Here is a 96,407-nt window from a genome sequence, read left to right on the forward strand (position 1 = left end):
GGCTCAACCTGCGCCCGACGTACCTGGTCACCCACGCGGCGCTGCCGCACCTCGTGGCGTCCGGCGACGGCGCGGTGGTCTGCGTCTCGGCCCGGGCGGCCCTCTCGCCGTTCCCCGGCGCCTCCGGCTACGTCACCGCCAAGGCCGCGGTGCGGGCGTTCGCCGAGGCGGTGGCGGTCGAGTACCGGCAGCGCGGCGTGCGGTGCAACACGGTGCTGCCGAGCGTCATCGACACCCCGGCCAACCGCGCCGCCCAGCCCGGCGCCGACCACGGGCGCTGGGTGCCGCCGGCCGAGATCGCCGAGGTGATCCGCTTCCTGGCCTCCCCCGAGTCCGCGCCGACCAGCGGCGCGAGCATCCCGGTCTACGGGCGGGCCTGAACCGGCACCGGCCCGTCCCGCCCGGCACCACCGGCCGGGCGTCGCGGCCCGGCCGGAGCCGGCCCGGCCGGAGCCGGCCCGGCCGGAGCCGGCCCGGGACCGGCGGACGGGTCGTCGGGCAGCCACTCGCTCAGGTGCGCCCGGATCCGGCGGGCCACCTCCTCCGGCGGGCCGTTGCCGTCCACCACCACGAAGCTGCCGTACTCCGGCAGTTCCCGGTAGGCGGCTGTCGCGGCGGTCAGCCACTCCATCGTCTCGTGGTCGGTGCCGCGCCGCTCGATCCGGCGGTACGCCTCGGCGGGGTCGACGGTGAGCAGGAACGTCACCCGGGGCGCCGGGAAGATCCGGTACCCGGCCCGGGCCAGCCGCTCCCACCGCTGCCCGCCGTGCGCCCGGATGCTGGCGTACTGGCAGGCGGACCACCTGTCCATCACGGCCGTCCGGCCGGTCACCAGGCAGCTGAGCAACGCGAGCGCGATGGCCAGCCACCGCAGCACCGACTCGACCACGAGCAGGCCGTCGCGCCCGACGAGCCGCTGCGCGTCCGGGCGGCCGACCCGCTGGGCGATGCGGCCGAGCCAGCGGCGGCCACCGGCGTTGCGGTGGTAGGTGGCGGGACGGCCGGCGGCGGTGAGCGCCTGGGCGAGCCGGTGGGCCTGGGTGGTCTTACCTGAGCCGTCGATGCCGATCAGGGCGACGGTGCGCAGTCGGGCTCTGCCCCGCCGCGTCCGCAGTGAGCTGGCCACCCTCCCGAGGTTATCCGACCGATGCTCACACGAACCCGTATGTCGCTTTCCTGCCCTGACGGGCCGATCGCGCCGCAACAGGTGTGACCGGAGCGTCCGCCGGGTACGCATCGTGGTCCCACCGCAGACATGACGACGAGGGAGCCGCAGATGGCCGAGCGCGGGGACGAGACCCTGGTGCACACGCTGAAGAAGGTCGCCGCCGTGCTCAAACAGTCCGAGATCCCGTTCGCTCTCGGTGGCAGCTTCGCGGTGTACGCGCACGGCGGCCACTCCAGCGACCACGACGTGGACTTCCTGCTCCGCGAGGCGGACGTCGACCGGGCGCTGGAGGCGCTGGTCGAGGCGGGCTTCACCGCCGAGCGCCCGCCGGAGGACTGGCTGGTCAAGGTCTACGACGAGGACCGGATGGTGGACCTGATCCACCGGCCGGTGGAGACGCCGGTCACCGAGGAGACGTTCGCCGACACGATCGTGCGCCCGGTCGACGCGATCCACATGCCGGTGCTCTCGGCCAGTCAGCTCATGGTGCACAAGCTGCTGAGCTTCTCCCAGCACTACTGCGACTTCGCCCGCGCCCTGCCGCTGGCCCGTTCGCTGCGGGAACAGATCGACTGGGAACGGGTACGGAAGGAGACGCAGCACTCGCCGTACGCGGAGGCGTTCCTGGTGCTGCTCGACCGGCTGGACGTGCTGCCCGGCGGCGCGCCCGGCGGAAGGGAGACCCTGTGACCGGACTGTCCGGCGACGTTCCCCCCGACGAGTACGTCGAGGCGGAGATCCAGAGCATGCTGGCCGAGGACCCCACCGTGGCCGAGCAGGGCATCACAGTGGTGCGGCGGGAGAACGGGCTTGTCCTCTACGGCGAGGTGGAGAGCCCGCACCGGCGGGAGGAGATCCTGCGGCGGGTGGCCGAGCGCTTCCCGGACACGCCCGTGACCAGCGACATCGGGGTGATCCGTACGCAGGCGCCCACCCAGGTCGAGGAGTTGCCGTGAGGGAGGTTCGATGGTGATCCGGATCGCCGCCGTGGGCGACGTGCATCTGGACGAGGACGTGGTGGGCCGGTTCCGTCCGGCGCTGGAGGAACTGCCCGGCTGCGCCGACGTGCTGCTGCTCGCCGGTGACCTGACCCGGCACGGCACCGAGGCCGAGGCGCGGTGCGTGGCCCAGGAGTTCGGCGACCTCGGCGTACCGGTGATCACCGTGCTCGGCAACCACGACCACCAGTGCGACGAGGTGCCGCAGGTGGTGAAGGTGCTGGAGGACGCCGGGATCACGGTGCTGGAGGGCACCGGCACTGTGGTGGACACCCCCGGCGGGCGGCTCGGGGTGGCCGGCGTGAAGGGGTTCGGCGGCGGGTTCGCCGGGCGGTGCGCCAGCGACTTCGGCGAGCCGGAGATGAAGGCGTTCGTGCGGACCACCCGGGAGAGCGCCGACGCGCTCACCGGCGCGCTGCTCTCACTGGAGTGCGACGCGCTCGTCGCGCTCACCCACTACTCCCCCGTACCGGACACGCTGGCCGGCGAGCCGCTGGAGATCTACCCGTTCCTCGGCTGCTACCAGCTCGGCCAGGCGATCGACTCCGCGCCCACCGCGCTGGCGCTGCACGGGCACGCCCACCACGGCACCGAGCGCGGCACCACACCGGGCGGGGTACGGGTCCGCAACGTGGCCCACCCGGTGATCAAACAGGCGTACAGCGTCTTCCACCTGGGCGGTGATCAGGTCGACTGACCGGGAGGTTTCCGGTAACGGGCGCACGGGTATTCAGCCGACATGGAGCTGATTCTCTGGATTCTCGCAGTCGTACTGGTGGTCGCCGGAATTCTCGCCCTGTTCCGCCGGCAGATCCTCTGGGGCATCGTCCTCATCGTCGTCGGCCTGCTGGTCGGCCCGGGTGGCGTCAGCATCTTCAACACGTAACCGCGGTTCTCGTACCCGCCGGGGTCGCCGGGCCCGGGCGTTCCGTCCTGCCGGACCGGAACGCCCGGGTCGGGTGACCCCGGCTTTTCCGCGTCCGGGTCCGGCGGCGCCCGGGCGTTTGCCGGGCCGGTCGAGCGGAAACATCTCGACCATGGAGCTGTCGCAGAGTGTCGCCCGGCGCACCACCGGAGCCCGTACGTGGTTGGCGCTGCTCGGCTTCGCCGCCGCCACCTTCGCCGCCGCCGCGATCGGCGGGCTGGGTGTCCAGGGCACCTCCGCCGAGTACCAGAGCCTGGAGCAGCCCGCCTGGGCGCCGCCGTCGTGGCTGTTCGGCCCGGTCTGGACCGTGCTCTACGCGCTCATCGCGATCGCCGGCTGGCTGGTCTGGCGCCGGGCCGGTTTCGGTCCCGCGGTCTGGGCCTGGGTGGTCCAGCTCGTGCTCAACGCGATCTGGACCCCGCTGTTCTTCGGCGCCGGGGCGTACGGGCTGGCGTTCGCCGAGATCGTGCTGATGTGGCTGGCGATCGGCGTGACGGTGGCCCTGTTCCGGCGCGTCTCCCGGCCGGCCACGCTGCTGATGCTGCCGTACTGGGCCTGGGTGACGTTCGCGTCCGCGCTGAACTTCGCGGTGTGGCGGCTGAACTCCTGACCGGTACGGGCGCGGGGGCCGCTCGCCCCCGCGCCCGCCGGGTTCAGCAGCGGGGTACGCCCGGGATGTAGCCGTCGTACCCGGTGTAGACGTAGGCGTCGGAGATGAACCGGCCGGAGCCGATCCGGTCCCAGATCGAGCTGGTGCCGTACGTGCCGGTGACGCTGGTGCCGCTGGTCTGGCACTGGATGGTCACCTTCGCCCCGTCGGCCACCGTGCCGACCGAGCTGTAGCCGGTGCCGGGGCCGGAGCGGACCGTCAGCGGGGAGCCGGCCGTGTTGACGGTGCCCTCGCCGGTGTTCGTCCCGCCGCAGCCGTTGTCGCTGGTGTAGGTCTTGGTGCCCCAGTAGAGCGCCTGGACCCCGTTGAACTTGATCTTCACGGAGCTGCCGTCGATGCGCTGCTCGTAGTGCAGGTGCGGGCCGGTGGAGCCGCCGGTCGTGCCGACGTAGCCGATCACCCGGCCGTAGCCGACGGTCTGCCCGACCGAGACGTTGAAGGCGTTCAGGTGGGCGTAGTAGGTGGTGTGACCGCCGCCGTGGTTGATCCGGACGTACTTGCCGTAGCTGGTGTCGCCGAGGTTGGTGACCACGTCGACGGTGCCGGGCGCGCTGGCCACCACCGGGTCGCCCAGGTCGTCGGTGCGGTTGAAGTCGATCGCGTTCGCCGGGCTGTGGTTGGTCCGGGTCTGGCCGGACCAGGACTGGTTGCACGGGAACGGGACCTTGAACGTCGGCGCGGCCATCGCCGGCGCGGCCGGCACGAGGGTCGCCGCCAGGACCGCCGCGCTCGCCCCGAGGGCGAGCCATCGCTTCCGCATCCACTACCTCCAATGTTGAAAGTCTTCAATGTGATGTGGACATCGTGACAGAAAGTTCCGTTCCCGGGAAGATTCGTGGGAGCGCACCCACCGCCCGTGGTCAGGGTTTCGGGATTGTTACCGGGCCGTGTCCGGCCAGGGGTGGACCCGACACGATGCAAGCGCTTACATGTGAGGACGACCATCGGACCGGCGCGGGTTCGATTCCCCCCACGCGCCGGCAAGGAAGGAGATCGGCATGGCGTTTGCCAGATCGCGCCAGGCGCTCGCGGTCGCCGGCGTCCTGGGGCTGGCGCTCGGCGTCGCCGCCTGCGGCACCGGCAACGACAAGAAGAGCAGCAACGCGGGCTCGGCCGAGTGCGGCGCATACGAGAAGTACGAGGGTCACGACGGCAAGAAGGTGACCATCTACTCCTCGATCCGTGACATCGAGGACGAGCGCCTCCAGCAGTCCTGGAAGGAGTTCGAGGACTGCACCGGCATCGAGATCGACCACGAGGGCTCCGGCGAGTTCGAGGCCCAGCTGCCGGTCCGGGTCGACGGCGGCAACGCCCCCGACCTCGCCTTCATCCCGCAGCCGGGTCTGCTGAAGCGGTTCGTCGACTCGGGCAAACTCAAGCCGGCCGGCGCCGACACCAAGGCCATGGCCGAGCAGAACTACTCCGCCGACTGGCTGAAGTACAGCACCGTCAACGGCCAGTTCTACGGCGCCCCGCTCGGCTCCAACGTGAAGTCCTTCGTGTGGTACTCGCCGAAGACCTTCAAGGAGAAGGGCTGGACCGTCCCCACCACGTGGGACGACCTGATCAAGCTCTCCGACCAGATCGCGGCCAGCGGCACCAAGCCGTGGTGCGCCGGCATCGAGTCCGGTGACGCCACCGGCTGGCCGGCCACCGACTGGATCGAGGACGTGCTGCTGCGCACCGGCGGCCCGGACGTCTACGACAAGTGGACCACCCACGAGATCCCGTTCAACGACCCGCAGGTGGCCGACGCGCTCAACCGGGCCGGCACCATCCTGAAGAACGAGAAGTACGTCAACGGCGGCTTCGGCGGCGTGAAGAGCATCGCCACCACCTCGTTCCAGGAGGCGGGCACGCCGATCACCACCGGCAAGTGCGCGCTGCACCGGCAGGCGTCCTTCTACGCCAACCAGTGGCCCGAGGGCACCAAGGTGGCCGAGGACGGCGACGTCTTCGCGTTCTACTTCCCGGCCATCGACCCGTCGAAGGGCAAGCCGGTTCTGGGCGGCGGCGAGTTCGTCGCGGCCTTCGCCGACCGTCCCGAGGTCCAGGCGGTGCAGACCTACCTGGCCTCCGGCGAGTACGCCAACAGCCGCGCCAAGATCGGTGACTGGGTCTCCGCGAACAAGAAGCTGGACCTGAACAACGTCCCGAACCCGGTGGACAAGCTCTCCGTGGGCATCCTCCAGGACGAGAAGACGGTCTTCCGCTTCGACGGCTCGGACCTGATGCCGGCCGCGGTCGGCGCCGGCACCTTCTGGAAGGGCATGGTGGCCTGGATCAACGGCAAGGACACCACCGCCGTCCTGAACGACATCGAGGGCAGCTGGAAGTGATCTAGCAGGTGGCCCGGTCCGGTTCCCCCGGACCGGGCCACCTCTGCTAGCCGAACCCTTGAGGGAGGGTCGATGGAGTTCGACTTCGCGGCGGAGCAGCCGAAGTTCCTCATGCTGATGTACGGGCTGATCGCCTTCGTCGCGGTGGTGGGCGGGCTGCTCCTGCTCCTCGACGTGGTGCCGTCGTTCTTCGCCCGGCGCCGGGAGGCACAGCTCGTCGCGGCCTCGGCCAGCGGCGCGCCGCTGCCCCGCCGGCGCAAGCAGGGCGAGGGCGCGTTCGCGTTCTTCTTCCTGTTGCCGACGCTGCTGCTGCTCGCCGTCGGGCTGGTGGTCCCCGCCGTCCGCACCACGCTGCTCTCCTTCATGGACTCCGGCAGCAACAACTGGGTGGGCCTGGACAACTACCGCTGGATGTTCGCCGAGGACTCGATCGTCCGGGTCCTGATCAACACGCTGATCTGGGTGCTGCTGGTGCCGCTGGTGGCCACCGCGTTCGGCCTGATCTACGCGGTCCTGGTGGACAAGGCCCGGTTCGAGGCCGTGGCCAAGTCCCTGATCTTCCTGCCGATGGCGATCTCGTTCGTCGGCGCCTCCATCATCTGGAAGTTCGTCTACGCCTACCGGGGCGAGGGCGACCAGATCGGCCTGCTCAACCAGATCGTGGTGAGCCTGGGCGGCGAGCCGAAGCAGTGGCTGCTGGACTCGCCGCTGAACACGTTCCTGCTCATCGTGATCATGGTGTGGATCCAGGCCGGTTTCGCGATGGTGGTGCTCTCCGCCGCGATCAAGGCCATCCCGGCCGACATCGTCGAGGCGGCCCGCCTGGACGGCACCACCCCGTGGCAGATGTTCTGGCGGATCACCATTCCGAGCATCCGGCCGGCGCTGATCGTCGTGGTGGTGACGATCTCCATCGCCACGCTCAAGGTCTTCGACATCGTCCGGACCTCCACGAACGGCAACTACGACACGAACGTGATCGCGACCGAGATGTACAACCAGGCGTTCCGCTACCAGGAGAACGGTCAGGGCTCGGCGCTGGCGGTGTTCCTGTTCGTCCTGGTGATCCCGATCGTGATCTACCAGATCCGCAACCTGCGCAAGCAGCGGGAGGGCTGAGATGACCACCGCCACGCCCACCGTCGGAGTCGGCGCCCAGGCCACCGAGCCGACCACCCGGAGCGCCCGGGTGCGCAAGCGCCTGAACAGCCGTACCGCCACGCTCGTGTCGATCGTCATCGCGATGCTCTGGACGATCCCGACCTTCGGCCTGTTCATCTCCTCGCTCCGGCCGGAGAACGAGATCAAGACCACCGGGTGGTGGACGTTCTTCACCAACCCGCAGATCACCCTGGAGAACTACCAGGAGGTGCTGTTCAGCCGCGGCTCGTCCGGGCAGCTGGCCAGCTACTTCATCAACTCGCTGGCGATCACCATCCCCTCGGTGCTCTTCCCCCTGGCCTTCGCGTCGCTCGCCGCGTACGCGCTGGCGTGGATGAACTTCAAGGGGCGGGACTGGGTCTACATCGGGATCTTCGCGCTCCAGATCGTGCCGTTGCAGATGGCCCTGGTGCCGCTGCTGCGGTTCTTCTCCACCGGCGTCACAGTCGCCGGGGTGCAGATCATGCCCGCGTGGGACCTGGTCGACGAGCAGAAGTTCGCCCAGGTGTGGTTCGCGCACACCTGCTTCGCGCTTCCGTTCGCCGTGTTCCTGCTGCACAACTTCATCTCGCAGCTCCCCGGCGACCTGATGGAGGCGGCCCGGGTCGACGGGGCCACCCACCCGAAGATCTTCCGCACCATCGTGCTGCCGCTGATCATGCCCGCGCTGGCGGCGTTCGGCATCTTCCAGTTCCTCTGGGTCTGGAACGACCTGCTGGTCGCGCTGATCTTCGCCGGTGGCGGCGACGAGACCGCCCCGATGACCGTCCGGCTCGCGGAGCTGGCCGGCACCCGGGGCAACGAGTGGCAGCGGCTGACGGCCGGCGCGTTCGTGTCGATCGTCGTACCGCTGATCGTGTTCCTGTCCCTCCAGCGCTTCTTCGTGCGAGGTCTGCTCGCCGGCAGCGTCAAGGGTTGATCCGGCGCCCCGCCGCCGGCACGGCCGGCGGCGGGGCCCGGGTCACAGCGGGGAGCTCACGATGACCAAGATTGACGACGTCGCCCGTCTGGCCGGGGTCTCCACGGCCACCGTCTCCCGGGCGCTGCGGGGCCTGCCGACGGTCTCGGCCGCGACCCGCCGCCGGGTGCTCGCCGCCGCCGAACAACTCCAGTACGCGGTGTCGCCCAGCGCGAGCCGGCTGGCCGGCGGCCGGACCGGCACGGTGGCGGTCGTGGTGCCCCGGATCACCAGGTGGTTCTTCGGCACGGTGGTCGAGGCGGTCGAGGAGTTCCTCCAGGACAGCGGCTACGACCTGCTGCTCTACAACCTCGGCGGCCGGGAGCGGACCCGGCAGCGGGTGCTGCGCACGGCCAGCCTGCACAAGCGCGTGGACGCGATCATCCTGGTCGCGACCCCGCTGCGCGCGGCCGACGTGCACGCGCTGACGAAGCTGGACCTGCCGGGCGTGACGATCAGCTCCGGCAGCGAGGTGCCCGGGTGGCCCTGCGTCCGGATCGACGACGTGGCCGCCGCCCGGACCGCCACCCGCCACCTGCTCGACCTCGGCCACACCCGGATCGCGCACATCTCCGGCGACCCGGACGACGAACTGGCCTTCACCACCCACCTGGACCGGCGGCGCGGCTACCAGGAGGCGTTGCGGGCCGCCGGCATCGGCCTCGATCCGAGCCTCGACGTCGAGTCGCGGTTCACCATCGACGGCGGCACCCGCGCCACTGCCGAGCTGCTGGCCCGGGGCGAGCCGCCGACCGCCATCTTCGCCGCCTGCGACGAGATGGCGATGGGCGCGATCACCGCGCTGCGTGACGCCGGGCTGCGGGTGCCGCAGGACGTGAGCGTGATGGGCATCGACGACCACGACCTGGCCGGCGTGCTCGGGCTCTCGACGATCGCCCAGCCCGCCGCCGACCAGGGGTCGCTCGCCGCCCGCATCCTGCTCGACCCGCTCGGCGTACGGGCCACCGAGCCGTATCCCGGCCTGGTGCCCGCGCCGCGCGGCGCCGACACCGGCGACGGGACACCACCCCCGGTGATCCTGCCCACTCGCCTGGTGGTGCGTGAATCGACCGCGCCGCCCCGGGCACACTGAACGAACTCGCTCGTCACCGCACCACCCAGACAGGAGTAAGGCGCTGAACACCGACGCGACGCAGCAGGCCCCGGGCACCGGCTGGTGGACCGAGGCGGTCATCTACCAGGTCTACCCGCGCTCGTTCGCCGACTCCGACGGCGACGGGATCGGTGACCTGCCGGGCATCACGTCCCGGCTCGACCACCTCGCCGAGCTGGGAGTCGACGCGGTCTGGCTGTCCCCGTTCTACCCGTCCCCGCAGGCCGACGCCGGGTACGACGTGTCCGACTACCGCGACGTCGATCCGCTGTTCGGCACGCTCGCCGACGCCGACAAGCTGATCGCCGAGGCGAAGGCCCGCGGGCTGCGGGTGATCGTCGACCTGGTGCCCAACCACACGTCGTCCGCGCACCGCTGGTTCACCGCGGCCGTGGCGGCCGCGCCGGGCAGCCCGGAGCGGCAGCGGTACGTCATCCGCGACGGCAAGGGCCCGGACGGCGCCGAGCCGCCGAACGACTGGGTGAGCGTCTTCGGCGGCCCCGCCTGGACGCGGCTGCCCGACGGGCAGTGGTACCTGCACCTGTTCGACGCCGGCCAGCCCGACCTCAACTGGGACAACCCGGAGGTCCGCGCCGAGTTCCTCGACGTGCTGCGCTTCTGGCTGGACCGGGGCGTGGACGGCTTCCGGGTGGACGTGGCGCACGGCCTGATCAAGCAGGCCGACCTCGCCGACTGGCAGGAGCCGCAGGAGATCCTCTCCGGCAGCGAGGTGGACAAGCCGCGCCCGCCGATGTGGGACCAGGACGGCGTGCACGAGATCTACCGGGAGTGGCGCCGGGTGCTCGACTCGTACCCCGGTGAGCGGATCCTGGTCGCCGAGGCGTGGGTGGAGCCGGCCGAGCGGCTGGCCCGGTACGTGCGCCCGGACGAGATGCACCAGGCGTTCAACTTCGAGTACCTGCTGGCCGCGTGGAGCGCGCCGGCCCAGTACGCGGTGATCACCCGCTCGCTGGAGGCCACCGACGCGGTCGGCGCGCCGACCACCTGGGTGCTGTCCAACCACGACGTGGTCCGCCACGCCTCCCGGCTCGGGCTCGGCACCGCCGGCGGCCGGGCCAACGGCGTCGGCGTCGACGACCCGCAGCCGGACGCCGCGCTGGGCCTGCGCCGGGCCCGCGCGGCCAGCCTGCTGATGCTCGCGCTGCCCGGCTCCGCCTACCTCTACCAGGGCGAGGAACTGGGCCTGCCGGAGCACACCACGCTGCCCGACGAGGCCCGGCAGGACCCGACCTGGAAGCGCAGCGGCCACACCGAGCGCGGCCGGGACGGCTGCCGGGTGCCGATCCCGTGGGAGGCCGACGCCCCGTCGTACGGCTTCGGGCCGACCGACGCGAGCTGGCTGCCCCAGCCGCCGGTGTGGGCCGAGTACGCGCTGGACCGGCAGCGCGGCGTGCCCGGTTCGACGTACGAGCTGTACCGGACCGCGCTGCGGCTGCGCCGCGAGCACGCGCTGGCCCGGGGCCCGCTGCGGTTCCTGACCTCCGGCGACGAGGTGCTCACGTTCACCAACGGCGACCTGACCGTGCTGACCAACTTCGGCGCCGACCCGGCGCCGCTGCCGGCCGGCGCCCAGGTGCTGGTGTCGAGCGCGCCGCTGGACGGCGACGCCGTGCCGACCGACGTGACGGTCTGGTTCCGGAGCTGACGCGGTGGCCCCGCCGGACGGTCACCGTCCGGCGGGGCCCTCGCTCTCCAACCGGCCGGCGCGGGCGTGCAGCAGGTCGTGCACCTGCGCGATGTCCCGGGGCGAGGTGCGGGCGGCCAGCCAGTACATGATCCCGGTCGGGATGAAGAAGAGCTGGAACGCGGCCAGCCCGACCGCGTAGTTCAGCGGCGGCGGGAAGGCCGCCCGCAGCGCGGCGAACGCCACCCCGACCAGCCCGTTGCCCGCCGCCCGGCCCACGCCGTTGACCAGGTTGCCCAGGCTGTAGACGGTGCCCCGGTGCTCGGGCGGGTTGACGTCGGCGATCAGGGCGAACCAGTTCGGCGAGTTCGCCGACGTCAGCGCCAGCGCCACCACGGCGGTGAGCAGGCTCAGCCCCACCGACGGCTCGGTGAACACGCTGGACAGCACGGCAGTCACCACCGCGCCGGAACCGGCGCCGTCGGGCACGTCGATGCGGATCGGCACGAAGAACAGGACCAGGTAGAACGGCAGCGCCGCGAGGATGCCGACGGCCGCGACCATGGCCCGGCCGCTGGGCGTACGCCGTTGCAGCGCGTCGCCCACCAGACCGCCCACGATGGACAGCACGCCGCCGAGCTGGAACAGCGTGGCGAAGACGCTGCCCACCACCACCGCCGTGGCGGGCGAGTAGCCCTGCGCCTCGGCCCGCTGGCTGAACAGCACCGGCAGCCAGACCAGCGAGCCGAACGCGGCCTGGGCGGTGAGCCCCTGGAGGATCAGCCAGCGGTTGGTCCGGCGGGCCAGGATCCGGGGCAGGTCGGCACGGCTGATCCGGTAGTCGTACTCGTTCCCGGCGTCGATCGCCCCGGCCAGCTCCGGTTCGCTCTGCCCGCGCCGGATGTCGTAGGTGAACAGGTACGCCACCGTGGCGGCCAGACCCACGCCGGTCAGCAGCAGGAACGGCCGTCGCCAGTCGGTCGCGCCGAGCACGCCGCCGAGCAGCGTCCCGGCCAGCGTGCCGACGCCCTGGGACAGGCCCCAGAAGCTCATCACCAGGCCCCGGCGGCGCGGTGAGATCAGGTCGGTGACCACCGAGAAACCGACCGACCCCACCGCGCCGAGTCCGACCGCGCCGACGAACTGCGCGATCAGGAACGTCGCGTACCCACCGGCGAGCGCGCTGCCGCCGGTGCCGGCCGCCCAGAGCAGCGTGCCGACCATGAGCAGCGGCTTGCGGTTGGTGCGGTCGCCGACGTACGCCCAGCCCACCGCCGCCACCGCGCTGACCAGGAAGCTGACGGCGGTGACCAGGCCGAGCATCCGCTGGGGTACGTCCAGCGCGGTGGAGATCGGCCCGTACAGCGGGGGCACCAGGCCGATCGCCACGTTGTCCAGCGAGGCGAGCACCACGAAGACCACGACGCTGTAGAACCGGTGTGCCGCGTTCCCGCGCCGGGAGATCCTGGTGCCCGTCATGCCGGGCAGCAAATCAGGTGCAGGTCACCTGCGCAGCACGACCCCCCGTACCGGCGTCATCCCCGCGCCTCGGCGTAGCGCTCGCGGATGGCGGGCACCGCGTCGCCGGTGTACTCCTCGGTGTCGCCGATCGACCAGGCGGGCGGGGTGTCGCCACCCAGCGCCACCCAGGCGGCCTGCCGGGCCGCGCCGTCGGCCACGTACTCCCCCGGCGGCGGCACCACCACCGGGCGGCCGAATACCTGCGGCGCGATCCGGCGCACGGCCGCGGACCGCGCGCCGCCGCCGACCAGGATGATCCGGTCGGCGCGGGCGCCCTGCGCGATCAGCGCGTCCAGGCCGTCGGCCAGCCCGCAGAGCATGCCCTCGACGGCGGCCCGGGCCAGGTGCGCCGGGGTCGAGGTGCCGAGCGTGAGGCCGTGCAGGGTGCCGGTGGCGTGCGGCCGGTCCGGCGTCCGCTCCCCCTCCAGGTACGGCACCAGCACCAGCCCGTCCGCACCCGGCGGGGCGGACAGGGCCAGTTCGCCGAGCGTGTCGAGGTCGACGCCGAGGAGCGTCGCGGCGGCGTCCAGCACCCGGGCCGCGTTGAGCGTGCACACGAGCGGCAGGAACCGGCCGGTCGCGTCGGCGAATCCGGCCACCGCGCCGCCGGCGTCGGCGGCCGGCGTGTCCGCCACCGCGAACACGGTGCCGGAGGTGCCGATCGAGACGACCACGTCGCCCGGACCGGCCCCGGCCCCGAGCGCCGCGGCGGCGTTGTCCCCGGTGCCCGGCCCGAGGAGCACCGGGCCGGCGGCACCGGTTCCCGGGCTCCCGGCCGTACCGGACGCCGCGCCGCCGCCGAGCACCGCCGGGTCGAGGTGCCCGGCCGCCTCGGCCGGGCCGAGCACGACCGGCACCTTCGGGCGCCGGCCGAAGGCCCGCTCCAGCAGGTCCAGCCGGTACTCGCCGGTGCGCGGCGACCAGTAGCCGGTGCCGCTGACGTCGCCCCGGTCGGTGCGCAGCGCGTCCAGGCCCGGAGCGCCCGCCAGCCGCCAGGTGAGCCAGTCGTGCGGCAGGCAGACCGCTGCCACCCGGTCGGCGTTGTCCGGCTCGTGCCGGGCCAGCCAGCGCAGCTTCGTCGCGGTGAAGCTGGCCACCGGCACCGCGCCGGTCGCCTCGGCCCAGAACCGGCGGCCGGTCTCCCCGCCGCCGGCCTCCTCGACCAGTTCCCGGGCCGCGTCGGCGGAACGCGTGTCGTTCCACAGCAGCGCCGGGCGGACCACCTCACCTGAGGCGTCCAGGCAGACCATGCCGTGCTGCTGACCGCCGACCGAGACGGCTGCCACGTCGGCCAGGCCACCGGCCTCGGCGACCGCCGCCCGCAGGGCCTCCCACCAGGCGTACGGGTCGACCTCGGTGCCGGGCGGGTGCGGCGCGCGGCCCTGCCGGACCAGCGCGCCGGTCTCCGCGTCCCGGACGACCACCTTGCAGGACTGGGTCGACGAGTCGACCCCCGCGACGAGCGGCATGGCGGCCCGCCTCAGCGCGCGCCGAGCACGTGCTCGACGGCGAGCTGGTTGAGCCGGACGAAGCCGAAGCCCTTCGCCCCGGCGGCCTCCGGGTCGAACTCCTCGAACGCGGTCCGGTCGGCCAGCAGCTCGCGGTAGCCCTCACCGGGGTTGAGCGTCGGGGTGGCCAGCTCGGCCACCCGGGCGGCGGCGAGCGCCTCGACCACCTCCGGGTCGGCGCGGAACGCCGCGGCCCGCTCCTTGAGCAGCAGGTACGTCCGCATGTTCGCCTCGGCGGAGGCCCACACGCCGGTCATGTCCTCGGTGCGGGACGGCTTGTAGTCGAAGTGGCGCGGGCCGTCGTAGGCCGGGCCGCCGTTCGGGCCGCCGTGCTCCAGCAGGTCGACCAGGGCGAACGCGTTGAGCAGGTCGCCGTGGCCGAAGACCAGGTCCTGGTCGTACTTGATGCCGCGCTGGCCGTTGAGGTCGATGTGGAACAGCTTGCCCTGCCAGAGCGCCTGGGCGATGCCGTGGGCGAAGTTCAGCCCGGCCATCTGCTCGTGCCCGACCTCCGGGTTGAGCCCGACCATCTCGGGGCGGGCCAGCGTGGAGATGAAGCCGAGCGCGTGCCCGACGGTGGGCAGCAGGATGTCGCCCCGGGGCTCGTTCGGCTTCGGCTCCAGCGCGAAGCGCAGGTCGTAGCCGTTGTCGACGACGTACTCGCAGAGCAGGTCGACCGCCTCACGGTAGCGGTCCAGCGCGGCCTGGACGTCCTTGGCCACGTCGTACTCGGCGCCCTCCCGGCCGCCCCACATGACGAACGTCTTCGCGCCCATCTCGGCGGCCAGGTCGATGTTGCGCAGCACCTTGCGCAGCGCGTACCGGCGCACGTCGCGGTCGTTGCTGGTGAAGCCGCCGTCCTTGAACACCGGGTGGTTGAACAGGTTGGTGGTGACCATCGGCACGACCAGGCCGGTCTCGTCGAGGGCCTTGCGGAAGCGGCTCAGCCGGGCGTCGCGGGTGGCCGCGTCCGCGCCGAACGGGACCAGGTCGTCGTCGTGGAAGGTGATGCCGTACGCGCCCAGCTCGGCGAGCCGGTGCACCGCCTCGACGGCGTCCAGCTCGGGGCGGGTGGCGTCCCCGAACGGGTCACGGGCCGGCCAGCCCACCGTCCAGAGGCCGAAGGAGAACTTGTCCGCGGGGGTGGGGCGGGGTGCCATGGCAGACCTCCAGGTGGTGGTGTCGTCCGCGATTTGTTCAGCGGTTGAATTAAATGGCGGCGATGTGGCAGTGTCAAGAGGTGACAAGCACCAGCACCGCCGGGGCGGTCCGGCAGGGCAGCCTGCGCGAGTTGAACCTCGCGGTGGTGCTGCGGCGGATCGCCGCCGCCGAACGGCCGCCCTCGCGCGCCGGGATCGCCGCCGACACCGGCCTCACCCGGGCCACCGTCTCCGCCGTGGTGGACGACCTGATCGCCGGCCGGCTGGTCGCCGAGGCGGAGCCGGAACCGCGTACCGGGGCGGGCCGCCCGGCCCGGGGCCTCGTGCTCGCCTCCGACGGCCCGGCCGGGCTCGGCCTGGAGGTGAACGTCGACTACCTGGCGGCCTGCGTCGTCGACCTCACCGGCACGGTCCGGCACCACCTGGTCCGCCGCGCCGACCTGCGCCCGGTCTCCCCCGCCGACGCGCTCGCCCGGCTCGCCGCGCTGGCCGCCGAGGCGCGCGCCGCCGCCGTACGCGACGGGCTGACCCTGGCCGGCGCGGCGCTCGCCGTGCCCGGCCTGGTCGGCGACGGCGGCCTGGTCCGGCTCGCGCCGAACCTCGGCTGGCGGGACGTGGACGTGCCGGCGCTGCTCGCCGGTCATCCGCTGGCCGAGCCGGTCGACGGGGTGCCCCCGCTGGTGGTCGACAACGAGGCGAACCTGGCCGCACTCGGCGAGCTGTACGCCGGCCCGGCCGGCGCGCGCAGCTTCCTGCACGTCACCGGCGAGATCGGCATCGGCGCCGGGATCGTGCTCGACGGGGCGCTCTACCGGGGCGCACGCGGCTGGAGCGGAGAGATCGGTCACTTCCCGGTGCAGCCGCAGGGCCGGCCGTGCCGCTGCGGCGGCCAGGGCTGCCTGGAGCGGTACGCGGGCCAGGAGGCGATCCTCGCCGCCGCCGGGCTGCCCGGCGCGGAACTTCCGGCGGACACCGCCGCCACCCGGCTCGCCGACCTGGCCGAAGCCGGTGACCCGGCCACGCTGACCGCCCTGACCGACGCCGGCACCGCCCTCGGGATCGCCGTCGCGGGCGTGGTGAACCTGCTGGATCTGGACACCGTGGTGCTCGGGGGCGGATACGCCCGGCTCGCGCCCTGGCTGCGGCCGACGGTGGAGGCGGAGGTCTCCCGGCGGGTGCTCACCGCCGGCTGGGCGCCGGTCACGGTGCGTCCGGCAGTGCTCGGGGCGCAGTCCGCGGCGGTCGGCGGCGCCGGCTCGGTGGTCCGCCGGATCGTCGACCGGCCGGTGGGCTGGCTGGCCCGGACCGCCTGATCCGGGATGATCCTGGACGGGCATTCGGCGTCTGCGCTCGGTACGCTTGCCGCCAGGCAACATGTCGCCGAGTGAGGGGTGCACCGACAGCATGCGCAGGGGTCGACCGACCGAAGCGCCCGGCCACCGGAGGTGACCGCCGCGCGCCGGGGCGGTGTCGCCGGGCCGGTCAGCGGCGGTGGACACGCCTCGCGGAGACGGCCCCGGCGGGTTGCCGAGGCCGCGCTGCCGGCTGACGACCACCTGGCCCGGGAGCTGCTGGACGGGCTCGCCGAGGCGGTCGTGACCGTCGACCACGGCGGGGTGGTGACGCTCGTCAACGCGATGGCCGCCGACCTGCTCCCCGAGGTGACGCCCGGCGTCGACCTGAGCGCGTGCCGGGTGCCGGCGCTGGCCGACGCGGCCGCCGCCGGTTCGGACGCGTTCGAGACCGACCACCGCGGCCGGCGGCTGCGCGGCGTGCGGCGCCCCCTGGCCGACGACCGCAGCGCCTGGTACGTCCGGGACGTCACCGAGGAACACGCGCGCACCGACGCGCTGCTCGCCGAACGGTCGCGCACCGCGTTCCTCGCCGAGGCGGGCAGCCGGCTCGGGCTGTCCCTGCACCGCGAGCAGACGCTGCGTACCGCCGTGACGCTGCCGGTGCCCTACCTGGCCGACGCGGCAGTCGTGGTGCACCGCCCGCCGCCACCCGCCGAGGACCAGCCGCACTGGATCCGGTACGCCACCGGCGACCCCGGCCCGGTCACCGGCCTGGCCGGCTGGCCCACCGTGGAGTCGGTGCCCGGCCTGGTCGAGGCGCTCGACGGCGACCTCACCGAACCGAGCCCCTGGCTGGACGCCGAGCTGGCCGACCTGGCCGAGGTGCTTCCCGCCGGATTCGGCCGCCCGGGCACCGTGTTGATCAGCCCGATGCCCAGCGCCGGTGGTCCGGCCGGCGCGCTGGTGCTGGCCCGCCGCCGGGAGCGGCCCGGTTTCGACAGCCGGGAGATCGGCCTGGCCCGGGAGTTCGCCGGCCGGGCCGGCGCCGCGCTGGCCGCGGCCGAGCTGTACGGCGAGCAGGCGCACCTGGCCCGGGTGCTCCAGAACAGCCTGCTCCCGCCGGCGCTGCCCCGCCTGCCCGGGATGACGCTCGCCGGCGGTTACCGCGCCGCCGGGGACAGCCTGCGCATCGGCGGCGACTTCTACGACCTGTTCCCCACCGGCGACGGCGGTCTGTTCGCGCTCGGCGACGTCTGCGGCAAGGGCGTCGGCGCGGCCGTGCTGACCGGCCGGGTCCGCCAGTCGCTGCAGACCCTGCGCCTGGTCGAGCAACGCCCCCGGGAGCTGCTGGAACTGCTCAACCGGGCGCTGCTGGACGCTCCCGACGCGGCCCGCCGGGCCCAGTTCACCACGCTCCTGCTCGGCGCGCTGCGCCGCGAGCCGGACGGCGGGCTGCTGATCCGGGTGGCAGGTGGCGGGCACCCGTCGCCGCTCGTCGTCCGCGCCGGCGGCGGCGTCGAGACGGTCCGGGTGGGCGGCATGCCGGTGGGCGCGCTCACCGACGCCCGGTTCGCCGACACCGAGGTACGGCTGGCGCCGGGTGACCTGCTGCTGGCGTACACCGACGGGGTGACCGAGGCCCGGGGCGGCCCGACCGAGCCGGCCATGTTCGGCGACGCCCGGTTGCGTCAGGCGCTCGCCACCGGCGCCGGGCTTCCGCCCGCCGCGCTCGTCGACCGGGTGCTCCAGCTCGTCGACGAATGGCTGGACGGGCAGCCCCACGACGACATCGCCATGCTCGCCGTGGCGGCCGGGTGACGCCGCCTGACCGCCCCACCCCCGCGGCCGGGCGCCGGATCGGGCCGGAGACGCTCGCCGCGTACCTCGACCGCCTGGACGCCGCCGACGGGGCCGGCGCGGTCGCGCTGGCGCGCGGCCTGCTGGCCGACGGCTTCTCGGTCGCGGACGTCCTGGTCGACCTGGTCGCGGCGGCGCAGCGGGAGGTCGGCCGGCGCTGGCTCACCGGCTCGTGGAGCGTCGCCCAGGAGCACGCCGCCACCCACGTCAGCGAGCAGGTGGTGGACGCGCTGGGCGCGACGGTCGGCCCGCCGCGGCGCGGCCACGTGGTGATGGCCTGCGTGGAGGGCGAGTGGCACGCGCTGGCCGCCCGCATCGTCACCGAGGTGGTCCGGGCGGCGGGCTGGCGGGTCACGTTCCTCGGCGCCAGCGTGCCGGCCCGGCATCTGGTCTCCTACCTGCACCAGACCGGCCCGGACGCGGTGCTGCTGAGCTGCGTGCAGCCGAACCGGCTGGTCCGGGCGGCGCGGATGGTGGAGGCCAGCCGCGCGGCCGGGGTGCCGGTCCTGGCCGGTGGACCCGGCTTCGGCCCGGACGGCCGGTGGGCCACCGCGATCGGCGCGGCGGGCTGGGGCGCCAGCGCCCGGGACGCGGTGGCGCTGCTGGAACGGCCGCTGTCGGCCGCGCACACCGGAGCGCCGCCGCCCCCGCCCGACGACTCGTACGTGGCGGTGCTGCACCGGCGGCGTGAGCTGGTCGGGCTCGCGCTCGCCACTGTGGACCCGCCCGAGGAGCACGCCGAGGACGCCGCCGCCGGCATCGCGCACCTGGTGGACGCGCTGATCGCGGCCGTGCGGGTGGACGACGACCGGCTGCTGCGCGACTTCGTCGGGTGGCAGGAGGAGGCGCTGACGTCCCGGGGCGGCCGGGCGCTGCTGGACGAGGTGCTCGGCACGCTGGAGCGGGCGCTCACCGAGCATCCCCGGGTGGTGGCCCGGTTGCGGGCCGCCCGCGAAGCCGCGCCGGACGATCCCGGCCCCGTCGGCTGAGTCAGGCGGTACGGGCCACCGGAGGTTCGCCGGACGGCCGGACCGGGTCGCCGATCCGTTCCCCGGAGGGCTGCAGCATCGGCCAGCCCTCCGCCACGGTGGCCTCGCCGCGCCGACCCACCTCGTCGAACTCGCGCATGCCGCGTACCAGCGCGGCCCGGCCCTCCGGGCTCATCCCGGCCAGGATCCGCTCCAGCCGGCGCCGCCGGTCGGCACGCAGCTCGGCGAGGAGCCGGAGGGCGGCGGGCGTGAGGTGCAGCGAGATCTCCCGCCGGTCGTAGCGGCCCGGCTCGCGCTCCAGCATCCCGGCCGCGACCAGCCGGTCGCACAGCCGGCTGGCGGAGGAGAGCAACATGTCGGTGAGCGTGGCGAGACGGCGGAGGTTGATGCCGTCATACTGCTCGACGACCATGATCGCGCGTAGCTGGGCACTCGACAGCCGGCTGGTGGTGCGCTCCCGGGCGGCCTCCCAGACGGCGAGCAGGGTGCCGGCCGCCTCGTCCAGGGCGGCGGACGTACTCGTTTCAGGTCCCCGGGGACCGCGCTCTTCGGTCATGGTGGGCCCGAGACTACTCCCCGGATCTGCCCGGCGACCTGTGCAAAGGAGCAAAGATGAGCGGAGCGGAGGGCCACGCGCGCCGGGTCCTGACCGAGGCGCCGACGGATCTCATCGTGGATCGGCTCGCCGCCGAGCTGGCGCGCACGTACGGCGTCACCCGCATCGAGCTCTACCAGGTCGACTACCGGCTCGCCGAGCTGCTGCCGCTGGGTGACGGCGCGGCGGTCACCGGCCCCGGCCACCCGGCCTGGCGCGCCTTCGACCACCAGGAGCCGGTGATCGCCGACGGCGTCGGCTGGTTCCCTGTCGGCATGCGCGGCGAACGCCGGGGCGTGCTCGAGGTCTCGCCGGTGCCCGCCGACCCGCACGCCCGCCGGGAGCTGGACACCATCGCCACGGTGCTCGGGCACGAGCTGAGCGCGGTCATGGCGACCACCGACATCTACCGGACGGCCCGGCGCAGCCGGCGGCTCACGCTGGCCGCCGAGATGCAGTGGGAGCTGCTGCCCGGGCGCAGCCGGATCCGCCCGTCGTTCAGCCTGGCCGGGCAGCTGGAGCCGGCGTACGCGGTGCGCGGGGACAGTTTCGACTGGTCCGACGACGGCCACCGGCTCTGGCTGGCGGTGCTGAACGGCTACGGCGAGGGGGTGGCCGCGGCGCTGCTCGCCTCGCTGGCCACGTACGCGCTGCGCAACGCGCGCCGGGCCGGGCTCGACCTGGCCGACCAGGCCGCGCTGGCCGACCAGGCGATCTACGCCCAGCACCGGGGCGAACAGCACGTCTCAGTGCTCCTGATCGAGCTGGACCTGGCCACCGGCGAGCTGACCGTGGTCGACGCCGGTTCGCCGCGGTTGCTGCGGCTGCGGGCCGGCGAGGTGACCGAGCAGGAGCTGGACAAGCAGTTCCCGCTCGGCATGTTCGAGGGCACCGACTACCGCCCGCAGCGGTTCCGCCTGGAGCGCGAGGACCGGCTCTTCGTGGTCAGCGACGGCGTGATCGAGGCCACCACCGAGCAGGTGCGCTACGGCGAGGTGGCGCTGGACCGGTTCCTGCGCCGGACCGGGCCGATGGAGCCGCTGGACGCGGTCCGGTCGCTGATCGGCGACCTGCGGGCCTTCGTCTCCGGTGACCTGGTGGACGACGCGGTCGTGGTCTGTCTGGACTGGCTGGGGCCGCAGCCCTGACCCGCCCCTCTCAGTACGCGCCGCGGCTGTTGACCACCGCGCCGAACGTCTTCCAAAGGATGGTCAGGTCGGCGGCCAACGACCAGTTCTCCACGTAGTAGAGGTCCAGCCGGATGCCGTCCTCCCAGCTCAGGTCCGACCGGCCGCTGACCTGCCAGAGGCCGGTCATGCCGGGCTTGACCAGCAGCCGGCGTGCCACGTCGCCGTCGTACCGGGCCACCTCGGACGGCAGCGGCGGGCGCGGGCCGACCAGGCTCATCTGGCCGAGCAGCACGTTGACGAGCTGGGGCAGCTCGTCCAGCGACCACTTGCGCAGCAGCCGGCCGACCCGGGTGACGCGCGGGTCGTCGCGCATCTTGAACATCAGGCCGTCGGTCTCGTTGCGCGCGGCCAGCTCGGCGAGCAGGGCGTCGGCGTTGACCACCATGGTGCGGAACTTGAAGACGCCGAACTCCTCGCCGCCCTGGCCGACCCGGGTCTGCCGGAACAGCACCGGACCGCGGCTGTCGATCTTTATGGCGAGCGCGATCACGATCAGCAGCGGCGCCAGCACGAGCAGGGCGATCGACGAGATCGACCGGTCGACGAAGCCCTTGACCAGCTTGCGGGCGCCGCGGAACTCGGGCGCCTCGACGTGGATCAGCGGCAGGCCGGCGACCGGACGGGTGTGAATGCGGGGGCCGGCCACGTCGGTGAGCGCCGGTGCCACCACCAGGTCGACGCCGGTGCCCTCCAACTGCCAGCCGAGGCGGCGCAGCCGCGTCGCGGTCAGCTCACCGGAGGCGGTGACCGCCACCGTGTCGGCGCCGATCGCGGTGGCCGCCTCCGGGATGCCCCGGAAGCTGCCGACCACCGGCACGTCGCCCAGCCGCTGCGGCACCGGGGCGAGCAGCGCGTCCGGGATGCACGCGCCGACCACCTGGTAGCCGGCGTACGGCTCCCGGCGCAGCGTGTGCACCAGCTCCAGCACGTGCGCGGTGTCGCCGACCACGAGCACCTTGCGGGACCAGCCGGCGCCCCGGTCGCGGGCCCGGTGCAGCCGCTTGCGGGCCGCGAACCGCGCCACCTCCAGGCCGATCGTGCCGACCGCGAAGGAGATGGCCAGGAAGCCTCGGGAGACGCCGACGTCGGCGATGTACCCGGCGATGGCGATGCCGCCGGCGAGTCGCATGCTGGCCGCGCTGACCCGGCGGTACTCGTCGGCGCCGTAGCCGAGCACCTGGTCGTCGTAGCACCGCATCGCCTTGAGCGAGACGAGCCAGACCAGCAGGAGCACCGGGGCGACCACCACGTACGGGATCTCGGAGCCGGTCGGTTCCTCGTCGCCGAACCGGGCCAGGTAACCGACCAGGATGGCCACGGCGAGCACGGCGGTGTCCAGCACCACCAGGACCCGGATGTAGGCCCGCTCCGCGGCTCGCGTCGTCTTGCCCGGGCGTTCACCACCGGGTCGCGACGACGTGGCAGGGGTCAACAGCGTCGCCGAGGTCACCGGCCCTCCCCACTTCGCTCAGGACCGCCCCGTCCCCGCCCGGCTCCGGTGTGGAGCCCGCGGTCGAGGCACCCGGTCATCATGCCTGGACAATTATGGTTACCGATTGATTCGGACGCATTACCGTCAGTTCCCATCCCGTGCCTTGACCCGGGAAGCCTTCCGCCGTACCGGATTTCCGGTACGGCGGAAGACTAGCGCTGAGCGTCAGGTCAGCGGGGGGCGGGCGGCCGCAGCGCGATCGCCCGGAGGAAGATCTCGCCGATCTTGCTGGGGTCGGTGGTGACGAAGGCGCCGCCGCCGGTGACCTTGGTGATCGACTCCAGCTCGGCCCGGTTCACCTCGGTGCCGATACCGATGATGACGACCTGGACCGGCTGCTCGTCGTCCTTCAGCTTGTTCAGCTGCTCCAGCAGCGCCTTCTGCGAGATGCCGTTGTCGTCCTCGTTCTTGCCGTCGGTGAACAACACGATCGAGTTGACCTTGCCCGGCTCCCAGTCCTGCTGCACCTTCTTGTACGCCGCGAGCATGGTGTCGTACAGGCCGGTGTCGCCGCTGGAGGGCTTGATCGAGGCGAGGCCGCGCTGGAGCGCGCCCCGGTTGCTGGACAGAGGCTTTATTCCGACCAGCTCGCTCCAGTCCTGCGAGCCCTGGAGGTTGGTGGAGAACGTCCAGAGGCCGATCGACCAGGAGTCGTCGAACAGCCCGAGGCCCTGGCTCGCGGCGGCGACGGTGACCTGCTCCCGGCTGGCGCCGTTGGCGGTCGCGACCGGCTTCTTCATCGAGCCGGAGACGTCGATGACACAGAGCATCCGGCCCGACTGGGTGGCCACCGACCAGGTCGTGGTCGCGGTCGAGATGGCACCGGGGTCGAGGTCGGCCGCGCCGCCCTGACCCGACGGCGGCACCTGGCTCGCGCCGCCGTTGGCCGGGCTCGGCGCGCCGGTCGGAGCCTGGAAACCCCGCCCCCAGTTGCCGTCCGGCGCGCGCAGCGCCTGCGCGGCGAGCCGGTCCTTGAAGGCCGGCGTACGCAACACCTCGAAGAGCACCTTGGCGGCGGACGCCTTGGCCGGCTCGATGCCGGGCAGCACCGCGAACGGGTAGTCCAGCGGGATCGGCGCCGGCTCCAGGTAGAGCGCGGCGAGCCGGATCGGCGGCTTGGTGCTGTTGTAGGCGATCACGTCCTCCTCGGACAGCGCCGCTGCCCCCAGCCCGTTGGCGATCGCCGTCGGGTCCGACGAGCGCGGGAACCGCGCGAGGAGGTCCTGCCGCAGCGAGGAACGGTTGGTCGCCAGCGCACGCAGCGCACCGACCATCGCCTCCTGTGCCTTCGGCGAGCCGGAGTCGCCGGTGGAGCTGGCCGCGGCGGTCAGCGACAGCAGGCCGGACAGGCCGGCCGCGTCCTGGGTCGGCTCGACGATCCCGGCCCGCAGCGGCTTGCTGGCGGTGACCTGGGTCAGCAGGTCGGACCAGCGCAGCTTCTTGTCCGGCCACCCGATGCGCGAGGCCACCGGCTCGGGCAGCGCCACCACGACCGGGCTGCGCGCGATCGAGGCACCGTTCGTCGGCGCGAACGCGCTGGCCCCGCCGCTCTTGAGCCGGACCAGCCAGGTCGACGAGTCCGGCACCCAGACGTCGGGGGTGACGGCGGTGCCGCTGGCCTGCCCGACGCCGGCGAGCGTGGCGCCGTGCTTGCTCGCCACCGCGGCGGCCACCTCGACCGACTCGGACGAGGAGACGTTCACCGCGATGCACGTTCCGCTCACCGCCGCGCCGTCGGAGACCCACTGGTCGGCGGCGGCGCGCACCGCGGGGGCGATCTCCGGGGCGGTCGCCACCGACAGCTCGAGCCGGCCCGAACAGTTCGGGCCGGCCAGCTGCTGGTAGCCGAACCAGGAGCCGGCTACGACGGCGACCAGAGCGGCCGCCACGGCGGCGGCACCTGCTCCGCGGAGGTGAGAACGCATGCGATGGCGGCCAGACACGGTGACCATCTTGCGTACCTCGTGGGGTTACCACCACAACCGTTCGGACGAAAGTTACGCAGCAGAAACAGTTGATCACCTAACCCATACGCTAAGTTACCAGTCAGTCATTTATGGTGATGTCAATCCACTTCGGACTATCATCCGGTCACCGTTCGGTCACGGCAGGACGCACGTCGGGCTCGCCACCGGCACCGGCTCCCCCACCGGCTCGGGCACCCCGCCGTCCGGATCGACCCGGAAGATCCTGATCATGTCGGCCCGTTCGTCGGCCACGTACAGGTGCTCCCCGGCGAACGCGAAGTGCCGGGGCCACTCGCCACCGGTGTCGACCTCGGCCACCAGCTCCGGCGCGGCCCCGTCCAGCGCGAAGACAGCGATCGTGCCCACGCCGCGGTTGCCCACGTAGAGGAAACGCCCGCCCGGCCCGACGGCCACCTCGGAGGGCTGGACGTGCCCGGTCCGGCCGCTGGCGTCGACACGCGCCGACTGCCGCGGCCCGTCCGGCGTCAGCTCGTACGCGGTGACTGTGGCGTCCAGCTCACCGACCAGCCAGCAGCGCCGCCCGTCCGGATGCCGGGCCAGGTGCCGGGGTCCGGTTCCGGGCGCCGTCCGCAGCCGCGGCTCCCGCTCGGCCAGCCGGCCGGTGGAGGCGTCGACGTCGTACCGGTAGACGGAGTCGGTGCCCAGGTCGACAGCGAGCAGCCCGCCCCCGGCCGGGTCGGGCGAGACCATGTGGCAGTGCGCGTGCTCCTGCCGCTGCGGGTCCGCGCCGTGGCCGGAGTGCCGGACCAGGTCGGTGCGCTCCCCCGGCACGCCGTCGGCGTCCAGGCCGAACACCGCCACGCTGCCGCCGCCGTAGTTCGCCACGAACAGGTGCCGCCCGTCCGGGGCGACCGCCAGGTGGCACGGCTCCGCGCCACCGGTCTCGCGAACGCCCAGCGGCGTGAGGTCGCCGTCCGGGGCCACCCGGAACGCGCTCACCAGCCCGTCGGGCAGCTCGTTGCACCCGTACAGCACCGGCAGCGCCGGGTGCCGCACCAGGAACGACGGCGACGGGGTCACCGCCACGACGCCCAGCGGGGTCAGCTCGCCGGTCGCCCGGTCCCGCCGGGCCGCCACGACGCCCTCGGCCCGCCCGCCCGTCTCCGCCGTGTAGCCGCCGATGTGGACGATCTCGTCCTGCCCGGTCACCGCTCCCACCTCTCGTCGGTCCTGCCTGCGATCCAACCAGAGGCTTCCCGGTGGCGCGCCCGGTCAGTCCCGCCGGGCCCGACGGATCGGGCGCGGGGTGCTCAGCCCACCGGCACCGGCTCGCCGCGCTGCCGCGCCACGTGCTCGACCAGCGAGATCAGCACCAGCTTGCCGGACTGCCGGTCCCGGGCGTCGCAGAGCACGAGCGGGACGTCCGGGTCCAGGTCCAGGGCGTCGCGGACCGCCTCCAGACCGAACCGGCGGGAGCCCTCGAAGCAGTTGACGCCCACCACGAACGGGATGCCCCGCTGTTCGAAGTAGTCGATCGAGGGGAAGCAGTCGGCCAGCCGCCGGGTGTCGGCGAGCACCACCGCGCCGAGCGCGCCGAACGCCAGCTCGTCCCAGAGAAACCAGAACCGGTCCTGGCCCGGGGTGCCGAACAGGTAGACCTGGAGGTCGTCGTTGATGGTGATCCGGCCGAAGTCCATCGCCACCGTCGTCGTCGACTTCTGCTCGACCCCGGAGACGTCGTCGGTGCCGAGCCCGGCCCCGGTCAGGACCTCCTCGGTCTGCAACGGCCGGACCTCACTCAACGCGCTGACCAGCGTCGTCTTTCCGGCGCCGAAACCACCGGCGATGAGGATCTTCAGAGCCAGCGGCACCCGGGGCGCCCCCGGCTCCCGGTCATAACGCACGGAGTCCACTGACCACCGCCTTGAGGATGTTGTCGTCGGGCAGGTACGCGGTGGCCGGTGGCCGGTGCACCGCGACGAGCTCATGGGCGAGAAGGTCGCCGAGCAGCACCCGGACCACGCCCACGGCGAGGTCCAGGTCGGCGGCGAGGTCGGCCACGGCCTTCGGCCGCCGGGCCAGCTCGATCAGGCGGCGGTGCTCCGGCTGGAGCCCGGGCGTGCCGGCCGGGTCCGCGCCGGGGGCGGCGAGCACGAACGCCAGCAGGTCGAAGCCGTCGACGGGTGGGCGTACCCGGCCGCCGGTGAGCGTGTACGGGCGCACCACCGGGCCGGCGTCGGCGTCCAGCCACTCGTGCTGCGGCCCCGGCGACTCAGCGCGCATCGGTCCGCTCCCCCGCCACCCGGCTCGGCGCGGCCAGGTTCTCCCCGACCCGGATGACGAGCATCGCCATCTCGTACGCCACCAGGCCGATGTCGGCGTCGGCGTCGCTGGCCACCGCCAGGCAGGCGCCCTGCCCGGCGGCGGTCACGAACAGGTAGGCCGACTCCATCTCCACCACCGTCTGGCGGACCGCGCCGCCGCCCAGGTGCCGGGTGGCGCCCTTGGCCAGCCCGGAGAAGCCGGACGCCAGCGCGCAGAGGTGTTCCGCGTCGGTGCGGTCCTGGTCGGTGGAGGCGCCGAGCAGGAGCCCGTCCGCCGAGAGCACCACCGCCTGGCGGGCGGCGGGAACACGCTCCACCAGGTCGTCGAGCAGCCAGTCGAGATCGGCGTTCTGCCGCGTCGTGTGCACCACTAGGCGTCCCTCTCAGTCGCGGTTCGTTGGTCCGGCGCCGGCGGGGCGGGCTCCACGGCCGGCCCCGCGGTGGTGGACGGCGTACCGGTGTCGCGCGGTTCGGTGGCGGGGGTGGCCGGGCCGGTTCCGGCGGCGCGCGATCCGTCGCGGCGTCCGCGCGCGGTGCCGGCCTGCAACGCCGACATGGCCCGGCGGGCCTCCTCCGGGGTGCGGTGGGCCGGGGTGTCGGCGACCGCCGCGCGAGGACGCGCGGTCGCGCCGCGGCGGCGGATCCGGCGGGGCAGGCCGTCGTCGTCGGCGGGTGGTTCCACAGTCGAGGCGCGCGCCGACTGCAACGGGACGACTGTGTTCTCCGACCGGTCCCGGCCCGGCCGGGTCGGCCGCCCCGGCCGGGGCACAGTGGTCAGCCGGGTCACCTTGGCCAGGCGCCGGCGTTCCGGCCCGGCGGAGGCGTCCGCGCCCACCGGCGGCTCGTCGGTGATCAGTTCCGACGGTACGAACACCGAGGCGACGATCCCCGCCGGGCGGGACGGCCGCAGCTCCACCCGTACGCCGTGCCGGGCGGCCAGGCGCGCCACCACGAACAGTCCCAGCCGGGCGCTGCCGGCCGGGTCGAACTCCGGCGGCTCGGCCAGCTTGCGGTTGGCCTCGGCCAGGGCCGGCGCGGACATGCCCAGCCCTCGGTCGGTGATCTCGATGGTGTAGCCGCCCGGGACGCTCCGGCCGGTGACGTCCACCCGCGTGCCGGGCGGGGAGAACGCGGTCGCGTTCTCGATCAGCTCGGCGAGCAGGTGGATCACGTCGCCGACGGCCCGGCCCAGCACCCCGGCGGATGCCACCTCGCCCACGTCGACCCGGTCGTACGCCTCGACCTCGGAGATCGCGCCGCGCATCACGTCGACAGCGGCGACCGGGCGCCGCCAGCCGCGTCCGGGCGCGGCACCGGCGAGGATGACCAGGTCCTCGGCGTGCCGCCGCAGCCGCGTCGCCAGGTGGTCGACCTGGAACAGTCCGGCCAGCTCGTCCGGGTCCTCGGTACGCCGTTCCAGCCGGTCCAGCAGCGCCAACTGCCGGTGCACCAGCCCCTGGCTGCGGCGGGCGAGGTTGAGGATCACCTCGTTGAAGCCCCGGCGCAGCGTCACCTCGTCCACGGCGGCGCGGACCGCGGTCCGGCGCACCTCGTTGAAGGCGCGCGCCACCTGGCCGATCTCGTCGCCGCCGTGGTCCAGCTCGGGCGCCTCCCGGGCCACGTCGACCTCCTCGCCCCGGCGCAGCCGCGCGACCACGTCGGGCAGCCGGCGTTCGGCCACCTCGGTCGCGGCGGCACGTACGCCGGTCAGCCGCTGCGCCAGCGACCGGCCGACCCGCAGCGCCACCAGCACGCACACCACGATCGCGATCAGGCCCAGCACACCGGCGGCGGCGAGCTGGACGAGGATCCGGGTGGCCATCGGCACCGACCGCTCGGCGAGGGCGTCCGCGCCGCGCAGCTCGAAGTCGCGCAGGCTCTGCCACACCTCGGCGTGACCGGTGTCCCACGCCCGCATGTCGAACCGGGCGGGCAGCGCGGGCGAGCGGATCAGGCCGTCCTGGAGCGCGCGCAGCCGGAGGAACCCGGCGCCCTCGGTCATCCGCTGGTACGCGGTCCGCTCCCCGGGCGGCAGGTCGGCGACCGCGATCTCGGCGAGGAAGCGCTGGTTCTCGATTGTGCGTACGAGTTGCTCGTGCTCGCCCTCGGCGTACCGGCCCGCGGTGACGGCGCCGGCCAGCAGCGCGTCGGCCTGGCCGAGCAACTCCCGGGAGCGGCCCAGCGCGGTCAGCGCCGTGGCCTCCCGGTTGAGCTGCGCGTCGGGCAGCGCGGCCATGGCGCCGAACGCCTGGAACGCCGAGCCGATCATCCCGCTGTAGAGGCCGACGGCACCGGCCCGGTCGACCTTCCGGTCGTCGATGAAGGCACGCCCGGCGGGCAGCGCGTCGAGCGCCGAGACCAGTTGGTCGAGCCGGTTGTCGAGCTGGGCGTCGGCGACGTCACGCAGGTCGTCGCCGTCGACCTTGCGACGCAGCGCGACGATCGCGTCGTCGGTGCGTACCCGCTGCTCGGTCAGCTCGGGGAGGGCGCGGTCACCGGCGAGCTGGACCACCGACAGCCGCCGCTCCCGTTGCAGCTCCGCCACCACGGTCTCGCCCGGACGGCCCAGGTCGTAGAGGAGGGTACGCGCGGAGAGCAGGTCGAGCGCGGGCCCGAAGGTGAGCGTGGTGGCGAAGATCCACAACGCCAGCAGCCCGGTCACCGGGCCGATGACCAGCGCGGTCAGCTTGGCGCGGATCGGCCAGTCACGGGTGTTCAATCAGACCTCGCCCGGGAAGGTGTCGCTCGGTGGCGCCGGCAGCGGCCGCCGTTTCGCCGGCCACGACGCCGGGCCCCGGCCCGGACGCCTTGGGCAGGATACGTAATCCGGGGCGGATGCACTACCGGCCGTCTCGGCTCTCACTACGGTCCGAGACGGGCACGACGGGCTCAGTCGGACACCGCTGCGGCACCGGACGGCGGTCGCGGCAGCGCGCCTTTTCCCGGCCGGGGCGGAAAGTGCCGCACAACGGGATTGGCGATCACCCGCACGAGGGAATACCAACGTGCGAAGGAGGAGCCATGTCGTCCACCCAGGTAGTCGTCATAGTCATCGTCGTCGCCGTCATCGCCGCGCTCGTCGCGGTCGCCGTGGTCGCCAGCCGCCGCCGGGCGCTGCGGGAACGTTTCGGCCCCGAGTACGACCGGGCCGTCGCCGAGCAGGACAGCCGCAGCGCCGCCGAGCGTGAGCTGCGGGAACGCGAGCGCCGGCACGCCGAGCTGGAGCTGACCCCGCTGAGCCCGGAGTCCCGGGCCCGCTACGCCGCCGCCTGGGAGGAACTCCAGGTGCGCTTCGTCGACTCCCCCGCGGAGACCGTCGGCGAGGCCGACGAGCTGGTCAGCAGCCTGATCGCCGAGCGCGGATACCCCACCGGGGATTTCTCGGACCAGATCGCCCACCTCTCCGTCGAGCACGCCCGCACGCTCACCCACTACCGCGACGCCCACGAGATCCGGCAGCGCAACGAGCGCGGTGAGGCCGGCACCGAGGACCTCCGGCAGGCGCTCGTGCACTACCGGGCCCTCTTCGCCGACCTGCTCGGCGAGGACCCGGTGCACACCTCCACGCAGCAGCCGGAGCAGCGCCACCCCGACCCCGACCACGACCACGACCACGACGTCCCGAGCCGCTGAGGAGGCCGCCGCCATGCGCCAGGAGGAACAGCAGGTCACGCAGGACCACCCCGAGGCCGTCCGGTCCGCACCGGTACCGGTGCCGCAGCCGGGCGAGCACACCGACGCCGACCGGCGCGACGCCGACCGGGCCGACGTGCCCGAGGACGCGCTGGACGACCGGGGCACCTTCGACGACCCAGCGGTCGCCGACCAGCGGCGTGACGCCGAGGTCGACGAGACCCGCGCCTACGGCGCCGGGGAGCTGCGCGACGCGGCCGACCGGACCGACGACGACGGGCGGCCCCCGTTCCACGAGCCGGCGCCGCTGCCGACGGCGTTCGGCGCGGCCACGGTGGGCGACGCGGTCGCCGCCTCGGCCCTGGCGAGCGGCCGCCCGCAGGACGAGCGCGACGCGCGCGGCGAGGACACCGCTGCGCCGGGCGACGGCGCGCCGGGACGCACCGACCCGCTGGACGACGAGCGGGCCGACCCGACCGCCGGGGACCGCCTGCACGACCGGGACCGCTGGGACGCCGAGCACTCCGGCACCACCGACCAGGACGTCGACGGTGACGGCCGGGACGACCGCACGGTGGACACCGACGACCGCATCGACGGCGTCGCCCGGGACGACGCGGCGGCCGACGGCGCGGTCGGGTACGGCAGCGCCGAGCCGGGCCTGGTCGACCCGGACGCCGAGCCCGTCCCCGCCACCGACGACGCCGACCGGCGGCACGGGGTGGACACGGCCACCGCCGGTGCGGCGGCGGGCGCGGCAGCCGCCGGCACGGGCCTGGCCGGCGCGGCTCGGCCCGCACCCGGCGCGGTGCCGGCCGACGCGGCGACGCTGTTCGCGCCGGAGGCCGCACAGGGCTTCCGGGACCGCTGGCGCGACGTGCAGCTGCGCTTCGTGGACGACCCGCGCGCGGCCGTCGGCGAGGCGGAGTCGCTGGTCGAGGAGGCGATCGAGGCGCTCTCCACCGCCCTGCGCGAGCAGCGCACCCGGCTCGGCGCCTGGCAGGAGTCCGGCTCCACCGACACCGAGCAGCTCCGGGTGGCCGTACGCGGCTACCGCGACTTCCTGGACCGCGTGCTCGGCCGCTGAGAACCCCGTGACGAAGCCCCGGCCGGTGACCCGGCCGGGGCTTCCGCCCGTCCGGACCGAACAGCAGGTATGAAACTTCGCAATCGGGGTACGTGCGGTCAGCGGTGCACACGAGGGGAGCACGGGCATGGGCGGTGGCGGCCTGCGGCTGGACATGAACGCGGTGGACTACCTGATCCTCGCGCTCTATTTCGTCACGGTGCTCGGCGTCGGTTTCGCCGCCCGGCGCGCTATCCGCACCAGCGTGGACTTCTTCCTCTCCGGCCGTTCGCTGCCCGCCTGGGTCACCGGTCTGGCGTTCGTCTCGGCGAACCTGGGCGCGCTGGAGATCATCGGCATGGCCGCCAACGGCGCGCAGTACGGCATCATGACCGTGCACTACTACTGGATCGGCGCCGTGCCGGCGATGGTCTTCCTCGGCATCGTGATGATGCCGTTCTACTACGGCTCCAAGGTCCGCAGCGTCCCCGAGTACCTGCGGCTGCGCTTCAACCGCCCCACCCACCTGCTCAACGCGATCAGCTTCGCGGTCGCGCAGGTGCTCATCGCGGGCGTGAACCTGTACGCGCTGGCCCTGATCATGCAGGCGCTGCTCGGCTGGCCGCTCTGGTTCGCGATCATCGTCGGCGCGGTGATCGTGCTGGCGTACATCACCGTCGGCGGGCTCTCCGGCGCGATCTACAACGAGGTGCTCCAGTTCTTCGTGATCATCGCCGGTCTGGTGCCGATCACGGTGATCGGACTGGTCAAGGTCGGCGGCGTCAGCGGCCTGATGGACGCGGTCCGCGACTCCAAACTCGGCGAGGCCGGACTGCACGCCTGGGAGGGCACCGGCAGCACCGACAACCCACTCGGCGCGCACTGGCTGGGCATCGTGTTCGGCCTCGGCTTCGTGCTCTCCTTCGGCTACTGGACCACCAACTTCGCCGAGGTGCAGCGCGCGCTGTCCGCGCGGAACATGAGCGCCGCCCGGCGTACGCCGATCATCGCCGCGTACCCGAAGCTGCTCATCCCGGCGGTCACCGTGATCCCCGGCCTGATCGCCCTGGTCACGGTGAAAGGGCTGGGCGCCGACGAGGGCGATCTGGTCTACAACAACGCGATCCCGCTGCTCATGCGCGACCTGCTGCCGAACGGCGTCCTCGGCATCGCGGTCACCGGCCTGGTGGCCTCGTTCATGGCCGGCATGGCGGCGAACGTCAGCGGGTTCAACACCGTCTTCACGTACGACATCTGGCAGGCGTACTTCCGGCGGGACAAGCCGGACGAGTACTACGTCAAGGTGGGCCGGCTCGCCACCGTCGCCGCTGTGGTGATCGGCATCGGCACCGCGTTCATCGCCGCCGGGTTCAGCAACATCATGAACTACATCCAGGCGCTGTTCTCGGTCTTCAACGCGCCGCTGTTCGGCACGTTCATCATCGGCATGTTCTGGCGGCGGATGACGCCGCTGGCCGGGTTCTGGTCGCTGCTGTCCGGCACCGTCGTCGCGACCGCCACGTACCTGCTCTACAAGGGCGGCGTGATCAGCTTCAACTCGGACCTGGAGGAGAGCTTCTGGGGCGCGGGCCTGGCCTTCGCCACAGTCGCGGTGGTGGCCGCGATCATCACGCCGCTGACCCGGCCGAAGACCGACCGGGAGCTGACCGGACTGGTGTACGGCCTCAGCGACACGACGCTCGCCGACGACTCGCTGGCCGGCGACACCGCCTGGTACCGCTCCCCGGTGCTGCTCGGCGTCGTCGCCGTGATCCTCGCCGCCCTGTTCTACATCCCGGTCTTCTAAAGGAGGGGACGCACGCCATGGCAGACAACGCGGACCGCCACTACCAGGGCGGCGAGGCGCACGACCCGCTGGTCGACGAGACCGAGGACGCCCGGGAGGAACGCTCCGCCGCGGCCCGGCTGTTCGACATCCGCCGGGTCATCGGCGGCCTGTTCGTGGTGTACGGGCTGATCGTCGGCCTGATGGGGCTGTTCGACACGTCCGCCGAGATCGACAAGGCGCAGGGCGTCCGGATCAACCTGTGGGCCGGCGCGGCGATGCTGGTGTTCGGCCTGCTGATGCTGCTGTGGCAGCGGCTGCGCCCGACCGAGGCGCCGGAGCCGCAGCGCGACGAGTCCTGACCCCCTCCGCCCGCATGGCGCGGCCCGCACCGGGTAGGCCACGGGGATCACGCGAAGGGACAGGAGGGCAGCAGCATGACCGATCGTGACCGCGGTGGCGAGCGGCCGCTGGAGGAGACCCCCGAGGTGGCCGCGGCGGTGGACGACGACAGCACGGTGCCCCAGTTGCGCAACAGCGGCACCGACCCGGACAACCCCACCTTCACCGAGCCCGACGGCGCGGTGCCGGACACCGGGTCGCCGAACCTCATCGGTGACCCGTACGCGGCCGGGACCGGCGCGACCGGCACCGGCACCGGCGCCGCACCGGACGACATCCGTACCGGCGCCGAGCAGCCCTGGGACCCGGAGGACCTGGTGCAGGCCCGGGGCCAGGACGTGACGCCGGAGAACCTGGAACGGGCCCGCCGCGACCTGGCCGAACTGGGCCGGGCGGCGATCGAGCGCACCGTTCCCTGACACCGGAACGGCCGAGGGCCCCTGGCCGACGTGGGCGTCGACCAGGGGCCCGGGGAACCCGCGCGGCGGTGCCTCACTCCCGCCGCCGCGGGTGGTCCGGCCGCGACTCAGGAGAGCGGCGGGTACGCGTTCTGCATGAGCTGCTGGAACTGGGCCGGGAACCACGCGCCGGAGATCGGCGCGTCGGCCAGGGCGCCGGACATGTTGTTGCCGTTGCGGGCGTTACCGGTGTAGGTCGGGTCGCACATCCGGTCGAAGCCCTTGCCCTCGTTGTTCGGGATCTCCTTGCTGGAGCCGTCCGACTCACCCGGGGGCTTCACCCAGACGTAGGCGTCGATCCCGGTCTCCGGGTTGGCCTGCGGCCGCTCGCCGAGACCCGCGCCGGCCTGGTTGCACCAGTTGCCGGTGTGCAGGCGCCGGTCGACCCGGCCACCGTCGACGTAGGCGTCCACGCTGGTCGACGGGCCGGGGCCGGTCGGCCGGGCGGAGCCGCCCCAACCGTTGCGGGAGGTGTCGATCAGCATGCCGATGTTGCTGTCGAAGCCGACCGAGACCAGCTTCTGCCGGAATGCCTGGGCGAACGACAGCTCGTCGACGTACTGGTTCCAGTCGATCCACTTGGACTGCCGGACGGTCTGGCCGTTCACCGAGTCGGTGACCTTGACGTACGGCTCCTTCAGGGCGGAGTAGTTCGCCGTGTTGACGATGAAGCCCTGCACGTTGGCGACGGTGCTGCCGGACGCGACGGCGGCGGCCTTGAGCTGGTCGGCGACCGGGCCGAAGTTGCTGTCCCAGCCGATCCAGCCGTGGTGGGCGGCGTCGATGTAGTTGTAGACGTTGCCGATCGCACCCAGCTTCGCCAGGGCGTAGCCGACACCGTTCACGTACGCGCCGTTGGCCTTCACCGTGTCACACATGACCGTGCCGCCCGCGTTGCCCGAGGTGTTGGTCACCAGGTTGGGCAGCGAGTCGATCTCGATGATGTTGACGATGCGCAGGTTCCGGTACTTCGAGTCGCCCTGGATCGCGGCGATCGGGTCGATGTACTCGGCCTTGTAGCGGGGCAGCTCGTCCGGGCCCAGCTCACCGTTGGAGGCGAGCGCGGAGCAGTCGCGGCCGGGCAGGTTGTAGATGACGAACTGGATGTAGCCGGCGCCCTGGGCGACCGCGGCGTCCAGGTGGTCACGCACGCCCATCGCGCCGTTGGAGCTGCTGTCCGGCGTGCCGTTGATGGCGGCGATCCGGTCGATCCAGACCGCGGTCGGGTTGTTGGAGACCCGGCTGCCGCCGGACACCGACTCGGCCTTGGCCTTCCACTCGGGGTTCACGTACCCCTTCACACCGGCGTACGGGTTGTCGACCCGCTGCCCCGGCGGCGGAGTCGTGGGCGGCGGGGCCGTCGTGGGCGGCGGCGCCGTCGTCGGCGGCGTGCTGGTGGGCGGCGTGCTGGTCGGCGGCGTGCTCGTCGGCGGGGTGCTGGTGGACGGCGTGCCGCCGTTGCAGACCGTGCCGTTGAGCGTGAACTGGGTCGGCTTCGGGTTGCTGCCGCTCCAGGAGCCGTTGAAGCCGATGGTGGTGCTGGCGCCGCTGGCGAGCGACCCGTTGTACGACTCGTTCTGCGCGGTGACGTTCTGGCCGCTCTGGGACCACCGCGCGGACCAGCCGTTCACCACCCGCTGCGAGCTGTTCGGGAAGGTGAAGCCGAGGCTCCACGAGCTGAGCGCGTCACCGATGTTCTTGATGGTCACGTTGCCGGTGAATCCACCGGGCCAGTCGCTGGTCGTGTAGGTCACGCTGCACTGGGTGGCGGCCTGCGCCGCGGTGACCGGGAGGGTCACCAGTCCACCGGCTACCAGGACGCCGGCGCCGGTGAGCGCAAGCGTCCGGTTCCGGCCGGACAGCCTTCTCCACAGATTCATGCCACTGATCTCCTTGGGCGAGACCGGATCCGCGTACGGCCCGGCGCAAATGGCGGCGGCGGTCGTCCTGCGGGGACGGCCGTGCGCGCCAGGGGGTTCTTCGGGGGACGCCCGACCCGGACGGGCGCTTGGGGGTGGTGGTGCCGACCGGTCCGCAGGACCGGCCGATGGAGCCGACGTCGGCCGGTGTTGCCGGCTGCCCTCGACGTCTGAGCTCGCGGTGTGGCTCCCCGAACCGCGTGCAGCGATTCTTGCATGGGAGCGCTTCCATGGCAATGCCTCGATACGCCTGCCGCCCACCCTACCGCCGCGCCCGCCGGCACCCGCCCGGACGGAACGCCATGAGGTGCCGAAACGGCGCGAAGGCTCCCACCGCGTTCCCCCCAGCGGTGCCGAAGGGTGCCCGATCGGCGCGCGGCGTCGCGGAGAACGCGGACCGCCCCAACATCGGCAAATCCCTAAAAGCGAAAGTTTCCCCGGATAAGTCGCGAAAAGGTCTAACGTCGGCCTTAGCTCGACTGACGTCGGGCTCAGGACGAACAGGGATGGAGACGCTGGTCATGGCTAAGAAGATGCTCGGGAAGGTGGTCGCGGGCGCCGCCCTCGGCGGAGCCGGCCTTCTCGCGTTCACCCCGGGAATGGCCTACGCGGGCGGGCACGACGAGGGCAAGGTCATCGCCAAGCCCCACGTGGTGAAGGCGGGGGACACCGTCGAGCTGCTCGCGATCTGCTCCGAGCCGCAGAAGCACGCCACCGTCTGGTCGAAGGTGACCGGCGAGGTCGACCTGCACCCGGCCCGCGAAGGCGAGCACGGCGACTGGGCCGACCGGGGCGGCGACCAGGACTGGGGCTGGGACGACAAGGGCTGGGACGACAAGGGCTCGGACGGCAAGGGCTCGGACGGCAAGGACGAGCACGGCAAGGACGAGCACGGCAAGGGCCCCGACGGCAAGGACGAGCACGGCAAGGGTCCGGACGGCCGCGGCGAGCCCGGCGGGGACGGCCACGGCCCGGACGGCAACGGGCCGGGTGGCAACGGCCCCGGCGGCAATGGGCCGGGCGGGAACGGTCCCGGTGGCGACGGCATGCCGCAGCCGCCGGCGAACCAGCCCCAGCCGCCGGCCGGCCAGCCGGAGGGACAGCCGCAGCCGGGCGGCGCGGGCGCCGGCGCTGCTGTCGACCCGGGCGACTGGCAGGGGCACGACGAGTACGGCCAGGACGCCGAGCCGGGCTGGGAGAAGGAGCAGCGGGGCGCGCCGGACTGGACCAAGGACGCGCACGGCCCCGACGGCAAGGACCGGTACGGCAAGGACGCCAAGGACGAGCACGGCAAGGACGACCGTGGCGGCCGGCCGGACGACAAGGGCAAGGACGCCAAGGACGAGCACGGGTCCTGGCAGGACGACAAGGGCAAGGACGGCAAGAACGAGCACGGCTCCTGGCAGGACGGCAAGGACGACTGGCAGGGCGGCAAGGACGACTGGCAGGGCGGCAAGGACGACTGGCAGGCGAGCGGAGGCGCCTGGCAGGACGATAAGGGCGACTACGGCAAGGACGCCGAGCGCGACTACGGCAAGGACGGCTGGGAGCACGGGAAGGACTTCGTCTACTACGGCGAGGCCACCGTCTCGCACGACGCCCGGCCGGGCCGCTACGAGCTGCGGGGCACCTGCGGTGAGGGCGAGCTGGTGGTCCTGCCGCGCGGTGGGGTCGACGGCGGCGACGGTGGCATGACGACCACCGGCGTGGACCGCGACCTCGCCACCGGTGGCGCGGGCATGATCGGCGCCGCGGCGCTGGGCGGCCTGGTGCTGCTGCGCCGGCGGCGGGCCGGTGGCCTGGTCTGACCGGACGACGACCCGGGCCGGCGGCCGTCACGGAAGTCCGTGGCGTGCCGTCGGCGCGGCCGTCGTCGTCCTGCTCGCCATGGCCGGGGCCGGTCTGATCGGCGCGTCCGTGCGGACCGTCCCGCCTCCGGCCCCACCGCAGCCGATCTCGCAGGCGGGCCCGGTCACCACCGGCCCGCAGACCGACCCGGACGGCACGTACGCCGACCCGGACGCGGAGGGGCAGGCGACACCGGACGCCGCCCGGCACGTGCCCGGCAGCACCGGCCGACCGACGGCGGACGTCGCCGGGGGCGGCATCGGCCCGGCGACACCGGGCCCACCGACGGGCGGCCCCGGCGCCACCCCGGGCGCCCCGACGGCGACGAGCCCCGCACCGGCTCCGCTCCCCCGGTCGGTGCCGGTCACCATCTCGATCCCCCGCATCGGGGTGCAGGCCCCGATCATGTCGCTCGGCACGAATCCCGACGGCACGGTCCAGGTGCCCCCGCTGGACCAGGCCATGAAGGCCGGCTGGTACTCCCCCGGCGCCAGCCCGGGCGAGTCCGGCAACGCGGTGATCGTGGGTCACGTCGACTCCGCCCAGCTCGGCCCGGCGGTGTTCTTCAACCTCGGCGCGCTGGTGCCCGGCGACACGATCGTGGTCGCCCGGCAGGACGGGTCGGCCGCCACGTTCACGGTGCGCGAGGTGGGGTCGTACCCGAAGACCGCCTTTCCCGCCGCGCAGGTCTACGGTCCGTCGGAGGTCCCCGCCCTGCGCGTGGTGACCTGCGGCGGGGTGTTCGACAAGACGGCCGGGAGCTACCTGAACAACATCGTCGTCTACGCGGCGATGACGAGCTGAGGGCGGGAACGGCAGTGGCCCGGTGGTCGGGGAACCGACCACCGGGCCACGCGCGTCAGAGCGGTCAGGCCGCCGCCGAGGTCCGGACCAGGGTACGGATCTGGCGCAGCAGCACCGACAGCGCGGACAGGTCGGCGCGGGACTCGTCGAACTCCCCCATCGCCCGGTGCGCCCGGTGGATCGAGGTGGCGTTCGCCTGCTCCCACTCCTGCACCCGCTCCACCGGCGGCACGTCCTCCGGCGTGGACCCGAGCACCTCCGCGGTGAGCGCGGCGAGCGCGGCGTACAGGTCGTAGCGCAGCGCCATCCGGGCCAGGGTCTGCCACCGGTCCTCGCGTGGCAGCAGGGAGATCTTCGACAGCAGCGCGTCGACCCGGAACCGGTCGGAGAGCACGAAGTAGACCGAGGCCACCTCGCTCACGTCCCGCCCGGTCGCCTGCGCCGTCTCGACGATGTCGAGCAGGCCGAAGCTGTACATCAGGCGGGTCGCCTGCTCGGCCAGGTCACGCGGCAGCCCGCGGCCGACCAGCGACTCGATGTGCGCCGCGATGGCCTCCCGCTCGGTGCCCCAGAACCGGTGCTCCAGGTCCGGCAGGAGCCGGGCCACACCGTCGCGCAGCCGGGCGATCTCCGCCGGCACGTCGATCGGCGAGCGCCGGTTGGTGACCAGCCAGCGCACCGCGCGGTCGAGCAGCCGCCGGGTGTCCAGGTAGACCGCCGTCTGCAACTCGGGCGAGACCTTGTTGTCCAGCGCCTCGACGGCGTCCCACAGGTCACGCAGGCCGAACACCTCGCGGACCACCACGTACGCCCGGAGCACGTCCGCCGCGGAGGCGGCCGTCTCCTCGACCACCCGGAAGACGAACGAGATGCCGCCCCGGTTGATCGCCTCGTTGACCAGGACCGTGGTGACGATGTCCCGGCGCAGCCGGTGCCGGCCCATCCGGTCGGCGAAGCGCTGCCGCAGCGGCGTCGGGAAGTAGTTGACCAGGACGTCGGTCGTCCACTCCTCGTCCGCCAGGCCCTCGCCGACGATCTCGCGCTCCAGCACGATCTTGACGTACGCGAGCAGCACCGCGAACTCCGGCGCGGTCAGGCCGCTCTCGGTGCGGACCGCCAGCTCCTCGTCCGACGGCAACGCCTCCAGCGACCGGTTCAACGCGCCGGACCGCTCCAGCTCGTTGATCATCCGCCGGTGCACCGGGAGCAACGAGGCGGCCTGGGCCTGGGCGTTGTTGAGCGCCCGCGCCTGGTCGTAGTTGTCCCGCAGCACCAGATCGGCGACCTCGTCGGTCATCTGGGCCAGCAGCTCGTCGCGCTCCGGCCGCTCCAGCTCACCGTCGGCCACCGCCGTGTTGAGCAGGATCTTGATGTTGACCTCGTGGTCGGAGCAGTCCACACCGGCCGCGTTGTCGATGAAGTCGGTGTAGATGCGGCCGCCGGTCGAGGCGTACTCGATCCGGCCCTGCTGGGTGAAGCCCAGGTTGCCGCCCTCGCCGACCACCCGGCAGCGCAGGCCCTTGCCGTCCACCCGGATGGCGTCGTTGGACTTGTCCCCCACCTCGGCGTTGGTCTGGCTGGACGCCTTGACGTAGGTGCCGATGCCGCCGTTCCAGAACAGGTCGACCGGCGCGGTGAGGATCGCCTTCATCAGCTCCTGCGGGCTGAGCTGCGTGACGTCCTCGTCGAGGCCGAGCACCGCGCGGACCTGCGGCGAGACCGGCACCGACTTCGCCGTACGCGGGTAGACGCCGCCGCCTTCGGAGATCAGCTCGCGGTCGTAGTCCTCCCACGACGAGCGGGGCATGTCGAACAGCCGCTTGCGTTCCTCCCACGACCGGGCCGACTCCGGGTCCGGGTCGAGGAAGATGTGCCGGTGGTCGAACGCGGCCACCAGCCGGATGTGCTGCGACAGCAGCATCCCGTTGCCGAACACGTCGCCGGACATGTCACCGACGCCGACCACTGTGAAGTCCTGCGTCTGGGTGTCGTGGCCCAGCTCCCGGAAGTGCCGCTTCACCGACTCCCAGGCGCCCCGGGCGGTGATGCCCATCTTCTTGTGGTCGTAGCCGGCCGAGCCGCCGGAGGCGAACGCGTCACCCAGCCAGAAGCTGTGCGCCTCGGAGATCTCGTTGGCGATGTCGGAGAACGTCGCGGTGCCCTTGTCGGCGGCCACCACCATGTACGGGTCGTCGCCGTCGTGCCGGACCACGTCCTCCGGCGGCACGATCTCGCCGCTGACGATGTTGTCGGTGACGTCGAGCAGCGCGGAGATGAACTCCTTGTAGCAGATCACCGCCTCGTCCCGGTCGCCCGGCTTCTGCTTGAGCACGAAGCCGCCCTTGGCGCCGACCGGCACGATCACCGCGTTCTTCACCATCTGCGCCTTGACCAGGCCGAGCACCTCGGTCCGGAAGTCCTCGCGCCGGTCGGACCAGCGCAGGCCGCCGCGGGCCACCGGCCCGTACCGCAGGTGCACGCCCTCGAACCGGGGCGAGTAGACGAAGATCTCGAACTTGGGCCGCGGCGCCGGCAGGTCCGGGATGGCCTGCGGGTCCAGCTTGAACGCCACGTACGCCTTGGGCCGCCCGCCCACCGGCTTCTGGTAGAAGCTGGTGCGCAGCGTGGCCTGGATCAGCGTCAGGTAGGCACGCAGGATGCGGTCCTGGTCGAGGCTGGCCACCTCGTCCAGCGCCTCGCCGATCGCGTCGACCAGCTCGCCGCTGCGCTGCCGCCGCTCGTCGAGCGTGGTCGCGCCCGGGGCGAACCGGGTCTCGAACAGCTTCACCAGCAGTTCGGCGATCTGCGGGTACGCGATGAACGTCTGCTCCATGTACTCCTGGGAGAACACGGTGCCGGCCTGCCGCAGGTACTTCGCGTACGCGCGCAGCACGACGACCTGCCGCCAGGTGAGCCCGGCCCGCAGCACCAGCTCGTTGAAGCCGTCCACCTCGGCCTCGCCCCGCCAGGCGGCGGCGAAGGCGTTCTCCACGTGCGGGCGCACCTCGGCCAGGTCCTGGTGCCGCTCGGGCAGCTCCAGACCGAAGTCGTAGAGCCAGATCCGGCCGTCGACGCGCTCCACCTCGTACGGGTGCTCGTCGACCACCTTCACGCCGAGCGAGTGCAGCACCGGCAGCACGGCGGAGAGCATCATCGGCTCGCCGTACCGGTAGACCTTGAACCGGACGTCCATCGCGTCGTCGGCGTCGGCGGCGCGGGCGGCGTACGGACGCGGCGGCGCCTGCTTGCGGAACAGGTGCATCTCCAGCTGGCCGGGCTCCTCCAGCAGCTCCAGCTTCGCCAGATCCTTCATGGCCTCGTACGGCGTGTGCCCGTCCTTGTAGCCCTCCGGGAACGCGTCGGCGTACCGGGCGAACAGGTGCTTGGCCTGCTCGTCGCCGAGCTTGCGTTCCAGCACCAGCCGGTAGTCGTCGTCCCAGAGCCGGGTCGCGTCGGCCAGTTCCTCGGCGAGCAGGTCGGCGTCGATGTCACCGGGCGGGTTGTTCGGGTCGGTACGCACGATGAAGTGCACCCGGGCCAGCATCGACTCGGTCACCCGCGTGGTGTAGTCGACGCCGACGCCGTTCAGCTCGCGCAGCAGGATGTCCTGCATGCGCAGCCGGTTCTGCGTGGTGAACCGGTCCCGCGGCAGGTAGATCAGGCAGGAGATGAACCGCCCGTACGCGTCGCGGCGCAGGAACACCCGCAGCTGCCGCCGACCGGCCATCCGCAGCACGCCGATCACCGCGTGGTAGAGGTCGTCGGTCTTGATCTGGAACAGCTCGTCGCGCGGGTAGGTCTCCAGGATCTGCAACAGGTCCTTGCCGGAGTGGCTGCGCAGGCTCAGGCCCGAGCGGTCGAGCACCTCGGCGACCTTCCGCCGCACCACCGGCAACTCCTGCACGCTGGTCCGGTACGCGGCGGTGGAGAACAGGCCCAGGAAACGCCGCTCCCCGACCACCTCGCCGGCCTCGTTGAAGATCTTGAAGCCGATGTAGTCGAGGTACGCCGAGCGGTGCACCGTGGCACGCGAGTTGGCCTTGGTGATGATGAGCAGGCGCTTCTCCAGCACCTTCTCGTGCGCCTCGGGCGTCATCGAGTTCAGCGACCGGGCCTCCGGCGAGTCGGAGCGCAGGATGCCCAGCCCGGTGCCGAGCACCGCCTCCAGGGCCTGCCCGCCGCGCGCGCCGTCGGTGTGGACCAGGCGGTACTCCCGGTAGCCGAGGAACGTGAAGTGGTCGTGCGCCAGCCAGCGCAGCAGCTCCACCGAGTCGGTGATGTCCTTCTCCGGCACCGGCGGGCGGTTGTCCGACGTCCGGGCGGCGGCCAGCTCGTCGGCGAGCGCGAGGGCCCGCTGCCGCATCTTCGGCCAGTCCTCGACCGCCTCGCGCACGTCGGTGAGCACCCGCTGCAACTCGCGGCGCAGCGTCTCCCGCTCGGCCGGGTCGCGGACCGGGTCGATCTCGATCCGCATCCAGCTCTCGACCAGGTCGCCGGCGATGGCGTCGTCCGGTTCCACGTCCGCCGAGACCTCGGTGAGCCGGCCCAGCGGCTCGCGCCGCACCACGACCAGCGGGTGCACCAGCAGGTGCACGTCCAGGTGACGGGAGTTCAGCAGGGCGGTCACCGAGTCGACCAGGAACGGCATGTCGTCGGTGACGATCTCGACGACCGTGTGGTGCTGCTCGGCGTCCGGCTCGTGGATGCGGAGCTTCAGCTCGCCCGGCACCCGCTGCTGGGCCAGGTCCCGGTGGGCCCGGGCCGCCTCCAGCATCTCCTCGGCGGTGAAGCCGATCAGCTCCTCGTCCGGCGCGAACCGCCAGAAGCGGTCCACCAGTGTGGCCGCGTCGTGGTCGTCGCCGGCCAGCGCGACCGCCTGGGCGACCAGCCGCTCCGCGTTGGGAACGGGCTCGTCCAGCTCGGCGTCCTCCGACTCGTCGGCCAGTGCCTGCGCAGGCAGGCCCAGGTCGTAGAGGGTGTCGATGCTGGAACCGGTCATCCCGGTCACTCCTGTGTCGAGACGGCTGAAACCGTCTCCGTCGGTCGCCGAATCGAAGCTGTCGTCGTCCCGGCCGGTGTCAGCCTGCCGGAGGTCGGGTCCCGGTTTGATCGCCGGACGCCGGTCCATCGGTGCCACTCCCCTCGACCCACCGCGTTGTGGGTCACTCTGCCGCCCAGCCTAGGCCCTACCGCGTGGTACCTCCCGCGGCGGACCACCGGCCGGACGTCCGGATCGGGACTCTGTCCTTTCACCCGTTGCGGGTCCGTGGTCGGCCGCTCGCGGAGTACCCCGACTGGCGATGTTCATCACACTGCCACACGCTGCTTCTCGCGCTGCCGGAGGCCGTGGCGGGGCGGTGGCGAACGCCGGGCCGTACTACCGTGCAGGGCAGTTGAGCACCGGAGGGACTGCTTCATGCCCGTGTCGTACCCCGTCCGCCCCCACCGCCACACCCGTCACCGCCTCCTCGCGGCGCTGGCCGCCGTGCTGGTCACGGCCGGCGCGCTGACCGGATGCTCCGGCGACGACGGCCCGGAGACGGCCGTCGAGGCGTTCCTCGGCGGCTGGCACTCCGGCGACCTCCAGGCGGTCGGCTTCGTCGAGCCGACCGGCGGGCGGGTGCCCGCCGCCGAGGTGACCAAGCAGATCCAGGCGCTCAGCGGCGCGCTCGCGGCCGACCCGCCCGAGCTGGCGCGCACCGGCGACATCACCACCAAGGGGGACGTGGCCACCGCCCGGATCAAGGTGAGCTGGGCGCTGCCCGGCGGCGGCACCTGGGCCTACGAGAATCCGGTACGCCTCAAGCGCGGCGGCGACGACAAGTGGCAGGTGATCTGGGAGCCGTCGGTGGTGCACGAGAAGCTGGAGAGCGGCGACAAGATCGCGCTGCGGCGGGAGCCGGCGCAGCGCGCCGGTGTGCTGGACGCGGCCGGTCAGCCGATCGTCGCGCCGCGCCCCGTGGTCCGGGTGCAGGTCGTCCCCGGCGAGGTCACCGACGTGCCCGGCCTGGTCAAGAAGCTGGACGCCGCGTTCAAGGCGATCCGGCCCGCGCTCACCCCGCCGGTCGACCTGGGCGACCTGCCCAAGCGACTCAAGGAGGCGAAGGCGGACGGGCTCGTCGAGGTGGTGACGCTGCGCGACGAGGCGTACCGGCAGATCAAGCCGCGCATCTACGACCTGCCCGGCACCCGGTTCGCCTCCGAGCAGCTCATGCTGGCGCCGACCCGCGAGTTCGCCCGGGCCCTGCTCGGCTCGGTCGACCAGGCCACCGCCGACGACCTCCAGGCCCACCCCGAGCGGTACGCGCGCGGCGACCTGGTCGGCCACGGCGGTCTCCAGGGCCGGTACGACGAGCGGCTGCGCGGCGTCCCCGGCGTCACCGTGATCACCGAGCGGACCACCCCGGACGGCAAGGTGGAGCCGACCGGCACGGAGCTGTACCGCGCCGACCCGAAGCCCGGTCAGCCGGTGAAGACCACCATCGACGCGGCCACCCAGAACGCCGCCGACGCCGCGTTGCGCGGGCAGACCCGCCGCTCCGCCCTGGTCGCCGTGCGGATCAGCGACGGCGCGGTGCTGGCCGCCGCGAACGGCCCGGGCGCGGCGGGCGACAACCTCGCCTTCACCGCCCAGGTGCCGCCCGGCTCGACGTTCAAGATGGTCAGCGCGCTCGGCCTGCTCGACCGTAGCGCGGTGACGCCGCAGACGACTGTGGACTGCCCGAAGACGTCGACGGTCGAGGGCCGGGTCTTCAAGAACTCGGACAACTTCGAGCTGGGCGCGGTGCCGTTCGCCACCGACTTCGCCAAGTCGTGCAACACCGCGTTCGTGGCGCTGGCGCCGAAGCTCGGCCCGGACGGGCTGGCGCAGGCCGGCCGTACGCTCGGCCTGGAGGCCGCGTGGGATCTCGGCACCGACGCGTTCACCGGCAAGATCTCCGCCAACGGCCCGGCCACCGAGCAGGCCGCCGCCGCGATCGGCCAGGGCACCACGCTGGTGAGCCCGCTGGCGATGGCGAGCGCCACGGCAGCGGTGGCCCGGGGCAAGTTCGAGCAGCCCAAGCTGCTGCTCGACCCGGCACCGGCCAAGCCCGCGCCGGCCGGCGAGGCGCTCAAGCCGGAGTCGGTGGCGGCGCTGAAGTCGATGATGCGCGGGGTCGTCACCTCGGGCAGCGGCAGCGCGCTGGCGGACGTGCCGGGCGAGCCGGTGCACGGCAAGACCGGCACCGCGGAGTACGACAACAACCCGGCGCACACGCACGCCTGGTTCGTCGGCTGGCAGGGCGACGTGGCCTTCGCCGTCTTCGTCGAGCAGGGCGGGGCGGGCTCGAAGGTCGCCGCGCCGATCGCCGAGAAGTTCCTGCGCGGCCTCGCCGCGAGCTGAGCGGGTCCCGCACCGCCCGGCCGTGAGCCGAGCCCGGCCCGGCCGGGTGGCTCGCTGGGGCGTACCGGTCAGGCGATGTCGATGCCGGAGCGGGCCGGGTCCGGTTCGTCCCCGGCGGGCGCGCGGCGCAGCAGCCCGGGCCCCAGCGGGTCCTCGCCGAGGTCGTCGCCGGCGGTCGGGTCGGGGCCGATCGGCTCCACCGCGACCGCCGGCGCCGGCACGGCGGCCGGGGCGGGCAGCGGCTCGGGCTCGGGCCGGCTGTCGGCGGCGCGGGGCGCCGGCGCGACCGGCCCGGCCGGCAGCAGCCGGGGCGGCACGGCGCCCGGCGCGACCACCGGGGCGAGCCCGGCCACCACCGTGTTCACGATCTCGGCCGCGTACGCCCCGTCCGGGTCGTAGTCGGGGTCGAACACGGTCAGCTCGACACCGAGGCAGTGCGGGGTGTCGACCAGCCCGGCGAGCAGGATCTCCAGCTCGGCGAAGGCGATGCCGCCCGGGTCGGGCGCGTCCACGGCGGGCATCACCGCCGGGTCGAGCACGTCCACGTCGATGTGCACCCAGTACCCGGCGCAGTCGACGAGCTGCTCGTGCGCCCACTGCGCGGTCCGGGCGGCGCCCTCGGCGCGCAGCGCCGGCACCGGCCGGGTGGTGATGCCGGCGGCCTGGAGGTCGAGCCGGTACTCGTCCTGCGCGCGGATGCCGAGCACCACCACGTCGATGTCCCGGAAGTAGGGCCGGCGGCCCTCGATCGCGGCCAGGTCGGGCTGTCCCCGGCCGGTGACCAGGGCCAGGTCCTCCCCGGCTGCCGCGCCGACGTAGGAGGCGTTGCCGGGGTGCCGGAAGTCGGAGTGGCCGTCGACGAAGACCAGCCCGATCCGCCCGCCGACCGCCTCACCGAGGCGGTGCATGGCCAGCGCCGAGCCGAGCAGCACCGAGCAGTCGCCGCCGAGCACCAGCGGGAACTCGCCCCGGTCGATGATCGCGCCGATCCGGTCGGCGAGCGCCGCCGAGTACGCCGAGATCTCCGGCGCGTGGCAGACGCCGTCGCCGGGGCGCCAGTCCCCCGGGTCGTACCGGGGCGGGGTGAGGCAGCCGGCGTCGCGGGCCCGCAGCCGGGCGAGCAGGCCGTGGTCGCGCAGCGCACCCGGCGCCTTGGCGCAGCCGGGGACGGAGCTCGCGGTGGGCGGGCGCAGTCCGAGGTTCGTCGGCGCGTCGAGGACGGCGATCCGGCGCATCATGGGCTCCCGTCCTCGGTGGTCGGGCGGGCCGGCGGTGCGCCGGCCCGCGCGGGTTGACTCAGAACAGCGCGCTGGCCAGGGCGCGTCGGGCGGAGGCCACGGCGGGGTCGTCCGGGCCGGCGATGGTGAACAGGCCGAGCAGGTGCTGGCGTACCCGGTCCCGGTCGTCCCCTGCGGTGCGCCGGACCAGGCCGACGAGCCGCTTGTACGCCTGGTCGGCGAGGCCGCTGAGCACCTCGATGTCGGCGGCGAGCAGTTGGGCGTCCACGTCGTCCGGGGCGGCGGCCGCGGCGTCGAGCGCACCCTGCGGGTCCGCGCCGGCCACGCGGCGGGCCAGCCCGACCTGCGCCAGGCCCGCCTCCGCCGCCGCGTCGGCCGGGGTCTCGGCCAGGATCTTCCGGTACGCCGCCTCGGCGGCGTCGAGGTCACCGCTCATCAGCGCGTCGTCGGCGGCGTCGAGGCGCGGGTCCTCCGGCTCGGCGACTGTGACGCCACCGGCCTTCAGGACCGCCTGGAGCCACTGTCGCAACTGCGACTCCGGCACCGGGCCGGGGAAGGCGTCGATCGGGCGCCCACCGACGATGGCGTACGTGGTGGGCAGCGTCTGGAGCTGGAACATCTGCGCGAGCCGCGGCTGCTGCTGCACGTCGACCCGGGCCAGCAGCCACGCTCCGCCGCCCTCGGCGGCCAGCCGCTCCAGCACCGGGGCGAACTGGTCGCTCTCCGGGTAGCCGGCGGCGCCGAAGAAGACCACGACCGGTGTGGTGAGCGAGCGTTCGAGCACCTCGGACTGGATGTTCGCCTCGGTCACGTCGATCACGGCGGCGGAGCCGGCGGGGCTGCCCGGCAGCCCGGTCGGCCCAGCGCTCTGGGACGGTGTGGCGGAGGAGGTGTCGGCCGGTGCGGGGGTGCGCAGCGCGCTGAGGTCGACCGCGCCGCGGGTGAAGATCGACGAGGTGATCCGTGGGTCGCTCATGGTTGTCTAGTCTCGCACGTACCCCGAGGATCTCCGACCACCCGCAACGCCCACGTCGCCACTCTCACCCCTGCTCAACCCCCGCGCCGCCCCCTCACCCCCACCTCCCCGCGATCTTGCACTTTCCGCCCCGGCAAATGCGACGAACTGCCGCACGCGGAGGGCCCGAACTGCAAGATCGCGGGGGTGAGGGTGGGGGTGGGACGGGGGTCAGAAGCGGGCGGGCTCTCGGTAGACGCCCCACTCGGTGCGGAGGGCGTCGCAGATCTCGCCGAGGGTGGCCTCGGCGCGGACCGCGTCGAGCATGGCGGGGATCATGTTCTCGCCGGTCCGGGAGACCTCGACCATCCGCGCCACGGCGGCGGTGACGGCGGCGTCGTCGCGGGCCGACTTGCGCTCGGTCAGCACCCGGCGCTGCTCCAGCTCCACCTCGTGCGAGATGCGCAGGATCTCCAGGTCCTTGGCGACGGTCCCGGTGTGGCAGTTGACGCCGACGATCCGCTTGTCGCCCTTCTCCAGCGCCTGCTGGTAGACGAACGCCGACTCGGCGATGTGCCCGGTGAACCAGCCGTCCTCGATGCCACGCAGGATGCCGGAGGTCATCGGGCCGATGGTGTGCGGGCCCTCGCCGCCGAGCTGCTTGATCCGGGCGAAGATCTCCTCCGCCTCGGCCTCGATCCGGTCGGTGAGCGCCTCGACGTACCAGGAGCCGCCGAGCGGGTCGGCCACGTTGGTCACGCCGGTCTCCTCCATCAGCACCTGCTGGGTACGCAGGGCGATCTCGGCCGACTCGTCGGTGGGCAGGGCGAGCGTCTCGTCGAGCGCGTTGGTGTGCAGCGAGTTGGTGCCGCCGAGCACCGCGGCCAGGGCCTCCACGGCCGTACGCACCACGTTGTTGACCGGCTGCTGCGCGGTCAGCGACACCCCGGCGGTCTGCGTGTGGAACCGCAGCCACTGGGCCTTCTCGCTGGTGGCGCCGTACACGTCACGCAGCCAGCGGGCCCAGATCCGGCGGGCGGCGCGGAACTTCGCGATCTCCTCGAAGAAGTCCACATGCGAGTCGAAGAAGAAGCTCAGGCCGGGAGCGAACGTGTTCACGTCCAGCCCGCGCGACAGGCCCAGCTCGACGTACCCGAAGCCGTCGGCCAGCGTGTACGCCAGCTCCTGCGCGGCGGTCGAGCCGGCCTCGCGGATGTGGTAGCCGGAGACGGACAGCGGCTTGTACCGGGGGATCTCCCGGGCGCAGTACTCCATCAGGTCACCGATGAGGCGCAGGTGCGGCTCGGGGTCGAACAGCCACTCCTTCTGCGCGATGTACTCCTTGAAGATGTCCGTCTGGAGCGTTCCGTCCAGCGTGGACAGGTCGGCGCCCTGCCGCTCGGCGGCGACCAGGTACATGCAGAAGACCGGCACGGCCGGGCCGGAGATGGTCATCGAGGTGGTCACGCCGGCCAGGTCGATGCCGTCGAACAGCACCTCCATGTCGGCGGCCGAGTCCACAGCGACGCCACAGTGGCCGACCTCGCCGAGCGACTGCGGGTCGTCCGAGTCGCGGCCCATCAGCGTCGGCATGTCGAAGGCGACGGAGAGACCGCCGCCGCCCGCGCCGAGGATCATCTTGTAGCGCTCGTTGGTCTGCCGGGCGTTGCCGAAGCCGGCGAACTGCCGGATGGTCCAGGTCCGCCCGCGGTAGCCGGTCGGGTACAGACCCCGGGTGTACGGGAACTCGCCCGGCCAGCCGATCCGCTCGAACCCGGGGTACGCGGTGTCCTCCGGCGGGCCGTACACCGGCTCGACCGGCATTCCGGACAGCGTGGTGAAGTCCGCGTCGCGCTTGCGGGCGGCGTCGTAGCGGGCCTGCCAGCGGGCCCGACCGGCGGCGATCTCGTCAGCGTCCATGCGCGGAGCTCCTTCTCAAGTCGTCGTCCCGGTTCCGAGTGTAGAGCGAGATCCTGAACGATCCTTAAGGGCTCGCGTACCGGCCGGTAACCCGGCGATCGGCCCCACCGAGGCGACCCATCACCGTCGATCCGCAGGTCAGGACCCTGTCTCACGTGGCGGACGGCTGCCCGGCGCAGCCTCCCGGCGAGCCGGTTCCCGTGCCACACTCCCGCCGTGGGCAATCGAATCGCGACCCGGCTGATTACCTAGGCGGCGTACGCCTCCGCGTGCGTCGCCGGCCAAGCCAACCTGTCGGCTCGTCCCTGTGAGGCCCCCGTGAGCGTGTCCGCATCCACCCCCGCAACCGTCGATCCTCCCCGGCCCGCGCCCGGCCGCCGCCCGCACGACGAGCCCGCCGACGAGCACGGCACGCCGTGCACGATGGTGGTCCACCTCGGCGTGGGTCACTCCACGACCGGGCTGCTCAAGGTGCTGTCAGTGCTGCACTCCCGCCGGGTCGCCGTGTCACACGTCCAGTACGTGCAGTGCCCAGACCGGTCCGCGGTGATGATCGTGGAGTGCTCCCCCGCCACGGCGCCGATGGAGACGGTCCGCAAGAGCGTCGCGAACGCCGTACCGGTCGTCAGCGTCAGCGTGCACAGCGCCCCGGGCCGCGACGGCGTCCGGCGCCTCCGGTCGGGCCGCGGCACCCACAGGTGACCGGTCAGCCGGCGACCTCCGGGCCGCCGGCGCGCATGACGTCCCGGGCGGTGAGCGCCACGTGCAGCGACAGGCGCCGCTCGCTCGAATCCAGGTCGACGCCGAGCACCCGCTCGATCAGCTCCAGCCGCTGGTACAGCGCGGACCGCGACAGGGACATCGCGTCCGCCGCGCGCCGCTTGTTGCGCCCCTCCACGAGGTACGTCTCCAGCAGGGCGACGTGGTTGGTGCCGTGGCGCTGGTCGTAGGAGAGCAGCGGGCCCAGCTCGCGTTCGACGAACGTCTGCAGGCGCACGTCGTCGCGCAGCAGGTACAGCAGGCCCCGGAGGCGGACGTCGTGCAGCCGGTAGAACGGGCGCGGCTCGGCGGTGTGCACCGTCGCGTCGGCGACCTGCGCCGCCTCGACCAGTGAGCGCCGGGCCAGGTCGAGCGTCCGGACCACCGACCCGGCGGCGACCACGACGTCCGATCCGGCCCGGTGGCCCGCCCGGGTGAGCGCGGCGGACAGGCTCCCCAGCGCGGCCTCGTCGGAGCCGGTCCCGTCGAGCGCGACGAGGAGGGTGACACCCGTGCCGCCGGCCGCCTCGTCCACGTCGCCGACGAGCGCGGCGAGCCCGCACTCGCGTACCGCCGTCTCGACCGCGTCGAGCAGTTCCCGCCGGCGCGCGTTCGCCTCGCCGCCGGTGGCCGGGGCCGGCCGGCGACGCCGGACCACGACGCCGAGCAGCAGTCGCTGCTCCAGGACGACACCGAGCCCGCGCGCCCGCAGCGCCACGTCCCGGGTGGGCGCCGAGTGGTTGACGAGGCTCAGCAGCAGGCTGCTGCGCGCCTGCCGCTCGACCGACGACGAGTCCCGGGCGACGAGCTGGTTCAGCGCGATCGTGGACGCGGCCCGTTCCAGCAGCACCCGGGTCCGGGCCGGCGGCTCCTGGTCGCACAGCAGCACGAGCCGCCCCCACCGGTTGCCCCGCGCCTCGACGCCCGTCACCAGCCAGCCCGAGCGCGGCTCGTAGCCGGTGCCGGACGGGACCTCGACCGCGCGGGAGCGGGTCTCCCAGCGGTCGAGCAGTTCCTCGGCGGTCAGCGGGCCGGTCTCGTACGCCAGCACCTGGTGCGCGAGGTTCTCCAGCACGGCGGGACGCCGGGACAGGCGGGTGACCTCGCGGAGCACCTGCCGGGGCTCGGCACCCTCCACCGACAGCTCGGTGAAGACGCGGTGGATCTCGTCCTTCGCGAGCAGCTCGGCCGTCTGCTCCTCGACGATCACCGAGTGGACGACCTCGGTGACCGCGACGAACCGCATCTCGCGCCGGAGCGCGATGAGGGGCAGGTTCCGGCTGCGGGCGTGCTCGACCAGCCCGGCCGGCAGGGTTCCGCCGAACCGGCGGCCCAGCTCGACCACCACACCCGCCGCCCCGACGGCCGCGAGGCCGTCGATCCACCGGCGCAGCCCGTCGTCGTCGGGGGGCAGGCCGATGCCCGTGGTCAGGACCAGTTCGCCGCCGCGGAGCAGGTCGGCGATCTCGGGGATCTCGGCGACGTGCACCCAGCGCACCGGCGCGTCCAGCCGGTCCCGGCCCGCCAGGACGCGCGGCCCGGCCTGCTGCAACGCCGGCAGTTCGAGCACGTCGCGGACGGTCATCGGCATCGGAGCGCCTCCCCCTTCCCTCCGGCGCACAGTATGTGCGCTTCCCGGGGACGGGAACGACACAGTGCCCATTGCCCGGACCTGGGGAAGCGCAGATGATCCCGGGCATGACCCAGACAGCACCCGGCACCGCGCCCGCTCCCGCCCCGCTGGAGCGGGTGACCCACTGGATCGACGGCAAGTCGTTCGCCGGCGTCACCGAGCGTGCGGCCCCAGTCTACGATCCGGCGCTGGGCACGGTCCGGACGGAGGTGCCGCTGGCCTCCGTCGACGAGGTGGACCAGGCCGTCGCCTCGGCCGCCGCCGCGTTCGCCTCCTGGCGGACCTCGTCGCTGACCAAGCGCACCCAGGTGCTGTTCGCGTTCCGCGAGCTGGTCAACCAGCACAAGCAGGAGCTGGCCGAGCTGATCACGGCCGAGCACGGCAAGGTCGTCTCCGACGCCCTCGGCGAGGTCACCCGCGGCCTGGAGGTCGTCGAGTTCGCCTGCGGGATCCCGCACCTGCTCAAGGGCGGTTACTCCGAGGGCGTGTCCACGAACGTGGACGTCTACTCGATCCGCCAGCCGGTCGGCGTCTGCGCCGTCATCTCGCCGTTCAACTTCCCGGTGATGGTCCCGATGTGGTTCGTGCCCATCGCCATCGCGGCCGGCAACACCGTCGTGCTCAAGCCCAGCGAGAAGGACCCGTCCGCGTCGCTGCTCGTGGCCCGGCTCTGGGAGCAGGCCGGCCTGCCCGCCGGCGTGTTCAACGTCGTGCACGGCGACAAGGTCGCCGTGGACCGGCTGCTGGAGCACCCCGAGGTCAAGGCGGTGTCGTTCGTCGGCTCCACGCCGATCGCCCGGTACGTGTACGAGACGGGCACCCGCAACGGCAAGCGCGTCCAGGCCCTCGGCGGCGCGAAGAACCACATGGTGGTGCTGCCGGACGCCGACCTGGACCTGGCCGCCGACGCGGCGGTCAACGCCGGGTTCGGCTCGGCCGGCGAGCGGTGCATGGCGATCTCGGCCCTGGTGGTCGTCGAGCCCGTCGCCGACGACCTGGTGGCCCGGATCCGCGAGCGCATCGCCACGCTGAAGGTCGGTGACGGGCGGCGCTCGTGCGACATGGGCCCGCTGGTCACCCGGGAGCACCGCGACCGCGTCGCGTCGTACCTCGACGCGGGCGTCGAGGCCGGCGCCGAGCTGGTGGTGGACGGCCGTGAGGTGCGGGTCGACGGCGACGAGTCCGGGTTCTGGCTCGGGCCGAGCCTGCTGGACCGGGTGCAGCCGGAGATGAGCGTCTACACCGACGAGATCTTCGGGCCGGTGCTGTCGGTGGTGCGCGTCGGCAGCTACGACGAGGCGCTCGCGCTGGTGAACGCCAACCGGTACGGCAACGGGACGGCCATCTTCACCAACGACGGCGGCGCGGCCCGCCGCTACCAGAACGAGGTCGAGGTCGGCATGGTCGGCGTCAACGTGCCGATCCCGGTGCCGATGGCCTACTACTCCTTCGGCGGCTGGAAGGACAGCCTCTTCGGCGACTCGCACGCCCACGGCGCCGAGGGCGTGCACTTCTTCACCCGCGGCAAGGTCGTCACCTCCCGGTGGCTCGACCCCAGCCACGGCGGGATCAACCTCGGCTTCCCCGAGAACGACTGAGCAGCGGAGAGAGACCGATGAGCACCAGCGCACAGCGCACCTACGAACTCGACCGCGCCCACGTCTTCCACTCCTGGTCCGCCCAGTCGCTGCTCGACCCGATGGTGGTCGAGCGCGCCGAGGGCTCGTACTTCTGGGACGGCGACGGAAACCGCTACCTGGACTTCTCGTCCCAGCTCGTCAACACCAACATCGGCCACCAGCACCCGGTGGTGGTCGCGGCGATCCAGGAGCAGGCGGCGCGCCTGTGCACGATCGCGCCGTCCTACGCCAACGACGTCCGCGGCGAGGCGGCCCGACTGATCACCGAGCTGACCCCGGCGGGCCTTTCCAAGGTGTTCTTCACCAACGGCGGCGCGGACGCGATCGAGCACGCCGTCCGGATGGCCCGGCTGCACACCGGCCGGCCGAAGGTGCTGTCGCAGTACCGCAGCTACCACGGCGGCACCCAGACCGCGGTGAACCTCACCGGCGACCCGCGCCGCTGGCCCAGCGACAACGGCACCGCCGGGGTGGTGCACTTCTTCGGCCCGTTCCTGTACCGGTCGGAGTTCGGCGCCACCACCGAGGAGGAGGAGTGCGCGCTCGCGCTGCGCCACCTCGAACGCGTCGTGGAGATGGAGGGCCCGTCCACCATCGCCGCGATCGTGCTGGAGACGGTGCCGGGCACCGCCGGCATCATGCCGCCGCCGCCGGGCTTCCTCGCAGGCGTACGGGAGCTGTGCGACAGGCACGGCATCCTCTACGTCGCCGACGAGGTGATGGCGGGCTTCGGGCGTACCGGCGCCTGGTTCGCGCTGGACCACTACGGCGTGACGCCCGACCTGATCACCTTCGCCAAGGGCGTGAACTCCGGTTACGTCCCGCTCGGCGGTGTGGTGATCGCCGACCACGTGGCCGAGACGTTCGCCACCCGCGCCTACCCCGGCGGCCTGACCTACTCCGGTCACCCGCTGGCCACCGCCGCCGCCGTCGCGACCATCAACGTGATGCGGGACGAGCGGATCGTCGAGAACGCCGCCACGATCGGCGCCGACGTGCTGGGCCCGGGGCTGCGCGAGCTGGCCGACCGGCACCCGAGCGTCGGTGACGTACGCGGGCTCGGCGTGTTCTGGGCGCTGGAACTGGTACGCGACCGCGAGACGAAGGAGCCGCTGGCGCCGTACGGGTCGTCGTCGCCGGAGATGAACGAGGTGCTGGCCGCGTGCAAGCGGGGCGGCCTGGTCGCGTTCGCGAACTTCAACCGGATCCACGTGGTGCCGCCGTGCACCGTGTCGGAGACGGAGGCCAAGGCGGGCCTGGCGATCCTCGACGAGGCGCTGACACTCGCCGACCGCCACACGGTCTGAGGCAATGCCCACCACCGCCCGCCGGGTCCACCCCGGCGGGCGGTCCCGTATCCGAGAGATCCGCGAGACGGCCGGCGACCCCGGTGACGCGGAGACCGACGCACCCAGAAGGTGACGAATGACTACCGTAGATCTCGCCGACCCACCGGTCACCAACCCGTTCACCGGCACCACCGGACTTCCGCGTACGTCCGAGGGCTGGACCCAGCTCGTCACCCCGGACGGGCGCCTGCACCCCGAGGTCGACGCCGACCGCGACGCGCTCGGCCGCCTCACCCGTGACCTGTACCGGGGGATGCGGCTCGCCCGCCGCCTCGACGACGAGGCGTTCGCGTTGCAGCGACAGGGCGAGCTGGGCCTGTGGCTGCAGTGCCGCGGCCAGGAGGCCGCCCAGGTCGGTTCCGTCGCGGCGGTACGCGCCGACGACTACGTCTTCCCGAGCTACCGGGAGCACGCCGCGGCGCTGTGGCGCGGCATCGGCCCGGCCGACCTGCTGCGCCAGTGGCGCGGCGTCGCGCACAGCGGCTGGGACCCGGAGCCGTACTCGTTCCACATCTACACGCTGGTCCTGGCCGCCCAGCTGCTGCACGCCACCGGGTACGCCCTCGGAGTGCAGCGCGACGGCAGCGACACGGTCGTCGTGACGTACTTCGGTGACGGCGCCGCCAGCGAGGGCGACGCGAGCGAGGCCATGAACATCGCCGCCGTCAACGCCGCCCCGATGGTGTTCTTCTGCCAGAACAACCAGTGGGCCATCTCGACGCCGACGGCGTCGCAGACGCGTACGCCGATCCACCGGCGCGGCGCCGGGTTCGGCCTGCGCAGCGAGTGGGTCGACGGCAACGACGTGCTGGCGGTGTACGCGGTGACGTCAGCGGTGACCGCGCACGCCAGGTCCGGCAACGGCCCCGCGATCGTCGAGGCCACCACGTACCGGATGGGTGGGCACAGCACGTCGGACGACCCGACCCGGTACCGCACCGACGACGAGCTGGAGGCGTGGCGGGCGCGGGATCCGCTGGCCCGGGTCGAGGCGCTCATGCGCGCCGAGGGCTGGAGCGACGAGGCGTTCCTCGGCGAGATCCAGGCCGAGGCGGACGAGCTGGCCGACCGTACCCGCCGGGAGTGCCTGGCGCTGACGGCGCCGGACCTCGCGGACGCCTTCGCCACCGTGCTGGCCGACGTGCCCCCGCTCCTGCGGGAGGAGCGCGACGCGTTCGTCGCCTACCGCGCCTCCTTCCTCGACTGACGCCCGCCCGCGATCGGAGAACTCGTTCATGCTCACCCTCTGTCAGGCACTGAACAGCGGCCTGCGCCGCGCCATGGAGGACGACGACAAGGTCCTCCTGATGGGCGAGGACGTCGGCCGGCTCGGCGGCGTCTTCCGGGTCACCGACGGTCTCCAGAAGGACTTCGGCGAGGCCCGGGTGGTGGACACCACCCTCGCCGAGTCCGGGATCATCGGCACCGCCATCGGGCTGGCGCTGCGCGGCTACCGCCCGGTCTGCGAGATCCAGTTCGACGGCTTCGTCTACCCCGCGTTCAACCAGATCGTCTCCCAGCTCGCCAAGATGCGGGCGCGCACCGGCGGCCGTACCGGCCTGCCCGTGGTCGTGCGGATCCCCGTGGGCGGCGGCATCGGCGCGGTGGAGCACCACAGCGAGTCGAACGAGGCGTACTTCGCGCACACCGCCGGGCTGCGGGTCGTCTACTGCGCCAGCCCGGACGACGCGCACTGGATGATCCGCCAGGCCGTCGCCGGTGACGACCCGGTCATCTTCTACGAGCCGAAGCGCCGCTACTGGGTCAAGGGCGAGGTGACAACCGCCGGGCCGCCGCTGCCGCTGGACCGCGCCCGGACCGTGCGGCCGGGCACCGACGTGACCCTGCTGACGTACGGCGGCACGGTCGCCACCTGCGTCGCCGCCGCCGAGGCCGCCGCTCAGGAGGGCCGCGACATCGAGGTGATCGACCTGCGGTCCATCTCCCCGCTGGACGTGGCGACCATCGAGGAGTCCGTGCGCCGTACCGGCCGGGCGGTGGTGGTCCACGAGGCCCCCACGTTCGCCGGGTTCGGCGCCGAGGTCGTCGCGCAGGTGACGAGCCGGTGCTTCTACTCGCTGGAGGCGCCGGTCGAGCGGGTCGGCGGCTTCAACCTGCCGTACCCGCCGGCCAAGGTCGAGGAGGAGTACCTGCCCGACCTGGACCGGATCCTCGACGCCGTCGACCGCGTCCTGGCCGCGTGAAGGGAGAGGTACCAGTGAGCGTTCAACAGTTCCGCCTGCCCGACGTCGGCGAGGGCCTCACCGAGGCCGAGATCGTCACCTGGCGGGTCGCACCGGGCGATCCGGTCCGCCTCAACGACGTCCTGGTGGACATCGAGACCGCCAAGGCCGTGGTCGAGCTGCCCAGCCCGTACGCCGGCGTGGTGGACCGCCTCCTCGCCGAAGAGGGACAGACCGTCGACGTCGGCTCGCCGATCATCGCGATCCGGACGGCGGGCGACGGCCCCGCGGCCCCGCCCGCCGACGAGCCCGCCGCCGCGACGCCGGCCGGGGACGAGCCGGCCGCCGACGAGCCGGCCGTGGAGCGCACCGCCGTGCTCGTGGGCTACGGGGTGTCGGCCCAGGCGCGGACGCGCCGGCCGCGCCGCGCGACGCGGTCCGTCCGCCCGGCCGAGCCCGCCCGCGGGCCGCACACGTCCCGGCCGCCGGTGCTCACCAAGCCGCCGCTGCGCAAGCTCGCGAAGGACCTCGGTGTGGAGCTGACCGAGGTACGCGGCAGCGGCCCCGGCGGCCGGATCACCCGCCAGGACCTGCTCGACCACACCACCGGCCCGGCGCCCGTGGCCGACCACCGGCGGGACGAACGCCTGCCCGTGCGCGGGGTCCGCAAGGTGACCGCCGCCGCCATGGTCGCCAGCGCGTTCACCGCGCCGCACGTCACCGAGTTCCTCACCGTCGACATGACCGGCACGGTCGAGTTCGTGGACCGGCTGAAGCAGGACCCGGCCTTCCAGGGGGTGAAGGTCAGCCCGCTGCTCGTGGCGTCGCTCGCGGTGCTGGACGCCGTCCGCCGGTACCCGGACGTCAACGCCCGCTGGGACGAGGAGAACCAGGAGATCGTCCGGTTCGCCGACGTCAACCTGGGCATCGCCGCCGCGACGCCGCGCGGCCTGCTGGTGCCGAACGTCAAGGCCGCGCAGAACCTTCCGGTACGGGATCTCGCGGTCGCCCTGAACGAGCTGGCGGCCACCGCGCGGGAGGGCCGCACCCGTCCCGCCGACCTGTCCGGCGGGACGATCACCATCACCAACATCGGGGTGTTCGGGGTGGACGCCGGCACCCCGATCCTCAACCCGGGTGAGGCGGCGATCCTCTGCCTCGGCGCGCTGCGCCGGATGCCGTGGGTGGTCGACGAGCAGGTCGTCCCCCGGTGGACGGTGCAGTTGTCGCTGTCGTTCGACCACCGGCTGGTGGACGGCGAACTGGGCAGCCGGGTGCTGGCCCACGTCGGGCGGTTCCTGGAGGACCCGCTGTGGGGCCTGGCCCTGCGCTGAGGTCCCGGTAGGCGGACGGCGCGCGGACGGACGACGAGGTCCGTCCGCGCGCCGTCGCCGTACGCGCGGCGCGCGTCAGTCCACGACCTCGAACCCGACGCCGGCGGACGGCCGCGGCGCGACGCCGCCCGCCGGCGCGATCGGTTCGCCGACCTCCTCGGACGCGGCGAGCCGGAACCGCACGTACTCCAGCTCGCCGGAGAACTCGTGCCGGGCCGGGTAGCTCGGCGACACCGGCGAGTGGATGCTGCGCCCGACGTCCATGCCCGCGAAGCCGTGGAAGAACGGCAGCAACTGCGGGAACAGCGCCTCGCCCGCCGCCTCGCCGTCCACGTACAGGCGGCCGGTGCCCTGGCAGTCGGCCGTCTTCGTCAGCTCGAAGGTCAGCTCCACCGGGCCCAGCGGCAGCTCGCCCTCGGACCGCAGCACGTAACGGGTGCCGAGATGGTTGTACTCGTACACCAGGTGGTTGTCCTGGATGTGCAGCACGTACCCGCCGCTGACGTTGCCGAGCACCACGATCACGCCGCCCTGGGTGGCGTCGGTGCGGTGCACCGGCGCGGTGATGGCGTGCGAGCGGTTCATCGTCGGCGGCACCGCCGCGCCGGAGATCGTCGGCACACCGGCCAGGTACGTGAAGTCCAGCCGGTCCCGCACCGATCCGGGGCGCGGCACCCGGGCCCGGATCGCGAAACCCCTGTCGTCCAGCGGCAGCACGTCGTAGCGGGCCGCCTCGATCCAGAACTCCTCGATGAGACGCCGCAGCACCTCCGGATGCTCGGCGGCGAGATCGCGGCTCTCGGTGGGATCGTCCTCGATCCGGTACAGCTCCCAGCGGTCCTCGTCCCAGGAGGTGCCCCGCTCGTGGAACGCCACCGCCTTCCAGCCCTGGTGGTAGATGCCGCGGTGGCCGAACATCTCGAAGTACTGGCGGTCCCGCGACGGCGGCGCCGCCGGGTCGCGCAGCCCGTCGCGGAAGCTGCGGCCGTGCAGCGGCATCTGCGGGACACCCCGGCGTACGGCGGGCGGCCGCACCCCGACGAGGTCGAGCACCGTCGCGGTGACGTCGATGCTGTGCTGGAACTGCGTCCGCACCTCCCCGCCGGGTACGTCACCGGCCGGCCAGCTCAGCACGAACGGCACCCGGACCCCGCCCTCGTGGGTGTGCTGCTTGTAGCGGCGGAACGGGGTGTTGCTGACCTGCGCCCAGCCCAGCGGATAGTTGCTCTGCGCCCGCGGGCCGCCGATCTCGTCGATCCGGGCCAGGCTGTCCTGGAGGTTCTCCGGCACCCGGTTCTGGAAGGCGGTGGGGTTGAGCGTGCCGAGCGGCGTGCCCTCGGGGCTCGCGCCGTTGTCCGACATGACGACGAAGATCGTGTCGTCCAGCCGGCCGATCCGTTCCAGGAAGTCGACCAGGCGCCCGAGCTGGGCGTCGGTGTGGTCGACCATCGCCGCGTACGCCTCCTGCATGCGGGCGAACAGGCGCCGCTGCTCCGGCGGCACGTCGTCCCACGGCACGACGCCCGGGTTGTGCGGTGGCAGCGGCGCGTCCGGCGGGATGATGCCCAGCCCGATCTGCCGCCGGTGCCGGTCCGCGCGGATGACGTCCCAGCCGGCGTCGTAGCGGCCCCGGTACTTCGCCAGGTACTCCGGCGGGGCCTGGTGCGGCGCGTGCGCGGCTGCGTACGCCAGATACAGGAAGAACGGCTTCTCCGGGGTGAACGAGGTCTGGTCCCGGACGAACCCGATGGCCCGGTCGGTCAGATCCTCGGTGAGGTGGTAGCCCTCCTCCGGGGTGGCCGGCGGATCCACCTGGTGGTTGTCGTACACCAGTTCCGGATAGAAGTTGTCGGTCTCGGCCTCCAGGAAGCCGTAGTACCGCTCGAAGCCGCGGCCCAGCGGCCACTGGTCGTACGGGCCGGACGGCGTGGTGTGCTCCAGCGGCGCGACGTGCCACTTGCCGACCGCCATGGTGTTGAACCCGGCGTCGACCAGCATCTCGGCGACTGTGGCGGCGGCGTGGGTGATCCGGCCCCGGCCGCTGGGGAATCCGCTGTCGAAGTTGGACAGCATGCGCATGCCGACGCTGTGGTGGTTGCGGCCGGTGAGCACGCTGGCCCGGGTCGGCGAGCACAGCGGCGAGGTGTGGAAGTTGGTGTACCGCAGCCCGGAGGCGGCCAGCCGGTCGATCGTCGGGGTGTCGATCTCGGCGCCGAAGCAGCCGAAGTCGGCGAACCCGACGTCGTCCAGCAGCACGTACACCACGTTCGGCGTACCCGCGGCGGCCGACGGGGGCGCGCTCCAGTGTTCCGTCGACTCGTCGTAGGTGCGTCCGATGGTCCCCTCGTACGGAGGGTCCGCCAGAGGTCCGGTCACGGTACGCCTCAGCCGGCCGTCGTGCCGCCGTCGAGGACGAGCGTGTGGCCCGTGATCATGCGCGCCTCGTCGCTGGCGAGGAACACCACCGCGTCGGCCGAGTCGCGCGGCGTCGCCATGCGGCCCAGCGGGATCGACGCCCGGAAGTTCTCCCGCGCGCTGTCCGGCACGTCCCCCATCCCGCCCAGGAACGCCGAGAGCATCGGCGTCTCGGTCGCCGCCGGGGCGATCGCGTTGACCCGGACGCCGTGCGGCGCGAGTTCCAGCGCCAGCGCCTTCATCAGGCCGATGACGCCGTGCTTGGCGGCGGTGTACGGCGCGTACCGGGGGCGGGCGATGACGGCCTGGAGCGACGCGGTGAACACGATCGCGCCGCCACCGGCCTCGATCAGCGCGGGCGCGGCGGCCTGCGCGGTCCAGAACGCGCCCTTGAGGTTGACGTCGACCACGCGGTCCAGCGTCGCCTGGTCCACCTCGTCGAGCGGGCCGGTGAACGGCGTACCGGCGTTGGCGTGCATGAGGTCGAGCCGGCCGAACCGCTCGACGGCGGTCTCCACGGCGGCGCGGCAGTCAGCGGCCCGGGTGACGTCGCAGGCCACGCCGACCACGGCGGATCCGAACCCGGCGGCCGCCTCGGCGGCGCGGTCGCCGTCGAGGTCGGCGATGACCACGCGCGCGCCCTCCTCGACGAGCCGGCCGACGGTGGCCAGTCCGATGCCGCTGGCGCCTCCGGTGACGACGGCGACGCGGTCAACCAACCTCATGTGCTGCTCCTGTTGAATCGGTCCAGGAGGTCGCCGCTCAGGGTGGGCACCGCGGACAGCAGCCTCTGGGTGTAGGGGTGCCGGGGGTCGGAGTAGATCGATTCGGTCTCACCCGTCTCGACGATCCGGCCCTGGTTCATCACCGCGATCCGGTCGCAGAGGTACCGGACGACGGACAGATCGTGGGAGACCAGGATCAGGGTCAGCTTGAACTGCTCGGCCAGGTCGGTGAGCAGGTTGAGGATCTGCGCGCGCACCGAGACGTCGAGCGCGCTGACCGGCTCGTCCCCCACGATGACCTTCGGCCCGGCCGCGAGGGCACGGGCGATGGCGATGCGCTGCCGCTGACCGCCGGAGAACTGGTGCGGGTAGCGGGTCACCGCCTCCTCGGGCAGACCCACCGAGTGCATCAGCTCGGCCACGCGGGCCCGGTGGTCGCCGGGCAGGCGCAGCGCGCGCATCGGCTCCGCGATGATGTCCGCGACGCGCATGCGCGGGTTCAGCGACGACATCGGGTCCTGGAGCACCATCTGCACGTCGCGGCGCAGGAACCCGAGCCGCCGCTCCGGTACGCCACTGATCCGCTGGCCGTCGTAGAACGCGGTGCCGGACGTCGGCTGGTCGAGGGCCATGAGGATGCGCGACAGCGTGGACTTGCCGGAGCCGCTCTCCCCCACGATGCCGAACGCCTCGCCCTCGTGGACCTGCACGCTGACGCCGTCGAGCGCGCGGATCGGCTGGCCCGGCGTACGCAGCGACCGCCGCGGGGCGCGGTACTCGCGCACCACGTCGACGGCTTCCAGCAACGGGGTGGTGGTCATGCGCTGGCCTTCCCGCTTCCTAGGGGCTGGTCGCTCTCGATCGGGTGGTGGCAGGCCGCCCGCTGGGTGCTGCCGGGCGGCGCCGTCAGCAGCGGCACCGTGCCGCAGACGTCGTCGGCGCGCGGGCAGCGGTTGCGGTACACGCAGCCGGTGGGGAACGACCCGAGCGACGGGACACGCCCCGGGATGGTGGACAGCCGGCCACTTCCGTCGGTGCTCTCCAGCACCGTGGACGCCCGCAGGCCCGCCGTGTACGGGTGCCGGGGCGAGTCGAACACCGTCGCCACGTCGCCGTGCTCGACGATCGAGCCGCCGTACATGACGAGCAGTTCCTCGCAGATGCTCGCGACGACCGGCAGGTCGTGCGTGATGAGCAGCAGCGACGCGCCCTCCTCGCGCACCAGCGTGTCCATCAGCCGCAGCATCTCCGCCTGCACCGTGACGTCCAGCGCGGTGGTGGGCTCGTCCGCGACCAGCACGGCCGGGTCGCACGCCAGCGCGATGGCCAGGACGACGCGCTGGCGCTGGCCGCCGGAGAGCTGGTGCGGGTACTTGCGCGCGGTGCGGTCGGGCTCGGGGAGCTGGACCCGTTCGAGCAGTTCGACCGCGCGGGCCGAGGCCGCCGCCCGGCTCATCCCCTTGTGCAGCCGCAGCGACTCGGCGACCTGGTTGCCCACCCGCATCAGCGGGTTGAGCGCCGTCATCGGCTCCTGGAACACCATGGCGATGTCGTTGCCGCGGACCGCGCACATCTCCTTGTCGGACAGGTCGAGCAGGTTCCGGCCGTTCAGCAGCACCCGGCCGGACGCGGTCACGCCGTGGGGCAGCAGGCCCATCAGCGCGAGCGCGGTCAGGGACTTGCCGCAGCCGGACTCGCCGATGAGCCCCATCCGCCGGCCCCGCCCGATCTCGAACGAGACGCCCTTGACGGCCTGGATGTCGTGGACCTTGACGACGAGGTCCTCCACCACGAGCCCGCTCACGCCGCTCACCGTCCTCTCAGCCGCGGGTCGAGGGCGTCGCGCAGCCCGTCGCCCATGAGGTTGAAGCCGAGCACCGACAGGGCGATGGCCAGACCGGGCCAGACGGCGAGCATCGGCTGCACGACGAAGTAGTTCTGGGCCTCCTGGAGCATCCGGCCCCAGGTGGGGGTCGGTGGCGGGGTGCCGTACCCGAGGTAGGACAGCGCCGCCTCGGCGAGCACCGCGTGCGCGAACGACACCGACGCCTGCACGATGAGCAGGGCCGCGATGTTCGGCAGCACGTACCGCACCATGAGCACCACGCCGCGGCGGCCGTAGCTGCGCGCGGCGAGCACGAAGTCGCTCTGCAGCACCTGCATCGCGCCGGCCCGGGTGAGGCGGCCGAACACCGGGACGTTGGCGACGCCGATGGCGATCATGCCGGTGAGCGTGGAGGCGCCGAAGCCGGCGGCCAGGATGATCGCCAGCAGGATGGCCGGGAACGCGAACACGATGTCCAGCGCCCGCATCACCGGCTCGCTCAGCCAGCGGTGCCCGGTGGCGGCGAGCAGACCCAGCGGTACGCCGACAGCGGCGGCGATGGCGACGGCGACGACACCGACGAACAGTGTGGTCCGCGCGCCGACGAGGAGCTGGCTGACGATGTCCCGGCCGAAGTGGTCGGTGCCGAGCCAGTGGTCCCCGCCCGGGGACAGCAGCGTCTGCGACGGGTCGACCCGCGTGGGGTCGTACGGCGTCCAGAGGAACGACACGAGTGCGGTGAGGACGACCAGGCCCACCAGGCCGGCGCCGATCACCAGCGTGAGGTTCCAGCGGCGGCGCGGCTTGACGGGGCCGGCCGCGACGACGTCGGCGGTGGCGTCCGGTGGGGCGTCGGCGACTGATGTCATGCCTTGCTCCTCAGCCTGGGGTCGACCGCGTGGTACACCACGTCGACGACGAAGTTGATCAGAAGCACCGCGGCGGTCAGCACCATCACGGTGCCCTGCACCTTCAGCAGGTCGCGGTTGCCCACGTCCTGCAGCAGCATCCGGCCGAGACCGGGCAGGCCGAAGACGTTCTCGATCACGACGGTGCCGATGAGCAGCGTCGCGAGCTGCAGGCCGAGGACGGTGATGACCGGGATGGCCGCGTTGCGCAGCGCGTGCCGGGTCAGCGCCTGCGAGCGGCTGAGGCCCTTGGCCCGCGCGGTCTGGATGAAGTCCTCCTGCATGACCTCGACCACCGCGGACCGGACGTAGCGCATCAGGATCGCGCCCTGGGCCACGCCGAGGACCAGCGCCGGCATCAGCAGGGCCTGCACGGCGCCGCCGACGTCGTCCCACCCGGTGAACCCGCCGGCGGGCAGCCACTGCAACTTCACCGCGAACACGGTGATGAGCAGGATGCCGAGCCAGAACGACGGAACGGCGATGCCGACCTGGCTCAGCGCGGACAGCGCCGTCCCGATCGCGGTACGGCTCTTCACCGCGGCGAGGATGCCCAGCGGCACGGCGATGAGCAGCGCCAGCGTCATCCCGGCCAGGATGAGCGGCACCGTCACGCCGAGCTTGTCGGCGATCTCCGAGCCGACCGACACCCCGCTGAGCGGCGAGATGCCGAAGTCACCGCGGATCAGGCCGCCGGCCCAGTCGAGGTACCGCTCGGTGAACGGCCGGTTCGTGCCGAACTGCTCCCGCAGCGCCTCCAGCGCCTCCGGGGTGGCGTTCACGCCGAGCATCGCCTGCGCCTGGTCGCCCGGCAGCAGCGCCAGCATCGTGAAGACGAGGATGGACGCGGCGAACAGCGATACCGCGAGGATGGCCAGCCGCCGGACGAAGTAGATCACCATGCGTGTGTGCTCCCACTCCGAATCATGGCCTGATCATCACCATCTTGGTCACGGTCAGCTCCTCCATGGCGAAGCGCGGTCCCTCCCGGCCGATGCCGGAGTCCTTGACGCCGCCGTACGGCATGTTGTCGGCGCGGAAGCCGGGCACCTCGTTGACCAGCACACCACCGACGTCGAGGCGGCGCACGACGTCGAGGGCGACCGCCAGGTCACGGGTGAAGACGGCGGCCTGGAGCCCGTAGCGGGACCGGTTGACCAGCTCGACCGCCGCGTCCATGTCCGGCACCGACCGGACGCAGACCACCGGACCGAAGATCTCCTCCGCCCAGCACTCGGCGTCCTCGGGGACGTCGACGAGCACCGTCGGTTGCAGCACCCGGCCCTGCGCCGTACCGCCGGCCAGGCAGCGGGCCCCGGCGGCGACCGCGCGGTCCACCCACGAATGCACCCGCTCGGTGGACGCCTCGTCCACCAGCGCGGACACGCGGGTGTCGGCGGACCGGGGGTCGCCGGTGGTGACCGACGCCAGCAGCGGCCGGAGTCGGTCCAGCAGCGCCTCGCGGACCGGCTCCTCGACGATCACCCGCTGCACGCTGATGCACGCCTGGCCCGAGGCGTAGAAACCGCCGCGTACGACCGCCTCGGCGGCCCGGTCGAGGTCGGCGTCGCGACCGACGACGAGCGCCGCGTTGGACCCGAGTTCCAGCAGCACCTTGCGCGGGGCCGCGGCCCGGGCGATCTGGTGGCCGACGTGCGCCGACCCGGTGAACGACACGGCGGCGACGGCGGGGTGCGTGGTCAGGAGCTTGCCGACCTCGACGCCACCGGTGACGAGCTGGACCCCGGCGGCCGGGCAGCCCGCCCGCCGGAACAGGTCGACCAGCACCAGCGTGGCCAGCGGCGTGTTCGGCGCCGGCTTGACGATCACCGGGCAGCCCGCCGCGACCGACGGCGCGACCTTGTGCGCGGCCAGCAGCAGCGGGTAGTTGAAGCCGGTGATGCCGACGACGACACCGACCGGGCGGCGTACCCAGAAACCGAGCATGCCCTCGCCGGCCGGCTGCATGTCCAGCGCCACCGTCTCGCCGGTCAGGTGCCCGACCTCCTCGGCGGCCGTCTCCAGCGTGACGAGCGTCCGGGCGACCTCGACCCGACAGTCGACGAGCGGCTTGCCGGTCTCCAGGACCAGCAGCTCGGCCAGCGAGTCGGCGCGGGCGCGCACCTCGGCGGCGACCGTCGTCAGGATCGCGCGCCGCCGGTGGCCGGGCAGGCCGGCCATCTCCGCGGCGACCTCCCGCGCGGCGTCGACCGCCGCCTCCGCGTCGCCGGGGTCGCCCCACGGCGCCTGGGTCACGGTGCTGCCGTCGTACGGGAAGCGCACCGGCGCGGTCTGCGCGGTGGTGGTCCAGCCCGTGCCGATCGGCAGCCCGGCGGGCAGCGCGGTGAGCAGCTCCTGCGCGGTCACGACGCCGCACCCGCCCGGGCGCCGGTGGCGCCGGTGAGGAAGGCCAGCGCCGCCTCGGCGTAGACCTTCGTCTTGCGGACGATGTCGTCGACCTCGACGTACTCGTCGGGCTGGTGGGCGATCCACTTCGGGCCGGGGCCGTACACCACGTTCGGGATGCCGCTGTCGCGCCACAGGATCGTGCCGTCGGTCGCGCCGGGCACGCCGCCGAAGACCGGTTCGGCGCCGGTGACCGCGCGGTGCGCCTCGGCCACGGCGAGCGAGACCGGGTGGTCCTCCGGGGTGACCGCGCACGGCCGGTCGTCGACGACCTCGACGGCGAAGGTGACGCCGTGCCGGGCGCCGATGGCGTCCGCGTCGGAGCGGACGCGCGCGGCGAGCGCGGCGTGGTCGACACCGGGTACGGTCCGGCAGTCCACGCCGAGCACGGCGCGGCCGGGGATGACGTTGAGCTGGTCGGCGGAGCCGGCGTCCAGGACCGTGGGAGTCAGGTACGTCAGGCCGAGGTGCACGTGCTCACCCGGGTCGGCCTGCAACTCCTTCTGGAACCGGCCGAGCGCGGCGACCAGCTCGGCCACGGCGGGGACGGGGTTGCGGCCGTGCTGCGGCATCGCGCCGTGCGCCATCTTGCCGGTGCAGGTGACCAGCAGCCGGACGGCGCCCTTGGCGACCGCGCAGATCTCCTCCGCCTCCGGCTCGCAGATGATCGCGGCGTCCACCTCGCGGGCGAGCGCCGTGGTGGTGAAGTGCTTCGCGCCGAGCATCTGGCCCTCCTCGTCCACCAGAGCCGCCACCACGATCCGGCCCGGGAACGGCCCGGCCAGCTCGACGGCCCGGGTCGCGTGGATCATCGCGGCGACACCGGCCTTCATGTCGGCGGAGCCGCGACCGTACAGCCGCCCGTCGACGATGTCACCGCCGAACGGGTCGACGGTCCACTCCTCGGGAGCGCCCTCGGTGACGACGTCGGTGTGCCCCTCGAACATCAGCGTCGGGCCGGGCAGGCCGCCGTCCACCACCGCGACGACGTTGGGACGCCCGGGGACGACCTCGGTGACCTCCGGCCGCCAGCCGAACCCCCGCATGACCTGCGCGACGAGTTCCGCCACGGGCTGCTCGCTACGCCCGCGCCCGGCGTCCCAGGTCGAGGGGATGCGGACCAGGTCCTGGGTGAGCGACACGACGGCTTGCTCGTCCACGAGATGGCCGGCGCGGAGGGAGGCGTGGGTGTCCGACGTCATGGCGTCGGAGGTTACGAACTCCGACCCCGGAGGGGAACGTCCAGTTTCCGGGTCGGCGGGGGTACCAGTCGCGGCCGGACCTGGTCTTCTACGGCCGCGGCGACCCGCCGCACCCCCTCGTCGATGCGGTCCAGCGGCATCACCTGGTACCCCAGGCGCAGGTGGTGACGCGGTGCCGGCCGGGCCGCCCAGTACGGCGCGCCGGGGTCGAGCAGGACACCCTGCCGGCGCAGCTCGCGGGCCAGCTCCCCGGCGTCCAGCCCGGGCGGGCCGGTGATCCACCGGGCCAGCCCGCCGCGCGGCACCGGCTGCGGTCCCCAGCGCACGTGCCGCTCGACCGCCCGCACCATCTCCTCGTACAGCCCCTGGTAGTGGGCGCGGACGCGGCGCACGTGGCGGGCCAGGTCCCGGCTGGCGATCATCTGCGCGAGGGCACGTTGCATCGGGCCGGGCGGGTGGCGCAGCACGTAGCGGGAGCGGGCCCGCATGGCGTCCACGAGCGCCGGGGACGCCACCACGTAGCCGAGCCGCAGCCCCGGTGCCAGCAGCTTGCTGAAGCTACCGAGGTAGACGACGCGGTCCTCGTCGTCGAGCGCCCGCACCGCCACCGCGGGCATCCCCCGGAACGTCATCTCCGGGTCGTAGTCGTCCTCGATCACGACCGCGTCCGCCGCGCCGGCCCGGCGCAGCAGCTCCTCACGGCGGGACGCCGACATGGTCGCGCCGGTCGGGTACTGGTGGCTCGGCGTCACGTACACGAGCTGGGCGCCGTGCAGGTCGGCCGGCAGGTCCTCGACGACCAGGCCGTCCTCGTCGACCCGGCCGGGCACCACGTCGGCGCCGGCCATCTGCATGATCGTCCGCGCGTCGGGGTAGCCGGGGTCCTCGACGAGCACCACGCTGCCCGGCCGGACGAGGACGCTCGCCAGCAGGTGCAGCGCGTGCGTCGAGCCCAGCGTGATCATCACCTGGTCCGGGTGGGCGGAGATGCCGCGCGCGGGCAGCACGTGCTCGCAGAGCTGACGCACCAGCTCCGGGTCGTCGGCCTGGCCGGCGTCCCCGATGACCCGGGACAGCCCGTCCTGCCGCAGCGCCTCGCGCTGCGCCCGCTCCCACGCGCCGATCGGGAACATGGACGGGTCGGGCTGGCCGACCACGAAGGGGAACGGCGCCCGCGCCCAGGCCGGATCCCGGTGCACCGGCGTGGGCGGCGGTTCCGGAAGCCGCGCCGCCCAGTCGATCGGCTGCATCGGGGAGCGGGCGGTCCGCCGCGCGGCCCGCATCCGCACCACCGCGTCGGAGGAGACGTAGAGACCGCGCCGCGGGACGGTCACGATCAGACCCTGCTCCATGAGCCGGTCGTACGCGGTCAGCACCGTGTTCCGGGAGACACCGAGCGCCTCGGCCAGGCGGCGCGTGCTCGGCAGCGGGCCGTCGTCGTACTGCCCGGCGAGGATGGCGTCCTCGAGCCCGGTGATGATCTGTTCGTAGAGCGGAACCGTGCTCTGCGGGTTGACCGGCAGCAGGAAATCCGCCACCTCGACCTCCCACTCCCGCGGGGGTCTCGCCTCGTCCCGTCGTCGTACGCCCTGCACACGCCCTATGCGTCCCGCTGGTACTAGCCTAGCCGGAGACCTGGACCTGTTGCGGAGGGCCCGTTCCCGCCACGCTTGGCCGGGCGATGGCAGGTGACGGTCTCCTGCACGCGGACAGGGGTGGACTCATGAGCGCCCAGCGAATCGCGCTGGTGCCCGGCGACGGCATCGGACCGGAGGTCACCGCGCAGGCGGTCAAGGCGTGCGACGCCGCCGCCCGACGGTTCGGGATCGACCTGGTCTGGGAAGACTACGAACTCGGCGCGGACTACTGGCGGATCACCGGCCAGGTCGTGCCGCCGGACGTGGAACAGGAACTGGCCAAGGCGGACGCCATTCTCTTCGGCGCCGTCGGCGACCCGTCGGTGCCGCCCGGCGTGCTGGAACGCGGCCTGGTCATCCACCTGCGGACCGCGTTCGACCAGTACGTGAACCTGCGGCCGGTCAAGCTGCTGCCCGGCGTGCCCACGCCCATCGGCGGCCTGCGACCGGAGCAGTGCGACCTGGTGATCCTGCGGGAGAACACCGAGGGCGCGTACGTCGGCGCGGGTGGCTTCATCCACCGGGGCGGACCGGACGAGATCGCCACCCAGGAGTCGGTGAACACCCGCAAGGGCGTCGAGCGCCTCATCCGGCACGGCTTCCGGCTGGCCCTGGGCCGCCGCAAGCACGTCACGCTGGTGCACAAGGCGAACATCCTGACGTACGCCGGTGACCTGTGGCAGCGGACCTTCGAGGAGGTCGCGGCGGAGTATCCGGACATCGAGGTGGACTACGTCCACGTCGACGCGATGTGCCTCTACCTGGTGACGCAGCCGGAGCGGTTCGACGTGGTGGTCACCGACAACCTGTTCGGCGACATCATCACCGACCTGGGCGCGGCCGTGCAGGGCGGTCTCGGCCTGGCCGCGAGCGGCAACCTCAACCCGACCGGGTCGGCGCCGAGCATGTTCGAGCCGGTGCACGGCTCCGCGCCGGACATCGCCGGCCGTGGCTGGGCCAACCCCGCGGGCTCGATCCTCAGCGCCGCGCTGATGCTGGAGCACCTGGGCCACCCCGAGGCGGCCCGCTGCCTGGAGGACGGCGTGAAGGCGGTGCTGCCGCGCCTGGGCGCCATGCGCGGGCCGGAGATGGGCATGTCGACCGAGGACTTCGGCGACGCGGTCGCGGCCGTCATCGGCGAGGGCGCGTACCAGGCGGACGCCCTGCCGGCGTGACGCGGATGTGAGCACCGAATCGGTTCCGGACGGCGGCGGGGGCACTTCCCCGCCGCCGCCGTGTTGCGCGCCGAAACGCCCGCCCGCCGCCGCCGGCACCGGCGCCGCGGCGGGCGCGAGCGCCGTCCGCTCACCACACGGGGGTACGGACGACCTGATCGCGCTGCCCGGTGGCACCTTCCTCATGGGCACCGACGACCCGGAGGGCTTCCCGGACGACCTGGAGGGACCGGTCCGCCCGGTGACCGTGGGCCCGTTCGAGATCGCCGCCACGCCGGTGACGAACCGGCAGTTCGCCCGCTTCGTCGACGCCACCGGCTACCGCACGGACGCGGAACGGTACGGCTGGTCATTCGTCTTCCACCTGCTGCTGGCGCCGTCCGCGCGTCCGCATGTGCTGGACGCCTCCGTGCCGCAGGCGCCGTGGTGGCTGGCCGTCGAGGGGGCGCACTGGGCCGCCCCGGACGGGCCCGGGTCGGGCGTACGGGGACGCGAGCGGCACCCGGTCGTGCACGTCTCGCACCGCGACGCCGAGGCGTACTGCCGCTGGTCCGGTACCCGGCTGGCCACCGAGGCCGAGTGGGAGTACGCGGCCCGCGGCGGCCTGTCCCGGGCCCGCTACGCCTGGGGCGACGAGCTGACCCCGGACGGGCGGCACATGTGCAACATCTGGCAGGGCACCTTCCCGGCTGTCAACACCGCGGACGACGGGTTCGCAGGCACCTCTCCGGTGACCGCGTTTCCGCCGAACGGCTACGGTCTGTACGACGTCGCGGGCAACGTTTGGGAACTCACGGCCGAACCCTGGCGCGACCACCGCGGCCGCATCTCACCAGGTGAGAGCGTCATCAGGGGTGGTTCGTACCTGTGCCACGACTCCTACTGCAACCGTTACCGCGTGGCAGCACGGAGTCGGACCACCGTTGACTCCTCGACGGGCAACACCGGGTTCCGGGTGGCCCGGTAGCCGGACGCTGATTGGTACCTGCCGACCCCGCTGAACTGGCCCTTTTGCATCGGGTACCACGCTCATAGTGTCCCGCCTCACAGGCTACGAGCGCCCTTGGCGTTCTTCGCGATGGGACACACGAATGAATCGGCTGAAGATAACGCTGCCCGCCGTGCTGCTCGCCACGGCGCTGGCTCTGACCGCGTGCAGTAGCGACGGCGACTCGAAGACCACCACCGGCGGTGGTTCCGGCAACGGGACGGTCACCCTCGGCGCCTACCTCGAGCCGGTGAGCCTCGACCTGACCGCCGAGGCCGGCGCCGCGATCCCGCAGGTCCTGCTCTACAACGTGTACGAGGGCCTGGTGCGCCAGAACGCCGACACCGGCGAGGTGGAGCCGCTGCTGGCCAGCGAGTGGAAGGTGTCCGACGACGGCACCAAGTACTCGTTCAAGCTCCGCGACGGCGTGACCTTCCACGACGGCCAGAAGCTCACCGCGCAGGACGTGGTGTGGAGCTTCAAGCGGGTGACCGCCGAGGGCTCGACGAACCCGTTCAAGTCGCAGATGACAGTCGTGAAGACCGTCGAGGCGCCGGACGCGTCCACCGTGGACGTGACGCTGTCCCGGCCCAGCCAGAGCTGGCTGTTCGACGTCGCCGGCCGCGTCGGCGTGGTGCTCAAGGAGAACGCCACCGACCTGGGGACGAAGCCGAACGGCACCGGCCCGTTCAAGTTCGACAAGTGGAACCGCGGCGACAGCATCACCCTGGTCCGCAACGACGGCTACTGGGGCGAGAAGGCGAAGGTCGGCACCGCCGTCTTCCGGTACATCACCGACGCCAACGCGCTCAACAACGCGATGCTCTCCGGCCAGCTCGACATCGTGGCGAACATCCAGGCGCCGCAGCTGCTCGAGGTGTTCAAGGGCAACAAGCAGTTCGAGGTGGTCGAGGGCAAGACGACCGGTGAGGTCGTCCTGGCGATGAACAACGGCAAGGGCCCGCTGGCCGACGTCCGGGTGCGCCAGGCCATCCGCCACGCGATCGACCACGACGCGCTCATCAAGACCGTCTGGTCCGGCTACGGCACGAAGATCGGCAGCATGGTGCCGCCGAGCGACCCCTGGTACGAGGACCGCACCGGCGACTTCCCGCACGACCCCGCCAAGGCCAAGCAGCTGCTCGCCGAGGCCGGTCACGCAGGCGGGCTCACCCTGACCATGGACGTCCCGCCGCCCGGCTACGCCCGCGCGTCCGCGCAGTTCGTCGCCTCGCAGCTCGCCGAGGTCGGCATCAAGGTGACCCAGAACAACGTCGAGATGCCGCAGTGGCTCGACAAGGTGCTCGGCAAGGCCAACTACGACCTGTCGATCATCGCCCACGTCGAGCCGCGTGACCTGGTCCGCTACGGCCAGCCGGACTACTACTACCGCTACAAGAACCCGGCCGTCACGCAGCTCATGAACGAGGCCGACACGGCCCTGGACGCGGCGACCCGGGACAAGAAGTTCGCCGAGGCCGCCAAGGTCATCTCGCAGGAGGCGGCCAGCGACTGGCTGTTCCTGCTGCCGAACCTCGCGGTGATCCGCGACGGCGTGGAGGGCTACCCGAAGGACGCGGTGACCCAGTCCTTCGACGTCACCAAGGTCTCCAAGAAGTAACTCGGTTCCACGCGCAGAAGGACCTGGTGGGCTCCGCCCACCAGGTCCTTCTCGCATTCCCCCCTGCTCTCCCCGCTCCCCGCTCCCCGCTCCCCGCTCCCCGCTCCCCGCTCCCCGCTCCCGCGATCTTGCAGATGCGGCCCTCGGCGTGGGGGGGTTCACCCCTTTCGCCGGGGCACAAAGTGCAAGATCAACGAGCCGGGGGGATCCTGGGGAACTGCTGTCCTGCTGAGGGCGGCGCGGCGGTGGCGTTCGGGGGCGAGCGAATCGCCCTGCCGGCCCGCAGCGCACGAGGACAGTCGAGGTGATGGTGCAGGCGTGGAGCCTTGCGTTGCCCGGACGCGGGGCCTCGACACGGGCATCGCCGAGCGGGCTCGCGTTCCCCGAGCCCACGAACGGTCCACCCCGTCGATCTTGGAGTTGTGGCGCCCAGGATGTCCCTTGAGCGAAGTGTGCGAGGTGCCACAACTCCAAGATCGACGAGAAGCGCCCCCGAGCGCCAAGGGCGCGCCCCGGGGACGACGTGAGGCGGGCCCCGTCCGGGTGGACGGGACCCGCCTCGATCGTCACGCGCCTACGGTGCCGGCGCGAGGTGAGACAGCGGCTGTGTCAGCTGAGCCGGCCGGACGTCGCCCGGCGGCGACCCCGCAGGTGCATGCCCAGCAGGCCGACACCGAGGATGCCCGCGGCCAGCAGGCCCGTGGTCACGCCCGTGGAGAGCGTGGGGCCGCCGGTGTTGCCGGAGGCGAGGACCATGCCGTTCTGCGACTCCTGCTGCGTGGTGTTGCCCGCCGGAGCGGCCTTCGGCTTCGGCTTGTCCTTGCCCTTGCCGTTGTCGGCACCGGCCGGCGCGGGGACCGGGGTCTGCGCCAGCGCCTGCGACGCCTGGGCGAAGGTCTCCGGGGTCACGTCCGGGGCGTTGCCCTGCGTACGCCACTGCTTGAGCTGCTTCATGCCCTTGCAGGCCGAGGGGTAGCGGTCGCAGTAGCTGGTGGTGTTGCCGATGCTCTCGGACGAGAGGACCGCCTTGGCGATGGCACGGGCGAGCGTGCTGGCACCGGCGTTGAAGATGGCGTTCAGCTGACGGGTGTCGGCCGGGTCGTTGATCTGGAGCGCCTCGCCCTTGCCGGTGGAGACGGCGAACACGGTGTCACCGTCGCCGAGCGTGTGGATCGGGCTGATCGCGCGGGCCATGCCGTCGTGCGCGTTGCCGGACATGCGCTGGGCGGCGGCCTTCTCCAGCGGGGCGTTGGTGGCCACCACGGCGATCGTGGTGTTGGCCGGCTGCTCGGCGGCGGCGGCCGGCGGGGTCGGCGGGTTGCACTCCTTCTTCTTGGGAGCCTTGTACCCGGCGAACTCGTCGCCGATGCCGTACTTGACGCCGTACAGGGTGCAGTCGGCCGGGTCGACCGGCGAGCCGGCCGGGTTGACGATCACCATCGCGCCGACGTAGATGCCGTCGCCGAGGTGGACGCTCGCGGTGCCGACGCCGCCGCGCATGCCGCCGCCACGGGCGCCGGTGCCGCCGCCGACGCCGCCCTGACGGACCGGACCGTCCGAGGTGGCCTGAGCCGCGAGGTAACCCCACTCGGCGGACGTGCGGGCCTTCGGGTCGCCGCCGCGGCCGAGGTCGAAGATGTCAGCGGCCGGCACGATCGGGGCCACGCCTCCGGCGCCGACGCGTACGCCCTCGCCCCGGTCCTCCAGCCAGCGGATGATGCCGTTGGTGGCCGACAGCCCGTACATGCTGCTGCCGCCGAGCTGGATCGCGTTTACGCCCGGGTTCGAGTTGAGCGGGCTGAGCAGGTCGGTCTCCTTGGTGGCGGGGGCGCCACCACGCTGGTCCACACTCGCCACGGACATCTGCGGCATGTAGACGACCGAGGTGCCGGTCAGGTACGGAGCGGTGTCGGACTGGACCTGGCCGACCTGGATGCCGGGGACGTCGGTGATGGCGTTGTGGGCGCCCGGGGCGCCGGCGGCGGGGTTGGCCGACGCGGGCGACGCGACGAGCACGAGTCCCGGACAGACCAGGGCTGCCGCGGCGATCGCGGCGAATCTGGACGACTTCATGCAGCTTCTCCCATGTGAAGCGGTGCGACCTCCGCCCCGGTCCGGGGCGGTCGATGCATTGGGCAACTGGTGGTCCCCCGTGGTACACGACGAGATGTGGGGGAGGCTACTGGTCAGACCAGTTGAAGGGAAGAGCCTGCTCAGCTGATGGCCGACTCGGATAATCCGAGGTCAGGCCACATCAGGCGGATTCAGAGCAATACGTCCACCATCGAGCGCTGCGCCTCCGGCACGTACTCGGCGTAGTAGCGGTGCAGTTCCTCGCGGGTCAGCCGGGTGACCTCGTCGGCCTCCCCGGCGCGCATCGCGTCGAGGACGCGGCGGTGGTGGGCCAGCGTGCGCTCCATCAGGGCCTCACGGTCCGGCGCCTCGGCCAGCTTGGTGGAGATCAGGTCCAGCACCATGCTCCGGACCGCGTCGAGGCAGAGCACGAGCAACTCGTTGCCGGACAGCCGGGCGACGTGCTCGTGGAAACGGACGTCGGCCGCGCTGAAGGCCTCGTAGCCGTCGGCCACCGCGTCTCGCATGCCCGCCAGCGCCTGCTCCAGCTCGTCCAACTCGGACGGTGACGCCATCCGGGCGGCGACGGAACCCGCAGCCGACTCGATGATCATCCGGAACTGGAGCAGCTCGGCCACGCCGAGCCGCCGGCTGTCCACGACCCGGGCGAACAGCTTGCGCATCGCCGAGGCGGTCGAGGCGATCACCTGCGGCCCGAGCGGGTCACCGGGGCGCGAGCGGATCAGGCCGCTGCTCTCCAGCACGCGCAGCGCCTCACGCACGGTGGACCGGCTGACGTCGAACTGCGTGGTCAGCTCGCGCTCGCTCGGCAGCCGGTCCCCCGGCCGCAGATCCCCGGCGGCGATCCGCTCCTCGACCTGCCGGACGATCCCCTCGTACGCCCTCACGGTGCGCACTGGAGCGAACGAGACACCCTTCGGCATGGCGAACCTCCCGACGCACGGCGGCCTCGCGCCGCTGGGAACAACGGTACGGTGCATCGACCCGTCCGGTGGTCAGCCCCCGCCCGCCACGACGAGTGCGCGGGCCCGGCGGTGGGCGTCAGGCGGTGGGCGTACCCATCGCCACGTCGTCGACCTTGATGTTGATCTCGTCGACCCGCAGGCCGTACGCCTCGACGGCGGACGCGACAGCGATGCGTACCTCGTCGGTCACCTGCGGAACCGGGTGGCCGGCCTCGATCACGAGGACCAGGTTGATCACGGCCGCGCCGTTGGTGACGTGGGCCGTGCAGCCCCGCCGGGCGTCGCCGACCTGGTCGAGCCCGACCCGGTCGAGCACCGCGTTGAAGAACCGGGCCACGTCGCCGCCCAGCTCGGCCACGCCGGGCACCCCTCGGGCGGCGGCCACCGCGATCTTCTCCACCACCTCGTCGGAGACGTGCGTGGTCCCGCCCGCCACCGCGTCCGGAGTCAGCTGAAGTTCCTGGGTCGCCTCGTCAGCCATGCTCTCCCACCCGTCGCACCGCCCCGCGCCGGCGGCGTGGGGCGGTGCGAGCGTACTGGACGGCGGCGGTCCGCAGTGGACGGCCGCCGGGTTCAGCGCGCCCCGGCCGGCGCCGGCTCGCCGATCCCGTCCAGCCCGCCGGCGGCGCCCGGCACCGGGTGCGGCCCGGTGCCACCCGGGGCCTGCTCGCGTCGCCGGAGCCACCGGTCGACGCCGAGGTTGAGCAGCAGGCCGACCGCGGCCCAGACCGCCACGACGGCCAGGTTCCGCCCGACGCCGACCCCGCCGAAGTAGACCAGCGACCGGGCCGTGTCCACAGCGGCGGGCAGCGGCAGGACGCCCTGGAGCGTCCGGAAGAACTCCGGCACCATGTAGATCGACAGGCCGCCGCCGGACGCGGGCACGCCGGCCATCATCAGCACCACCATCATCGGGACGATCGCGGCGAGCCCGAAGGTACGGGTGAACACGGCGGTCACCAGCGACACGGCGAAGATGGTGAGCGCGCCGAAGCCGATCATCTCCGGGGCGTGCCCGTTGACCGCGCCGATGATCACGTCGAACAGCAGCCACAGCCAGGTGGACATGCCGATCGCCCAGCCACCGAGGATCGGCAGGAACTGGCGCAGCCGCCGGATGTGCGGCGCCCCGCCGCGGAGCACTGCCAGCATCAGGAAGCCGGACATGATCCAGGACATGCCGACGTACAGGCTGTTGCTGCCCATCGTGTCGGTCTCGCTCAGCGGCGACACGTCGGTGACCGCCAGTGGCATCTGCTGCCCGGCCGCCACCTGCCGGAACATGGTCTGGACCATGGTGTGCTGGCTGGACCCGGCGGCCGAGGACGAGTACAGCACGGCCTCGCCGCCGGGCGTGGACGGCAGCACGTACGCGGCGACCAGGTCACGCGCGAGGATGCGCTCCCGGGCCTCGTCCACCGACGCGGCCACGGAGATGTCGGCGACGCCGTTCAGGCCCGCCCGCAGCCCGGCGGCGGCCCGCTCGGCCTGCTCCGGGACGGCGGCGACCACCGCGACCGGGATGTCGTGGGGCTCCGGCTTGTGCATGGAGAAGCTCATCAGGCCCACCACGACGACGAGGATGCTCAGCGGGAACGCCGCGACCGTCGCGTACCGGAACCGCTTGGACCGCGGCGGCCCGCCGGCCAGCGCGGGCAGCGGCGTGTCCGGGCCGTCGACCTGCGGCGCCTGCGGGATGGGCGCCCCGCCGCGCTCCTTGAGCAGGCAGAGCGCCACGGCGGCGACGATCCACGCGGCGAGCGTCAGCAGGTGGACGCCGATGCCCCGGCCGTCGAAGTAGAGCGCCGACCGCAGCGCCTCGCCGGCCGCCGGCAGGGGCAGTACGCCGTGCAGGAACTGGAAGAACCCGGGCATCGTGTGGACCGGCAGCGCCAGGTTCGACGCGGGCATGCCGAACACGACGAAGAGCAGCATCCCGAGCAGGACCGCCAGCGGGCCCATCAGCTTGGTGAACAGCAGTTGGGCGAGACCGACGGCGGCGGTGGCGAGCACGCCGACGCCGAGGAACGTGAGGTAGTGGCCGTCCACCGCGCCGACGACCGGGCCGAGGATCAGCCAGACGATCGTGCTGGTCAGCGCGGACCAGCCGGCGACCAGCGGGACGAACCGCCGCAGGCGCAGCAGGTGGGGGGTGGCCATCAGGAGCAGGCTCAGCGGCACGTAGCCGGCGAGCATCATGCCCATCGCGGCGAACAGCACGGCGATACCGGCCCGGTCCTCGTCGGGCAGCGCGGCGACCTCCTCGGTCGTGGCCGTCCACTGCTGCTGCACCGCGACCGGGGCGAGGAGCTGCTGGGCGGTGGCGGCGCCGGAGGCCCCGGCGGCCGACGCCGCGAAGATCGTCGCCTGGTCCGACCCGGCGGCCGGGAGTTGCAGCGCGCCGCTGATCTCCCGGTCCCGCAGCAGCTCGACCGCGGCGTCACGGGACGTCACCAGCCGGGCCTCGACCGGCTCTCCCGGGGTGGCGTTGAGCGCGTCCACCACGCCCTGCGCCTGGGCGCCGCTGCCGACCACCGCCACCGGCATCTGCCGGGGGTGGGGCGAGTGCATCGTCGCCATGTAGGTCGCGAACATCATCGTGACCATGAGGAACGGCATGACGAAGAGGGCGACCGAGCGGATGATCCGCTCCTTGCGGTCGGCGGCGTTCGGCTCGGCGGTCGCCGGGTCGGTGGTGGACGGCACAGGCATGCTCCGGACTGGGTTCGCGGCCGCGTCGGCGGCCAGAATGTAAGTCAACTGACTTACGCAGTGTAGGTGACGCCGGCGCCGGACCACGAAACGACTAGGTTTGGCCTGCGCCACAGTCGCGCGGTCCACGAGGAGAGGTGCGGTCATGGCACGGTCGGAGGCAGCCCGCGTCGCGCTGCTCGACGCGGCCGAACGCCTGTTCGCCGAGGAGGGGATCGCCCAGGTCTCCGACCGCCGGGTGGCCGAGGTCGCGGGCAACACCAACCACTCCGCGGTGCGCTACTACTTCGGCGGCCGGGAGGGCCTGCTGCGGGCCCTGATCGGCCGGCACATGGACGCCCTCGCCGAACCCCGCCGGGCGATGCCCGAGCAGCCCGACTCGGTCCTCGGCGACGTACGCAGCCTCGTGCAGCCGTCCATGGCGGTGCTCGCGAGCCTGCCCCGGCCGAGCTGGCGGGCCCGCTTCCTCGTCCAGGCACTGCACGACCCGACGCTGCGGGTGCTGATGCGCGAGGCGTTCGAGTCGGCCTTCGTCGACCTGCCGGTCCGCGCCTCACTGGCGTCCCGCCTGGCGCACCTCGATCCGGGGGTGGTGGCCGGCCGGGCGGCCCTGATCGCCCGCATCGTCATGACCGCCACCGCCGAGGTCGAGGCCCGCGCCGAACAGGACGGGCAGGACCCGCGCTGGCTGGACGTCGGGGACTTCCTCGCCGACGCCATCGCCGGCATGCTGTCGGCCCCGGTCAGCCGGGCCGGAACCGCCAACCCGCTCACCGACGCGGAACTCTGAGAGGCCGGCCGGGACGACCCGGCCGGCCGCGCCTCAGGAGCCGAGCTGGGAGATCAGTTCCTCCGCCGCCGCGTACGGGTCGATGGCGCCCTCGGCCACCTTGGCCGCGAGCGTCGGGAGCTGCGTACCGTCGCGCAGTGAGCCGATCCGGGCGCGCAGCGCGCCCAGCGCGATCGCCTCGATCTCGGCGGCGGCCCGCGCCTCCCGGCGACGGCGCAGCTCGCCGTGGCGCTCCAGCCAGTCACGGTGCTTGTCGATCGCGGCGGCGATGTCGTCGATGCCCTCGCCGCGGGCGGCGATCGAGCGGACCACCTGCGGGCGCCACTCCCCCGGCCCGCGCTCGCCGAGCGCGATCATGCCCTGGATGTCACGGACGGTGGCGTCCGCGCCGTCCCGGTCGGCCTTGTTGACCACGAAGACGTCGGCGATCTCCAGGATGCCGGCCTTGACCGCCTGGATCGCGTCGCCCATGCCCGGCGCGAGCAGCACCAGCGTGGTGTCGGCCAGCGAGGCCACCTCCACCTCGGCCTGCCCGACGCCGACGGTCTCGACGAGCACCACGTCGCACCCGGCGCCCTCCAGCACGCGCACCGCCTGCGGCGTCGCCGCGGAGAGCCCGCCCAGGTGGCCCCGGCTGGACATCGAGCGGATGTAGACGCCCGGGTCGGTCGCGTGGTCCTGCATCCGGACCCGGTCACCGAGGATCGCGCCGCCGGTGAACGGGCTGGACGGGTCGATGGCCAGCACGCCGACCCGGTGCCCGCGCGCCCGCAGCGCGCGTACCAGCTCGTTCGTGGTGGTGGACTTGCCCACGCCGGGCGAACCGGTCAGGCCGACCACCTGGGCGTGCCCGGCGTACGGCGCGAGGGCCGCCGCGACCTGCGGCAGCACCTCGTCGCCGGACTCGACCAGCGTGATCAGCCGGGCCACCGCGCGGGGGTCACCCGCGCGGGCCCGTTCCACCAGCATGGGTACGTCCCGGCTGCGGCGCACCGGCCCGGAGGCCGCCGCCGGGGCGTTCTGTGCATCGTTCACAGGTATCAGCAATCAGCTCTCGGCGCCGTTCGGCACGTGGATGATCAGCGCGTCGCCCTGGCCGCCACCGCCGCAGAGCGCCGCCGCGCCGGTGCCGCCGCCGCGCCGCTTCAGCTCCATCGCGAGCGTGAGTACGAGGCGGGCGCCGGACATGCCGATCGGGTGGCCGAGCGCGATCGCGCCGCCGTTGACGTTGACCTTGTCGGGGCTGATGCCGAGGTCACGGGTGGACTGGATACCCACCGCCGCGAACGCCTCGTTGATCTCGATGAGGTCGAGGTCCTCGATGCTCAGGCCGCCCTTCTTCAGGGCGTGGTTGATCGCGTTGGACGGCTGCGAGTGCAGGGAGTTGTCCGGGCCGGCCACGTTGCCGTGGGCGCCGATCTCGGCCAGCCAGGTCAGGCCCAGCTCCTTGGCCTTGGCCTTGCTCATCACGACCACGGCGGCCGCGCCGTCGGAGATCGGCGAGGAACTGCCGGCGGTGATGGTGCCGTCCTTGGTGAAGGCGGGGCGCAGCTTGCCGAGCGACTCGGCGGTGGTGTCCGGGCGGATGCCCTCGTCCTCGCTGATCACCAGCGGGTCGCCCTTGCGCTGCGGGATGACCACCGGGGTGATCTCGTCGCCGAAGTGGCCGTTCTTCTGCGCGGCGGCGGCACGCTGGTGGCTGGCCGCGGAGAACGCGTCCTGCTCCTCGCGGGTGATGCCGTGCTTCGCGCCGTGCCGCTCGGTGGACTCGCCCATCGAGCAGCAGTCCCAGGCGTCGGTGAGGCCGTCGAGGGCCATGTGGTCCTTGACCGTCACGTCGCCGTACTTGTAGCCGGAGCGCTGCCCGAGCAGCAGGTGCGGGGCGTTGGTCATGGACTCCATGCCGCCGGCCACCACGACGTCGAACTCACCGGCCCGGATGAGCTGGTCGGCGAGCGCGATCGCGTCCAGCCCGGAGAGGCAGACCTTGTTGATGGTCAGCGCCGGGGTGGACATCGGGATGCCGGCCTCGACGGCCGCCTGCCGGGCCGGGATCTGCCCGGCGCCGGCCTGGAGCACCTGGCCCATGATCACGTACTGGACCTGCTCGGGCGCGACGCCGGCGCGCTCCAGGGCCGCCTTGATCGCGATGCCACCGAGCCTGGTCGCGGGGAGGTCCTTGAGGTTGCCCAGCAGGCGCCCCATGGGGGTCCGCGCGCCGCTGACGATCACCGAAGCCATTGCCTGCCTCCGAGGGGTGCCGACCTGTACGCCTTAACGATTGTTCGGTCAGACTAGCGTCATGGCTGAGAACTCCCCCGTCGAGCCCGCTGCCGAGTTTGTCACAGACATCGGCCTGCGCCGCATCGACCACGTCGGGATCGCCGTGGCCGACCTGGACGCCGCGATCGACTTCTACCAGCGCACGTTCGGGATGCGCTGCGTGCACACCGAGACCAACGACGAGCAGGGCGTACGCGAGGCGATGCTGGCGGTCGGGCCGGACGCCTCCGGCGGCATGGTGCAGCTGCTCGCCCCGCTCTCGCCGGACACCACGATCGGCAAGTTCCTGGACAAGCGCGGTCCGGGCATCCAGCAGGTCGCGTACACGGTGGCGGACATCGACGTGGCCTGCGCGGCGCTGCGCGAGCGCGGCGTACGGCTGCTCTACGACGCGCCCCGGCGCGGCACGTCGAACTCCCGGGTCAACTTCGTGCACCCGAAGGACGCCGGCGGCGTGCTGATCGAGCTGGTCCAGCCGGCCTGACGTGCGGGGAGGGGGTCGGCCGCGGCCCCCTCCCGGCATGTGGGAACGCGCGCGGCGGTGCGCGCTTGCGCGTTCCCACGGACAGCTCCACGCATCGGTGGATGCAGTTTTTCACAGAGGGGTTCCCGCTTTAGCTACCGTTCAGTAACGTCCGCCCGAACAGCAGCGGCGACCGGTGCCGAATGTGTCGATTGCCGACATGGCGGTCCCGTCGCACCGGCGCCGACGATGGCAGCACCCCTGCCCGCGTCGTGCGGGTGTGGACAAACGGGAGGTCACCGTGCAGGACATCCTCGAAGCGATCATGGCGGCGGAGGGTTCGTCGCAGCCGGAGCGGGAGCTCGCCGGCCTCGCCGCCCTGCCCGTGCCGGAGAGCTACCGGGGCGTGGTGGTGCGTGCCGAGGACACCCGCATGTTCGAGGGCATGGCCACCCGCGACAAGGACCCGCGCAAGGCGCTGCACGTGCAGGAGGTCCCCACCCCCGAGCTGGGCCCGGGTGAGGCGCTTGTCGCGGTGATGGCCAGCGCGATCAACTACAACACGGTGTGGACGAGCATCTTCGAGCCGCTGCCCACCTTCAAGTTCCTCCAGCGCTACGGCCGGCTCTCCGAGCTGACCCGCCGCCACGACCTGCCGTACCACGTGGTCGGTTCGGACGCCGCGGGCGTCGTGCTGCGCACCGGGCCGGGCGTGACCAAGTGGAAGGCCGGCGACGAGGTGGTCGCGCACTGCCTGTCGGTCGAGCTGGAGGACTCCGCCGGTCACGACGACACGATGCTCGACCCGCAGCAGCGGATCTGGGGCTTCGAGACCAACTTCGGCGGCCTGGCCGAGCTGGCGATCGTGAAGGCCAACCAGCTGATGCCGAAGCCGCGCCACCTGAGCTGGGAGGAGGCCGCCAGCCCCGGGCTGGTCAACTCCACCGCGTACCGGCAGCTCGTCTCGCACCACGGCGCGAACATGAAGCAGGGCGACGTGGTGCTGATCTGGGGCGCCTCCGGGGGCCTCGGCGGCTACGCCACCCAGATGGCGCTCAACGGCGGCGCGATCCCGGTCTGCGTGGTCTCCTCGCCGGAGAAGGCCGAGCTGTGCCGCAAGATGGGCGCCGAGCTGGTCATCGACCGCACGGCCGAGGGGTTCAAGTTCTGGTCCGACGAGCAGACCCAGGACCAGGACGAGTGGCGCCGCTTCGGTGAGCGCATCCGCGAGCTGACCGGCGGCGAGGACCCGGACATCGTCTTCGAGCACCCGGGCCGGGAGACGTTCGGCGCCAGCGTCTACGTCGCCAAGAAGGGCGGCACGATCGTCACCTGCGCCTCCACCAGCGGCTTCAACCACCAGTACGACAACCGCTACCTGTGGATGCACCTCAAGCGGATCGTCGGCAGCCACTTCGCCAACTACCACGAGGCGTGGCAGGCCAACCGGCTGGTCGCGCTCGGCAAGGTGCACCCGACCGTGTCGAAGACGTACGCGCTGGAGCAGACCGGCCAGGCCGCGTACGAGGTGCACCGCAACGCGCACCAGGGCAAGGTCGGCGTGCGGTGCCTCGCCCCCGCCGACGGGCTCGGCGTCCGGGACATCGAGATGCGTTCGCGCCACGAAAGCGCCATCAACCGGTTCCGCGGTCACTGACCGTACGGTCGCCCCGGATTGCCTTTCCGGCCGACCGGGGCGCCATTCGACCGGCGTACGCACAAAGGGCCGCGGGTGCCGACCCGCGGCCCTTTTCGCGCCGCCTTCCCCGCAGAAGCCCGACCCGCCCCACCCGCCCGGGAGCTGCCAAGATCGCCAATTGGTCCGGGTCTCACCGGACGGCGGAGTTGACCATGTAAACAGGACGCGAAAGGTGCCCACCGCTCTTGCGAACCACCCTGGGGCGTCTGCCAGTATGTCCCAATGCCCCAGCAGCAGTCCTCCCCTCTTGCGTTCTTCGATAACGCGAACTCACAGCCCGATTTCACCGTTGGCCTGCGTGGTTACAACACCAACCAGGTCGACGACTTCATCGGCCGCCTCAGCGCCGCCCTGAGCCAGTCCGAGCAGGCCCGCGCCGAGGCCGAGCAGCGGATGAACGACGCTCAGCGCCGCCTGCGGCAGGCCGAGCAGCGCCAGAGCGCGCTGGAGCAGAAGCTCACCGAGACCAACAAGCAGCTCGAGGAGAACAGCCGGCCGACCCTGTCGGGCCTGGGCACTCGCGTCGAGCAGATCCTGCGGCTGGCCGAGGAGCAGGCCAACGACCACCGCAACGAGGCCAAGCGCGAGTCGGAGGGCATCCTCTCCGCCGCCCGCCTCGAGGCGCGCGAGATCACCGACAAGGCACGTGCCGAGGCCGCCGCCATGAAGGCGACCGCCGAGCGCGAGGCCGGCAGCGTCCGTACCGCCGCCGAGCGCGAGGCCGCCGAGGTCCGCGTGCAGGCCCGCCGCGAGGCCGACACGCTGCGCGCCGACGCCGACCGCGAGACCAAGCAGCTGCGTACGGTCACCGCGCACGAGGTGGCCGAGCTGAAGTCGACCGTCGAGCGCGAGGTCGCCACGCTGCGCGCCACCGCCGAGCGGGAGATCACCCAGCAGCGGGCGAAGGCCGCCCGGGAGGCCGAGGAGAAGCGGGCCGAGGCGACCAAGCTGCTCACCGACGCGCGCGACAAGCGCGACAAGGACCTCCAGGCCCTGGAGCTCCAGCTCGCCGAGCGGCGCGAGAAGGCCGAGCGCGAGGAGTCGGAGCGGCACGCCGCCCAGGTCGCGCAGACCCAGAAGCTGGTGAACGAGGCCGAGCAGCGGGCCCGTGCCGCGCAGGAGCGGGCCAAGGAGATCGAGCAGCGGGCCGAGGCCCGCCGGGTCGAGTCCGAGCGCACCGCCAACGAGACCGTCGACAAGGCCAAGGCGCTGGCCGACAAGACGCTCAACGAGGCGCGCGCCGAGGCGCAGCGGGTGCTCAACGAGGCCCGTACCGAGGCCGAGCTGACCACGCAGGCGGCCCGCCGCGAGGTCGAGGACCTGACCCGCCAGAAGGACGCGGTCACCTCGCAGCTCGGGCAGATGCTGTCCGGCCTGGCCGGCATCGTGCCGGGCGTGCCGGCCGGCGGCAAGGCCGAGGCGCCGAAGGCGGACGCCTCCGGCCAGAAGGTGTCGGCGGAGTCGGCCGGCTGATCGAACACCCGCTGTCGGGGGCATGAGCCACGGCGCGGGGTGACGCCGGGTGACCGGTGTCGCCCCGCGCCGTCATGCTTGTGCGGCCCGTTTCGCCAGGAGGGTGAAGTAGCTCCCAGAAGGGGCGTCCGTATCGCCCCAGCAGAGCCGGATGCGTGTGAGGATGGGGGCATGTCGCACGGCGAGGAACTGTTCGCGCTCGGCGGGGACGTGACGACGGAGCCCAGCTTCGAGTCCGCCCTGCGCGGATACGAGAAACGGCAGGTCGACCGCTACGTCGCTCGCGCGGAGCACGAGATCGCGGCGTTGACCACCGAGCGGGAACAGGCGTACACCCAGATCCACAAGCTGGCCGGTCAGGTCGAGGTGCTCCAGCGCGACCTGGCCCAGGTGCGCAAGCAGGCGGCGGTGGTGGACCGGGCGTCGTTCCGGCACCTGGGTCCGCGCGTCGAGCAGATCCTCACCATGGCCGAGGAGCAGGCCGACGAGATCCTCGGCGCCGCCAACGAGGAGATCGAGGCCCGCCGCGCCGCCGCCGAGCACATCGTCGAGGAGGCCCGGGAGCAGGCCGGCCAGGCGCTCAAGGACTTCGAGATCGCGCTGGCCGCCCGCCGGGCCGAGGAGGAGCGGCACACCGCCGCCCGCAAGGCCGAGGCCGAGGCCACGCTCAAGGCCGCCAAGGACGAGTCGGCGCAGCTGCGCAAGGCCGCGCAGGACGAGTCGACGAAGCTGCGGACGGCCGCCCAGGACGAGGCCGAGAAGCTGCGCCGGACCGCCCAGGACGCGCTGGCGAAGGCCCAGCAGGAGGCCACCCAGCTCCGCGACACGGCCAAGGAGATCCACGCCCGGGCCCAGCAGGAGGCCGCGCGGCTGCGCGAGGCGGCCAAGGAGGCGCTGGCGAAGGCCCAGCAGGAGGCGAGCCAGCTCCGCGAGGCGGCCAAGGAGGTGCACGCCAAGGGCCAGCAGGAGGCCAAGCGGCTCACCGACGCCGCCGCCGAGGCCGGCCGGGCCACGCACGCCAAGGCGCTGGCCGAGGCCAAGAAGATCGTGGACGACGCGGAGGAGGCCGCCAAGGCCACCCGCGGCCGGGCCCGCACCGAGGCCAACCGGCTCACCACCGAGGCCGCCGAGGCCGGCAAGCGCAACCGCGCCGAGGTCGAGGCGTACGTGCAGCGCATGCGCACCGAGACCGAGGCGTACGTGCAGCAGTCCCGCGCGCAGACCCAGCAGGAGCTGGGCGCCTGGCGGGCGGGGGTGGAGAAGGAGGTCGCCGAGCGGCGGGACAGCGCGGAGAAGGAGCTGGCCCAGCGCCGGGCCGCCGCCGAGCAGGAGTTCGCCAAGCGCCGCGACGAGCTGGACAAGCAGCACGCCAAGCGGCAGGAGGAGCTGGAGCAGGCGTACACCACGCGGCGCGACGAGATCGAGCGCACCGCCGCCGGCGTCCGGGAGGCGGCCGAGGCCGACGCGCTGAGCATGCGGCAGCAGGCCGAGCTGGAGGCCGCGGAGCTGCTGCGCCGCGCCGAGGCGGACGCCACCGCGCAGCGCCGCAAGGCCGACGAGCACGTGGCGGCCTCGCGCCGCCAGTTCGAGGAGTACGCGGCCACGACCCAGCAGCACCTCGCCACCACCCAGCAGCACCTGGCCTCGACCCAGCAGGAGGTGGCCGCCGGCCGGCAGCAGCTCGCCGGGGTGATGCTGGAGATCGCCAAGGCCCAGCAGGAGCTGGCCGACCTGCGTACCGAGACGTGGAAGTCGCGGCAGGAGTCCGACGACCTGCAACGACGGCTCGCCGATCTGCGGCGCGACGCCGACTCGGCCGGGATCGCGGCCACCCCGGTCGACCCGGACGACCTCGCCACCGCGGCCTCCGGCCGTGCCGGCGACGACGGCGGCGAGCCCGCCGACGCTCCGGTCGGCAGTGGCGCGCCGGTGGCCGCGAAGGGCGCCGCCACGGCCGCCCCTACCGGCACCGGCCCGGCGAAGGGCGACGGCGAGCCGGCCGAGGCGGGCAAGGCGAAGCCGGTCGGTGAGCCGGTGACCACGATGGACTCCCCCGCCGGCGCGGGCGTCGACGGGGAGCCCACTGTGGCCGCCGTACCGGGCGAGGGTGGCCGGGGCGCCACCCCGACGAAGATCACCAGCACCGGCGAGAACGGCAAGCGCCCGACCAAGCCGACCACCGACGAGCGCAGCGCCAAGCCCAGCACGGTCAGCGTCGACAAGGACTGATCCACCCGCCGCGCCGGATCGGGGAGGTGGTGGCATCCGCCCCACCCGGACCCCACCACTTCCCCGAACCGGCGGGCCCAGCGCCACGTCGGCGACGTGGCGGCATCCCACCCCACCCGGACCACGCCACCTCCCCGAACTGGCGGGCGACCCGCGCCAGGGCGGCCCGCCGGGACGGCCCGCCGGGAAGTGGTGTGGGATGGTCGGGGCGGACGGCGGCGACTACCCTGCGGGCAGAGGGCCGCGCGTCGGCCGTGGACGTCACCGGCGGGCGAGCCGGGCAGCGGGGAGGCACGGGTGTCACAGGAGGGTTCCGCCGCCCGGGACGACGAGGCCGCGGACGTGAACACCTCCGGCTTCCCCACCGGCGACGCGAAGCCCGCAAGCGACACCGCTGGCACCGCGGGTGAGACCGCGCGTGCCGCGGAGCAAGTGAGGACCGGCACCGGCACCAGCAGCGAGCGGCCCGTCGACGTCGAGCCGGGTGAGTTCGAGCCGAGCGGGCGCTTCGGCGTACCGGGGCGGCCGCTGCGGCGCAGCGCCTTCCTGGTCGGGTTCACCGGCGCGCTCGGCGTGCTGCTGGCGTACGCGCTGTTCCTGGGCATCCGCAACGCCGCGGGCATCCTGGTGCTCATGGTGATCGCGCTGTTCCTCGCGGTCGGCCTGCACCCGGCGGTGGTCCGGCTGCACAAGTGGGGCGTGCCGCGCGGCCTGGCCGTGGCGGTGGTGACGCTCACCGTGCTGCTGCTGATCGTCGCCGGTCTGCTGGCGCTGGTGCCGCCGGTGGTGACCCAGTCCGGCCAGTTCATCCAGCAGCTACCCGGCTACGTCGAGGAGCTGCGCCGCAATCCCACTGTCAACGACCTCGTCATCCGGTACGACGTGATGGAGCGGGTCCAGGCGGCGGCGAACGCGGACACGATCGGGCGGGCGCTCGGCGGCGTGCTCGGCGGCGCGCAACTGGTCTTCGGGACGATCTTCCGGCTGCTCACCGTGCTGGTGCTGACGATCTACTTCCTGGCGTACTTCGACAAGCTGCGCGAACTCGGGTACGCGCTGGTGCCGCGCTCGCGCCGGCAGCGGGTCCGGCTGATCGGCGACGAGATCCTGACCCGGGTCGGCGCGTACATGGTCGGCGCGCTCGCCATCGCGGTGCTGGCCGGGGTGACCACGTTCGTGTTCGCGCTGGCGGTCGGCCTGCCGTACCCGTTCGCGCTCGCCGTGGTGGTCGCGGTGACCGACCTGATCCCGCAGATCGGCGCGACGCTGGGCGCGGTGGTGGTGACGCTCGTCGGGCTCGCCACGGACCTGCCGGTGGGCATCGCCTGCCTGGTGTTCTTCGTGCTCTACCAGCAGGTGGAGAACTACCTGATCTATCCGAAGATCATGCGCCGGGCGGTGTCGGTCAACGAGGTGGCCGCGTTGCTCGCCGCGCTGCTCGGGGTGGCGCTGCTGGGCGTGGTGGGCGCGCTCATCGCGATCCCGACCGTCGCCGCGTTGCAGCTGATCCTGCGCGAGGTGGTGCTGCCCCGCCAGGACGCCCGCTGAGCCGTTACTCGGCGCGCCGCTGGGCCGGGCCGGGCACCGGGGTGTCCGCGAAGGCGGCGACCGTGCGGTCGGCGTACGCGCTGGCGTCGCCGGTCTCCATCGGGCCGTCCCAGGTCGTCGGCAGCGGAAGCGGTACGCCGGGGGCGACCCGCCGGACGACCTCGTCCAGCACCTTCTCCGCGTCGCCGACCCAGAGGTGCTTGGCGCCGTCCACGCCCACCACCTCGGCCTGCGGCACGGCGGCGAACCGTTCCCGGGCCTCCTCCGGGCGCAGGTAGTCGTCGAACTCGGGCACCAGGGCGGTCAGCGGCTTGCCCGTCTCGGCCCAGACCGCCAGGTCCTCCGGCGCGGAGTAGCGCAGCGGCGGGGAGAGCAGGATCGCGCCGGCCACCGCCGGGTCGCAGCCGTACTTCAGCGCCAGGTCGGTGCCGAACGACCAGCCGACCAGCCAGATGTTCGGCAGCTCGTGGAACTCGGCGTACTCGATCGCGGCGGCCACGTCGAACTTCTCACCGACCGCGCCGTCGAACGTGCCCTCGCTGGTGCCGCGGACGCTGGTGGTGCCCCGCGTGTTGAACCGGAGCACGGCGAGGCCGGCCAGGGCGGGCAGCCGCCAGGCCGCCTTGCGGAACACGTGGCTGTCCATCATCCCGCCGTGGGTCGGCAGCGGATGCAGGCAGACCAGCGTGGCGGCCGGTTCGCGGTCCAGCGGCCGGGCCAGCTCGCCGACGAGCGTCAGCCCGTCGGCCGTGTGCAGCTCGATGTCCTCCCGGCGGCCGGGCAGGATCGACGACGCGCGAATCGGAGTGCTCACGCCTGCCAGTCTCCCGCGTCGGCGGCCCCGCCGCCCAGCGGGACGCGAACCGGGTGATCCAGATCGCTCAGCCGTAGCGCGGGGCGCCCCGGCCGCGCTGGAGGTTCGGTCCGCGCCGGTCCCGGGCCCGCCAGCAGCCGGAGTGCCAGTGCCGGCGGTCGGTCAGGTCACCCCGGTCGTCGGCCGGCCAGGCCACCAGGTGCGCCACGCCCGGCCGGATCTCCTGGTCACAGCCGGGACAGCGGTACGTCTTGACTGATGCGCCACCGCTGATCGCGCGTATCTGCCAGTCGCCGTCGCGCCACTGCTGCACGGTCGGCACGCCGTGGCGGGCACGCTCGGCGTCCACGGCGGCGATGTCGTCCCGGCGGGGGCGGTTGCGACGAGGGCTCACGGTCACCAAGCGTACGGTCCGCCGGCTGGACCGGCCCGGGCGATCTTGGTACGGATGCGCCCTTCCCGGGGCCGTTCCGTACCAAGATCTGCTCGTGGTGGCCGATCAGGGCCAGGTCTGCGGACGGGTGAGGTCTCTCGCCACCTTTGTCCCGACGAGCACTGTCGCCGCGTCGGTCTCGGTGAAGTCCACCTGGCCCGCGGGTCGGTCGCCCGGGAAGGCGAAGTCGACTGTCAACCGCCCCTTGGGCAGGCCGAGCAGTTCCAGCCGGGTGCCGTCCGGATAGAGGAAGCCCGGACGACCGCCCAGGTCGCGGTTGCTGCGGCGACCCGTGTCCTCCCCCATCTCCGCCCCGTAGACCAGCCGCATCCACATGGTCGAGGAGGGCTCCCGGATGACAGTGAGCTGAGCCGTGACGCCCTTCGGGAAGGCGGCCACGTCCACCGCGCATCCCGTCACCACCGCGTTGGCCGGCAGCGTGGTCAGCCGCACCGGCCCCGTGCATCGCCGGGCTTCGTCCCAGCGCACCAGGCCGGCGACCCGGTCCAGGGCGGTCACGTCACCGCGAAGCGTGGCGGCCCGGGCGTAGAGGCCGGGAAAGGGCTGCCACGACTTGACCAGACCGTCCGTGCCGGCGACGCGCAGCACCCCACCGTCGAAGGTCAGCCGGCCGCTGGCGGCCTGCATCGGGAAGCCGTCGATCGGCGTGTCGTCGAGGGTCTTCGCCACCGGGCTCACCTCGAGCAGGATCGGGTGTCCGTCACCGTCGCTGAACCGGATCGACTCGACCCGGTTGGAGCTGTGGACGGACCAGCCCAGATAGCGGGCCCGGGTGGTGTCGACGCCCAGGTGCAGCACCTGCGGATCGGTGCCGACCAGGTCGGGGCGGTCGCGCGCGGCGGGCACCCCGTCGGCGAGCGGCGGCACCGGGGGCGGCGCCGTCGCCGGCGTCGCGGCCGTCCAGGGCATCCGCCCGGCCAGCCCGCCCACGTCCGCGCGTATCGCGCCGGTGAAGCCGAGCACACCGACCAGGGCGAGCGCGGTGCCGGCGGTGACCCGGCGGCGTACCCGACGGCGCCGGCCGAGCGCGCGGGAGCGGCGCAGCAGGCGTCCGGTGTCTGTCTCCCCCTCGGCGCGCTCCCGCAGCACCGAGGCGATCCGTTCGTCGAGGTCGGTCACGGCCGGCTCCCCTTGGTCATCGGGACGCCGCAGCGCTCCCGGAGGTGGGCGAGCGCCCGCATCGCGTGGGTGCGGACGGTGACCGGGGAGCAGTCGAGGATATGGGCGATCGTGGCGTCGTCCAGGTCCTCGTAGTAGCGCAGCACCAGCACGGCGCGCTGGCGGTCCGGGAGGGCGCGGATCAGCCGCCACATCTCGTCCCGGTCCGCCGCCTCGCCGCCGAGATCGCCGCGTTGGGGCCGCTCGGCGAACGTGTCCACCGCCAGCTCGCGGCTGGACCGGCGCCGCCACCAGGACGTGTTCGCGTTGACGAGCATCCGGCGCACGTACACGTCGGGCCGGTCGGCGCGGGCGATCCTCCGCCAGTGCACGTACGCGCGCGCCAGCACGTCCTGCGTCAGGTCCTCGGCCCGGTGCGCGTCCCCGGTCAGCAGCCGGGCCAGGCGCAACAGAGCCGGGCCGCGGCTGCCGACGTACTCCTCGAAGGTCACACCTCGAAGACGCCGTCACCGGGCCCGGCTGTTGACAGCGGTCAGCGGCGGGTGTGGTCGCGGAACCCGCGGCCGGACTTGCGGCCCAGGTAGCCGGCCGTGACCAGGTGCTCCAGCAGCGGCGCCGGGGCGAAGCCGGGCTCGCGCAGCTCCAGGTACAGCTCCCGCTGGATGGCCAGCGAGACGTCCAGGCCGACCACGTCGAGCAGCTCGAACGGGCCCATCGGGTAGCCGCAGCCGAGCTTCATGGCGTAGTCGATGTCGTCGGCGGTCGAGTAGCTGGCCTCCAGCATCTTCACCGCGTCGTTCAGGTACGGGAACAGCAGCGCGTTGACGATGAACCCGGACCGGTCGCCGCAGACCACGCCGGTCTTGCCCAGCTTCGCGCAGACCGCGCGGGCGGTGGCCGACGTCTCGGCGGAGGTGCGGATGGTCTGCACGATCTCCACCAGCGGCATGATCGGCGCCGGGTTGAAGAAGTGCAGGCCGACCACGTCGGCGGGGCGCTGGGTCGCCATCGCCACGTCGATCACCGGCAGCGACGAGGTGGTGGTGGCGAGCACGACGCCCGGCTTGCAGATCTCGTCGAGGCTGGCGAACAGCGCCTTCTTGACGCTCAACTCCTCGATCACGGCCTCGACCACCAGGTCGACGTCGGCCAGGTGCTCCAGCGTCGCGGACCAGGTGATCCGGCCGAGCGCGGCGTCCCGGTCGGTCTCGCTGAGCTTGCCCCGCACCACGCCCTTGTTCAGCGAGGTCTTGACCGCCTCGCAGACCTTCGCGGACTTCTCCGCGCCCCGGGTCACCGAGACGACCTCGTACCCGGCCTTGGCGAACACCTCGATGATGCCGGTGGCCATGGTCCCGGAGCCGACCACGCCGACCTTCGCGATGGCGCGGGCGCCGTCGGCGAGCGCGGCGTCCACGGCGAGCGGCGTGTACGCGTCGGGTACGACCTTCGGCGAGCCCGGCCGCTCGTAGGTGTAGAAGCCGCGACCGGACTTCCGGCCCAGCAGACCGGCGGTGACCATCTGCTTGAGCAGCGGGGCCGGGGCGTGCCGGCGGTCCCGGCCGCCGCGCCGGTACATCGTGTCGAGGATCTCGTACGCGGTGTCCAGGCCGATCAAATCCATCAGCGCGAGCGGGCCCATCGGCAGGCCGCAGCCGAGCTTCATGGCGGCGTCGATGTCCTCGCGGGTGGCGTAGCGGGCCTCGAACATGCCGACCGCGTGGTTCAGGTAGCCGAACAGCAGCGCGTTGGCGATGAAGCCGGCCCGGTCGCTGATCGTCACGTCGACCTTGCCGAGCCGCTCGCAGAGCGCCTCCACGTCGGCGACCACGTCGGCCGAGGTGACCACCGTGCGGACCACCTCGACCAGCTTCATCACCGGGGCCGGGTTGAAGAAGTGGATGCCGATGACCTGGTTCGGCCGGGTGGTGGCGACGGAGATCTCGGTGACGCTCAGCGAGGACGTGTTGGTGGCGAGGATCGCCTCGGGCTTGCAGACCCGGTCCAGCTCGGCGAAGATCCGCTGCTTGAGGTCCAGGTGCTCGGGCACCGCCTCGATCACCAGGTCCACGTCGTGCAGCGCGTCCAGGCCGACCCGGAAGTCGACCCGGGCCAGCAGGGCGTCCCGCTCGGCCTCGGCGAGCTTGCCCTTGGCGACGGCCCGGTCCGTGGAGCCGGTGAGCGTGGCCCGGCCGCGCTCCAGCGCCCCGTCGGAGATCTCGACGGCTGTGACGTCGACGCCGTTGCGGGCGAACACCTCGACGATGCCGGCACCCATGGTGCCCAGACCCACCACGCCCACCCTGGTGAACTCCCGCGCCACGACCGGCCTCCCCTGGCTCGACTCCGCCGTTCGCGACATGAACGGCCGCTAAGGTTATGCGCCGGAGTCTGCCACGTCACGCTGTGTTGTCGAGACGCCGTGGGATATTTCACGCACCGCGCCTCACCCGGTGGCGTTCTCCCCCACCAGCGCCAGCAGCTCGGCGACGAACTCCGCCGGCCGCTCCAGGTGCGGGCTGTGCCCACAGCCGGGCAGCACCACCTCCCGGTAGGTCCCGCCGGCCGCCGCGTACCGGTCCAGCACCGCGCGGGTCTGCCCCACCATCGGCTGCGGCGGGCACTCCTGCGGGCCGGGCCAGCCGGGCACCACACCGAGCTGACCGAGGTACGCCAGGTCGAACAGCGAGGTGTCCGAGACGATCACGTCGGCGTCGCCGCGTACCCAGGTCACCGGCGGCTTGACCGGCGCGGCGACCAGCTCGTCGGCGAGCCGGAAGTGGGCCGGGGCCAGCGCGTTGAGCACGCCGCGCGGCCCGGCGGCGGTCCCCGGCCAGTGCGGCGAGGCGACAGCGGTGCCCGGATAGTTGTCGTCGCCGGTGGCGGTGGTCAGCATGCTCTCCAGCAGCAGGGCCTCGTCGTCGCCCAGGGACGCCGGGTCGGCCACGTACGCGGCACGCAGCACCGCACGCGGGCTGGTCGGGCCGTCCGCGCTCCGGTCGCCGGCGGCGAGCCGGGCCACGAAGTCCGGGTTCGCGCCACCGGCGCCGGTGCCGGCGAAGTCGGGCGTGGTCGGGGTGCCGTCGAGGTCCCGGGTGCCGCCGAAGCCGTACGGGGACACCGGTGCCTCCAGCAGCAGCCCGGCCACCCGCTCCGGGTGGTCGACGAGCAGCCGCATCGCCACCCCACCGCCCAGCGAGTGCCCGGCCACCACCGGCCGCGCGCCGGGCCGGAACAGTCCCGGGGCGTCCAGCAGCGCGGCCACGTCGTCGGCGAAGTCGTCCAGTCCTCGGGTGGCGTCGACCGGCGCGGTGTCGGTCTCGCCGTAGCCGCGCAGGTCGGGCGCGACCACGCGGAGCGTGTCGGGCAGCCGGGCCAGCAGCGGTTCCCAGAACGCGGAGGAGGAGACGTTGCCGTGCACCAGCAGCACCGGCACGCCGTCCGGTGGGCCGGCCACGCGGACCGCCTGGGTGATGCCGTTGGCCTGGACCGTGAGCCGTGCGCTGCGCATCCGCGCATGCTGACACGCGCCCCCACCCCCGCACCATGTCCCCCACCCCCACACCGCCCACCCCAAACATGGGCACCCCCGTTACCTTTTTGATCGTCCCCAGCCGGGGACTCCTCGGTCGCCCGGCCCGGTATGACTTCCTGCCCCTGTCGTTCGGATGATCCGGGGGGTGTTGTCGCCGGGTCGGGTGGCGTCGGCGGACC

At 73.0% G+C, this 96,407-nt stretch carries 77 protein-coding genes and 1 pseudogene (1 of these 78 only partly in view); 38 read left to right on the top strand and 40 right to left on the bottom strand.

All coding sequences use genetic code 11. The annotated features are described in order from the left end of the window. A protein-coding gene (locus M8C11_RS16810; protein WP_252450333.1) for an SDR family NAD(P)-dependent oxidoreductase crosses the window boundary here: on the top strand, window positions 1-380 show its 3' portion. 298 nt of this gene lie to the left of the window's left edge; only the last 380 of its 678 coding nucleotides appear in the window; the start codon falls outside the window, past its left edge; its stop codon occupies window positions 378-380. Here the strand turns inward: M8C11_RS16810 and M8C11_RS16815 are convergent. Next, complete coding sequence (locus tag M8C11_RS16815) at window positions 365-1,126, bottom strand: dTMP kinase (RefSeq protein WP_252450335.1); 762 nt, start codon at window positions 1,124-1,126, stop codon at window positions 365-367. The two genes, M8C11_RS16810 and M8C11_RS16815, sit on opposite strands and share 16 nt — an antisense overlap. 150 nt (window positions 1,127-1,276) lie before the next feature. Between M8C11_RS16815 and M8C11_RS16820 the strand changes: the two genes are divergently transcribed. From M8C11_RS16820 to M8C11_RS16840, 5 genes and pseudogenes are all read left to right on the top strand, one after another. After that, window positions 1,277-1,858, top strand: a complete 582-nt coding sequence (locus M8C11_RS16820) for a nucleotidyltransferase (RefSeq protein ID WP_043328811.1) — start codon at window positions 1,277-1,279, stop codon at window positions 1,856-1,858. Between the two features lie 56 nt (window positions 1,859-1,914). Continuing rightward, complete coding sequence (locus M8C11_RS16825) at window positions 1,915-2,124, top strand: hypothetical protein (protein ID WP_225853111.1); 210 nt, start codon at window positions 1,915-1,917, stop codon at window positions 2,122-2,124. Between the two features lie 10 nt (window positions 2,125-2,134). Then, window positions 2,135-2,915: pseudogene (locus M8C11_RS16830) on the top strand (metallophosphoesterase). Further along, window positions 2,906-3,052 carry a GPGG-motif small membrane protein gene (locus M8C11_RS16835; RefSeq protein WP_013288160.1) on the top strand — a complete coding sequence of 49 codons (147 nt, stop codon included), beginning with the start codon at window positions 2,906-2,908 and terminating at the stop codon, window positions 3,050-3,052. The pseudogene M8C11_RS16830 and the gene M8C11_RS16835 overlap by 10 nt, the downstream one beginning before the upstream one ends. A 151-nt stretch (window positions 3,053-3,203) precedes the next feature. Next, complete coding sequence (locus M8C11_RS16840) at window positions 3,204-3,701, top strand: TspO/MBR family protein (protein WP_252450339.1); 498 nt, start codon at window positions 3,204-3,206, stop codon at window positions 3,699-3,701. Window positions 3,702-3,744: 43 nt separating this feature from the next. Here M8C11_RS16840 and M8C11_RS16845 read toward each other — a convergent pair whose 3' ends face one another. Continuing rightward, a complete protein-coding gene (locus M8C11_RS16845; protein ID WP_120573485.1) occupies window positions 3,745-4,521 on the bottom strand; it encodes a M23 family metallopeptidase in 777 nt (258 codons plus the stop codon). Between the two features lie 238 nt (window positions 4,522-4,759). Here M8C11_RS16845 and M8C11_RS16850 point away from each other — a divergent pair, with 238 nt between their 5' ends. From M8C11_RS16850 to M8C11_RS16870, 5 genes are all read left to right on the top strand, one after another. Beyond that, window positions 4,760-6,100, top strand: coding sequence for an ABC transporter substrate-binding protein (locus tag M8C11_RS16850; protein WP_120573484.1), 1,341 nt, complete (start codon window positions 4,760-4,762; stop codon window positions 6,098-6,100). 72 nt (window positions 6,101-6,172) lie between these two features. Next, window positions 6,173-7,219 (top strand): carbohydrate ABC transporter permease, encoded by a 1,047-nt coding sequence (locus tag M8C11_RS16855; RefSeq protein WP_252450341.1) that lies wholly within the window; start codon window positions 6,173-6,175, stop codon window positions 7,217-7,219. Window position 7,220: 1 nt separating this feature from the next. Next, on the top strand, window positions 7,221-8,180 hold the full coding sequence (locus tag M8C11_RS16860) for a carbohydrate ABC transporter permease (RefSeq protein ID WP_120573482.1): 960 nt from the start codon (window positions 7,221-7,223) through the stop codon (window positions 8,178-8,180). 61 nt (window positions 8,181-8,241) lie between these two features. After that, window positions 8,242-9,312, top strand: a complete 1,071-nt coding sequence (locus tag M8C11_RS16865; RefSeq protein ID WP_252450350.1) for a LacI family DNA-binding transcriptional regulator — start codon at window positions 8,242-8,244, stop codon at window positions 9,310-9,312. A 43-nt stretch (window positions 9,313-9,355) separates the two neighbouring features. Further along, the gene (locus M8C11_RS16870; protein ID WP_252450593.1) at window positions 9,356-10,999 is read left to right on the top strand and encodes an alpha-amylase family glycosyl hydrolase; all 1,644 of its coding nucleotides are present in this window, start codon (window positions 9,356-9,358) and stop codon (window positions 10,997-10,999) included. 21 nt (window positions 11,000-11,020) lie between these two features. Here the strand turns inward: M8C11_RS16870 and M8C11_RS16875 are convergent, their stop codons facing one another. Genes M8C11_RS16875 through xylA form a run of 3 tightly spaced genes read right to left on the bottom strand, consistent with a single transcriptional unit; the run spans window position 11,021 to window position 15,167 of the window. After that, window positions 11,021-12,457, bottom strand: coding sequence for an MFS transporter (locus M8C11_RS16875; protein WP_252450352.1), 1,437 nt, complete (start codon window positions 12,455-12,457; stop codon window positions 11,021-11,023). 56 nt (window positions 12,458-12,513) lie between these two features. Then, the gene (gene xylB, locus M8C11_RS16880) at window positions 12,514-13,968 is read right to left on the bottom strand and encodes a xylulokinase (protein ID WP_252450354.1); all 1,455 of its coding nucleotides are present in this window, start codon (window positions 13,966-13,968) and stop codon (window positions 12,514-12,516) included. Window positions 13,969-13,979: 11 nt separating this feature from the next. Beyond that, window positions 13,980-15,167: a xylose isomerase gene (gene xylA / locus M8C11_RS16885; RefSeq protein WP_013288170.1), complete on the bottom strand. Its 1,188-nt coding sequence runs from the start codon at window positions 15,165-15,167 to the stop codon at window positions 13,980-13,982. A 53-nt stretch (window positions 15,168-15,220) separates the two neighbouring features. Here xylA and M8C11_RS16890 point away from each other — a divergent pair, with 53 nt between their 5' ends. The 3 genes from M8C11_RS16890 to M8C11_RS16900 all read left to right on the top strand — a co-directional run bounded on the left by M8C11_RS16890 (window position 15,221) and on the right by M8C11_RS16900 (window position 19,308). After that, the gene (locus tag M8C11_RS16890; RefSeq protein WP_252450356.1) at window positions 15,221-16,480 is read left to right on the top strand and encodes an ROK family protein; all 1,260 of its coding nucleotides are present in this window, start codon (window positions 15,221-15,223) and stop codon (window positions 16,478-16,480) included. Window positions 16,481-16,558: 78 nt separating this feature from the next. Further along, a complete protein-coding gene (locus M8C11_RS16895) occupies window positions 16,559-18,280 on the top strand; it encodes a PP2C family protein-serine/threonine phosphatase (RefSeq protein WP_252450358.1) in 1,722 nt (573 codons plus the stop codon). Continuing rightward, complete coding sequence (locus tag M8C11_RS16900) at window positions 18,277-19,308, top strand: B12-binding domain-containing protein (protein WP_252450374.1); 1,032 nt, start codon at window positions 18,277-18,279, stop codon at window positions 19,306-19,308. The genes M8C11_RS16895 and M8C11_RS16900 overlap by 4 nt, the downstream gene beginning before the upstream one ends. Window position 19,309: 1 nt before the next feature. Here the strand turns inward: M8C11_RS16900 and M8C11_RS16905 are convergent, their stop codons facing one another. Next, window positions 19,310-19,864 (bottom strand): MarR family winged helix-turn-helix transcriptional regulator, encoded by a 555-nt coding sequence (locus M8C11_RS16905; protein WP_252450376.1) that lies wholly within the window; start codon window positions 19,862-19,864, stop codon window positions 19,310-19,312. Between the two features lie 56 nt (window positions 19,865-19,920). Here M8C11_RS16905 and M8C11_RS16910 point away from each other — a divergent pair, with 56 nt between their 5' ends. Then, window positions 19,921-21,051: a PP2C family protein-serine/threonine phosphatase gene (locus M8C11_RS16910; RefSeq protein WP_252450385.1), complete on the top strand. Its 1,131-nt coding sequence runs from the start codon at window positions 19,921-19,923 to the stop codon at window positions 21,049-21,051. 10 nt (window positions 21,052-21,061) lie between these two features. Here the strand turns inward: M8C11_RS16910 and M8C11_RS16915 are convergent, their stop codons facing one another. The 7 genes from M8C11_RS16915 to M8C11_RS16945 all read right to left on the bottom strand — a co-directional run bounded on the left by M8C11_RS16915 (window position 21,062) and on the right by M8C11_RS16945 (window position 29,556). Next, window positions 21,062-22,543: a sugar transferase gene (locus tag M8C11_RS16915; RefSeq protein WP_120573473.1), complete on the bottom strand. Its 1,482-nt coding sequence runs from the start codon at window positions 22,541-22,543 to the stop codon at window positions 21,062-21,064. Window positions 22,544-22,755: 212 nt separating this feature from the next. Then, on the bottom strand, window positions 22,756-24,510 hold the full coding sequence (locus M8C11_RS16920) for a substrate-binding domain-containing protein (protein ID WP_252450387.1): 1,755 nt from the start codon (window positions 24,508-24,510) through the stop codon (window positions 22,756-22,758). A gap of 177 nt (window positions 24,511-24,687) precedes the next feature. Next, entirely contained in the window at window positions 24,688-25,722 is a 1,035-nt protein-coding gene (locus tag M8C11_RS16925; RefSeq protein ID WP_252450397.1) for a beta-propeller fold lactonase family protein, read from the bottom strand. Window positions 25,723-25,823: 101 nt separating this feature from the next. Continuing rightward, window positions 25,824-26,426: an ATP/GTP-binding protein gene (locus M8C11_RS16930; RefSeq protein ID WP_013288179.1), complete on the bottom strand. Its 603-nt coding sequence runs from the start codon at window positions 26,424-26,426 to the stop codon at window positions 25,824-25,826. Further along, window positions 26,407-26,796: a DUF742 domain-containing protein gene (locus M8C11_RS16935; protein WP_120573470.1), complete on the bottom strand. Its 390-nt coding sequence runs from the start codon at window positions 26,794-26,796 to the stop codon at window positions 26,407-26,409. The genes M8C11_RS16930 and M8C11_RS16935 overlap by 20 nt, the downstream gene beginning before the upstream one ends. Continuing rightward, a complete protein-coding gene (locus M8C11_RS16940) occupies window positions 26,786-27,208 on the bottom strand; it encodes a roadblock/LC7 domain-containing protein (protein ID WP_013288181.1) in 423 nt (140 codons plus the stop codon). The genes M8C11_RS16935 and M8C11_RS16940 overlap by 11 nt, the downstream gene beginning before the upstream one ends. Next, complete coding sequence (locus tag M8C11_RS16945) at window positions 27,208-29,556, bottom strand: nitrate- and nitrite sensing domain-containing protein (protein WP_252450407.1); 2,349 nt, start codon at window positions 29,554-29,556, stop codon at window positions 27,208-27,210. The genes M8C11_RS16940 and M8C11_RS16945 overlap by 1 nt, the downstream gene beginning before the upstream one ends. Window positions 29,557-29,858: 302 nt before the next feature. On the opposite strand from M8C11_RS16945, the gene M8C11_RS16950 reads away from it, so the two are divergent. The 5 genes from M8C11_RS16950 (at window position 29,859) to M8C11_RS16970 (ending at window position 34,143) form a co-directional block, all read left to right on the top strand. Further along, window positions 29,859-30,470 (top strand): hypothetical protein, encoded by a 612-nt coding sequence (locus tag M8C11_RS16950; RefSeq protein ID WP_252450409.1) that lies wholly within the window; start codon window positions 29,859-29,861, stop codon window positions 30,468-30,470. A gap of 13 nt (window positions 30,471-30,483) precedes the next feature. Next, window positions 30,484-31,557 (top strand): hypothetical protein, encoded by a 1,074-nt coding sequence (locus tag M8C11_RS16955; RefSeq protein WP_252450411.1) that lies wholly within the window; start codon window positions 30,484-30,486, stop codon window positions 31,555-31,557. 127 nt (window positions 31,558-31,684) lie between these two features. After that, on the top strand, window positions 31,685-33,343 hold the full coding sequence (locus M8C11_RS16960) for a sodium:solute symporter family protein (protein ID WP_252450413.1): 1,659 nt from the start codon (window positions 31,685-31,687) through the stop codon (window positions 33,341-33,343). A 17-nt stretch (window positions 33,344-33,360) separates the two neighbouring features. Further along, window positions 33,361-33,684, top strand: a complete 324-nt coding sequence (locus M8C11_RS16965; protein WP_091422840.1) for a hypothetical protein — start codon at window positions 33,361-33,363, stop codon at window positions 33,682-33,684. A gap of 75 nt (window positions 33,685-33,759) precedes the next feature. Beyond that, window positions 33,760-34,143 (top strand): hypothetical protein, encoded by a 384-nt coding sequence (locus M8C11_RS16970; protein ID WP_091422838.1) that lies wholly within the window; start codon window positions 33,760-33,762, stop codon window positions 34,141-34,143. Window positions 34,144-34,250: 107 nt separating this feature from the next. Here the strand turns inward: M8C11_RS16970 and M8C11_RS16975 are convergent, their stop codons facing one another. Then, complete coding sequence (locus M8C11_RS16975) at window positions 34,251-36,062, bottom strand: glycoside hydrolase family 6 protein (RefSeq protein ID WP_252450422.1); 1,812 nt, start codon at window positions 36,060-36,062, stop codon at window positions 34,251-34,253. Window positions 36,063-36,607: 545 nt separating this feature from the next. On the opposite strand from M8C11_RS16975, the gene M8C11_RS16980 reads away from it, so the two are divergent. Then, entirely contained in the window at window positions 36,608-37,909 is a 1,302-nt protein-coding gene (locus M8C11_RS16980; protein WP_252450424.1) for a hypothetical protein, read from the top strand. A 79-nt stretch (window positions 37,910-37,988) separates the two neighbouring features. Continuing rightward, a complete protein-coding gene (locus M8C11_RS16985) occupies window positions 37,989-38,753 on the top strand; it encodes a class F sortase (RefSeq protein WP_252450595.1) in 765 nt (254 codons plus the stop codon). A 64-nt stretch (window positions 38,754-38,817) separates the two neighbouring features. On the opposite strand, the gene M8C11_RS16990 is transcribed toward M8C11_RS16985, so the two are convergent. Beyond that, window positions 38,818-43,881: an NAD-glutamate dehydrogenase gene (locus tag M8C11_RS16990; protein ID WP_252450433.1), complete on the bottom strand. Its 5,064-nt coding sequence runs from the start codon at window positions 43,879-43,881 to the stop codon at window positions 38,818-38,820. Window positions 43,882-44,169: 288 nt separating this feature from the next. On the opposite strand from M8C11_RS16990, the gene M8C11_RS16995 reads away from it, so the two are divergent. Then, window positions 44,170-46,137, top strand: a complete 1,968-nt coding sequence (locus M8C11_RS16995; protein WP_252450442.1) for a penicillin-binding transpeptidase domain-containing protein — start codon at window positions 44,170-44,172, stop codon at window positions 46,135-46,137. Window positions 46,138-46,205: 68 nt separating this feature from the next. Here M8C11_RS16995 and M8C11_RS17000 read toward each other — a convergent pair whose 3' ends face one another. The 3 genes from M8C11_RS17000 to M8C11_RS17010 form a co-directional block, all read right to left on the bottom strand. Further along, window positions 46,206-47,375, bottom strand: a complete 1,170-nt coding sequence (locus M8C11_RS17000; protein ID WP_252450444.1) for an arginase family protein — start codon at window positions 47,373-47,375, stop codon at window positions 46,206-46,208. A gap of 58 nt (window positions 47,376-47,433) precedes the next feature. Next, window positions 47,434-48,351, bottom strand: a complete 918-nt coding sequence (locus tag M8C11_RS17005; RefSeq protein WP_252450446.1) for a tetratricopeptide repeat protein — start codon at window positions 48,349-48,351, stop codon at window positions 47,434-47,436. 210 nt (window positions 48,352-48,561) lie between these two features. Beyond that, window positions 48,562-50,250: a methylmalonyl-CoA mutase gene (locus tag M8C11_RS17010; RefSeq protein WP_121685044.1), complete on the bottom strand. Its 1,689-nt coding sequence runs from the start codon at window positions 50,248-50,250 to the stop codon at window positions 48,562-48,564. A 318-nt stretch (window positions 50,251-50,568) separates the two neighbouring features. Between M8C11_RS17010 and M8C11_RS17015 the strand changes: the two genes are divergently transcribed. Continuing rightward, entirely contained in the window at window positions 50,569-50,952 is a 384-nt protein-coding gene (locus tag M8C11_RS17015) for a hypothetical protein (protein WP_252450448.1), read from the top strand. A 4-nt stretch (window positions 50,953-50,956) separates the two neighbouring features. Here M8C11_RS17015 and M8C11_RS17020 read toward each other — a convergent pair whose 3' ends face one another. Then, window positions 50,957-52,600, bottom strand: a complete 1,644-nt coding sequence (locus tag M8C11_RS17020; RefSeq protein ID WP_252450461.1) for a PucR family transcriptional regulator ligand-binding domain-containing protein — start codon at window positions 52,598-52,600, stop codon at window positions 50,957-50,959. A 107-nt stretch (window positions 52,601-52,707) separates the two neighbouring features. Here M8C11_RS17020 and M8C11_RS17025 point away from each other — a divergent pair, with 107 nt between their 5' ends. From M8C11_RS17025 to M8C11_RS17045, 5 genes are all read left to right on the top strand, one after another. Beyond that, window positions 52,708-54,240, top strand: coding sequence for a CoA-acylating methylmalonate-semialdehyde dehydrogenase (locus M8C11_RS17025; RefSeq protein WP_374668484.1), 1,533 nt, complete (start codon window positions 52,708-52,710; stop codon window positions 54,238-54,240). A gap of 17 nt (window positions 54,241-54,257) precedes the next feature. Next, window positions 54,258-55,589 (top strand): aspartate aminotransferase family protein, encoded by a 1,332-nt coding sequence (locus tag M8C11_RS17030; protein ID WP_252450470.1) that lies wholly within the window; start codon window positions 54,258-54,260, stop codon window positions 55,587-55,589. A gap of 118 nt (window positions 55,590-55,707) precedes the next feature. Then, on the top strand, window positions 55,708-56,838 hold the full coding sequence (locus tag M8C11_RS17035) for a thiamine pyrophosphate-dependent dehydrogenase E1 component subunit alpha (protein ID WP_252450478.1): 1,131 nt from the start codon (window positions 55,708-55,710) through the stop codon (window positions 56,836-56,838). Between the two features lie 28 nt (window positions 56,839-56,866). After that, window positions 56,867-57,835 carry an alpha-ketoacid dehydrogenase subunit beta gene (locus tag M8C11_RS17040; RefSeq protein WP_123110079.1) on the top strand — a complete coding sequence of 323 codons (969 nt, stop codon included), beginning with the start codon at window positions 56,867-56,869 and terminating at the stop codon, window positions 57,833-57,835. Between the two features lie 14 nt (window positions 57,836-57,849). Continuing rightward, window positions 57,850-59,148 (top strand): dihydrolipoamide acetyltransferase family protein, encoded by a 1,299-nt coding sequence (locus M8C11_RS17045; RefSeq protein ID WP_252450480.1) that lies wholly within the window; start codon window positions 57,850-57,852, stop codon window positions 59,146-59,148. A gap of 75 nt (window positions 59,149-59,223) precedes the next feature. On the opposite strand, the gene M8C11_RS17050 is transcribed toward M8C11_RS17045, so the two are convergent. From M8C11_RS17050 to M8C11_RS17090, 9 genes are read right to left on the bottom strand one after another with little or no spacing between them, the layout of a single operon-like run. After that, window positions 59,224-61,524, bottom strand: coding sequence for an arylsulfatase (locus M8C11_RS17050; RefSeq protein ID WP_252450482.1), 2,301 nt, complete (start codon window positions 61,522-61,524; stop codon window positions 59,224-59,226). A gap of 8 nt (window positions 61,525-61,532) precedes the next feature. Next, window positions 61,533-62,288, bottom strand: coding sequence for an SDR family NAD(P)-dependent oxidoreductase (locus M8C11_RS17055; RefSeq protein WP_121685035.1), 756 nt, complete (start codon window positions 62,286-62,288; stop codon window positions 61,533-61,535). Then, window positions 62,285-63,109 carry an ATP-binding cassette domain-containing protein gene (locus M8C11_RS17060; RefSeq protein WP_252450488.1) on the bottom strand — a complete coding sequence of 275 codons (825 nt, stop codon included), beginning with the start codon at window positions 63,107-63,109 and terminating at the stop codon, window positions 62,285-62,287. Before M8C11_RS17060 ends, M8C11_RS17055 begins: the two co-directional genes overlap by 4 nt. Continuing rightward, window positions 63,106-64,092: an ABC transporter ATP-binding protein gene (locus M8C11_RS17065; RefSeq protein WP_252450490.1), complete on the bottom strand. Its 987-nt coding sequence runs from the start codon at window positions 64,090-64,092 to the stop codon at window positions 63,106-63,108. Before M8C11_RS17065 ends, M8C11_RS17060 begins: the two co-directional genes overlap by 4 nt. 5 nt (window positions 64,093-64,097) lie before the next feature. Then, entirely contained in the window at window positions 64,098-64,982 is an 885-nt protein-coding gene (locus M8C11_RS17070) for an ABC transporter permease (protein ID WP_013288207.1), read from the bottom strand. Further along, complete coding sequence (locus M8C11_RS17075) at window positions 64,979-65,923, bottom strand: ABC transporter permease (protein ID WP_104114889.1); 945 nt, start codon at window positions 65,921-65,923, stop codon at window positions 64,979-64,981. Before M8C11_RS17075 ends, M8C11_RS17070 begins: the two co-directional genes overlap by 4 nt. Before the next feature lie 22 nt (window positions 65,924-65,945). Beyond that, window positions 65,946-67,388, bottom strand: a complete 1,443-nt coding sequence (locus M8C11_RS17080; protein ID WP_252450509.1) for an aldehyde dehydrogenase family protein — start codon at window positions 67,386-67,388, stop codon at window positions 65,946-65,948. Further along, window positions 67,385-68,629 (bottom strand): M20 family metallopeptidase, encoded by a 1,245-nt coding sequence (locus tag M8C11_RS17085; RefSeq protein ID WP_252450511.1) that lies wholly within the window; start codon window positions 68,627-68,629, stop codon window positions 67,385-67,387. The genes M8C11_RS17080 and M8C11_RS17085 overlap by 4 nt, the downstream gene beginning before the upstream one ends. Window positions 68,630-68,640: 11 nt before the next feature. Beyond that, on the bottom strand, window positions 68,641-70,167 hold the full coding sequence (locus M8C11_RS17090) for a PLP-dependent aminotransferase family protein (protein ID WP_252450513.1): 1,527 nt from the start codon (window positions 70,165-70,167) through the stop codon (window positions 68,641-68,643). 185 nt (window positions 70,168-70,352) lie between these two features. Here M8C11_RS17090 and M8C11_RS17095 point away from each other — a divergent pair, with 185 nt between their 5' ends. The 3 genes from M8C11_RS17095 to M8C11_RS17105 all read left to right on the top strand — a co-directional run bounded on the left by M8C11_RS17095 (window position 70,353) and on the right by M8C11_RS17105 (window position 74,050). Further along, window positions 70,353-71,441 carry a 3-isopropylmalate dehydrogenase gene (locus M8C11_RS17095; RefSeq protein WP_121685029.1) on the top strand — a complete coding sequence of 363 codons (1,089 nt, stop codon included), beginning with the start codon at window positions 70,353-70,355 and terminating at the stop codon, window positions 71,439-71,441. Between the two features lie 7 nt (window positions 71,442-71,448). Then, window positions 71,449-72,408 carry a formylglycine-generating enzyme family protein gene (locus tag M8C11_RS17100; protein ID WP_252450515.1) on the top strand — a complete coding sequence of 320 codons (960 nt, stop codon included), beginning with the start codon at window positions 71,449-71,451 and terminating at the stop codon, window positions 72,406-72,408. A 124-nt stretch (window positions 72,409-72,532) separates the two neighbouring features. After that, window positions 72,533-74,050, top strand: a complete 1,518-nt coding sequence (locus tag M8C11_RS17105) for an ABC transporter substrate-binding protein (RefSeq protein ID WP_121685027.1) — start codon at window positions 72,533-72,535, stop codon at window positions 74,048-74,050. A gap of 609 nt (window positions 74,051-74,659) precedes the next feature. Here the strand turns inward: M8C11_RS17105 and M8C11_RS17110 are convergent. The 4 genes from M8C11_RS17110 to M8C11_RS17125 all read right to left on the bottom strand — a co-directional run bounded on the left by M8C11_RS17110 (window position 74,660) and on the right by M8C11_RS17125 (window position 79,821). Further along, window positions 74,660-76,123 carry a P1 family peptidase gene (locus M8C11_RS17110; RefSeq protein ID WP_252450517.1) on the bottom strand — a complete coding sequence of 488 codons (1,464 nt, stop codon included), beginning with the start codon at window positions 76,121-76,123 and terminating at the stop codon, window positions 74,660-74,662. Window positions 76,124-76,314: 191 nt separating this feature from the next. Continuing rightward, window positions 76,315-77,031 carry a FadR/GntR family transcriptional regulator gene (locus M8C11_RS17115; RefSeq protein ID WP_252450526.1) on the bottom strand — a complete coding sequence of 239 codons (717 nt, stop codon included), beginning with the start codon at window positions 77,029-77,031 and terminating at the stop codon, window positions 76,315-76,317. A gap of 154 nt (window positions 77,032-77,185) precedes the next feature. Then, complete coding sequence (locus M8C11_RS17120; RefSeq protein WP_252450528.1) at window positions 77,186-77,590, bottom strand: Asp23/Gls24 family envelope stress response protein; 405 nt, start codon at window positions 77,588-77,590, stop codon at window positions 77,186-77,188. 92 nt (window positions 77,591-77,682) lie between these two features. Continuing rightward, window positions 77,683-79,821, bottom strand: coding sequence for an ABC transporter permease (locus tag M8C11_RS17125; RefSeq protein ID WP_252450530.1), 2,139 nt, complete (start codon window positions 79,819-79,821; stop codon window positions 77,683-77,685). A gap of 145 nt (window positions 79,822-79,966) precedes the next feature. Here M8C11_RS17125 and M8C11_RS17130 point away from each other — a divergent pair, with 145 nt between their 5' ends. Beyond that, on the top strand, window positions 79,967-80,611 hold the full coding sequence (locus M8C11_RS17130; protein ID WP_252450532.1) for a TetR/AcrR family transcriptional regulator: 645 nt from the start codon (window positions 79,967-79,969) through the stop codon (window positions 80,609-80,611). Between the two features lie 33 nt (window positions 80,612-80,644). On the opposite strand, the gene meaB is transcribed toward M8C11_RS17130, so the two are convergent. Together meaB and M8C11_RS17140 are read right to left on the bottom strand one after the other, a co-directional pair. Further along, window positions 80,645-81,646: a methylmalonyl Co-A mutase-associated GTPase MeaB gene (gene meaB, locus M8C11_RS17135; RefSeq protein ID WP_374668498.1), complete on the bottom strand. Its 1,002-nt coding sequence runs from the start codon at window positions 81,644-81,646 to the stop codon at window positions 80,645-80,647. A gap of 12 nt (window positions 81,647-81,658) precedes the next feature. Then, on the bottom strand, window positions 81,659-82,852 hold the full coding sequence (locus M8C11_RS17140; protein WP_120573447.1) for an acetyl-CoA C-acetyltransferase: 1,194 nt from the start codon (window positions 82,850-82,852) through the stop codon (window positions 81,659-81,661). Window positions 82,853-82,913: 61 nt separating this feature from the next. Between M8C11_RS17140 and mce the strand changes: the two genes are divergently transcribed. From mce to M8C11_RS17165, 5 genes are all read left to right on the top strand, one after another. Beyond that, window positions 82,914-83,378 (top strand): methylmalonyl-CoA epimerase, encoded by a 465-nt coding sequence (mce, locus tag M8C11_RS17145; RefSeq protein WP_120573410.1) that lies wholly within the window; start codon window positions 82,914-82,916, stop codon window positions 83,376-83,378. Between the two features lie 280 nt (window positions 83,379-83,658). Then, window positions 83,659-85,014, top strand: a complete 1,356-nt coding sequence (gene ccrA / locus M8C11_RS17150; protein ID WP_252450616.1) for a crotonyl-CoA carboxylase/reductase — start codon at window positions 83,659-83,661, stop codon at window positions 85,012-85,014. Between the two features lie 264 nt (window positions 85,015-85,278). Next, on the top strand, window positions 85,279-86,529 hold the full coding sequence (locus M8C11_RS17155; protein ID WP_047894792.1) for a DivIVA domain-containing protein: 1,251 nt from the start codon (window positions 85,279-85,281) through the stop codon (window positions 86,527-86,529). Between the two features lie 171 nt (window positions 86,530-86,700). After that, window positions 86,701-88,758, top strand: coding sequence for a hypothetical protein (locus M8C11_RS17160; protein ID WP_252450534.1), 2,058 nt, complete (start codon window positions 86,701-86,703; stop codon window positions 88,756-88,758). A gap of 297 nt (window positions 88,759-89,055) precedes the next feature. Further along, on the top strand, window positions 89,056-90,306 hold the full coding sequence (locus M8C11_RS17165) for an AI-2E family transporter (protein WP_252450536.1): 1,251 nt from the start codon (window positions 89,056-89,058) through the stop codon (window positions 90,304-90,306). A gap of 4 nt (window positions 90,307-90,310) precedes the next feature. Here M8C11_RS17165 and M8C11_RS17170 read toward each other — a convergent pair whose 3' ends face one another. The 6 genes from M8C11_RS17170 to M8C11_RS17195 form a co-directional block, all read right to left on the bottom strand. Beyond that, a complete protein-coding gene (locus M8C11_RS17170; RefSeq protein ID WP_252450538.1) occupies window positions 90,311-91,120 on the bottom strand; it encodes an alpha/beta hydrolase in 810 nt (269 codons plus the stop codon). Between the two features lie 67 nt (window positions 91,121-91,187). After that, window positions 91,188-91,520 (bottom strand): hypothetical protein, encoded by a 333-nt coding sequence (locus M8C11_RS17175; protein ID WP_121683582.1) that lies wholly within the window; start codon window positions 91,518-91,520, stop codon window positions 91,188-91,190. A gap of 99 nt (window positions 91,521-91,619) precedes the next feature. Continuing rightward, the gene (locus M8C11_RS17180; protein ID WP_252450540.1) at window positions 91,620-92,693 is read right to left on the bottom strand and encodes a hypothetical protein; all 1,074 of its coding nucleotides are present in this window, start codon (window positions 92,691-92,693) and stop codon (window positions 91,620-91,622) included. Further along, the gene (locus M8C11_RS17185) at window positions 92,690-93,184 is read right to left on the bottom strand and encodes a SigE family RNA polymerase sigma factor (protein ID WP_252450542.1); all 495 of its coding nucleotides are present in this window, start codon (window positions 93,182-93,184) and stop codon (window positions 92,690-92,692) included. Before M8C11_RS17185 ends, M8C11_RS17180 begins: the two co-directional genes overlap by 4 nt. 41 nt (window positions 93,185-93,225) lie before the next feature. Then, on the bottom strand, window positions 93,226-95,016 hold the full coding sequence (locus M8C11_RS17190) for a 3-hydroxyacyl-CoA dehydrogenase family protein (protein WP_252450544.1): 1,791 nt from the start codon (window positions 95,014-95,016) through the stop codon (window positions 93,226-93,228). A 123-nt stretch (window positions 95,017-95,139) separates the two neighbouring features. Then, a complete protein-coding gene (locus M8C11_RS17195) occupies window positions 95,140-96,204 on the bottom strand; it encodes an alpha/beta fold hydrolase (RefSeq protein WP_252450546.1) in 1,065 nt (354 codons plus the stop codon). Window positions 96,205-96,407: the final 203 nt, after the last annotated feature.

The sequence above is a fragment of the Micromonospora sp. CPM1 genome, assembly GCF_023896895.1.
Classification (GTDB): domain Bacteria; phylum Actinomycetota; class Actinomycetes; order Mycobacteriales; family Micromonosporaceae; genus Micromonospora; species Micromonospora tulbaghiae.

Bases quoted from the DNA above. Each gene is read 5' to 3' on its own strand.
- M8C11_RS17075 (WP_104114889.1), bottom strand. From the start codon at position 65,923: ATGGTGATCTACTTCGTCCGGCGGCTGGCCATCCTCGCGGTATCGCTG.
- M8C11_RS17025 (WP_374668484.1), top strand. From the start codon at position 52,708: ATGACCCAGACAGCACCCGGCACCGCGCCCGCTCCCGCCCCGCTGGAG.
- M8C11_RS16910 (WP_252450385.1), top strand. From the start codon at position 19,921: ATGAGCGGAGCGGAGGGCCACGCGCGCCGGGTCCTGACCGAGGCGCCG.
- M8C11_RS17110 (WP_252450517.1), bottom strand. From the start codon at position 76,123: ATGAAGTCGTCCAGATTCGCCGCGATCGCCGCGGCAGCCCTGGTCTGT.
- M8C11_RS16985 (WP_252450595.1), top strand. From the start codon at position 37,989: ATGGCCGGGGCCGGTCTGATCGGCGCGTCCGTGCGGACCGTCCCGCCT.
- M8C11_RS17000 (WP_252450444.1), bottom strand. From the start codon at position 47,375: ATGATGCGCCGGATCGCCGTCCTCGACGCGCCGACGAACCTCGGACTG.
- M8C11_RS16865 (WP_252450350.1), top strand. From the start codon at position 8,242: ATGACCAAGATTGACGACGTCGCCCGTCTGGCCGGGGTCTCCACGGCC.
- M8C11_RS16840 (WP_252450339.1), top strand. From the start codon at position 3,204: ATGGAGCTGTCGCAGAGTGTCGCCCGGCGCACCACCGGAGCCCGTACG.
- M8C11_RS16970 (WP_091422838.1), top strand. From the start codon at position 33,760: ATGACCGATCGTGACCGCGGTGGCGAGCGGCCGCTGGAGGAGACCCCC.
- M8C11_RS16955 (WP_252450411.1), top strand. From the start codon at position 30,484: ATGCGCCAGGAGGAACAGCAGGTCACGCAGGACCACCCCGAGGCCGTC.
- M8C11_RS17195 (WP_252450546.1), bottom strand. From the start codon at position 96,204: ATGCGCAGCGCACGGCTCACGGTCCAGGCCAACGGCATCACCCAGGCG.
- M8C11_RS16950 (WP_252450409.1), top strand. From the start codon at position 29,859: ATGTCGTCCACCCAGGTAGTCGTCATAGTCATCGTCGTCGCCGTCATC.
- M8C11_RS17125 (WP_252450530.1), bottom strand. From the start codon at position 79,821: ATGCCTGTGCCGTCCACCACCGACCCGGCGACCGCCGAGCCGAACGCC.
- xylA (WP_013288170.1), bottom strand. From the start codon at position 15,167: ATGGCACCCCGCCCCACCCCCGCGGACAAGTTCTCCTTCGGCCTCTGG.
- M8C11_RS17105 (WP_121685027.1), top strand. From the start codon at position 72,533: ATGAATCGGCTGAAGATAACGCTGCCCGCCGTGCTGCTCGCCACGGCG.
- M8C11_RS17160 (WP_252450534.1), top strand. From the start codon at position 86,701: ATGTCGCACGGCGAGGAACTGTTCGCGCTCGGCGGGGACGTGACGACG.
- M8C11_RS17085 (WP_252450511.1), bottom strand. From the start codon at position 68,629: ATGACGTCGGACACCCACGCCTCCCTCCGCGCCGGCCATCTCGTGGAC.
- M8C11_RS17140 (WP_120573447.1), bottom strand. From the start codon at position 82,852: ATGGCTTCGGTGATCGTCAGCGGCGCGCGGACCCCCATGGGGCGCCTG.
- M8C11_RS16995 (WP_252450442.1), top strand. From the start codon at position 44,170: ATGCCCGTGTCGTACCCCGTCCGCCCCCACCGCCACACCCGTCACCGC.
- M8C11_RS17070 (WP_013288207.1), bottom strand. From the start codon at position 64,982: ATGACATCAGTCGCCGACGCCCCACCGGACGCCACCGCCGACGTCGTC.
- M8C11_RS17010 (WP_121685044.1), bottom strand. From the start codon at position 50,250: ATGGACGCTGACGAGATCGCCGCCGGTCGGGCCCGCTGGCAGGCCCGC.
- M8C11_RS16835 (WP_013288160.1), top strand. From the start codon at position 2,906: ATGGAGCTGATTCTCTGGATTCTCGCAGTCGTACTGGTGGTCGCCGGA.
- M8C11_RS16905 (WP_252450376.1), bottom strand. From the start codon at position 19,864: ATGACCGAAGAGCGCGGTCCCCGGGGACCTGAAACGAGTACGTCCGCC.
- M8C11_RS17060 (WP_252450488.1), bottom strand. From the start codon at position 63,109: ATGACCACCACCCCGTTGCTGGAAGCCGTCGACGTGGTGCGCGAGTAC.
- M8C11_RS16980 (WP_252450424.1), top strand. From the start codon at position 36,608: ATGGAGACGCTGGTCATGGCTAAGAAGATGCTCGGGAAGGTGGTCGCG.
- M8C11_RS17035 (WP_252450478.1), top strand. From the start codon at position 55,708: ATGACTACCGTAGATCTCGCCGACCCACCGGTCACCAACCCGTTCACC.
- M8C11_RS16960 (WP_252450413.1), top strand. From the start codon at position 31,685: ATGGGCGGTGGCGGCCTGCGGCTGGACATGAACGCGGTGGACTACCTG.
- M8C11_RS16855 (WP_252450341.1), top strand. From the start codon at position 6,173: ATGGAGTTCGACTTCGCGGCGGAGCAGCCGAAGTTCCTCATGCTGATG.
- M8C11_RS17095 (WP_121685029.1), top strand. From the start codon at position 70,353: ATGAGCGCCCAGCGAATCGCGCTGGTGCCCGGCGACGGCATCGGACCG.
- M8C11_RS17040 (WP_123110079.1), top strand. From the start codon at position 56,867: ATGCTCACCCTCTGTCAGGCACTGAACAGCGGCCTGCGCCGCGCCATG.
- M8C11_RS17120 (WP_252450528.1), bottom strand. From the start codon at position 77,590: ATGGCTGACGAGGCGACCCAGGAACTTCAGCTGACTCCGGACGCGGTG.
- M8C11_RS17055 (WP_121685035.1), bottom strand. From the start codon at position 62,288: ATGAGGTTGGTTGACCGCGTCGCCGTCGTCACCGGAGGCGCCAGCGGC.
- M8C11_RS17130 (WP_252450532.1), top strand. From the start codon at position 79,967: ATGGCACGGTCGGAGGCAGCCCGCGTCGCGCTGCTCGACGCGGCCGAA.
- M8C11_RS16820 (WP_043328811.1), top strand. From the start codon at position 1,277: ATGGCCGAGCGCGGGGACGAGACCCTGGTGCACACGCTGAAGAAGGTC.
- M8C11_RS16920 (WP_252450387.1), bottom strand. From the start codon at position 24,510: ATGCGTTCTCACCTCCGCGGAGCAGGTGCCGCCGCCGTGGCGGCCGCT.
- mce (WP_120573410.1), top strand. From the start codon at position 82,914: ATGGCTGAGAACTCCCCCGTCGAGCCCGCTGCCGAGTTTGTCACAGAC.
- M8C11_RS16890 (WP_252450356.1), top strand. From the start codon at position 15,221: ATGGCGGCGATGTGGCAGTGTCAAGAGGTGACAAGCACCAGCACCGCC.
- M8C11_RS16860 (WP_120573482.1), top strand. From the start codon at position 7,221: ATGACCACCGCCACGCCCACCGTCGGAGTCGGCGCCCAGGCCACCGAG.
- M8C11_RS16990 (WP_252450433.1), bottom strand. From the start codon at position 43,881: ATGGACCGGCGTCCGGCGATCAAACCGGGACCCGACCTCCGGCAGGCT.
- M8C11_RS16975 (WP_252450422.1), bottom strand. From the start codon at position 36,062: ATGAATCTGTGGAGAAGGCTGTCCGGCCGGAACCGGACGCTTGCGCTC.
- M8C11_RS16825 (WP_225853111.1), top strand. From the start codon at position 1,915: ATGCTGGCCGAGGACCCCACCGTGGCCGAGCAGGGCATCACAGTGGTG.
- xylB (WP_252450354.1), bottom strand. From the start codon at position 13,968: ATGCCGCTCGTCGCGGGGGTCGACTCGTCGACCCAGTCCTGCAAGGTG.
- M8C11_RS16965 (WP_091422840.1), top strand. From the start codon at position 33,361: ATGGCAGACAACGCGGACCGCCACTACCAGGGCGGCGAGGCGCACGAC.
- M8C11_RS16875 (WP_252450352.1), bottom strand. From the start codon at position 12,457: ATGACGGGCACCAGGATCTCCCGGCGCGGGAACGCGGCACACCGGTTC.
- M8C11_RS16845 (WP_120573485.1), bottom strand. From the start codon at position 4,521: ATGCGGAAGCGATGGCTCGCCCTCGGGGCGAGCGCGGCGGTCCTGGCG.
- M8C11_RS16850 (WP_120573484.1), top strand. From the start codon at position 4,760: ATGGCGTTTGCCAGATCGCGCCAGGCGCTCGCGGTCGCCGGCGTCCTG.
- M8C11_RS17030 (WP_252450470.1), top strand. From the start codon at position 54,258: ATGAGCACCAGCGCACAGCGCACCTACGAACTCGACCGCGCCCACGTC.
- M8C11_RS16935 (WP_120573470.1), bottom strand. From the start codon at position 26,796: ATGCGCGCTGAGTCGCCGGGGCCGCAGCACGAGTGGCTGGACGCCGAC.
- M8C11_RS17155 (WP_047894792.1), top strand. From the start codon at position 85,279: ATGCCCCAGCAGCAGTCCTCCCCTCTTGCGTTCTTCGATAACGCGAAC.
- M8C11_RS17020 (WP_252450461.1), bottom strand. From the start codon at position 52,600: ATGCCGATGACCGTCCGCGACGTGCTCGAACTGCCGGCGTTGCAGCAG.
- M8C11_RS17005 (WP_252450446.1), bottom strand. From the start codon at position 48,351: ATGAGCGACCCACGGATCACCTCGTCGATCTTCACCCGCGGCGCGGTC.